Raw genomic sequence first — 115,343 nt, 5'->3', positions numbered from 1 at the left:
CGCGGCCACCTCAAAGGAGAACGGTCCATTGCCGGTCAGCGGAAGATCCGCTTGGCCGATCATTCGAACGGCGGAGGGATTGGACGTCGGCGTTGTTTGTAAATCGATCTTGTCGGCTCGCAGACGACCGTCTCGCATGACCACTTTGCCGACCTTCAAATCCGCCGGCGGCAATCCACCAAGTTCCAGGGCGTCGGCTTGAAAGGTTCCCTCCAAGTCGTAGCTGGCGATGTCGTCGATACGGTGGATGGGAGCTCGAAACTGCACGACTCCGGATAGCTCACCATCCTTCGGGAGCATCGGCTCGTAGGACGGGAACAACGAGGCAACCAGTTTTGTGATGGGGGCGAGCGAGATGTCGTCCACCTTCAACTTTGCGGACACGTCACCTTGGGGGACCAATTCAAGTGATCCGCTTCCTGTGAACTCGCCTTTCGTTGGATCGTTGGAAGTCTCGCCTGATTCGACGGTCGAGCCGGTCAATGAACTTAGCGTCGCAACGCCATCGCGATAGCGGACCGTGGTTCGCAGATCGAGAAATTCGAAACGGTCGACGACCAAGCGTGAACTGCTCAGTGTTCCATCGAAACGGTAGGCGGCCCCGTCGGTGAGGGAGGTCCATGGAACGCCGACTTCAAACTGCACCGTCACGTTGCCTTCCAACGGGATGCCAAGATCGATCCCGATGGATTTCAGTCGCTCGGACAGTTTGGCGACATCGATCTCACGAAACTCCCATCGGCTTTCCCAATAGCGATCCGCGGGGGCCGCGTTTTCTTGACGTGCAGGTGGCTGACGTGCAGGTGGCTGGACTGCGGGGGGTTGCTGGGCTGAAAGTTGTGCGGCAAAGGCAAGCGACGAAAACACCGTGACGACGCCAATGACGATGCACGTGCGCAATCGTCCGGCCGAACTGAGGCGGCACATGGCGGGCGGCGGATCGAGGCGATTCCCGGACACTTTGGCTCCATCTTTCGTAGTTCATGCCATTTTGAACCGCAGCCTACAAAAAGTTCGCCGCCGGATGCCAACGGAATCTGGCGGATTCGAGCGGATCTGAGACGCCAGCATCTGCCGCGATTGGATGCCGTCCAGTCCGCCTGCCACGGGGCAAATCATGGGCCCAACGGTGCTTTCCGGACAGGCATTTCTCATGCATTGCTGTCCGAGAAGTGTAGAAACCTGGCCAATGTTGCGGGGTTCCACTCAATGTCCGAGCGGCATCGTTCGGCCCAAGTCGGGATCACCGACGGCTGATGGACGCCGTTTGGATGCGGCAAAGGGCAGTTTTGTATCGATCCAAACATCGCATCACCAACCGGCCGCCGACTTCCCTAAACTTTCTGTCGTGGCCCGATGGGCTCGCGGTGCAACGAAGCACCCGTGATTTCTTTTCGAACAGTCTTTTCCCAGGATTCCTACCGATGACCGGTTTTCAACGTTACTTGGTCGTTCTTTTGTCGCTCGCGTTGTGCGACTCCATTGTCGATGCCGAAGACTGGAGTCGCTTTCGCGGACCGAACGGATCGGGAGTCGCAACCAGCAGTGAACCGGTTCCGGTTCGCTGGAGCCCAACGCAGAACGTGCAGTGGAAGGTGGCTCTTCCCGGAGCAGGCGTCTCCAGCCCCATCGTGGTCGGCGATCGAGTCTTTGTGACCTGCTACTCCGGTTACGGGCTCGATCGAGCCAATCCTGGCGACATCACTGATCTGAAACGACATCTCGTTTGCATCGACGCCAAGTCAGGCGAAATGATTTGGGAGAAATCGATCGATGCGGTTCAGCCCGAGGATCCCTACACGGGTGCAGGCGTGCCTTCGCACGGTTACGCCTCTCACTCACCGGTGTCGGATGGTGAAAACGTGTACGTGTTCTTTGGAAAGACCGGTGCGTTCGCGTTTGATTTCGATGGCAACCAATTGTGGCACACCCCACTGGGAACCGAATCCGATCCGCACCGTTGGGGTTCTGCGTCCAGTCCGATCCTGTTGGACGACAAAGTGATCGTGACCGCGTCTTCAGAAAGCCAAGCGCTCGTGGCCCTCGACAAAACGACAGGCAAACAACTTTGGCGTCAGGAAGCCAAGGGCTTGGATAATTTGTGGGGCACACCGGCGCTCGCGAAAACGGAAAACGATGAGCTGGAACTGGTCGTGGGAGTCCCCGGCGAGATCTGGGGAATCAACCCTGACAACGGCAAACTTCGCTGGTTCGCTCAGGCGGGTGAATCGGACCAAGCCAACACCAGCGCGATCGTGGACAAAGGCGTTGTGATTGTCGTGGGCGGTCGAGGCAGCGGATCGATGGCGGTTCAACCGGGAGGCCAAGGGGACGTGACCGATTCCCATGTGGTGTGGACCGGTTCCGACGCAGGCCGATTCGCGACGCCGGTTGCATACAATGGCTATGTTTATTCGGTCGCGAGCGACGTGCTCTCCCGCACGAACACAGAGACCGGCGAAATGGAAGATCGAGTTCGCTTGTCAGGTGGAAGCCGCAGTTCAAGCGGTGGACGCGGAGGCTCGGACTACGCGTCGCCGATCGTGGCGGACGGGAAGTTCTATTACGTCAAAGGCAACGGCGACATGTTTGTGGTTGATGTGCAGGATGAACTGAAGCAACTCGCGGTCAATCGCACCACGACCGAGACAGAGTCATTCAGCGGATCACCCGCGTTGAGCAACGGCAAGTTGTTCGTCCGATCGAACAAGCATCTGTACTGCGTCGTTGCCGGTCCCTTCGATGAATCGGCCGATCCGGCCCCCGCCACCGAAGCAGCCGACTCCAATGAGACCGCACAGCGCGGCGATCGAGGCCGTGGTGGCCCAGAAGGACGTGGCGGTCCCGGTGGTTTTGGACGCGGCGGGTTCGGCAACCGAGGTGGTGGCGGTGATCGTGGTCGAGGCGGCGGACGCGGAGGCCCGGGCGGTCAACGCGAAGACAGCCGTCCCGATCGCCCTCAGCGACCGCCGTTGGAAGAAGCCACCAACAACTAAACCGTCCCTGGGCGGTGCCCAAGGCTATGATGTTCATGGCCTTGGGCCAATCAAACCAATCGACAAAACGCAACTCGGTCGGCCCAGCGGCATCACGGCGTGATCCCTCGCTGGGCACCCACCCAGTGATCGTGAAATGGTGTGTTTTGAACTTGACTCGTAACCAGGAACCCAATCGATGAAACGCAAGACAGCCAACCAATTCGACCAACGTCTCCTCGATCTTTATGACGATTTCGCCCACGGGCGACTGACTCGGCGTGACTACATGAAGGGATTGGCCGCATTCGCGGTTGGCGGCGTCACGGTCGAAGCACTCGAAGAAAGCCTTTCGCCGAACTACGCCTGGGCCGAGCAAGTTCCCGCGACGGACCCGCGAATCAAAACGGAAACGATCACGTATGACTCGCCTCAAGGCGGCGGGCAGATCAGTGGTCTGCTGGCGCGTCCGGCGACCGGCAACAAGTTCCCAAGTGTCTTGGTGATTCACGAGAACCGGGGACTCAATCCGTACATCGCCGATGTCACGCGTCGCTTGGCTGTCGCAGGTTTTCTGGCCTTTGCTCCGGATGCTCTGTCACCGCTGGGCGGCTACCCCGGCAACGACGACGATGGACGTGCGATGCAGGCTCGCCGCGACCGTGGCGAGATGACGGAAGACTTCATTGCCGCGGCCAAGCTGCTCGACACGCACAAGCTTTCGACAGGGAAAGTTGGTGCGGTTGGGTTCTGTTTTGGGGGAGGCGTGGTCAATCAACTGGCCGTCCGCTTGCCCGACGTGCTCGACGCTGGGGTGCCGTTCTACGGCAGCCAACCGGACGCCGCCGACGTGGCCAAGATCAAGACGCCATTGTCGATTCAAAACGCGGAGCTTGACCGCCGCATCATGGCCGGCGCAGAAGCTTTCAACGAAGCCCTGGCAGCCAACGAGGTGCCTCACGAGTCACACGTTTACCCCGGCGTCAATCATGGTTTTCACAACGACACGACCCCTCGTTACGACGAAGCCGCCGCCGAACTGGCTTGGAAACGAACGCTGGCATGGTTCAACCAACATCTGAAGGCGTGATGGCACAAGAAGTGAGTCGTTTGGGCGTCGGTCCAACGACAAGGTACCAGCCACCTTCCGAATCCCCGTACGACGGTCTTCCAAGACCGTCGACCACCACGACATCACAACCCGAACGCGTCAGCGAGGGACCACACGGCATCCCCCCACGACGGCCCCGTCCGGGGCGACCGTTTGTTTCTCGGCATTGGTCTCGGGGCTTCCGCCCCGAGCTAAGTGCGACGGCCCCTCCGGGCAACGCCGTGAACGATTTTGAGGCCGCGATTTGTGGTGTTTTGCTGAACTGCCCTTGAAGTGTAAAAGCCGGATCCCCCTACCAACCAACTGAAACACTTCAGTCAGAAAGGAATCCGGCTGTGTCAAAGAAACTCGATTCTCACGAATCAAGCAAGGCCAAAGAACATGCTCGACAAAGGAAATCCAACCGAGCTAAGCGCAAGGTCAAGATCGAATCTCAGCGAGAGCGTTATCGGAAAGCCCAGACGCGCAACGCCAAAGAGTTCCGCAGTGCGATCGATTGGGTGCTGGGTGACGAGCAGGCAGTGCCGACGCAGGCCCACGGCAACACTGGCTGGAAGACAATGACTCTGATGATCCAAGCCTTGCTGTGGATCTTCTCTGACAAGGACAAGCTCAAGGATGCTTTTGATTCAGGCACCCGGCAATGCAAAAAGGTCCACGGGAGGATCGCATTTTCAAGTTACTCTGGACTGATCAAGGCGCTGGTTCGATGGACTCCCTGGTTGTCCGAGGTTTTGCTTACTCGGATTCACAAGCAAATCGAGGCAACCGCCGGCAAGCTTTGGAGGACGACTGGTTGGGTCGTCATGGCTGTCGATGGTTCTCGAAACACAACGCCGCGAACACTGAGTAACGAAAAAGCGTTTTGCGCTCCCAATCATGGTCACGGGACAACGGCTCGGTATCGAAAAAAGAAGACCAAAGGAATGCGCCGTCAGGCCATCGAGAAGAATCCACCGGCACCGCCAGTACCCCAGATTTGGATCACAAAGATTTGGCACGTTGCCACGCAACTGACTTGGTGCTGGAAACTTGGGCCTAGCAATGCGTCCGAACGAGCACACGTGCAAGAGATGCTAGAAAACGGCGAATTCCCGGGGAAAACGTTGTTTACCGGTGACGCGGGATTCGTTGGCTACGAATTTTGGAAGAGCATCATCGATGGGGGACACCACTTTCTCGTTCGCGTCGGCGCGAACGTCAACTTGCTGCATAGCCTCGGCTACGATGTCGAGCCTGGCGAAGACAACCTTGTTTACTGCTGGCCCAAGGACAAACGCCGTGAGGGCATGCGTCCCCTGAAGCTTCGCATGATTCAGATCCAACTCGGCCGCAAAGAGGCAGTTCTCTTAACGAGCGTTTTGGATGAGAAGAAGCTCACGGACGAGCAAGCACTGGTAATTTACAAGAGCCGCTGGGGAATCGAATTGGAATTTCGCAACCTAAAGCAAACGTATGGACGACGACAACTTCGCTGCCGCCAGAGCGTCCGGGCGTTGGTGGAGTTGCATTGGTCGATCCTCAGTATTCTGATCGTCAAGCTGTATGCCTTGAAAGTACACCTCGCGAAGAAACGTCGCCGGGGTGATCCGGTCGCGATGCCTGGTCGAATCAGCTTCGCAGGGGTGGTGCGTTCTTTCCAACGCATTCTTGAGAACCTCAACGAGACCGATCTCGAGGAACCGAGCTTATCGGAGATGCTGAGGGATGCGCTGATCGATGATTACGAACGCAAGTCGAGCAAGGAGGCGAGGTATAAACCGAACAAGAAAGACAAGCCTCGTTGCGGTCTCCCCAACGTCACTCGCGCCACGAAAGAAGATCGCGATCGACTTCAAAAACTGGGGTTTTGTACCGTCGCCTAAATCGTTCACGGCGTTGCCCTCCGGGGCGAGGGCGTGGAACCAAGCTCGCCTGTGTGGCTTGCTTGAAGCGTCGCCATCAGCGGACAAAAAAAACGACTCCGGAAAGCCTGGCTTTCCGAAGTCGTTTGGGGTGCTCGTCGTTCGCAGAATTGTTGTGCTCAGTGCGGTTCGTTCGAGGACGAATTATCGCGAGGCAACTGGTTGCGTGTAGATCGCGTGCTTGGCGTTGCCACCGGCTCGCAAGTAAGCCACCAAGTCAGCGATCTCTTCGGCCGTCAGGGTGTCCAACAAACCGTTGGGCATCATGCTGACCTGGGATTCTCGCGTTTGGATGACGCTTTCGCGGTCCACTTGAGCCAACGACGATGGGTCCAACATGTTGGTCATCACGTTCAAGACTTGGCCGTGCATGTTGATCACGCGGCCGGTGATGATGTCACCGTCTTCGGTCAAGAACTGAGTGGAGCCATACTGATCGCTGATGACTTTGCTGGGTTCGATGATCGAAACCAACATGTCATGCGGGCTGTACTTGCCACCGGCACTGGTCAAATCAGGACCGAGGATGCCGCCCTGCAGCCCCATGCGGTGACACTTGTAGCAGGTCGCGGCTGCGAACATGGCTTTGCCGTTCGCAAAGTCAGGACGATGACTCTCATCGCTGACGACATCGACCAGATCCTCGACCTTCCATTCCTTGACGAATTCACGAGGTGGCCCGGCGGGAGCCTCGTCCGTTTGCTTTGGCTTCGCAAGCACTTCGACGAGTGATTTTTTGTCCGCATCGGACAAGCCATCGACCGTGACCTTTTTGATGTTGTCCAAGAAACCGCCGAACGACATGCCACCTCGAGCGGTTGCCATTTCATTGAACCACGCCAAGTACTGGCGACGCAGATCCATGTTCCAGCCTTCTTTGGCCGCTCGCAACGCCATCGCGTAGTGAATCTGGCTCTCTTGGCTGGGCGAATCTTCCAGAGCAGCCACAACGGCGGCGGTCGAACCGGGCACGTTGAGGTAAATCGCCATGATTGCCAATTCGCGGTCCAGCGAATCGACGCCCGAGGGGAACTGACCTTGGATCTTGCCGATCAACACGTCGCGTTGAGCCGCATCGAAGTCACCCAACCGCATCGCGACCAAACCAGCCGCACGCAGGAAGTCGATCTTTTGACTGGCGGTGAGCGTCTCGAGGTCAATCGAAGCCAACGCTTTGACCGCATCGGCTTGATCGGCTTTGGCACCGGTGCGAGCCAAAGCGACGACGCCGAGAATCTTGGCTTCACTGTCAGTCTGGCTCAGCACGGTTGCTTTCCAAGCCGCAGGCGAACGGTGTTCCAAAGCAATCCGAGCGGCGAAACGAATCGCACGGTCGTCGTGGCTCAGGTTTTCGATTGCCAACTGAATCGCGTCCTCTGCACTGACGGACAGATCTTCGTCATCCACGTGCAGTGCTTCGATGCTTTGACGCAGTTCACGAAGCTGCTTGGCTTCGTCTGACAAAGCAATGACCTCTTCCGCTGCGTTGGCGGCGGCGATGTCACCGGTGTACTTGATCCGGTACAGACCACTTTGCGTGCCTCGTCCGCCAATCGCAAAGTACAACGCGCCATCGGGGTGAATCACCAAATCGGTCACGGGCAGGGGAGCAGCGGTGGCGAAGGTTTCGTAGGTGCCGCTGTAGCTGGATCCGTCTTCGGTCAAATGAACCGCGTGGATGTTGCCGTAGCTCCAATCGGAAATGAACAGAGCGTTTTCGTACTTCTTTGGGAACTTGGCTCCGTAACCGAACACGATGCCGGTTGGCGAACCAGGGCCGATATCCACGGCGGAACCGAACGAGTCCGGGTAGTAGGCAGGCCATTTGCCGGTGCCGTTTCGCCATCCGAATTCGGAACCGCTGATCACGTGATTGATTCGTGTGGGACGGTACCAAGGTGTGCCGACGTCCCATTCCATGTCGGCGTCGTATGTGAACAGCTCGCCTTGACGGTTCAGGGCGATGTCATAGGGGTTTCGGAAACCGGTCGCGATCAATTCCACTTCGCTGCCATCCGGGTTCAGCGAGCAGATGAATCCACCGGGTGCCATGCGGCTGGCGTTGTGACCGCGAGCATCGGGCATGCGACCGAGCAGGTGATCCTCTTCCCAAACCTTGGGCACTCGCGAGTGAGCGATTTTCTCAGGCAGGTTGGTGTTGTTGCCTGCGACCATGACGATGCGTTTGCCATCGGGCGTCACGAGCAACGCGTGCGGGCCGTGCTCACTGCCGCCATTGAGCGGAATGATGTGTTCCTTTTTATCGTACTGATCGTCGCCATCGGTGTCGGTCAAACGCCACAGTCCACAGGGCTGGTCCCGAGCGTTGACGTTGGCGTAGAGCGAACCGAAAGCGCACAGCAACCCTTGGGCACCGACGAAATCGATCTCGAGTTTTTCGACCTTGGCTTCGCCCGAGCTCATGTCGATCCGGAACAGCCCGCCGGATTGGTCGCAGGCAATCAATCGGCCTTTGGGATCAACGGTCAGGCTGACCCACGAGCCTTCTGAGTCCGCGGCGACTTCGTGCAGCAATTCCACTTCGAAGCCCTCGGGGACTTTGAATTGCTCGGGGGGAGTGACGCCCAAACCGGCGGCCGAAACGGTTGAAAGTGAAAGTTGGCCCAATCCGAGCACGCCACACAGGGCGCCCAGCTGGACGATGGACGACGTGACCGAGCGAAGAAGCCGGGGCAACGAGTTTCCCGCGTGCGTGCTCGCAAAACCGCGGGCTGACGTGGAAGAACGGAGGGATTTCATGGGCGAAACATCTGCCGGGGGGAAGGGGGAGGGTGGGCGCGGTCACAGACCGCTTCCGCGAGCCGCCGCTCTCCAAGACCGCTCGCTGGGGAACGCTCGTTGGCAGGCTGCTCGCGAAAGTCCATATATTAACCGGCAGCCAACGGTATCGCCAACCAACACGCCAAAGATCTTCCCCGCCCCGGATGGGCCAGCGTGGAGGATGCGGTTTGTCCTCGCTTGCGTGTCGGGTTGTTGCTGGGGCGACGGTCTTGGAAGACCATCGCACGGGGGGATGCGGGATTGAGAGAGGAAATTGAAAAAGTCAAATTGACAATTGGAAAATCGGAGCGGATCTGGAAGGTGGGTGGCACCTTACGGATGCACTGCAATCCTCGCCCCGGATGGGGCCGGCGCACTTAGCTCGGGGTGGAAGCCCCGAGACTGGTGCCAGAAATCAAACGGTCGCCCCGGATGGGGCCGGCGTGGAGTTGGGGGCGTCCCTCGCTCACGCGTCGGGTTGTGATTGGCGGATGCAGAAGGATCTGGAAGGTGGGTGGCACCTTACGGCTCTAGGATCTGGAAGGTGGGTGGCACCTTACGGGCACTCTTAGCTCGGGGTGGAAGCCCCGAGACCGGTGCCAGGAATCAAACGGTCGCCCCGGATGGGGCCGGCGTGGAATTGGGGGCGTCCCTCGCTCACGCGTCGGGTTGTGATTGGCGGATGCAGAAGGTGGGTGGCACCTTACGGCTGCACCTTACGGCTTTACGGCTGCCTTACGGCTGCACCCGGGCAAGACGCCAGCACGTGTCCCAGCGAAGTGCCCCGAACAGGGGTTCACCTCCGGGTTTGGGCTCGACACGCCGACCGGTGGCTTGATACAGGCCATCTGGAGCGTGGTTTTTGCCACGCGTTCTCATTTGTTTGGTGTTGGTGTCTGCCATGAATACTTGGATCGGTATCCCATTTCTGTCCGCCTTTATGTTTGTCATGGGAGGCATTCTGGTTGGGCATTTGCTCTGGTATCGCGACCGCAGTCGCGACGTGAACGCCATCAAAGATGCAGAGAAAAAGTACGCGAAAGCCAAAGCGGTGGCTCGCAGTCGCAAGCATCACTTCCTGGGCCTGCAAGGCGACGTCGATTCGCTGCAATCCAGCCGTGACGAGCTGCAGGCCGAAAACGATCAACTGCGTCAATGGTTGAAAGACCAAAAGCAATTGACCCAGGGTGCCGAAACCGAACTGGGGCATCTGCGAGCCGAACACAGCCGCTTTGAGTTGGCCACCCAAGACGCCGAAAAAGCTCGCGATGCGGTCCACGAATCGCTGCAACAAGCCGAGCAAGAAATCGAGTCGCTGCGTTCTGCTCTGGCAGACAACGAAACTCGATTCGAAGAATCGGCTGCCAAGATGCGTGAGCTCGCCGAAACCGCCAATGCCACCGGCGACGAGTTGGCCAACCGTGAGAAGCAACAGGAATTCCTGAAGCAAGCCAACGAGCAACTGAAAACGCAAAACGAAGAACTGCAAAGTCAGATTGAAGTGACCCGCGGCGAAGTCTTTGCGGCCAACGAAGCACTCAGCTCGCTGCAGCAACAACAAACCACGTTGCAATCCGAACAACAGCACACCCACAGCCAGTTCCAGCAAATCCAAGCGGACCTGATCGCAGCCAATGAAGAAATCGATTCGCTGACCCAAGCCAACGAATCGCTGATTCAACGCATCGAAGAATCGATCACCCAACGCGACGCCGCGATTCTGCAACGCGATCAATTTGCAGCGGAACGCGAAAACGTTGCCAACGACTACGACGAAACCGGACTGCGATTCGCCGAACTGCAAACTGAATACGAACACCTTCGATCCCAACACGAAGCTGCGATCCAGGCGGCAACTCGTCACGAAGCAACCGTTCAAACGGTCCGCGAAGAATTGGAAGCTCGCACCGAAGAGGTCAGCGAACTCAAAACGGCTCGCACCCAACTGCAATCCACGCTTCAAGAACACGAACTGAAATTGCAAGCGTTGCAAGGCGAACGCGAAGAACTGGCGGAAGAACTCGACGAGCGAACGCTTCGCATTCAAGAGGCAATTGACGGCCGCGTGATCGCCGAAACGGCGTTGTCCGAGCTCGAAAAACGACTGGACCTGACCTTTGAAGACCTGAATTCCAAACTGGAAGACACGGCCTCGCAACTCGCCAGCACCGAAACCAGTCTGACCGAAACTCAGTCGCGGTTGACGTCCACCGAGGCCAAACTTTCCACCACCGAATCGGAACTGAAACAAACCCAAACGGAATTGGGTTCTGTTCAAGCCAATTGGAGCGACAGCCAATCTCTGCTGGCGGAATCGGAATCCAAGCTTTCGTCGGCCCATCAAAAGCTGACCGCTGCCGAATCGCAACTCGAGCAAACCCAAGCCGAATTGACGACGACGACATCGCGATTGGAAACCACCGAATCGTCACTGGCGGCTGCCATCGTTCAACGCGATCGACACGAGACAACGCTGCAGGAAATTCACGCTTCGACGGAACAACTGCGAAATGAAGCCAAGCAGCTCGAAGCTACCATCGAGTCCAAGGACAAAGCGATCGAGCAACTGCGAACGGACCTGCAAGAACAGCAAAGTGCTGTGACCCGTCACCGGGCGGAAATTGAACGTCTGGAATCCGTGCGTCCCGAGTTTGAAAAACTGAAGCAAACCGTAGCGGAACGCACCCACGAAACCACACGTTTGAATCAACAGTTCAAACAGCAGCAGCAACGCGAAACGCAGTTGCAAAAGGAAGTCGACGAACGCAACCAACAAGTGCAATCGCTACGTCGTTCCCAAGAACAATTCGAAGCTCGGATCAATGAGCAAACCTCGCTGGTGCAACGCTTGACGCAAGAACTGAAGTCCACCAAGGACTCACTGCAAACCGCTCGCCAGCACGAACCCCGTGTGGCGACCATGCAGGCTCAGGTCACCGATTTGACCGCGGAACTCAAACGGGTTTCCAGCGAACTCGACCAAAGCCTCGATGCCAACGCCGAAATGCAAGAACGCATGCGAGTGCTCGAAGGCAAGTTGCACGAGAGTGCGGCGATCATGCGAGACCTCCGTCGCAAACGGGCTCACGTTCCTGTCTTGGATTCGAACGAGAACCAACGCCGCGCCGCCTAGCGTTGCAGGAATCCGTCTCGGGGCTTCCGCCCCGAGCGATGGAAGCCGGCCCCTTCCGGGGCGAAGATCATGAGCCGCACCTGTCGCATTTCGTTCCTCGCTCACCGGCCTGTTGATCGAATCCCAACCCGAAGCGTGAGCGAGGGATCGCGTGCCATTGCAACGAGCCTGTGGGTCCCTCGCTCACGCATCGGGTTGTGAACTCGAGCAAATCAACCAGCCGTCACGGTTGGTCGATTTGGCTGTAGGTTGGCCACTCTTGGCCGACATCCGCAACTCTGACGGGCAAGAGTGCTCATCCCACATGCGTTGAAACGTCGTTGACGACTCAATCAACAAGCCGGTCAGCGAGGCACCAACGCACCCTCCATGATCACATCAGCATTTCTTCGCGAATTTTGGTGAGGTAGGCCAGCATGGGACGTGGGCGGCCTTTGGCGTCGATCACGCCCGCGTGCGGGGTCAGGTGAGCGTGTTGGTCTGACCATCCATCCCACACCACCGCGTGAACGATTTGCTTGGATAGCAACGTTTGGATCAGTGGCTGCACAAATTCAAATTGAGCTTTGGCCCAGGCATCGGGGTCATCACTGATGTCTGGCGACAGCGGACGCGTTTGGATGGGCAATCGTGCTGACGCGTCTTTGCCGGGTGCACCGGCCACCGACAGCTGCACCATCAGGGGAGCATTCAGTGTCGCCCAGCGGTCAATGATTTGGCCGAACTCGACCGCCGATCGTGGATGCGTGTCACCGTCTTCGAAACCGAATCGGAAATTCAAGCCGATTCCGGCCAGCCCCAAGCCACTTCGTAGCAGAGCGTCGGCGAAATGCAGCGGGCTGATTCCCTGCTCATCCCGAGCCAGGTATTCGCCGCAGGGCTGATCCAACGACATCAACACGGGCGTGTTGGGATCGCAGCGGCGGATGGTTTGCAGGATCCCGATGGAGAACCGCATGACTTGTTCGTCATCGAACCCCAGCGGGCCGGCCACGTTCAACCCCGAGGCGGCGTTCCAAAGGTTCACGCGACCGCGAAAATGCTCGACCGTTTTTTCGACAAAGCTGATCGTCGTCGACATCAGTTTGTCAAAGTCATCGTCCAACAGCGTCAACCAATCCGGGAGCAACCCTTTGCGGTAATCAATCACGGGGCCACCGATCACACGCAGTCCCATTTGAGAACACGCCGTCAGGGCTTCGTCGACGGGTTCGTAATTGGGACGACCGGAATCCGTTTCGATCTCGCCCCAATTGATCCGAACCGCGGCCGCATTGAACGCACGCGTGATCGTGGTTTGTTCATCGATCGAATTGCCCGCGCGACCCGACTGGATGTCGGGCGTGACTTCGGTGGCGGGCAGTGGCGGCAAGACTCCGACGGCCAACATCGTGCACAACCGGTTTTCACGACTGCGCCGATACGCGACGGACTGACTCGCGAACAAATCGCCGAGTTCATTCGACGCCAGCTCCAACGCCTCAATGGCCTCCATCGCCGCTTCGACGCACGAGGGGCTTTCGGGGGCACACTGGCTGGCATCCAAGAACCGCTTGGTGCCTCGTGTCAGCAAATCATCGAAGCGATCGCTGAGCACCAACCCGCCGCGCTGCCACACATCGGCTTGCACTCGCACGCGGTAGCAGCTTCCTCGCGCCAATTCGACAAACAGTCGGTGGGGGTTGGCCAGGCAACGCAGGCTGCAGGTGCTGAGTTGGCGGTAGCCGATCGAGGGAATCGGGCAAGTCAGGAACAGTTTGGCGGACGTGTCGACACCACGGGTCAGGGTGAAGCGTCCGTTGGAATAAACGTTCCGAGACTGCCACGGCACACCTTCGATGCCGCACAGATACGCATCTTCCCAACGAGTCGATTCAAAGAACTCGTTCGCTGCGTCAGGGACATCAAAATGCATTTGCCCCATGGCAACCAGCGATTCAAAGACCGAACAAAATTTTATCGGGAAACGTCCGAAACGTCGCTCAGGACCATCCTGGCAACTGAGACGGTGTGACATTCCCGTGTCGCCACACCATCCTTCAGTCCCGACGCTCGTTCGAGTGATCAAAGACGCAAAATTTCAAGCGTCTGTGACAATCGAAGGACCGTCCGCGAATCCTTGCGAGCGAGAATCCAAACCAAGTGTCTGGCCCAAGTCTCGTTCTCAAGGAAATCCCGCACACACCGTGTGAACAACCACCTTTTTCCAACTCGGCGGAAACAACCGAGTCGATCTCAAAAGGGGGCCGGGTGGGATGGATTGGCACGCGACCCGAGCCACTCCGCCGGCTTTCGCCTTGCGCAATCATGGTAGTCGGTTCGTCCGGCCGCTGCGAGATGGCTGGTTCCGAGCACAAGAGCGTCCGACGGGGGGCGAATCACCCGTTGGGCCCCGCCAGGAAAGGTCCTCACTCTGCACCATCGCTTTCAATCGCTATCGCGTGTACCCTGTTTCGCTCGTTTTTTGAATTGCACCTTCTGAGAAGCAACACGCATGGACTGGATCGCGGAAGACCAACTCGGATCGCTCGGATTGCTGATGGGCGAGGCGGTGGAGCGTCTCGTCGATTCACACGATCAGGGTTTCGATTCCCGTGCAGCCATGCTGACGGTGAAGACTCCCACCCTGACCCAGGGCGACAACGGCGTTCGCTTTGATTTCCAGGTGGTAGGCAATCGAGAAAAGCAACAAACCGTTGCTCTCGAGATCGTTCCCCAAGTCGACGAGGACGATCCGGGAGGGGTCGGGGAATTGACCAGCGAGTGCCAATGCGGATGCGTGGCGTTCCTGCGAGACCAATCGTGCCCGCACACGTTGGCCGCGGCTTGGTGGTTGCAAGAACAAATCGCTCGGCGAAGCGGCAACGGCCAACTGATCGAATTCCTCGGTGGCCTGAAAGCCGATGCGGTCGCAGCCGGCAAGCAGTTCGTCGATGAACTGTTGCGACGAGCCAAAAATTCGCGTCCCCCATTGGCCGAAGACGCCGAGCCGACCCGATTGCAGTGGCGGGTTCGCGTCAACATGGCATCGCAAACGGCTCCGCTGACGATCACGCCGTTCGAACAGAAACAACGCAAAGGCGGCAAGGGTTGGACCAAGGGCCGCGAGGTCCGCAGCTTCGACCTGCTCGATCAGAACCTGCTGACCGATCCTCTGGACAGCAAAATCGCGTCGTTGACGTCGGTGCCCACCCACGGCGTTCACGATGACAACTACGCCATCTTCGAAGCCCTACGAATGCTGGCAGGCCACGAGAACGTCGCGTGGGACGATCAAAACGCGTTGCCGGTGGAAATCTTCTGCAGCCAACTGCTGTTGACGCTGCAGCCGGTCGAAGTCGAAAAGTCCAACAAACCCAAAGCATCCAAGAGCCAATCGGACAGCGAAGCCCCGGCGAAGAAAACGCCTGCCAAAAAAGCAAAGAAGCGCTCGGGCAAATCGGCCAACGAACTGCTGGACAACGTGACCACCACGCTGACCATGCCAGAATCCGAACCGGAGCCCGTCCGCAGCGTTGTCCCCACTGACACGATGATCGTTGACGACCTGATCGCGGACGATGAAAAGGTCGAGGTTCAGTTTCAACCACGATTGTCGGTCGACGGAATCGACATCGATGTGCAGAAATGCGAAACCGTGGTCGGCGGATTGAGCCCGGTGGAACCGGCGATCATTTTGGCCGATGCCGAGGACGACCGAATCGTGCTGTGCACGCTGGCGGACCCGGCCGCGATTGGAATCATTCAGTTCTTGCTTCGCGGTGACTACCGCGACACGTTGCTCGATCACGCCACGGCATCGCGTTTGGCGCTGGCCGCAGGTTCGATCGATTCGCTGATCCGAGTGGAATTGCCTCCGCAACTGGCTGGCCCCATTGTGCCGGCACCGTGTGAGTTGGTGCTGCAAATGCGTCCTCGTCCCGGTGCGGGATTGAAGGTTTCACTGCGGGTGCACGAGTCCCGACTGCGTGATTCGTTGGTGCCCGGGGACGCTCCCGAGTTGGTGCCGTGCTTGGCCGAAACCGGTCCGATCCGTCTGCAACGCGACTTGAAAGCCGAACTCGAAACCGCTGAAAAAACGATCCAACGTTTTGGGCTCAACCGACTGTCTCACGAGAGCACGATGGAGTGGGTCGCCCTGACCGATCACGCCGCCTTGGATTTGCTAGGTCGTTTGCACGATGCTGGCGATGAAGCCCCACGGATTGTTTGGCCCGAAGGCGAAACGTTCCGCGTGCGTGGCGAGATCACGCCGAAATCGTTGCGAATCAAAATCGATGACTCGCCGGATTGGTTCGGCATGACCGGCACCGTGACCGTCGACGGTGTCGACGTGCCGCTGCAAGATTTGTTGACTGCCGTCCGCGAAGATCGGCAACTCGTTCGAGTTGGCGATCGCCGATTTGCAAAAATCAGCGAAGCGTTCCGCAAGCGTCTGACGCAGTTGGGCGACACGCTGGTCAGCGAAAAGGGGCAACTGCGTTTGGCGGGTGCCGCCGTGCCGTTGGCTCGAGACGTGCTGGGCGACGACGTGACGCTGGAAACGACCGCGACCTGGCACCAAGCGATTGAACGACTTGATTCGCTTCAGGATTGGGCACCCGATCGCCCCGAAGGCTTGGACGCCACCCTGCGTGATTATCAGTTGGATGGTTACCGGTGGCTCGCCCGCCTGAGTCGCTGGGGAGTCGGCGGCGTCCTGGCCGACGACATGGGTCTGGGGAAAACGGTCCAGACGCTGGGCATCTTGGTGGAACGTGGCCCCACGGGTCCCGCGTTGGTCGTGGCACCGACCAGTGTCGGTGAAAACTGGGTGCGAGAAGCCGAGAAGTTCACGCCCGCGTTGACCGGCAAACTCTACCGTGATTGCGACCGCGACGAAGTCATCAAAACCTCAGGGCCCAACGACCTGTTGATCGTCAGCTATCAACTGCTGCAACGCGATGCAAAACGATTTGCTTCGCGAGCCTGGCACACGCTGGTGCTCGACGAAGCTCAGTTCATCAAGAATTCGCAGACCAAGACATCGCAAGCGATCCGAACGCTCCAAGCCGATTGGCGTCTGGGACTGTCCGGCACGCCGCTGGAAAATCACCTGGGCGAATTGTGGAGTCTGTTCCGGACACTGAGCCCCGGGTTGCTCGGTTCTTGGCAACGATTCCGAAGTCGTTTCGCGGAACCGATCGAGCGCCACAACGACGCGGATCGCCGCGAATCGCTCGCTCGCTTGGTGCGTCCGTTTGTGCTGCGTCGAACCAAGGACAAGGTGCTGAAAGAATTGCCGCCGCGCACCGAGATCACGCTTCGTGCGGAATTGTCCGCTCCCGAACGCAAGCTCTACGAAGACGCTCGCTTGGCTGCTCTGGCGGAACTCACCGCCGGTGGTGGTGCTCCATCGCACGAAGGTCGACGCCGTATTCAGACGCTGTCGTGGCTGACTCGACTGCGCCAACTCGCCTGTCACCCCTCCCTGGTCGAACCCAGCTGGAAGGGCACTTCGTCCAAGCTGCAACTGTTCTTGTCGCTGGTGGAAGAACTTCGTGAAGGCGATCACCGGGCACTCGTGTTCAGCCAATTCGTCAAACACCTCAGTGTCGTGCGAGCAGCCCTAGACGAACGTGGGATCTCCTACCAGTACCTCGACGGGGCCACGCCATCACACGAGCGGCAACGCCGCGTCGATGCGTTCCAAAATGGCGAAGGCGATCTGTTCTTGATCTCGCTGAAAGCCGGTGGAACGGGTCTGAACTTGACCGCCGCGGATTACGTGTTGCACCTCGACCCATGGTGGAACCCTGCGGTGGAAGACCAAGCGACTGACCGGGCTCACCGCATCGGACAAGAACGCGCGGTCACCGTCTATCGCTTGGTCGCCGAGCGAACGATCGAGGAGCAAATCCTTCAGCTCCACGCCGACAAACGCGAATTGGTGGCGGGCATTTTGGATGGCACCGATGCGGCTGCGAAATTGCAAACCCAGGATTTGATCGATCTGATCAAAGCCGAAATGAGCTGATCAAGGCCTGCTCGGGGCTTCCGCCCCGAGCGAACGGGGCGGCCCCATCCGAGACGATCGTGGACGGACACAATTCAAAGTCGGCCGGACCGAAACGCTAAGCAGGTGTCATCGGGCATGTGAGCCGTTTGGGCGTTCGCCCCGGTTGGACGTGGGGGCAACAACGCTTCCCGAAACAGTCCCAATGACGAAAGACTCCTGCCGACCTGCTTAACGCTGGGCTGCAAAATGTTTGGTGTGATGGAACGCATTCGTGTGCGCAAGTTTTCATCCCGGTAGGGATTTCAGATGGTTGCCGTCGGTAAGCGATCGCGCCACCGACGGACCTGTAGCCCGCGCCGCCACTCTCCATCCCGCCGTGGCCGATGGCCACGGCGGGATGGAGAGTGTTTTTTGGGACGCTCGTTTTCCGGGGGTACGCTGCTACGCAGCAACCCCCGGCTACCATCTGACATCCCTACCGGGATGAAGAAAGACAGCAAGCCGGAAGAAAAATTGCATTCGCTATCCGAACGCCAACACCAAACATTTCGCAGTCCAGGCAAACACCCAAACACCCAAACGGCTCACAAGGTGAGCCCCAATCATTCCTGCGTACCTGCTTAGCGGAGTTCCGGCAGCAATCGCCGTCTTTCTCAGCCGTCGGTCTTGGCGGGGATCAGATTCACGACCGTTTCGATGACTTCGCCGATCGTCATGACTCGCGCGTATCGGTCGCGAAGCGTGGCCAGCGTCGCGTTGTGCAGCTCCGGCGTCACGGTCGCACAGCAATCGTCGACAAGGGTCACGAGGTATCCCAAATCGCATGCGTCCCGAACGGTCGTTTCGACACATTCGTTGGTGTAGACACCGACCACAAACAGGGATTCGATGCCCATGTTCTTGAGCACGTAATGCAGGTTCGTGGAACTGAACACGCCACTGGCGGTTTTGTTGATGACGATTTCGTCGCGTTCGGGCAACGGCGCAACTTCCGTCAAGAACTCGGCCTCATGCGAACCGGGGGCCGCCAACAGATCCAAGCGTTTGTGACCTTTGCCACGATCTCGTCCGTCCTGAGTGAGCGACTGAATGCGAGTGTGGATGACCTCGAGGTTGCGACGCCGAAACGCTTCTTGCAGCCGCCGCACGTTGGGCAACACCGTTTCACTCAGCCGATCGAAGTAGTACTTCTGGCTCTCGTCTGAAACGCCGTGGTTGTTTCCTTCGGCAAAGACACCGCACCCCGGAGCCGCGTCGAGATACTGCAAGTCGATGCACAGCAACGCCGTGTGCCGCCCCACCAAAAACTCGCCGTGGGCAGGGTTGTCGACAAATGATTCGTGGTAGATTTCGCGAAGTGGATCGGGGTGTTCTTCGTGCGGTGCAAATTCGTTCATGGTGCGCTTTCAATGCGTTCAATCGGTGGTGCCGGACTACTCGGCAGATGGCCCAGCCATTTCAGCGAGCGAGTGGAGCAGCACATTGGCTCCGGCTTCGATGTCCTGCCAGGCGGTCCATTCCGCGGGCGAGTGACTTTGCCCAGACTTGCTGGGGACAAAGATCATCCCCACGGGAATCATTCTTCCCATGATTTGGGCGTCGTGGGCAGCCCCACTGGGCATGATTTCATACTCAAGTTGCAATTTCTCGGTCTGCTGCTGAATTGCCTTCACGATCGAAACGCCACACGTGACCGGACTGATCAAGCTCTTCTGTTCAAACTCGAACATCAAACTTCGCCGACGAGCGATTGCCGAGAGCGCCTTCCGAAATGCATCGGCCAACTCCTCCAGCACCTCCATGGAGGTGTCACGCACGTCCAAGGCGAATTCCACCAAGCCGGGCACCGTGTTGGTGGCCCCAGGAAGAATCTGAGCTTTCCCGATCGTTGCCCGACTTCGGTCGCTGCCGTTCTCTTCCAAAATTCGTGGGATCTCATGCGCGAAATCGGCCAACCCCATGAACGCATCGTGCCGCATGTCCATTGGCGTGGTTCCTGCGTGGTTGGCTTCGCCTTTGAGCCGCACGGACCAAGTGAACAGTCCCGTGATTTGGTCGACGACCCCCACGGATTTCTGCAGCCGATCCAGCACGGGCCCTTGCTCGATGTGCATTTCCAAGTAGCAGTGCAGGGCCTCTGGATCTCTCGCCGCATCCAACGCCGCGACGGGGTCGTAACCATGGCGAGCCATTTCATCCTGCAACGGAACGCCATTCATGTCGGTCATCGTCGCGATCATTTCCGGGTTGATTTGGCCGCAGACAGATTGCGATCCGAACATCCCGCCGAAGCGACCTTCCTCGTCACTGAAAGCAATCAGTTCGATCGTGCGTTCGAGCTGGACACCGGATTCCTTCAAGCAACGCAGGCATTCCAAACCTGCGACCACGCCCAGCGTCCCATCCAATGCCCCGGCACAAGGAACGGTGTCGATATGAGACCCCACCAAGACTCGCGGCAAATCGGTTTTTCCAGCGAGGGTCGCCGAAATATTCGCGGCCCCATCCATCGCGTTTGGCAATCCCGCGGCCTGGATCCGGTCGATCAGCCAACGTTTGCCCTCGATGTCGGCGTCCGTGAACGCCATCCGGTAGATGCCATGGTCTTCTGAATTCCGGCCGATCTGCGAGAGTTCCAGGATATCGGCTTTGATCCGTTCCAGATTCACTTGCATGGCAATCAATCCACTGCCGGCAAAGGCAGACCCTCAACGTACTGGCCTTGAAGCATGTGCAATTGCAAGACGTGATTCATGACGATGTCATTGCGACGCGCGATCGTGCCATCGCTTTCTTTCCAGGCATCGTCGATGAACTGCATCAACTTGCCGTGCTCAAAGAAGCCCAACGAGGCGACGCGCGAAGGTGTCAGCCAATGATCAATCATCTCTTGCACGGCGGCGCGTTTCACCGGGTCGGTGTGAGCTGGCGGTGCCATGAAGGCAAACTTTTTGCGTTCGTACAGTTCCCGCGGCAACACATTGACCATCGCCTCGCGGAGCACCCATTTTTCAACCCCATTGCGGATGCGAATGTTCGGCGGAATCGTGGTGGCGTACTCCGCGACATGGTGATCCAGGAACGCCGGACGGGCTTCCATGCTGTTGGCCATGTCCATCCGGTCACCGCCCCAGGTCAGAATCTGACCTTCCAACATCGTTTTGCTCCACGTGTACTGTGACACGTCCAAACGATGGCGACCGCGAACTTGAGCGGGATCGATGGCACGGGCGACTTCGCCGACCGGGTCGTACTCCCGCAAGAGATCGGTGAGCGAGGACGACAGGATCGGCTCAAATCGTTTCAGCACCATCATCCAGGGTTGGATCCAAGACGGTGTGAACCCGCACAGGTCTTGCCAAGCACTGTGCTGCAGATCTTCTTCGGCCAAGATGGCACCGGCGAAGATGCCGCCTTCATCGTCGCGGCCCAGCCAATCTCGTTTGAAGAACGGGTAGCCACCGAACAGTTCATCGCTGCCTTCCCCGGTGATCACGGCTTTGTAATTGCAAGCTCGAACGCGGCGGCTCATGTGCCATTTTGCAACCGCCAACGTGTTGTAGAAAGTTCGCTCGGCATGCCACGTGGCTCGTTCGAAAGCCGGGCCATAGAGTTCCTTTTCCGTGAGTCGCAGCAACTCTTGTTCGGCACCGGTGCTTTCCGCCATCCGTTTGGCGATGTTCGATTCGTCGTACTCATCACTGTCGAAGGCGATTGTGAAGGCTTTGACAGGCGACTGCTGCAGCGTGTTGGCCAGCCCCAAAATGGAACAACTGTCGATCCCGCCCGACAAATAACATCCAACGGGCACGTCCGCTTCCAAGCGCGTCGCGACGGCGTCGATCAAGCGATCCTGAACACCTTGGATGAACGGTTCGGGATCCGCGTTCTCGTCATGCGATTCGGGGAATTCAAAATCCCACCAACGCTTCGTTTGCACCTCCAGTGAGTCACCGTTTTTCTGAACCACCAGCATGTGCCCAGGCAGCAACGCTTCGACGCCTTCAAAGGCAGTGGATCCCGGCACCATGACCTGCATCATTTGGTGAACGGCGGCCTTGGGACACATCCGAGGTTCGATGTCAGGATGCTGCAGGATCGATTTGACCTCGGATCCCCAAACGATGCCGTTGTCATTGACCGCGTAATACAGCGGCTTCACACCAAATCGATCTCGAATCAGAACCAAACGTTCCTTGCGGTCATCGTAAAGCACCACAGCAAATTCGCCGCGAAGGTGATCGACCATGGCGAGATCGTGCTTCAGATACAGTGGCAGCGTGATCGCACTGTCGCTTTTTCCGTTGCACTTGTATTTCTCACAGGCCAGCGACGTTCGAATGCGTTTGTAATCGTACAGCTCGCCGTTGACCGTGACCGCGTAGTCACCATCGTCGGTTTCAATCGGCTGATGACCACACGCCAAACCAATGATCGACAATCGGGTGTGCCCCATCGCCAGCCCGCGTTCCTGAAACAAACGGCTGCCGCGCTCGTCAGGACCGCGGTGGTCCAAAACCTCGAGCATCGGGTCAAGCGCAAAACGCAATTCGCGTTCGTTGGTACGGGATGGATTCCAAAATCCGGTGATGCCACACATAAATGGTGTTGGTGATTCGTAGAGATGGATGAATAGAAAGAAGTGTACGACCGCGAATTCAGATGCCGCTGATCCGATCGGTTCGATCCAAAACGGCCGCCAACAAAGCTTGCCGAACAAATACCGCGCCAGCCGCCTGGGCGAAGTAAAGATTGTGGTCAGTTTCGTCCAAGTCCTCGCTCAACTCAGCGTTGCGAGCGAGCGGGTGCATGATCACGGCGCCGGGCTTGAAAGGACTGCTCGCATCCAAGCTGTATCGTGAGTCGAGATTGCGATAACTGTCGCCCAAAAACGCGATCGAGTTCACATAGACGACATCCAATTCGGGCAGGACCTCTTGGACATCGTTGGTGATTTCAATGGGAATGGGTGATTGCTCGATCGGTTCCGTCAAATCCAAACCGACCGGGTCGGCCATCTCGCTGATCAACGTGATCTTGCTGACCGCGCCCGCGAACATCAGCGACAATCGCAAGAAACTCTTCACCGCTCGCATCGATCCCGGCGTGCCGATGATTCCCAGGTGCACTCGTTTTTCCGGTGGGCAATGTTCGGAATGCAGTTCGGGTCGCCACTTCAGCAACGCATACCAATCGATCAACGCTTGAGTGGGATGGTGCCCCGAACCGTTGCCCGCGTTGATCAACGGCCTTTTCAAGTTCTTGCGAATCTCATCCAGGCTGTCCGTGTCCGGGTGACGCATGATGACCACGTCCCCGTAGGTGTTGAACATCTCCCCGATGTCCGCCAGGGATTCTCCCTTGGCAATGCCAGTGACCTGACCATCGGGCACGGATAGAACTTTTCCATCCAGTCGCTGCACCGCGCTTTCAAACGACAACCGTGTTCGGGTGCTGGGTTCGAAGAACGCCGTGATGGCGATCTTGCCGTCCAGCGGCTTGTCCATTTCAACGTTGCGGGACTCCAAGAGAGCCGCCAACTGAGCAATCGCCAAAATGGTGCGTCGGTCAAACTGACGCGGGTTCAGAATCGATTGCCCCGCGAGCGACTTGAGCGTCTCGCGGTCAATGACCCCGTCGAACGCGTCCAGCAACGACAGCGGCGACAACTTCTGTCCCTTGGAGTTGGTCGCCGTTGCACTCAGTGCTTCGGACACTTGTTGGTTAGAAAGTGAATTCATTGGATTACCAGATTTGCTTGTCTCGCAGGTCGATCCACAAAAATCCGATCAGCACCGCCACGCCGAGCACACAAAGCACCAGACTGCCAATCACTAGAAACTGAAAGAAGAAAACCGAAAACATCAGCTCAGTCATCCGCCAGAGTATCGAATTCGAAGTTGTCTGGCCAAAAGAAGCAGCAGACGGCAAACGTGATCCCTGAAACCGCCGCCCCAATCAACGATGCCGTGAACCAACCGATTTGGAAATACGCCACCAAACCCAATGCACTCCCCAGGACCATCGAGGCACACGCCGCGATGGGACTGGCCGAACGAAAATACAACCCACACAACACCGGCCAAATGCAACTGCCAACCAACGGCCCGGCAAAGAACAGGACCGTCGCCAGCGACCCCACGTTCGGATACGCGGCCACCCAGGCGATCGCCCCCAACCCAATGATAGCAACGGCTGACCACCTGCGTTTGGAGGGATCGGAGGCATGTTTGTTTGTGACGCGTCGCTGAATCGGTTCGGCGATGTCATTGACGATCAAATCTGATGTCGCGGCCAGCAAACTATCGATGCTGGAAGCCAGCGAGCAAAAAACGACGACAAAAACGAGCAATGCACCGCCGGTCCCCAGCAGGGTTGCAGCAACCAATGGTCCTGCGGTGTCCGGTTCGCTGATTCCAATCCCCAGTGCGGGCGCGGCAAGCCCCAAAAACCCGGCCACGATGGGGACGGGCAACCAGAGCACGCCGCCCAGTGCATAGGCCTTTGGACCGACACCTTCACGCATCGCAAACGCGCGACTCCACCACACGTTGCTGTGAAAAATTTCACCCAATCCAAACAGCAAGTTATTGAAAAGTGCCATCAACGCCGCCGGAAAGAACGCCGACAACAGCATCGGACGCTCGTTGCTGAGCTGTTCATGCACCTCTTGGATTTCGACCTGGGTCAAGACCGCAACCGCAACCACGACCAATCCAGCCAAGATGATCAGACTCTGAATGAAGTCGGTTCCGATCACCGCGTACATGCCACCGAACAAGGTGTACGCCACGCACACCAGCACAACGACGGACATCCCAACCTCGTAGGGAATGCCTGACAATACATTCAGAAGTTTCCCCCCCGCCATCGACATGGAAACCAACCAAGTCACCGCGTAGAACAACGAGATGATCAAGAACGGGACCGTGCCCAACCACCCGTAGCGACGACGCATGAATTCGACCGCCGTGTACCCCTTGGGCATCAATTTTCGAATGCGACCGCTCATCGGAGCGAAAGCGAACAACCCAAAGCTCGCGGTGGAATACGCCAACATCCCCCAAATCCCAAGCTGCAACGCGTACTGCGGCGCCAGCATCGTCGTGTTGGAAGTGATCCAGGTTGCGACCGCCGTCGCGGTTCCCATCGCCAGGCCCACGTTGCGACCGGCCACCGCGAAACCGTCGTACGACTTGGCTTGCCGGCCCCACCACCAACCCAGTGCAATCCACAACACTCCAAACATTGCCAGCAGGATGTATCCCGCTTCGGCACTGAGAATCGCTCCGCTTGCTGCCAACATCAGGCTATTCATGATCGGGTTCCTTGCACGATCACAACGACCACGGCCAAGAAAACAAGAGCGCCGATGACGAGCAGCACCATCGCCTGCCAAACCGGCCAGTGCAGAACCTGCACCGTTGCAGGCACTTCCGAGCGTGCAATCAATTCGCCTTCTGCATCCAACGCCTCGACGTGATAGCGATACATTCCATCGGGCAGCCCCGAGACAAACGCGATCGGCAGTGTCCCCTCATAGACGACACGCTGAGCGGAATCCGCCATCCCAACCGACGGCTCAAGCGTCCCCGAATCCTGGCCATCCAGTGAACCGGAACGGACCGTTGCGCCGTCGCTTGGATCCAGCTCATAGACTCGAAAGGAACCCAGCGATTCGCTGGCATTCGTCACATCCCAGGTCAACTGGAAGTAACCTTCGCGAGCGACCAGGGGCTGTTCAAGAAGGCTTGGTTGAAATGCGACCGAGATGGTGGAATCAAAACCATCCGACGGTTCTTGACCGGCAACAGGCGAGGCCTGAACCAGAAAAATCCACCCGATGACCGACAGAAAAGCGGTGAAAAACGGGCGAAAAAACGATCTGCCTCCAGGGCAACAGATAATTCATTTCCGTCGGTGTGATGCGAGCAGTCCCAAATGCCTTGGCCGGTTCGCGTTGAGAACATTTCAAACGCAAAGCGTATCAGATGGCCTGTTTCGAAGAAACCGCCACCGTCCTCAAGGATCGCATCCACCCCAAAAAATTCATCTGTGTCCAACGCGAAATCGCACCCCAACGTCGAGCACGAAAAGGCGTCTCGGACAAACTTGGTTGCTAGCTTCAGGGCGACTGAAACATGCTGGCTTCCCAGATGAAGTTCCCATTCTTCAAACGCACTCTCGGTGGGATCACCGCCAAGACTTCCGCACCACCCACCGTGTCGCCTGCGGAGACAAACTGCGTTTCTTCGCCGAAACGAATGATGGCACGTGTTTTTCCCACGTCGGCGAATCCGAGCACGACGTATTCGGACGCCTTGGTCGGCTTCACAACCGTGGACGGTGCCGATTGGTCGATGTGAAAGGGGTCCTTGCGATCAGGGAACGGCGGAACAAACCGAATCGCCTGGTTCCCCGGAACAGTCTTCAAGCCCTGGTCGCGAATCCCCAGATCCGACTTCGTTTTCTGGTCTTGCATCGCGACACGCCGAATCGTGTCGATCGATTCGGGATCGACTCCACACCCCGGCAGCACCACGATCTTCACGAACAACAACACGAACGCGATTGCCCATTTCAAACGAGTCGAACGCGGCTTGACCGACTTTTTCGACATGGTTTTCTTGTTGGTCTGGCTTTCCTGGGAGATCGACTCCCGTGTCAAACGTTGCTCCGCCATCACGGTTGCTCCAACGGATGAATGTGCACCGGTGGGTAAATCGATGGTGTTCCCAGCATGTGGGTGGCCGAATCACCGGCTCGCAATGGTTCATTGACGGTCGACTCTTCCAACATCATTCCATTGGAATGAAACATGACCGAATCGGAGGGCACGGCCTCGGAGGTCGCCGCCCCCGAAGGCACGGAGTCAAATTCGTACAGAGGCATCATTTGCCCGGGCACCACCGGAGCGGGATTCATCAATCCGGGATAGGCGAACTCCATCGGTGCAATGCCTTCCCCACCCAACATTTGAAGTTCGTTTGTGCCACCATTCAGACGCACTCGGGGATGGTGGTTGGGACAATTCAAATCGTAACATTCGGGAGACTGCGGGCACACAGAAGCGTACGGGATCGAATCCAACTGACGAGTGGCGACGCACTGGGCTTGTCGTGACCGTTCGTTCCCATGGTCGTAGGGTGAAATGATTTCGGGTTTCAAAAAGACGATCAGTTCGCTTTCTCGCACCTGGGTGTCGTGGCTGCGAAATAGTTTGCCGATGTATTTGAGATCCCTCAGGTAGGGCACGCCGCTGACGTCTTCGATGATTCGTTTTTGCCGCAAACCACCCAACGTGAACATGTGGCCGTTGGCGACCCGCACGGTGGTTTCTGCGGTGCGACTGTCGATCACCGGGTTGTTTTCAATCTCGCCCACTTGGACGCTGTATTCGGGCTGAACCTTCAATTCGATCGTGTTGTCGTTGCTGATCCGCGGGGTCACCTTGAGGATGATCCCGGCGTCTTTGAATTCGACCTGGGCGAAGACGACATTGCTTCCTTCAGCAGGCTGGGCGGCGACAATCGGGATCTGCTGAACGATTTTGATCGACGCTTCCCGGCGATCAATCGCGGTGATCGATGGATCGGCCAACAGCTTGGCTTCATCACTGCTGTCCAAAGCGCTGAGCAGGAAGCTGGTGTCAAAGTTGTCCGTCAAGGTTCGAATGCCCATCGTGGTGGCGCCACCGGAACCAAGCGTGCCAAAGGTCACCGCTTGCTCCACGTTGCCAGCAAAATCAGCGAGCGCCGATTCATCGGTGGTGTTCAACCGAAAACCGCGTCCCCAATTGACCCCCAGCATTTCGAGCTCTTCCAAACTGACGTCGTAGATCAACGCTGTGATTCGAACCTGAGCACGCGGCACATCCAGTTGCTTGAAGGCTTGCGATGCCAAGTCCAACTGCGCGCGATTGCCTTTGATCATGATGCGGTTTTCCGCTTCATAGACCGCCACGATCGTGCCTTCCCCGAGTGCCTCCTGAAGTGACTCACGCATCTCCGAGGCTTCGGTGAACTGAGGCGTCAAATAGATCAACTCCGTCGCCAGCGTGTCATAAACACTTGGTGCCCTCGCTCCTTGACGATCGGTGGAGGCCCCGCCGCCCGAGGTTTCGCCCCCGGTTCTGCTACGTGGCATCGCCGCTTCCGGTGACATCGCAGTCAACATTTCTTGCACGCGGTTGATGTTGGTCTTGTTGTCGACGACCAGCATCGCCCCCCGTCCAACCGCTTGGATTCGGCCGCGATCGGACAACAGCAACTGCGCCGCGGAGATCGTGGCACTCATCTCGTTCTCATCCGCGGTTTGAAAACGCAATGTTCGTGACTCGAACTCCGGACTTCCTGTGCCCACTTCATCCAGCGGCAACACCACCAAACTGTTTCCCGCGGCGATGTAACCGTAGCCGGACGAGGTCAAAATCGCGGACAGCACGTCCCGCAGAGGAGCGTCCTTGAAGACTCCCGAGACATCGCCGGTCACCTTCTCACCGGCCACGATATTGATGTTCCAGAGATCCGAGAGCAGGAAAACCACTTCTTGCAGTGACGTTTTGCGAAACGTGATGCTGCCTCGCTGCAACAGAACTTCCTCAATCGCCAGGGGAGGCCCGGTCAACGAAACGGAACTTCGGGGTGTGAGTGTCTCGGCAACGCCGTCGGACTCAACACTGGATTCGGTGTCAGGCGAATCAGTGGAGGAGGTCGCTCCCAAAGCAGGACCTGCCATCGTACTTGTCGCCGTCGTCATGCTGGCTTCGACGTTGGTAGCAACCGTTGTCTCAGCCGCGGTCAACGTCGAACCGCTCCATGTCATCCCGAGCATCGTCAACGACACGCCGATGCCCAACGAGGCTGATTGAATCAATCCCACAAGCGCGCGTCGAGTTCTCACACAACGGAAGGTCATCGGACTCGCGAGCGAATCGCTCGGAGTTGAAATGACAGGTTCAGCTTGTGACGCGGAGCCTTCCTTGGCCATGCGTTGATTCCTAATGGTGAAAATGGTGTGAGCCGACGTGGCGTCGGCTCACTTCAGCCGCATTCTTGTGCTGGTTGCGACCAGATCGTCTTCTTCGAGCACGGAACGCTGCAGGCCATACAACGAGATCCGCAGTTTCAAACCAATCCATTTGTCGTTTGAGCCTGCAGGCTCCAAGGCCAAACTCTCGACCGTCATCAACCACCGCTGGCGGTTGATTTTCTCCGTCACTTCCATCACCGCATCCAACGAGCCATCCGCGACCAAAGTCAACGAGTGCGAATGCAGCTCAAAGTCCGATTCCATGTCCATCTCTGGCAACCGTCGATTGTGCGGGTTGTCTCCTCGACTGGCCCATCGACGCCGCTGCCCATCGTCAATTTCCAAACTACGCAACGTCGCGTTTCCCTGTCGAACGATACCGATCACGGTGTCGCGAACCTGTTGAATTCGGTCTGGCGTGGTGGAACGCTCCAACAGTTGCTGGCGTTCATCCGCCAGTGTCGTTTCGATTCGTTGCAACCGCACATCACGCGACTGCAGCGTGTCAAATTCTTCTTCCAGCTTTGACAGTTCACGCTGACCAGCACGAAGCTCCCTGTACTCATCGACCAGTGGCTTTCCGATCACTATCAATGCAAGGAAACTTCCAGCCGCGACGATCCCCCGGATTAGCCGGTCATTCGGTTTATTCATGGGATGCCCCTTGACCCAGATCCGTCGCGGAACGATCGGGACGCATCCCCAACCGAATCTGAAAATTCAAACCGTCATCGTCCGCGCTGGCGGTCGTCCCCAGCAACGCGACTTGGTCGATTTCAGGCACACGTCGGACGTAGCTGATCACGTCATAAATGTCGTTTTCCTGCGCCGTCCATCCTTCCAAATGAATTTGCCGATCGGAATCCAACACCATCGATCGCAAACGGGTTTGAGCGGGCAAGCACTGCGCCATTTGCGTGACCAGCTGCTCGACCTGTGGCGAGAACGTTTTGGATTCAATCGTTTGCAAATGCGTGACGATTTCCCGCATCTCACGCACGCCGGCCATTCGGACTTGGGTTTGCCGCATTTGCGTTTCGACAAACTCTCGTTTTTGCAGCTGCCGATCGGCGCGGGACCGCTCGTTGGCCACCATCGCAAACCCGAACAACAACAAACACGCGGCCGCCGCGACGGGCCAAGCGGTCCCCGTCATTCGTCGCAAAAACGATTTGCCACGATCCCGCCGGATCTCTTGCAGCAAATCAGGTTTGGGCATCTCGTGGTTGCTGATCAACGGCAACACCGCTGCCATCACAGCGACCGTGTCACTCGCCGCCAACGGTACGTCACAAGCGATTTTGTCATGGTCGTCATCGGAAACGTTCTTGTACCGATCAATCTTCCATGACGCGGAACTCAAATCGATGGCGGACACGGAGAGCTTGGAATCATTCGCGAAGTGGCGGACAACAGGATTCACTTTGTCGACGCCGCCCCCGACAAACAGTTGATCCAACTGGTGGTCGGACATCCCGCGATGACGCTGACAAAATCGCTGCAATCGCTCGAGGTGATGATCGATCACATCCGCGAACTCACTGCCATCTCGGGTCGCTGCCGGACGATAGTCCAACAACAATCGTCCCTCGAATGAAATCCCCACTTCCCACGACTGACCAAACGAATCGGCAATCAACACAGGTGCGTGTCGGTCCAACCCCAACCACCCCGTCAGTCGGGCCAAGCTGACCAACGAAGGTTCCAACCAAGCGATCTCGACATCGCACATTCGAAACACTTCGTACAGATTTTTCAGACGCACTCGGTTGCCCACCGCTGTCAGTGCGTGCTCCATCCCCGGACCGATTGTCTCGCGCGTGTGCCCCGTGACTTTCCCGCCCGGCCCCAACTGCAAATAGCGAGGGATGCGTCCCGCCAGGGCGGACAGATCGCGGTCCACATCTTCCACCGTCCCCACCGAAATTCGCGTGACGCAGAAGTCTCCGCTGAGCGAGATGGCCACTGGATCATCACCAATTTGATGGCGCTGTTTCAAAGTCGCCAGCGCTTCCGCCATTTCAGCCCAACGCCCACTGTTGATCCAACCTTTGGAATCGGAACAGCGGATTTGATCGACGATCATTTCGTCGGCGGGTTCGTTCAGTTGCATCGCCTCGGCCGAGTGACTGGCGATGCACAACATCAATCGATCGTCTTCAATTCGCAACGCGACACGTCGATCGTTCGACGGTCCGTTCGCCGATCGCCCCAAGGGCCACCGCCGAGCACGTTCGTTCAATTTGGTTGCAGAGCGATTCATATGCTCGTGCCAACGGCATTCACGCCAGGAAGACTGAGCCTAAAACCGCACCAGGTGGAAAGATTCCACCTGCTTTCGGTTGACCGACCAGGTCTTGGCCGCATTACCGAACAGAACGGCAGCCTCGTGTTGGCAAAGTGTTACGATAACAACAGTCGATTCAATTGCTTGGCTGGTAACATCCCTGCCTCCACCGGGCATCTCCATGATCTGAAATCGGACCATCTCCTCATGACTTCTTCTCTTCCCATCGGTTCGAAATCGAGCGGCGACGCTGTGGTTTGCATGAACCAACCTTCGAACCGTCGTCGCCATCTTTTCGGACGACCGCAAACTCGCGTCGCTGTGCTGTTGATCGCCAGCTTGCTTTTCAGCTTGTTCGCTGCCCCCTCTGCCTCGGCCCAGAACGGATCGTTCCTGGAAAGCTTGTTCCGATCGATCGCCGAACAGAAGCTGCAAGAGGAAATGTCGAAACGCGAAGCGGATCGTGGAGGACGACCGCCCGCCCCCGCACCTCGCCCGGCACCACGGCCTGGAGAATTCCCCGCCGGCCCCCTCGGCCCAGCCACGCCTGGAAACCGCCCCCCACCGTCTTCGAACCATCCCCGCGACGACCATCGCCACGATGGGCCGCAGACGATTCGCACGTCCTCCCGAGAGGTTCGACAGTTCGCCGAACAGTTGATTCAGATGGATCGTGAATTGGCGGAACTCAAGGAAGCCCTCCAAGCCTTGTCGCGACGTGACGCTGGCGTTCGTGCTTTGCTGCCGGAGACCTATCAGGTTCAAGCCCTCACGCGAACCGTGCTTCATCAATGCGATGGAGCCAACTCGCTCGCGCCACTGCATGATCCCTATCGCAGTTTGGACCAACGTTGGCGGGAACTTTCTTTCCAAGTTCGCTCGTTGCCGAATCGTTCCGATCAACTGCGAGCGATTGTTGCCAGTTGTGATCAAACCGGCCGCCAGTTGTCACGCCAAATGGGAATCGAAGCCCAATTTGATCGCCATGGTTTGCACGATCAAATGCTCATCGCCGCGACTTACATGCAAGCTCTGCTGGATGACGTCGAGACCGCTCGGGTGCCATCGGATCAGGCGCGCGACTTGGTGCACCGAGGCCGATTGCTTCGCGAAGTGATCCTGGAAGAAGCTGACCGGGCGGAGACGGTTCAGTACGACGTGATCGTCAGCCGCTTCACTGATTTCGTGGCTCGCTGGCAAGACTACGCCAATGAATTGGCCTCCCTCCGCGACCCGGTGCTGGACCGTCGTCTGGCTCGCATCGCTCAATGCGGCGACCAAACCTACGCTTTGTTGTGGATGCCACCGCCGTCTCGTCCGACGTTGCCTGGTGGTGGTTCACGGCAAGACGAACTGTCCCCTCGGACACGACAAGCTCTGCTGTCCGAAGCCGCGTCGCTAGAAGGATCCGCCGAGTACTTTCGAGCTGACTTGAAACGCTACGCACGGTACCTGACGCCAGACTCTTACGAGCGAGAGGTTCTTCGGGGCACGGACCGACTTTACGAACTGGCCAAAAAGCTGCACGAGGACTTGGATCGCCGCCAGCCGTTGGATCGATTGCAACGCACCGTGTCCGAACTGGCAGAGACCTGGGAAGATCTGGCAAATGAGATCGGTCACATTGACTCGCATGGTCTGACCGGTCGCCGCGCCGATGCGATCCGACAGCGATTTGAGCAAATGCTGCCAATGGTCGGTTCCTTGTCCGCCGCTTTGCTGCCGACTCGCTAATCGACGTTTGTGTTTTCCTGTTCTCATTCGCCTCCATTTCAGTCTGACTCGCGCCCATGAGCCACCGTTCCGTTCGCTGCCCGCAGTGCAAAACCACCGCCAACGTTCCCGCGTCGGTGGTGACCGCTCGCTGCCCCTCCTGCAGCCATGTGTTCAGCGTGGACTCAGCCCAAGTCGTGGAGGCACCGCAGACGACACCCGCGAAACCGAAGAAAAACAAGTCTTCCTCGGCGAGTGGTGACCTGAACGTGCCGCTTCTCGCGGGGGTACTGGGAGGCGTGTTGATGTTCGCAATGGTTGGCGTGTTGGCCGTGATGTTGACGTCGGATTCCGAATCGTCCGATTCCTCCCCCCCCAACGATTCCCAGGCATCGGATGCGGCACCGTCAGAGAGTGACCAACCGGTCCTCGTCGTGCTCAGCGAAGCCGAACTCGCGGCGCTCCCGATCGCGAATGTTCCCGAAAGCAAACGCCGTTTGATTTACGATCAAATCCGAGCCTCGGCCCGGACGACGCTCGAGGCCCCGCTGCTGGTTCCTGACGGAAATCCTCTGCGAGCTTCCCTGGAAAAGAACCAACAGGCCATCCACGACAACTCGATGCGGCAGTTGGCCGCGTTGCACGATGTGCCACTGAACGACATGGCATTGATCACCGCCGAAGGCGATGCCAAAAACTGGGACCCCAGCCCACGCAGTCACGCTCGACGCAATGGCGAGCGACTCTATCCCGAGGAACGCAGTCGGGGCTGGAAGGGAAAGAGCAAAGGCAATTAGAAATGGTCGGCAACAACCGCTCAGCGCAACCGGCCGATTGTGTTTCACGAATTGTCTTTCGCGAACCTTTGAACTCGCATCTGCCAAGAACGCAAATACACTGAGCGACGACCGATGGAACGTCATCAGGAAATGTCTCGGCGGCACGTTCCTGAGTGGCCACTCTCGCAACGGATTCGACTCTTAGCACCACGGATTGATGGCGAAACGAAAACCGGATCTCGATTCTCTCTCAGACGAGCAATTGCTCGATCTGCGGATGTGTGACCTGGGTGTCACAATCGCCAATTCGCCGCTGAAGAAACGGATCGAGCAACTCAATGCCGAACTGGCTGACCGCGATCTCCGATTCACTCCCCACTGTTGGTTAAGTGAGGATTGGTTCTCACCCGATGAAATCCCTGGGATCGCCATTCCGTTTTACTTGGCGCATCCCCGACTGATGCGACTGGAACGAAAACAGTTGCTGGAGGTCGAAGGTGGCACTCACGAATGGTGCATGAAGATTTTGCGGCACGAGGCTGGGCATGCGATCGACACCGCATTCCGGTTGCGACGCAAGGCCATCTACCGCAACACATTCGGCAAAACCTCGCTGCCTTACCCAGAATACTATCAGCCCAAACCGTCGAGCCGCGATCACGTTTTGCACCTCGACATGTGGTACGCTCAAGTCCACCCTTTGGAGGACTTTGCCGAGACATTCGCAGTCTGGCTGCGTCCCGGTTCACGCTGGCGAACTCGCTACAAAGACTGGCCAGCGATCGAAAAGTTGAAGATGGTGAACGAACTCATGACGTCGCTACAGGGCAAGAAGCCGCCGGTGCAATGCCGAGCGACCTTGGATCCGATCAGCCGCATTCGCAGAACCTTGCGGACGCACTACGAGCGGAAACGCCAGCACTACGGGTTGGATCTCCCCAGCGTTTACGACAATGATTTGCGGCGTCTCTTTTCGTCCGACGATGGCCATCGCCGCAATGTCACCGCGGCCGCATTCCTCAGCCGCATCCGCACTGAACTGCGTGGCTCGGTCGCGAAATGGACCGGTGAATACGCCTACACAATCGATCAAGTCATCCAGGAAATGATCGAACGCTGCCGCGAACTGCAACTTCGTCTGGGAGCCTCGCCGGAAGATACCAAACGGGATGCGATGATCTTGGTCGCCGTCCGCACGACGAACTTCCTGCACGAAGGGGGTCACCGTGCTGCGGTCTAGAGCAAGTGAACCCGGCTCCCAATTCTTGGGCCACCCCAACCGCCTCGTCGAGGGTTCAGCATCGGATCCAGCGCGTAAACCTCCCCGGCTCGAAGCAGGGAGACCCTCCCCAAGGGAGGATGAAGCGAGGGGAGGCCCGAGCATGAGCTCGGCAACCGCCCTCACCGCAGGAGACCACAGATGAGCAAATTGCGTGTGCTGGTGTTGGTCCGCGAAGGCAATGTTCCTCCCGATTCACTGGAAGGCTTCACCGACAAAGAATCCGACCCTTGGAAAGCCGAATACGATGTCTGCGAGACCCTCCGTGGACTCGGGCATGAGGTGCTGCCGCTGGGGATCTTTGATGACCTGGCCCCCATTCGTGCGGCCCTGCAGAACTTCCAACCCGACATCACTTACATGTTGTTGGAAGAGTTCTACGGTGTGGTCACCTACGATTTCGCCGTGATCAGTTATCTGGAATTGATGCAGCAACCGTACAGCGGCTGCAACCCGCGTGGATTGATGCTCAGCAAAGACAAAGCATTGTCGAAAAAGTTGCTGATGTACCACCGAATCCCGACCCCGCGTTTCGCGGTGTTCCCCAATGGCCGAGCCGTCCGACGCCCTAAGAAGCTGGAATTCCCGCTCTTTGTGAAGTCCACCATCGAGGACGCGTCCTTCGGAATCGCCCAAGCCTCGATCGTTCACAACGACGAAGCCCTCGCCGAACGAGTCACCTTCCTGCACGAGAAAACGGGCGGCGACGTGATCGTGGAACAGTACATCGAAGGCCGTGAACTGTACGTCGGTGTGATGGGCAACACACGTTTGGTCACGTTCCCCGCATGGGAAATGGACTTTGGCAAAATGCCGGACGAGTCGGCGCGAATCGCCACCAGCCGAGTGAAGTGGGACCGCAAATACCAAGAGAAACATGACATCACCTGCCACGCCGCGGAAGGCTTGACCGACACCCAACAAAAGCACATCGCCAAGCTCTGCAAACGAGTTTACCGAGCGCTTCACATGAGTGGATACGCTCGCATGGATTTGCGGATGACACCTTCCGGCGAGGTCCACGTGATCGAAGCCAACGCGAATCCCAACATCGAATACGGGGAAGACTTCGCCGAGTCAGCCGCCGCAGCAGGCATCCCGTACGAGTCGTTGATCCAGCGCATTCTCAACCTCGGTCTCAGCTACCGAGCCGCCTGGATGGGCTGAGCCTGGGCTGATAAAGATGAAATCAACCAGGCGGTTTGGGCGGTTTCCGACGAATGGTATTGATACGGTGTTTGTCGCGATTGAAAAAGTGAAAGTGCAAATTGACAATTGTAAAATGCTGGAATGCGTGGATGAGATCGCATCAATTTGCATTTTTTAATTGTCAATTCAACTTTTTCAATGAGTTGCATTCGGTTCGCACACTTACCACCCTGCCAACCTATTCATCAGCCCAGGGTGAGCCCCTGATCCGTCGGCGAGACCCTGAAATCGTCCCCGGTGGCCTTTTCCAAGCTTGCCTAACCAGACCCTCCTGGATGCAGATGGATTCTGGTGCCCATTGTTCCGATGGGAACCATTGGATGGATCGGATCACCGCCAACGCACGTCGCTCGACGGGCCAAGCCAGGAAGGGTCTCAGGCAATGCCTCTGAAGAAGCTGTGGAATTCTCTGCGTGGAGTCACTTCTCAACCGAAGGTGACTTCCGAGGCAACCCCTGCGGTCACCTCGCCGGACGCTGACGCACCACCCCAACCGGTCGTGCGTTCCAAGTCAGCCAAGAAGCTCGCTGCGAAAGCATCGGCTGCTGTGGCACAACCGGTCGCCGCCCCGACGGTGCCAGTCACCGCTCCAGCACCGGCTCCCACCGCGAAAGCGAAACCCGCCGCCACGTCGCGAGGCGTGCTGTCGATGCTGTCTCGTGGTGAGCACGATGGGCTGGTCAAAATGCTGACCAAGCAACAGCCAGCCAGCGTGTTGGAAATCGGCGTCGGTGATGGCTCGCGCACACCCGCGGTGGTGCATGCCTTGGCCGAAGCCAACCCGGCGCTGAAGTACGCGGTGATCGACCAGTTTGAGATGGTGGGCGGCACGCTAAAACTTCGGGACTTCCACGGTCAATTGGCTGGGCTCGCGATTCGTCCATCGATCATCCCTGAATCCGCCGCTCGCGGTGTGGTGACGGTCCTGCATCGATTGGGAATGATGGACGCCGTGATCCTCGATCCATCGCTGGACGCTGAAACCTTGCTTGGGCTCGAAGCCGTGCTGAGCAAGGTCTCTTACGCTGACACGATGATCCTGCGTCAAACCAACGGCAAATGGCAAGCCACGGCTTCGAACTCGCCCACGTTGCGAGCCACTCGCCGAGCCGCCTGAATCTCGGCCGCTTGATTCTCGAAACTCGCTCCCGGCGAGGGTCACTTCCCCGGCTCGATCAACGAGTCAGGGCGGTGTCATCCAGCGTCGGATTCTTGGTCTGGCCCGGCTGCGTTCGCGCGGCTTGATCGAACTCATTGGCCCACCAATCGGCGGACTTGGCCTGGGTCCAGCGCCCGGCCTCAGGCAGTGATTCGAGTGCCGCGGTGCAATCGGCCACGGACTTGAAACGCTTGGATGCGGAACGGTCCAAGCATTTCATCAAGATATCTTGCAGCTCGTTTGGCAACGAACGATTGAGCCGATCCTGGGGCCGCGGGGGGACCTGTTCGAGCTGTTTCAAACACAGATCGATGACCGAGTCACCTTCGAAGATCGGGCGTCCAGTCAGCAACGCGTAGCCGACCGAACCGATCGAATAAATGTCCGCGCGAGGCGACGCCGAAGCCGGGTCGCGAATCGTTTCGGGTGCCATGTAAAGCGGGGTGCCGGTCATCGAATCGGCGCGGGTCATGCCTTCGTGCAGCGTCAAACTGGAATCGCCTCCCAGGTCTTTGACCAACCCAAAATCCAACACCTTGATATGGTCCCAAAGCCCACCGTGGGCACTGACCAGAATGTTGGCTGGTTTGATGTCGCGGTGAATCAGCCCTGTGCTGTGGGCTTCCGCGATCGAACCACAAATCTGCAACAAAAAGTGGACGGTTCGCTCCGGCGATTGAGGCCCGTAGTAATCGATCAATTGCTGAAGTGAAATCCCATCGATGTATTCCATCACATAATAAAACGTCCCCTCGGGATCGATGACATCCCCGATTCGCGAATTGCCAATCTGGGATTCTCCCGTCGCGGCACTGCACTGTCCAAAGTCGTAGATCGCGATGGTATTGGGGTGACGCAGCGTTGATGTCAGCTGGACTTCGCGATGAAAGCGGGCCACCGAACGCGCCGACAATCGCTCGCCCTCGAGCACCTTGATCGCAACATCACGACGCAAATACTCGTGGCGTCCTCGGTAGACCGACCCCATCCCGCCGACCCCCAACAGTTCCAAGATTCGGTACTGACCGATCTGACGGCCATCCCCCTCCTCTTTCAACTGCCTCTGTTTGCGAACCGCTCGGTGCCGCGAATAAGCAATCAAACTCAATGCCATTCCGACGGAGATCACCCCACCGGCCAGCGTCGAGATCAGAACCCCGCGCAGGATCCTGGCTGGTTGATACGCCTCGGCCACATCGATCTCGGTCGCGACGGCCAAGTCAAATTCGGGCAACCACTTCCAAGCCCCCACCACCGTCGCCCCGCGATAGTTTCGATAGCCTTCCAGATCCATCCCGTCGGCGCGCCGGGTCGCCTGATCCGCCATCCGCGTCAAAGGCAATTTCTGGGCCGGTGTTGAGTTCATCTCGCCGGCAAGAATGTCCGATCCTGGGTCACGCACTTGATAGTTCAGCACGCTGCGTTCGGGGAAACCCTTTTGAGCCAATTGGACTTCAAACCGACTGGTCGACAACATCCGGCCTTGGCCATCCATTGCATAGGACTCATCCGTTTCACCAGATCGAGTGATTTGCAACAGATCACTGAATCGATCGTCTGCTTCCATCATCCACCCGAACGCGCCGATGCATTGGTTGCGGTCCATCAAGGGCGACATCGAAACCATGATTGCGGTCTCATTGTCGTGGCCCTTCAACCGCTGAGGTTTCGCCAGTGTCGGATGACCTCCGATCAATCGCTCTTGGTTGACTTTGGAATACTCGATCGTCAGCCCCACCATCTCGTCCAGACTGCTGGCCACGATGCCTCCACTGCGATCCATCAACACCCAGTGAACCGTCCCGATCAGCGGCGGAATGGTCGTCAACAGATCCCGCTGGATGGACTCGCGTGCGTCGGGGGACGGCGGGTCCTCGCCACGCAGCAACTGCAAACTGAGCTGACGGACGCGTTCGTCGTGAGCGTAGCGTTCCGATTCGCCTAGCAAATCGGAAAACATCATTTCCAGCGAATTCACGTTGGCAGCCAGAACCGACTGCATGGAATGAGCGACCAAGTTCTCGGTCGCTCGCTGAATGGCCGAGGCCAAGATCGCCCCGGCAAAGCACGCGGCCAACAAGATCACCAGCAGAGAAACCCCCGTCGCAACGCGACGACGAGTGAACCAAGGCACGTCCCGCGACAATTGCTGCGGGTGATTTCCCGAATGCGGTCCATTGGCCCCATCAGTGCTGTTTCCAAACATAGACGAGAGCGTCTTCGCACCCCCGGCTACCCACGGACGACCGTGCCCATTGGCCAGCGCCCCGTCCACGGACCGGCCGTTCGAATGCGGCGTGTCAACGGATTTCGGGTCACCTGGCATGGAGCATGCATCGGTTCGCTCAGGAACCGATCTCGTGGAATCAAAGAAGTGGGGTCAGGGCCCCACCACTCTAGTCTTCCTCTCGCAATTTCGCGAGCGAGGAAAGGTCTTCCAGCGTCGATGTGTCACCCACCAATTCGCGGCCAGCGGCCACATCCCGCAACAACCGTCGCATGATTTTGCCGCTGCGAGTCTTGGGCAATGCCGCCGTGAACCGAATGTCATCGGGCTGAGCCAATGCACCGATTTGTTTCCGCACATGCAGCTTCAATTCCTTGCGGAATTCATCGTCGTGACCGCGATCGTTGGAAGTCACGAAGGCTGCGATGGCCTGGCCCTTCAAGTCGTGGGGACGCCCCACCACAGCAGCTTCACACACGTCCGGATGAGAAACCAAGGCCGACTCGACTTCGATCGTGCTCAGACGGTGCCCAGAAACATTGATCACATCGTCGATGCGTCCCATGATCCAGTAGTACCCATCGGTGTCACAACGCGCGTTGTCGCCCGTCAGATACTTGCCCGGGACATCGGTCCAGTACTGCTCAACAAATCGTTCTTCGTCGCCGTAGATCCCACGCAGCATCCCAGGCCAGGGTTGAGCGATGCAGAGCTTGCCGCCGTGTTCGCTGTCAACCGAGTTGCCCAGTTCATCCACAATGCTGGGCACAACGCCCGGCAACGGCCGGGTGCAGGACCCCGGTTTGGTGGGTGTGATCCCTGGCAGAGGACTCATCATGATGCCGCCGGTTTCGGTCTGCCACCACGTGTCGACGATCGGGCATTTCTCGCCGCCAATTTTCTTGTGGTACCACATCCAAGCCTCGGGGTTGATGCCTTCCCCAACGCTTCCCAGCAATCGCAGGCTGGACAAATCGTGCTTGTCGACGTGTTCGTCGCCCCACTTGATGAAGGCCCGAACGGCGGTCGGTGCGGTGTACAGCACGCTGACTTTGTGCCGCTCAACAATGTCCCAGAACCGATCTTCGGCGGGGAAATTGGGGGCTCCTTCGTACATCAAGCACGTCGCCCCAGCCGACAACGGCCCGTACACGACGTAGCTGTGCCCCGTGATCCAGCCGCAATCAGCGGTGCACCAGTAAACGTCGTCTTCGCGATGGTCAAACACCCACTGGAATGTCCGCTTCGCCCACAAGTTGTATCCCGCGGTGGTGTGCAGGATGCCTTTGGGTTTCCCGGTGCTGCCGGAGGTGTACAGGATGAACAGCGGTGTTTCGCTGTCGAGCGGCTGAGCTGGCATCTCGCCCGGCTGATTCTCCACGACGTCGTGCCACCACAAGTCGCGACCTTCCTGCATGGGTGCCTCTTCCCCGGTGCGTCGCAGCACCAAGCATTTTTCAACCGTGGGCGATTTCTCGAGCGCTTCATCGACCGTCACCTTGAGGGGCAGCACTTTCCCGCGGCGATACAGCCCATCCGAGGTGATGACCAGCTTGGCGGAGGCATCGTTGTTTCGATCCGCAATCGACTCCGCACTGAATCCCGCAAAGATCACCGAGTGAATCGCTCCGATTCGTGCACAGGCCAGCATGGCGACCGCGAGTTCAGGCGTCATCGGCATGTAGATGCTGACGACGTCGCCAAGGCCGATGCCCAATTGCGTCAACCCTTCGGCACACTTTGCGACCTCGGTCTGCAATTCCGCATAGGTCAGCGTCCGTTGATCACACGGCTGGCCGTCTTCCATCGGCTCGCCTTCCCAAATGATGGCGGTCCGATCACCGCGGCCGGCGGCCACGTGAGCGTCGACGCTGTTGTAACAAGCGTTGGTTTTGCCACCGACAAACCACTTCGCATGAGGGGGTTGCCAATCACACACCGTGTCAAACGGTTCGAACCAATGCAAATGCTCCAGTGCTTCCGCTCGCCAAAATTCGTCGGGGTTGGCGCGAGCGGCGGCGGCCAACTTCTCGTATTGTTCTTCGGTCGAAATCACCGCTTGGGATGTGAACTCGGCCGGAGGATGAAACAGGCGATCTTCGATCAATACGTGATCAATCGACCCCGACGCATCTGCTGGCTGGGATGGATTGGAATTGGATTCAGACGCGGACGCGGTGGGCATGGGTCAGGAAGGGGGCAATCGAGGACGGGGGAGGGAAACACGTCAGCCCTTAGTTTAGTGGGAATCGCTTCCGTTGTGGTGGAGGCGTCCCCAGACCAATTCGCTACGATACAACACGATCGAATCACAAAGACCCCAATACGCTGTTGTCTGCCGCACTCACGGCCCAAAACCACGTTTTGATTTTTGTGTTGGATTCCCTGTTTGTCTCCTCCCAACGCTCGATGATTGCCCCCATGGACTGGACCACGATTGATGCCTGCCGCACCTGCACCGAGTTGCCTCGCCCAGTCGAAATTCGCGGCTGGATCCGAACACGACGCGACAGCAAAGGCGGTTTCAGCTTCTTGGAAGTCAACGACGGCACGTCCCTGGGAAACCTGCAGGTCGTTGCCCCCGCCGAACTGGACAACTACGCCGAAGAGATTCAAAAGCTGACGGCCGGCTGCAGCGTGGTCGTTCAAGGTGAGCTGGTTGAATCCCCCGCCAAAGGCCAATCGACCGAAATGCACGCCAGCTCCGTTCGTGTCGTCGGATGGTGCGATGGAGAAACCTACCCGCTGCAAAAGAAACGGCACTCCTTCGAAAAGCTCCGCGAGTGGTCGCACCTGCGAGCTCGGACGAACACCCTGGGCGCTGTGATGCGGGTTCGCAATCGGATCAGCCAATCGATCCACCGCTTCTTCGACGACGAAGGCTTCAACTACCTGCACACACCGATCATCACGGCCAGTGACTGCGAAGGTGCCGGCGAAATGTTTCGTGTCACGACGCTGAACCTGGAAAAACTGGCTGGTTCGAATCGCCCCTTCGACACCAAACAAGATTTCTTCCAAAAGCCAACCCACCTGACCGTCAGCGGCCAATTGGAAGCCGAGACCTACGCGACGGCACTGTCTCGTGTGTACACCTTCGGCCCCACCTTCCGGGCCGAAAACAGCAACACGTCGCGGCACCTGGCCGAGTTTTGGATGGTCGAACCCGAAGCCGCGTTTTATGATCTCCAGGACAACATGCGTTTGGCGGAACGTTTTCTCAAACGCGTCTTCTCAGATTGCCTCTCGCACTGTGGCGAAGACATGGAATTCTTCAACGAGCGCATCGAAAAGGGCAAGATCGATCAACTGCAGTCCGTGATCGAAAAACCGTTCGAACACATGACCTACACCGACGCGGTCGAGCGTTTGCTCGCTTGCGATGAAAAATTTGAATACCCGGTCGAGTGGGGAACGGACCTGCAAGCCGAACACGAGCGTTACTTGACCAGCGTGGTCGGCGGCCCAGTCATCCTGACGGACTACCCTTCCTCGATCAAACCGTTTTATATGCGAGTCAGCGAGGACGGAAAAACGGTCGCCGCGATGGATGTGTTGGTCCCCGGCGTCGGCGAAATCATCGGCGGCTCCCAACGCGAAGAACGACTCGATGTGCTGCAGCGCCGCATGGCCGAAGGCGGCTTGGACGAATCCGAATACTGGTGGTACGTCGACCTGCGTCGATACGGCACCGTGCCGCATGCTGGTTTCGGCTTGGGACTGGAACGCGCCGTCCAGTACGTCACCGGCATGGCCAACATTCGCGACGTCATCCCATTCCCGCGCACACCCGGCAACGCCGAATTCTGATGTCCAGTGCCGTCTGCCGATTGGCACCTTCCCCGACGGGAGCACAACACCTCGGCAACGCGAGAACATTCCTGATCGCGTACTGGAGTGCTCGGTCCCAAAACGCTCGCTTGATGCTGCGGATCGAGGACATCGATTCGCCTCGCATCAAGCCCTGGGCAACCACACAAGCCATCACGGACCTGAACTGGCTGGGGATGGACTGGGACGGTGACCCGATCATCCAAACCGAGCGTTCGACGCTGTACGATCAAGCCCGCAACCAGTTGATGGAAGCAGGCCGTGTGTACCCGTGCACCTGCACTCGCCGCGACATCGAAGCCGCCGCTTCAGCCCCGCATGAAAGCACCGCCTCGGGATGGACGCCCGATGCCCCGGTCTATCCCGGCACCTGTGCGGGCTGGAAAAACGGTGACCCGTTGCCGGAAGACAAACCGTTCTGCTTTCGCTTTCGAATGCACGCGAAGCCCGATCGTTTCTTTGATCGAGTCCACGGCGAAGTCACCTGCGATCCCATTCGAGACATCGGCGACTTTCCCATCACACGAAAAGCCGAAACAGCAGCAGACTGCTTGGCGGCGTATCAACTCGCGGTCGTAATCGATGACATCGACGCAGGGGTCACGGAAGTGGTTCGCGGCGACGACTTGATCCTCAGCACCTTTCGACAGCTTCAACTCTACGAAGCACTGGGACATTCCCCACCCAGCCACGCGCACGTGCCACTGGTCACCGGCACCGACGGTCGCCGGCTCGCCAAACGTCACGGCGACACACGTCTGTCACATTTTCGCGAACAAGGCATGACACCTGAAACGATCGTCCGCTGGGCCGCGAAAACATCGGGACTGTGCCCCGATTCGGATGACTCGCTGAAAGACATGACGCTCGATCAAATTCACCAAAAACTGATCGGTCAATTCGACTGGGTTCACATCCGTCGTCAACCAACCGTCGTCGATGACTTCGGTTCAGCCATCGACTGATCCCTGCACGAGTTGTCGAGTGGTCTGTCACAGCCAAAAGTGAGGGTTGATCGTAGTGGACGAGGCCACGAGTCCTTGGATTTGACGCCAGTTCAGGACTCGTGGCCTCGTCCACGACCCTAAAAACAAGTCCTGACAGACGGCTAGGCTTGAACGGAGACGACCACACGCCCACGATGATCGCTACCGTGCCAATTCTTGGCGGTCTCGATCACGTCGTCCAGCTTGATCTCGTTGATCATCGTTTCCAGCTTGCCGAGGTCCAAATCGCGGACCAAACGCTGCCAGGCTTCCGAGCGTCGAGGCTGCTTGCACTGGACACTGTCGATGCCAGCCAACGTCACCCCACGCAGGATGAACGGAGCCACGGTGGCGGGAAAATCCATTCCACCGGCCAGCCCGCACGCGGTCACGACGCCGTCGTACTTGGTCGACGCACAAAGGTTCGCCAGCGTGTGACTGCCGACGACATCGACCGCGCCCGCCCAACGCTCTTTGCCAAGCGGTTTGCCGGGCTGCGAAAAATCGGATCGCGGCAGGACTTCGTCGGCCCCCAGCTCTTTCAAATAGCCCGCTGTTTCCGGGCGTCCCGATACCGCAGCGACCTCGTACCCCAATTTCGATAGCAAGCTGATCGCAACGCTGCCGACACCTCCGCCCGCACCGGTCACCAAGATCGGGCCTTGCTCAGGCGTGACACCGCCTCGTTCCAATGCCATCACGCACAGCATCGCAGTGAAACCTGCCGTCCCGATCGCCATCGATTGACGCAGTGACAACCCTTCTGGCAACGGCACCAACCAATCCCCGGGCACACGTGCCAATTCTGTATACCCGCCCCAGTGGGCTTCGCCAATTCCGTAGCCGGTCACCAAGACCTCTTGCCCGACTTGGTAGCGTTCATCGTCGCTGGATTCGATCACCCCAGCCAAATCGATCCCTGGCACCATTGGGAACGATCGAATCACCGGCACTTCTCCGGTGATCGCAAGCACATCCTTGTAGTTGAAGCTGGACCAATGCACTCGAATGGTCACGTCTCCCTCGGGCAACTGTTGCTCATCGATTTCCTGCAACATTGCGGTCAAGTCCTTGTCGTTCTTCGTGACCAAGACGCCTCGCATGGCTGTGTTCCTGTGGTTGTGGGGGAGATGATCACAAACTCTAGCAATGCAGATTCTCCCCCGACATCCGCCGATCCCCAACCCGGCACGATCCATAGAGCCCTTTCGCCATCCGATCGCGTCTCACCCTGAAAAACACGGCGTTTTCTGTTTTCTTGCGTCCGCTCGAATAGAAGCCGCCCACCGGCTGGAATACGATGCCTCGTCTCGCTTCCCCACCCCATCTTCCCCAGATGAATCTCATGCGTTTGCCAGCTTTCGCACCCCACTTGCTTCTCGCCAGTTGCGTCGTGATCGGACATTCCTTCGTTCATGCCGACGAAGCGTCTCCCCAAACACCAACGCAATGGGACGTCACCGAGCTTCGTTTCCAAGTCGACTCGCTGGCAGACAATCCCGTCGACACACCGTTCTCCGCGACCTTCGAAAGCGAATCCGGCCAAGCGATCAGCATTCCCGGTTTTTATGACGGAGACCAAACCTATTGCATCCGTTTCACACCTCCTGCTTCAGGCCAGTGGACCTACACAACCGCATCGACGACCAATGCACTCAACAACCAATCCGGAAAACTGACCGTCTCGCCCGCGACCGACGAACGCCGTGGCGGAATCGAACTTGATCCCAACAACGACCGCCAGTTCCAATTTCAAAACGGAGACCGCTATTACCCGATCGCCTTTGAATGCGATTGGTTGTTCGCACTCGACGCTGAAAACGCCAACGACATTCCCAAGACGCGGCAGTTCGTCGACACGCTGGCCGAAAACGGATTCAACCAAGTCGTCCTGAACGTGTTTGCTTACGACGTCAAATGGGCCAAGGACGATCGTCTGGATTCCAAGTACGAATACGGCAGCCCCAACGTCTATCCATTTGCCGGCGACAACGAATCACCTGATCATTCGAAGCTCAACATCGAGTACTTCCAACGACTCGACCGAGTGATCGAATACCTCGATCAAAAGGGCATCGCCGCTCACCTGATGGTCTACGTCTGGAACAAACGTGTGAACTGGCCGCAAGCCAACTCGGACGCCGACAACCGCTACTTCGATTACGTCGTCCGCCGGTACCAAGCCTACCCCAACCTGATTTGGGACATCTCCAAAGAAGCTCTCGGGTACGGGCACAACGACGTCAACTACATCCACGGCCGCATCAAGCGTCTGCGTGAGTTGGATGCCTACCAACGTTTGATCACCGTGCATGACTACGGCTACTGCCGACGCTTCGCCGACAAAATTGATTTTGTTTCGGTTCAGCTTTGGCAATCCGAGCTCTACCACGTGATGCGAGAAGTCTGCAAAAACATCCCCGGCAAACCGATCCTCAACATCGAACACGGCGGCTACGAAAAAGGCCCCTACGTCGTCTTCAACGGCAACTACACATCACCGGAAGTCTGCCTCGAACGAGCCTACCAGTGCGTCTTCGCCGGCACATTTCCGACCCATTACTGGCAAGGCGCCGCGTGGAATGTCATCGTTCCCGACATCACCGAACTCGAACCCGAAAATCGCCCGCGATTGGACTACTACCGCCACCTACAAACTCTGGTCGAAAAGTACGACCTTGGCAATTTGATCGCCGGTGACAAACGCAGCAACGCTGGCTTCTGCCTCCACAACGACAAGGGCCAAGTCCTCTACTACGTCCCCAAAGAAAATGACTTCTTGGGACTGCGACTGCCCAGCGAAGTCCGCGGGCAAACGATGAACTTGACCTGGTTCAATCCCTTCGACGGCACGTTCAGTGAAACGACCCAGCAGAAGATCGAACAATGGCCGGCGGTGAAAGTCCCTGGCGGAGATGGTTTCCGAATCTTGATCCTGAACCATCCCGTCGCCAGCGAGTGAATCACCCTACACGGCCACAGGAACCCGTTGCAGGAACTCGAGCGTCGCACTGGCGAACTCTTCCGGGTTGTCTTGCGGAACCCAGTGCGAGCAGTCCTTCATCGGATGCAGTTCCGCATGAGGCATGTCCTTCACCAATTGCTCCGCCGTGCTGATCGGCTGCCATTTGTCATCTTCGCCCCACAGCAGTAGCGTCGGTTGCTGCATCTGGCCCAGACGACTGGTCAGTGGAGTGGTGTGGTTCGTGTTCAAGCTCGCCGCGTTGCGAACCAAGCTCACGATTCCGTCACGTTCTTGGTAGGGCGTCACGATGCCTTCCTTGAACTCTTCGGTGAGTCGTTCTGGACGCGACAAACCGAACTGGAAGCTCTCGACCAACTTCTCGGTCATCTCTTCCGGTTTCATCTTCGCGTTGCGTGGGTGCCCCATCGCGAGCATCTCATCCACGGGCCAGCTGTCGTAAGCGACGCTGTTGGACAACACCATCGATCGCACCAGTTCGGGCTTTCGGTCGGCCAGGATCAGTGCCACGCCGCCACCAATGTCGTGAGCAACGAAGTGGGCACTTTCGACGTCCAAGTGTTCCAGGAAACGCTCGACGAAGTTGGCCTGGAACTCAATCGAACGATCAAACTGGTCGCGGCGATCGGAGTAACCATAACCGATCATGTCCGGCGCGATGACTCGGTAATGCTGAGCCAGCGTGTCGATCACATCGTGGAACAAAAACGACCAGGTTGGGATGCCATGCAACAACAGGATGGGCTCGCCCTCGCCCACGTCGGTGTAAGCGACGTCCAGCGGTTCATGGATCACGCCATCGAGCGAGATGGTTTGTTGACGTTTTCGAAATTCTTGAATATTCATCGGAGTCTCCATCAAAAGGGAAACGCACATCGTTTTTGAATGCGTGTTCAAAAACAAAATGCACAGCGATGATTCAAGTCCGCCATGCGTTCGATCCATTCACTGTCGCATCAGCGACTGCGAATCAATTCCGTCAGCGTCGCCAGCGTTTGCTTCGCGGCAACCGCATCGCCACTGACGCGAGCCTGCAACAACGCCCCATCGCCCAACGCGACGGTGAGCCGAGCCAACGATTTCGCGGACGGTTTGGTTGCGATCACACCTGATCTCATCGCTTGTTGATAAGTCTTGGCAAACTCATTCACCAAACGTTGGGTCGAGTTTGCCATCCGATCCGCAATGGCCGCATTTCTTGCGCCAATCTCACCGCCCGTGTTGACCAACAAACATCCGCGATGATCAGGCGCCTTCGCATCCGCTTCCCATCGAGCCAACACATTCGCGATTCGGTCCAATGGTTCGCCCTCCCCGCGAAGCAACTCGATCACCTCCTTGACGCGGTGATCGATGTAGCACTGAATGGCTTTCTCAAAGATGGCCGCCTTGTCACCGAACGCATTCACCAAACTTTGGCGGCCTTCGCCTGTCGCGGCTTCCATTTCGCGAAAGCTGGTTTGGTTGTATCCCAATCGCCAGAACACATCGACGATCGCCAACAGAGTCTCCGCGCGGTCAAACTTGCGTGGCCGACCGATCGGTCGCGGGGAATCGTGTTCAGCAGCCATGGAGCGGGTCAGAGCCTGAATGCGGCAGGGGGTGAAGGAAGCGATCAGCTTAAACGATCCTCCTCTTCCGTCACTCTCAATTCGCGAATTCAACCTCCTGAACGCAGAGCTGTCGGTTGGCCACTCTTGGCCGACATCCACCACTCTGACGGGTAAGAGTGCCCATCCTACATGCGTTGAAATCTAGTGGTCCGTCAAAGTTAAAAGTTAGGGTTGATCGTAGTGGACGAGGCCACGAGTCCTTGGATTTGACGCCGGTTCAGGACTCGTGGCCTCGTCCACTACCCTAAAAACAAGTCCTGACAGACCACTAGTCCCCCAACGACGGCCCCGTCCGGGGCAAAGTACGCCGAGCTTCCAAGCCCGTCGAATGGAAACCGGACGCGTCAGCGAGGCCGATTCGGCATGCCCGACGCCAGCCCCTCCAACACCTCCACCGCCCAGATTTTGAAATTGACAATTGTCAATTTCACTTTTTCAATCGATCCCCCATCGCATCCCTCCCCACCTGTCGCCGCTCCGCGGCTGGTTGAGCAAGGGGCGTGACACCCGAACACACACAAAGTCGCGGAGCGACGGAAGCCGGAAGCCTTGGGTTTTCAACCCAAGGTCATCCGCCAACGACAAAAGTCCCCAAGTCGCGGAGCGACGACAGTTGTTTGCCGCCCATCGCCGCGAGATCCCCGGCTCGCAATTCCGTACGATGGTCTTCCAAGACCGTCGAATGAAAACCCGATGCGTCAGCCAGCCACCTCACCAAATCCAGCGTGTTCCAACCATGCCGCTTTGGAACGTGGAGTCACTGTTCAGGTTGCCTTGGTAAGCCAGCGTGAACTGACCGCCGAGCACAAAGCCCCAATCCAGTTGCGTGCCGATCGACAACCAATCGCGTCCCGTGTTGGCACTTTGCACCAAGAACTCGGTGGGCGCGACGGCTTGCACCTCATGGATCCCCGATTGCTGGTCATCCAAGAACTCGTGCAACCACCCGAAACGAAGCTGCGTGGTGGCTGGGCCAAGCCCGGTTTGGTTGGTTCCCGCCAACGAAACTCCCACCATGCTCCGCAGCGATTCACCATCCACATCGCGGGATGTCAGAACGAACTCAGAGTCCCCCGTTTCCGTTTCGCCGTCCGCGTCCGCTTGCACACCCTGCAGCGAAACAAACGACAACCACAACCAATTTTGGCCACGGTGAACCGTTCCAATCTCAACCGCCCCGAACTGAGCCGTTCCGTCCGATTCGCCGTCGGCGGAAGTCCCGGGTTCCAGAGACGACATCCCACGATGGATCGAATGGTCTTGGAACCCATACCCGCCAGCACCATAGCCATACAACCATTCGCCGACGTACTGCACCGTTCCACCAAAGCGATACGAATCCGTGTCCGCGCCTTGGCCGAGCGTATTCATGTCCGTGTCGGCAGCCCCCAGTTGTGCAAAGCCATGCGCTCCCAAACCCGACGCGGCCAGATACCCCGTCCCTAGCTCAATCCCGCCCACCTTTCGGCGATAGCCTTCCGCCATGCAACCCTCGACGCTGGTGTCCAGCGTCATCCCATAGCCACGAACCCACGGCGACCAATGACCGCTCGAATCGAGGTCCGTTTGTTGCAACAGCACTCGGTCACGAATCCCGCTCAAGCTGTTGTGAACTTCGTTGATCTCTGCATCCACCAATGACGGGTAGATCGCCCCCGCCAATTGCCCCACCGCTTGACTGACTCCCAGCGAGGAACTGCTGCGCAGGTTGCCAATCGCAGACATCTGAGTCACGGTTCCTGCCGTCCTCAGGCGATCGATCTCCGTCACGGCCCCCAGCTGCCCGCAGCCTCCCATCACCGAGGTGAAGGATTCCCCATTGTCCTGAATCAACAACGTCAGATCATTTGGGTTCGAGTTGATGATCGCTTCCAGGAATGGATTCGAAGACAACTGAAACACCTCCGCTGGATTGGTCAACGCTCCAGCCAAACCACCCGTCGCACTGAACACTGTGAAGGTGTCTCCGATGGAATAGTTGGAACCAACAAAGTTGGGCGTCAACGTCGCATCGGTCACGGTCCCGTTCCCAATGACTCGCACCAAATCGTTTGGCGATCCGGCACCATTCACATCGACCTGGAGCGTTGCATCCGTCGCGTCCAAGTCCCCATTGATGATCAACTCCCCGACGCTGCCCGCGGCACTGCTGTCGCCCGGCGCGATCGTCCCTGCCGCTTGGATGTTGGCAGTGATTTGATCTGCGTTTCCGATCAAGGTGGCCGCGGCGGACATCTCGATGTCAGGCGACAATCCGTCGCCGTTGATTTGCAACTCACTAAAGTCGACGGTCCCGCCAGTCACTGAGATGGGACCAAGGCCAATCCGATCGATGATCACTGCGGCCACATTCTGATTGGTGAACGAGACGTTGTCCGTGATCTCGGGCAGGTCCGTCGCCAACGCGATCGTTCCGCCACCGGGGATGTTGAACACAATCCGGTCGCCCGCAGTGGCATTGGAAATCGCTTCGCGAAGTGAACCGGTCCCGGTGTCATTCAGATTCACGACTTCAATGTCCTCCGCCTGAATCGCCACCGGTGCCGCGAACGCCAAGCATCCCACGACCAACCCCCGCAGGATGCTTCGTCGCAAGCGACGTGAACAGGTTGACAAACAGACAGGGGTTGAGCGGGTCATTTTGCACATTCCGGTGGTTCCTTTCGTAGGGGTCACACGCTTCATCGGCATCAGTTTGATTTCGACGACAACAAGACCCGCTCAACCTGAACATGCCTCAAGAGTGGTGGCAGTCCCTCCCAAACAACCCGCAAACTCAACCTCATCCACACAGCTACGACGCCGCCTCTGCACCAGACCGTGTGAAACATATTAAACGCGGAGAGGCGGAGGAGCGGAGCCTCGCGGAGAGAGGTCACCGATCAACCTGGTTTGGGTCCGCCGTGGCGTTTGACGATGCTGGCCGTCAATCAATTGTGATTTAAAAAAATGGATGCGCATGCCAACATCCAATTTCATCAAACCCAAATGAGACCAAGCAGGCGAGGAACTTCGATCGCTGCACCAATGACCACATCAGTCAAATTCATTTGATTCCATCTCAATCACCACCAGCTCAGCACCCTCTTCCCCCCAATCTCCGCGAAACTCCGCTCCTCCGCCACTCCGCGTTTCAACATTCGCATCAATCAATCACACCACGTTCCCATGGATCGGCCGTCAAAAACCCCAACCCACCCTTCGGAAAGACTGCAATGTTTGCAGCGGGGCGACTGGGCCGAATCGTCGCCCACTAACGGTCACGCAATGACCACCTTCCAAATCAGCGGGCCATTTTAAACGCGGAGAAACGGAGGAGCGGAGCTTCGCGGAGAGAGGTCAGCGATCAACCTGGTTTGGGTCCGCCGTAACGGTTGACGATGCGATGCAAGCCGTCAATCAACTTTGCTTCGTGAAAATTGATCAGCAATCCAACATTCAGTTTCATCAAACGCAGATATGACAGAGTCTGCGTTTTGTCGATGGGATGGATTTGAGTCTTCGCTTTCAATTCAACGACAACCAAGCCTTCCACCAAGAGATCAGCACGAAAAGCACAAGGTTCATGCAGATCGTCGTAGTCAATCGCGACAGGCTTCTCTTCCACAACCGCCAAGCCTCGCTTCCGAAGTTCGTATGCCAGACAACGTCGATAGACATGCTCCAAGAGCCCTGGACCAAGTCGGCGATGAACTTCAATGGCTGCACCAATGATTACATCAGTCACTTCATTTGGTTCCATCTCAATCTCCAACAGCGTGACATTTTCACGTTCCATTCTCCGCGATGCTCCGCTCCTCCGCCACTCCGCGTTTCAATCTTCACATCGATCCACCTCGCCCCGTCGTAATTGATCGGTCGTCAAAGATTCCAACCCACCCTTCGGAAAGACGGCAATGTTTGCATCGGGGTGACCGGGCCGAATCGTCATCCGTTAACGGTCACGCAATGACCACCTTCCAAATCAGCGGGCTATTTTAAACGCGGAGAAACGGAGGAGCGGAGCTTCGCGGAGAGAGGTCACCGATCAATCTGGTTTGGGTCCGCCGTAGCGGTTGACGATGCTGGCCATCAATCAATTGTGATTTAAAAATATGGATGTGCATGCCAACATCCAATTTCATCAAACCCAAATGAGACCAAGCCGGCGATGAACTTCGATCGCTGCACCAATGACCACATCAGTCAACTTCATTTGATTCCATCTCAATCACCACCAGCTCAGTACACTCTTCCCCCCAATCTCCGCGATACTCCGCTCCTCCGCCTCTCCGCGTTTCAATCTTCTCATCGATCAACCCCGCCCCGTCGAAATTGATCGGCTGTCAAAGATCCCAACCAAACTTTCGGAAAAACCCGGATCCCATCGTCATTCAAACACTTGCATCGGTCAGACGGGTCAAGACTTTCAGCACCGCCTCGACACTCGACAAGTTCGCAGTTTCGGTTTGGGTGTGATAGGACGACGTCGGCAACTGCAGCGTCGTTCCGGAGACATCCCCGCTGGTCGCGTCGATCAACCGTCCGAGCTCGGTTCGGCCGATCGAGATTTGCTTTTCACGAGTCTTGTTCAGCTCGCTCACGTACTCGTCTTTGAAGCGATGTGTCACCTTCAGTTGATCACAGACCCGCTTGAGTTCCCCCGTGACGGCTGGCTCAAACTCGGCCACCGAGTCACGATTCCGAAGCACCACTTCTTGAGCGTTCAAGTCATCGGGCGTTGGAAACGGACTGGTGTCCAACACGACCAAACGCTGCGTCTTCAAATCAAATCGCTGGAACCACTCCGCAACGTATCGATAGCTCCGCCCGCATTCTTCGCCGGCCGTGAAGAACGCTGTGCCGCGAAAACCGCGGCGGATCATCTCAATCAAAATCGCGACGGACACGACGTTGTCGAGCTGGGCTGAGATTTGACCATCTTCTTCCCGCAATCGATCGACGAATGAAATGGGCGTCCCAGGTTGCAAAAAGTCCAGCCCATCGATGTCGAAGATCAAATTCTTGCGACGCGGGCAAATGAAGGATTCCGTGATCGTGCCTTGTCCGAGATAAGATCCCGCGTAGGGCGTGTGAGCCTGCACGCGTTGGCCGCGAAAACGGCCGGCGATCAGTTCCATGAACTGTTCTGAAATCGAATCGCCGTTCAGTTCCCCACGGTTCCCGGCAATGAACGCCGCGTACTGAAATTCGCGAGGCCCGGTGCACAGCAATCCATGACGGTCGACGTGCGCCGAGAGGTAATTGCTCTCTGGATCACTGCCTTGAGCGACCAGCAGCCCGTGATAACGAGTGATCACCACCGGAAACTCTTCCAACTCGCGTCGCAGCACGCGAAAGAAGGCGTCTTCCACGCCGACGACCGAGGGTTCGCGAATGAGTGCCCGAAGCAGATGCAGGAAACCTTGAAGCGAGTCGTGGGAGCGTTTCATGAGCGGACTGACGGAAGCGGGTGCAGACTCCCGATCGAGAGCCCACAACACCTGGTGGAACGAGTGTTTGGACAATGCGTATATGCCGTTCCAGCCAACCGCACAATGGCACCTTCGAAAGAAAGCTGGCCGCCGGTTTCAACGTGTCTCCCACCAATCCGCGTAGGGTGTATTCCTCACCAGTTGACGGTTGTGATCGGTGTCGTCGTCCCACCAAGTCGGCCCGCGTTCTCCGAGTTGGATCTTCGCCTCGTTGACCGCATCGCGAGCCATCTGCATCGCGTCTTCATCCCCCGATGCTTTCGCAGACTTCACGTCGCGTCTCGCTTTCATCAATTCGCGAACGTATTGCTGGCGTTCCGTCTCGCTCAAGTTCGGATTGGTGCACCGCCACAATCGTTGCTGGTGAACAAAGTATCGACCGTCAGGTGTCATCGGGTACTTCACAGCCAGCCCCTCACGCACTCGCAACCGCGATGGCTCCGCACTGATCACAAAGACAATCCGAGCCCGTCATTTCGCTGACGCCAAAGTGCTCACGGAGCAATTCCCACCGGCACCTGGACGACTCGGCAAACTCCACCATCTCGCGGAGTGCCACCTGGCGATCCTCGGATCTCACCCGAGTGGCTTCCTCCAGTCGATCAGCCACACGGTGCTCGAGGTCTTTGGCAATCAAACGCCATCGACCTCGTCCGGCGGGAGCAACGATGCCGCGAGACGACAACAATTGAAAACAGTTCTTCAACGTGACGCGGCCAAGCGGACTGATCGGGGCCAGCTTCGACAAAGCCACCTCGCCGTCTTTGCCAATCTCGTTGGCGCCGCGAACCAATGTGTGATGGGCCGTCATGATCTTGCTCGCTTCCATCATCCCGCCGGCAAACATCTTCCGCAGGTCCACATCGGACGGATCATACAGCAGCGTGCAACGCGATCGCTTGCCGTCTCGCCCAGCTCGCCCCATCTCCTGGTAGTACGATTCCAACGAACCCGGCAACTCAGCATGGATGACTTGGCGGAGGTCCTGTTTGTCGATGCCCAACCCAAACGCATTGGTGGCAAACATCACTCTCGGGCATCCATTCATGAACTCTTCTTGGGCATCGGCTCGATCGGCCTTTCGCATTTTGCCGTGGTAGCACAATCCACCGAAGGAATTCGCCAACTGGTCAGCCGTCTTGGTCGTTCCGCAATAAACAATCGCTGGCTCGGTGCGTTCCAGCATGCCTTCGATCTCGAGGGCGCGATGCAATTGCTTCAACTTGTCCTCCGCCGAGTAGCAACGAACGACTTCGATCCGCAAGTTGGGCCGATCGATTCCGGTTCAAACAATGGTTGGGTCGTTCAAACGCAGTGAGCATCGCACCTCATCCAGCGTTCGTTCGGATGCGGTTGCGGTGAGTGCGGCCAGCGGCGGATTCCCCAATCGCTCGCGGATGGATGGCAAACACAAGTAGTCCGGACGGAAGTCGTGCCCCCATTGGCTGACACAGTGAGCCTCATCGACCACCATCAACCCAACTCCCACACCGGCGAGCAATTCGCAGATGTCGGTTTTCTGCAATCGTTCCGGTGTGGTGAGAACGAACTTGACATCTCCCGCTGAGATCTTTGAACGAGCGGACTCGATTTGTTTTGCCGTCCGGGTGCTGTTGAGCACCACGGTTGGCTGACCAGCCTCCTTCAGATGTTCCGCCTGATCTTTGGCGAGCGAAATCAGCGGGCTGACCACCAACGTCACTCCTTCGCGAAGAATGCCAGGCAGTTGGTAACACAGGCTTTTGCCGGCCCCGGTTGGCATCAACACAATCGTGTCTTTGCCAGCCACAATCGACTCGCAGGCCTCGCATTGTCCATGGCGAAAAGATTGAAACCCGAAGTGACGGTCGAGGTGAGCGTGAAGATCCATCGTAGAACAGTCGTGGAGCTGGCGGCGATTGGAACGCCGACGAGCGGCACATGGTGAGCCAACTTCGCAAAGCCCGTGCCAACTCCCCGGCAGCCGACGGTTCCTTTTCTTAGATGAACCATGTCGCCACCTGTTCCTCCCGCGAAGCAACGCGTGAACAATAAGTGACGTAGCGGAAGGGCGCGAGCCCTCCGGTTCCTCACCGGGCGGCTTGCGCCACACCGCTAACATCGTCACTCATTGTTCACGCGTTGCTAACCTGTCTGCAGAGCGTTGACGGCAGCAGCAAGGCTGCTGCGAAAAAACTCGTACGACACAGCGCACCACCTGCTGCCTCCTGAAACCGGTTCACCCATGACGGAATCCTCCTCCCGCGACCAACGCATCTTGATTTGCGGAGCCACGGGCTACGTCGGAGGGCGGCTGGCAAGACGGTTGCTGGAAGAGGGCTTCCAAGTGACTTGCCTGGTTCGCAGCCCCGAAAAACTGACCAAGTTTTCTTGGGGACAGCACGAGCGTCTCACCGTCGTCCAAGGCGAACTGGAAGACACCGAGGCCACCGGGCGAGCTCTCGAGAACATCGATGTGGCATACTACCTCGTGCATTCGATGCAGTCCGCCAAAGGTGAATACGCGCAGCGAGACCGTGAACTAGCGACCGGTTTTCGCGACACCGCCCAGGAATCTTCGTGTCGAAGAATCATCTACCTCGGTGGCCTGGGCGAGTTGGGAGCCGATCTTTCCGAACATCTCGACAGCCGACACGAAGTCGGTGAAATCCTGCAATCCGGCCGGGTGCCCACCACCGTCTTCCGAGCCGCGATGATCATCGGTTCCGGCTCCGCATCCTTTGAAACGCTGCGTTACCTCGTGGAACGCTTGCCGATCATGGTGACGCCGAAGTGGGTCAAAACCGAAACCCAGCCCGTTGCGATTCGTGACGTCCTTCGCTACCTCGTCGCTTGTTTGGATGTGGAAGAAACGGCTGGCAAAACCTTGGACATTGGCGGCCCCGATGTCATGTCGTATCGCAATGTCATGCAGGTGATGGCGGAGAAACTGAAGCTGCGCCGACGCATCATCTTTCCGGTTCCTGTCTTGACGCCCTACCTCAGCAGTTTGTGGATCGGCTTGGTCACGCCTGTCAGCAGCAGCATCGCCCGACCACTGGCCGAGGGACTGAAAAACCGAACCGTCTGCCGGAACGACGACGCCGTGCGATTGATGCCGGGTGAATGCCTGGGAATTGAAGCCGCGATCGAAGCGGCGTTGGGCAAAACTCAGCAAGGCGATATCGAAACACGTTGGTCCACCGCAGGTAAAATCCCGGGCGACCCAGACTGGTCCGGAGGAACAACGTTGACCGACCGCCGCGAAATCTCGGTCCAAGGTTCCGTGGAGCAAACCTTTGCCGAGATTCGATCGATCGGCGGAGCCAACGGATACTGGGGTGCCGGTTTCCTCTGGCGAATTCGCGGTTGGATGGATCAAGCGATCGGCGGGCCCGGACTCCGACGTGGCCGCCGCCACCCTCGTGATTTGCATTACGGGGAAGCCGTTGACTTCTGGCGAGTCACCAAACTGGTTCCCAACGAACGCCTGACCTTGCGAGCCGAGATGAAGCTGCCCGGCGAAGCAGAACTGGACTTCCAATTGGAACCATCCTCCGCAGAAACAACGCAGGTGGTCATGACGGCCAGATTCCGCCCCAAGGGCTTACTGGGACTTGCCTATTGGTACGCGGTCTTGCCGCTGCACAGCCTTGTCTTCCCGGTCATGCTTCGCGGGATCGCGAAGAGCGTCCAGCGGTAGGCTCCCGTGTTGAACGAGCTCGCTTCGATTGAACGAGTGGTCTGTCAAATCTAAAAGTTAGGGTTGGTCGTAGTGGACGAGGCCACGAGTCCTTGGATTTGACACCAGTTCAGGACTCGTGGCCTCGTCCACTCCCCTCAAAACAAGTCCTGACAGACCACTAGCCAGCCATCTATGGTTCATCGGCTGACGATTCGCTTTCCGATCTGTCGCCATCAACCAGCGCAGACAAAAGGCAATCCGATGTCCCGTCGAAAAATCATGACTGTCGCAACGATCGCCGTTCTGGTCACCGGCGGAGTGTTTCTGCTGAGCCGAACCACACGAGCGGGATACGAATCGGCGGAATACAAAGTCATTGAGTCCGACGGCGAGTTTGAAGTCCGCGAATATCCCGATCTGATGCTGGTCGCAACGAAGACCAAGATCGATGCGGAAGGCCGAGACGGCAGCTTCATGAAGCTCTTTCGCTACATCTCGGGAGCCAACGAAGCCGAGCAAAAGATTTCCATGACGACGCCAGTCTTCATGGAAAACGACCAAGCCGATTCCGAAGTCCAAATGGGATTTGTGATGCCCAAGGAAGTCGCGGTCGAAGGCGTCCCCTCGCCAACCGGCCCCGACGTCGATGTCCGCAAACGCGCTGGCGGGCGTTTCGCCGTGATCCGATTCCCCGGCAAGTTGGACAAAAAGCTCGCCAAGGAATCCGAAGCCAAACTACGAACCTGGATGGAAACCAAGGGCCTGACCGCGGCCGTCGACGAAGACACTGAGTCGAACAAAACCAGCGGAGTCGAAGCCGCCTCCTACGATCCGCCCTTCACTCCCGCTCCCCTACGTCGCAACGAAGTCCTGATTCGGTTGAAGTAGAGCCGACCGGATCGGCCGTGCTTGTCGGGCTCGTTGGCTAATAGCGGAACTCAAACATGCCACCGACACCACCACTTTCGCTCATGTAGGGAAGGATTTGCGTGTTACGATCCGACAACTCCGTTCGGTCAATCGCGGCTGCGGCGGCGTAAGCCATCCACCATCCCAGTGCAACTTGAGACGGATAGTGAGCGTCGTCATTGACACGCGAAAGCGGCCCAAGAAACGATCCCGCATAGAAGCTGGCTTTGAGCAGAGGACGGTCCGTCATCTTGGCCGCGTTGATGAACGGCAAAGCGGACATAAACGCATGCCCGCTCACGCCATTGTTGTCTTGAAATGGGAGCCAACGCGATCCGCGATCAAGTTCGCCGGGGCGTGAACCACCCGTTAACCGTTGAGCCAAGATCAACGGCGGTGCACCAACCAAAAACGAACGCATCGATCGTTCACCCCAACGCCCTGTTGTGACCAACATCGGCGAGTCCTCAAAGTACTCTCCCGCTGCCCAAGCGGTCGCGAAAACCGGAAGCGAATACAGACCGTTGCCGAGCTCCTTGTCTGCGTGCAAGAATTCGGACCAATCATCACTGGTTGCACCTCTGACGCTGGTTTGAAAGTGCCTGTGCAATTGATCGTCCAATTGAGTGTTGGCAACCGCTGCACCAAGGAAGAATCCTCCCGTCAAGAATCGGAATGTCTCGAGGTCGTAGTAGTTTTGGTGATCCAGTTGGATTCGCTGCCACAGCGAGGAACGATCCCACTCGACGGAACGGACGACCTCCGGTGCTGGCGGGAAAACCGTCTCCGTTGAAAACGATGTGTCCAACCAATTCGCCGGATGCGAAACCAAGCGTGTCGGTGGAAGGTCACTCGCGAACAACGGGTATTCCGCACGACTCGGCCCTGAGCCAAGCACGGTGAAGACCAGGCAAATGCTCGTCAGCAATCGTCGTTGCGACAAGAGGAAAACGAGGGAAAGCTTCACGTGAATATCCGCTTGGAGGAATCGGCTGACACCTCCCTACTTACTAACCGCTTAGTTTTTCAAGCAACCCAATCTGACTCGCAAAACCGGGATTGCCAAAAAACTAATTCCTTCGTATCTTGTTTTGCATCACCCCACACGGACGTGGTCACTCAACATGCAAAACACCCATTCGATCACTCACCGCCCAACGCCACTTCCACAAAGTGGCTTCACGATCCTTGAGCTGATGATCGTTGTTTCGATCCTGGGTGCATTGGCGGCAATCTTGTTGCCAGCGATGGGGTCCGCACGCGAGGCCGCGCGGCGAGTGCAGTGCACGAATCATTTGCGTGAAATCGGTCTCGCGCTTCACGGCCATCACGCAGCCCAAAAGCAGCTTCCCGTTGGCTGGACGTTTGACCCCAGCACCACGTCTGCGTTTGGTTGGGTCGTGCCTTTGCTGCCCTTCATCGAAGAAGATGCACTCGCCGTTCAGATCGATATGAAACGGTCGTTGGATGACTCTCGACACGAACTCGCCCGATCCACGTCGCTGCCCTGGATGCTTTGTCCGTCCGACATCACTGAACCCTCCTTCACACTCTTCGAGGGCCATGAAGACGACTCCATCGAGAGCGACTCGGCCTCGCTGAGCAGCGAAGAATCGGTTCCTTTGATGCAGTTGCCAACCGCCAATTACGTGGGCATCTTTGGCACCATCGAAGCGGATGACTCCACCCCAGCACCGGTTGGCGATGGCGCATTTCTTGAGAACCGGGCAACGCGATTTCGCGACTTCCTTCGAGGGACATCCCACACAATCATCGTGGGCGAACGCACGATGGCGCAGGTCCCATCCACTTGGATTGGTGTCAGCCTGGCTGGCGAAGATGCTGCGGCCCGCGTGGTTGGTTCGGCCTTGGAAGGCATCAACAATCCACTGGCAGACGAATGCGATCTTTCCAGTCGTCACCCTGGCGGAGCAAACTTTTTGTGGGGCGACGGCCATGTCACGTTTGTGACCGAGAACGTCGACCTACGCGAATATCACCGCTGGGCCAAACTTCGCGAGTAGCAATTCATTTCGGTTTGCAAGCGAACGTCTTGCCACTTCCAACTCAAAACTTCACGTCACTCTTCCGCGTTCCTCACTGAAATACCCACTGATGCCACGATCGAAAAAGCGAGTTGAGCTGACCAAATGCGAAGCTGAAGTGATGGATGTTGTCTGGGACAAAGGCAGCGTCACAGTCAACGATGTCGTCGACACCATCGATCGCGAACTCGCCTACACAACGGTGCTGACAACGATGAAGATCTTGGAAGACAAAAAGATCGTCCGCCGTGGGAAGAAGATCGGCCGCGCGTTCACCTACACACCCAAAGTCTCGCGAGAGCAAGTCCAGGAAGGCATGGTGAAATCGCTCGCCGACCAGTTGTTTGGTGGATCCATTCGCTCTCTCGTATTGAATCTACTTGAATCCGATGCGGTATCGCCGGATGACATTGAAGCGGTCAAGAAAGCCGCCGCCAAACTCGGGGACTCGTGATGGATCTTCGATTTGCATTGGAAGTCGGAAGCACGTTGTGCTTGCAAATCTCGATTGTCATTGCGATGACTGCCGCGTTGCAGCGCTGGGTCGTGGACGCACGCTGGGGATGTCGACTCTGGACAACTTGCTTTCTTTGCATCATCGGATTGGTTGCCGCGGCACTGTTGCTTCCCCACCGTCGATTGTTTCACTTCCCCGTCACGCTATCGCGTGAATCGATGCTTGAAATTGTGGTCTGGCAAACCCGAATCGCGATCGCATTGTTGAGTGTGTGGACCGTTGGAGCGGTCTGGTCCATCGTGCAGCGGTGCTGGCTATGCATCGGCTTGCTACAGTTTCTAAGACATGAATGCGATCCAATCGATGCCGCAGAACTACTCCAGGCAACCGATATCTCGTCAAACGAGTGCCAACCGCTTTCGATCTGTGTCTCCGACAAAATCCAAGGCCCGTTCTGCTGGCAGTTGCACCGCCCCGTGGTCGTGCTGCCGTCGTTCATGATCAACGATCATCATGCTGGAGACGCGACCCTACGGCACGTTTTGCTTCACGAACTCGAGCACTTGCGTACCCAGCACCCGATGCAGCACTTCCTGCAAGGCATTTGCTCGACGCTCTTTTGGTTCCATCCAATGGTTCGGTCCGCGGCACACAAGGCTGAATTGGCACGCGAGTTCTTGTGCGACGAAGTTGCAGCCACCACGATCGGAAAGTTTAGCGCCTACCTGAGGACCCTGGCCAAAGTTGCCGAGCAATGCCGTCGCCAGCCCTGCAATGGTGCTCCCAAGGGAACGCTTGCCTTTGGAAACGATGACAGCACTTTGATTCGCCGCAGCAAACGTTTGGTGATGCTGGCGGAGAACAAACCGGCTCGAGCTCATTGGCGGGCGATCATGGCACTCACCACCATCTTGCTCTGCGCAACGCTCGTGCAACAAGTCTGGTTGCCGACCAATGTGATGGCTTCACAGCGAAGCGACTGGTCCCCGTGGCCAAGCTGGACAGCGAAAGCACTGCATCAATTCAACTTGCAGGTCCGAGACTTCGAGTCCTTTGAAGATCGCGTGCAAATGCACGAATTGTTGACGGAAGAAGACTGAACGAAAGCTGAAACGTCGCGGAAGGACTCCCAGGGTTCTCCTCTCTCTATCCAGCACGCCGACTCAGACGACAGCTCAGATGCTTCCCAAACTCAACTACTAAGCCTTTACGATTTCCACTTGCGGTCCTCGCAATCGAACCAGGACAATCTCCTCGCCTCAACTACTAAACCCTCAGTACAAAGGAGTGCACGGATGCACGAGATCGAAACCACACAAACGCCATTCGCTGACACCGCCAGGATGGGCGTGAAAGCGCCCCCGACGCCGTCGATCACATTGATTTTGCCGGCCTACAATGAAGCGGAAGTGATCGCCGAAGCAATCATGGAAGCCGATTCGGCTTTGTCTTCGATCACCAGCCAATACGAAATCATCGTTGTCGATGACGGCAGTCATGACGCGACCGCTGAAACGGTTCGGGAGTTCGCAAAGTCCCTTCCCTCATTGCGACTGGTCCAGCACCCACGCAATCAAGGTTACGGTGCGGCCATTCGAACCGGTTTCTCCGAAGCAAAGTGTGACCTGGTTGTCTTCACCGATGCGGACTGTCAATTCGATCTGACCGAACTGGATCGGTTCGTTTTGCTATCGGAACGCTACGACATTGTTTGTGGCTATCGCATCGACCGGAAAGATTCGTCGCTGCGATGTCTCTACTCAAGAGTCTACAACCTGCTGGTTCGAGCGATGTTGAACACCGGGGTCCGCGACGTCGATTGCGCACTCAAAATGTTTCATCGCGACGTCGCCAAGAAGTTGCGTCTCACCGGAGACGGGTTCCTTGTCAATTCGGAGATGCTGACCCAAGCAAAACGTTTCGGTCACAGCGTTGTTGAAGTCGGTGTCTCGCACCGGCCACGCATGCTCGGTGAAAGCACGGTCTCGATCAAGCACATTCCAACGGTACTCGCGTCTTTGGTGCGTTACTGGTGGAACGAAGTCCAGTTCCCGGTCCCGGAGCACGTCGATTGCCAAGAGCCGAAAGCGACATCAGCCAGTTGCTTTGGTCTGAACCCAAAGTGGTTGCAAATTGGACTGTTGTTCCTTGCAGCCATGTTCATGTTCGCCAACCTGGGGTACCCGCTGATTGACCGCGACGAAACCAGGTACGCTGAAATCCCAAGAGAAATGATCGCGACCGGCAACTGGGTTTTGCCCCAACTCAATTTCGAGACCTATTGCGACAAGCCGCCGCTTCTGTACTGGCTGTGTGCAATCAGTTTCAAGTTGTTCGGAATCAGCGAGGTTTCCGCCCGTTTGGTTCCCGCCTTTGCCGCGATCTGCACGTTGGCATCCACCATGTTCTTTGGCTCACGACTCTTCGGGCGAACTGTCGGACTGCACGCGGGCGTCGTCCTCTTGCTCTCGGTCGGGTTTGCTTTCACGAGTCGCTACCTGTTGCTCGACGGCGTATTGGCATTGTTTGTCTCGCTGTCACTTTTCGCCGCGTTGGAGGCGATTCGAAATCCCACTTCGACCGGTGCTGCGGGAACTTTGCAACTCAGGTGGTGGATCCTATCGGGCGTTTGCATTGGCTTGGCGTTTCTGACCAAAGGACCGATCGCGATCGTGCTTTGGCTTCCCCCGGTGCTGGCAATGACTTGGGTTTCCGAAGCTCATGCTCGCCCTGCTTGGTGGCACTACGGAGTGCTCGGTGGCGTGGCATCGATGATCGCCGCCCCATGGTTTCTGCTGGTGCACTTCGAAGACCCAACTTTTTTGAACGAGTTCTTCTACCGGCACAACATCGCCCGGTTCGCTGGCGAGTTCCATCCCAAGCCCATCTGGTATTTCCTACCTGTCCTGCTGATCGCCGGTCACCCGTGGTCGTTCCTGACGATCCCCTACGCCAAGTTTTTGATGGGGCGTGATGAACGGTCTCGCCGCCAACGACCTCCAGCCATCGGGTACCTGTTGCTGTGGAGTGGTTGGTGCTTCGTGTTCTTTTCCATGTCGAGCTGCAAATTACCCACCTATCTTTTGCCAGCTGCTCCGGCACTGGCGTTGATGGTCGGCCACTACCTGCACACCGTTCTTGGCGATGCAAGCCATCCGCAAAAGCACTTCTTTGCTCGATTCTGGTCCGCACGTTCGGCAACCGCGTCCACATGCTTTGCTGGCGTCGCATTCGTGGTGTATACGATGATCTACACGGACGACGCCACCGCCGTGCTGTTCGCTTGGGCCATGCTGTGGGCGGCTCTGCTGATTTCATCATTGGTGCTGATGGCGGATCGACATCAAGCCCGAATCGCTTGGGGAACGTCCGCCGTGGTCGCCTTCCTGTTTGCGGTCATGGTCATGCATCAGATGGTGCCTGCTTACAGCCGATCCCAGACCCTCTTTGGAGAATCCTCGCCATTGGCGAACCAACTTGGTGTCGACGAATCCACACCGATCGCCACCATTGAGCACGAGTTTTCAGAAGTGCCCTTCTATCTCAACCGAGCGAACATCGCTCACTTCGCCCGCCTGAGTGATCGAGGAATCAAACGGTTCCTGGTTCGAAACTCGGATTGCATTTTGATTGTTGATTCGCACATCGCCATCGAATCTCTGCGAGATCAATTGCCCGCCAAAAGCAAGATCGCTCCGCTCCTTCAACGTGGGCCAGCAGCACTCTACCGCGTTAGCGCCGTCCCGATTGTGGACCAAGTTGCTCAACGAGCAACGCTGGCAAGATGAGGCGTCTTCTGACGAAACTCAAACGCTGGATTCGACTCCGCCCCATTCAGCCATGCGTGTACGGCCCTGGCGATCGATCGGACGTCGCAGTGGTGATTTCCATGGCGGAGCAACTAGAAGCACAGCAACGATAAGGATCGGGCATCACCATGTGAGCCGTGTGAGCGTTCGCCTGGACGGCGAAATGTTTGGTCTTGTGACGCACTGTCGTTGCGCAATTTTTCATCCCGGCAGGGATTCCAGATGGTAGCCGTCGGTAAGCGATCGCGCCACCGACGGACATGCCCCCACGCCACCACTCACCATCCCGCCGTGGCCGATGGCCACGGCGGGATGGTGAGTTTTTTGGAGCGTTCGTTTTCCGGGGGTACGCTGCGACGCAGCAACCCCCGGCTACCACTTGTGGTGATGGCTAATTCGGTCTTGAAGAATATTCTGTCATGTCTCCAGTTCGTCGACTTCAATCTTTGATGCTTCAATCTCACTCGCCAATAGATCGACCTCGGCTTCCAGGTCGTGGTACAGCTCGATTTCTTGGCCCAGCGATTCGACCGCAACGGTCAGGTGATACTTGGCTTCGTCCAACGGGCTGACGCTGTGTCCTTGATGGCCAACGACCGCAATACAGAACGACGCGGGTAGTTGGTCGGCAGGCATTCTGCACCAGTCTTTTTGAAGTGTTCCCGCGGTGCGATTGCTGGCTGTTAGCTTGCCGGCTCCTGCGTGTTCCCCAACGACCCAATCGAATCGCTCACGGTCAGTGGACACGCTTCCGCTTGCTTCCTTGACCAACCTTGCGGCAAATTCATCTGCGGACTCGCCCGCGTAGTTGGTCCGCCAATCCAGCCAAACGGAAAGATAGCCACGGCGATCACGCCGGGTTCGCCGTGACGCGGCCGAATAGGAAAGGCATACTTCAATCAGTACTTCACCAGCGTTGCCCGGCTTGCGAAGTCGATCGGGAAGGTTGACTTGGTAAACGTCGACTTGCTTCGCTTTGATCTTTTGCAGTTCCGGCGTGATCATCGTGACGCGGAAGTCGGTGTTCTGCATTGCACGATCGTGGTCTGGCAAGCCGTATCCCAAGTGACGCACTGCTTCAATTTGTTCTTGTCGCGATCCGAAGAATGCCCAGTCTGGCCAACGAGCCGACAGAGCAATCAACGCTCGATAGAGCAGCGTGGATTCTCTGGGGAAGGCCGCCTGCAATTGAGCAGCCAATCGAGTCACTTTCGGGGCGGCGAATGATGTTCCCACTTGATCACGATCGGTCGACGGTCCCGCCGTGTGCAGATTGCATCGCACGAGTTCTGGATAGACCGACTTGGCGATCGGATTGTTCGAGATGTCGTTGCTGGGGTTGCGAACAAAGTCGCCACCGAATTCCACGACATCAGGCTTCACCACACCAAATACGCCTCGCCCTGTTCGAGAAAACGCCGAGGGACGCTGAGGAGCATCGGCGAAACTGCTCCAGGTGGATGATCGATACACGTCGCGTGATATGGAACCCACTGTCAGAGCTTGCAAGCTCTGGCCGGGGTTCGCAACGCGGCACGAATCCATCAGCAGATAGCTTGGATAGTCACGTCCGGCCGCCAGATGCTGTTTGATCCCCAAACGCATTCGCCCCGTTGCATCGGGATGGATGTTGCCGACGCTTTGAATGAACAACACATCATGCCGATCCGACAACGCATCGATCTTGGCTGCCCATGCCGACATGTGACGCAACCGGCAAACACTCGGGCTGCAAATCGACTGGTTGTAGATCCTCGTGCCACGATGCCCATAGCGAAAGTGATCGACGATCTCGCTGAGCATGTCGTAAATGGCTCGGTCGTCGGGCAGCGCATTTTGCTTGTTCAACACTCGGGCGTTTTGAATCCAAAACTCAGCTTGTTGGGTTCCAGTGCTAGGGATGTTATCGCCAAACAGGACGACGCCGGCGATGCGTGTTCCGTGCCCCGATGGTGTCACGTAGTCGGCGACGTCAGCGGGAGAATTCCCGAAAAAGCAACGGGATTCGGATGAGTCGACGGCCGCCTTGAGGAGCCGATGGTTTTCCTGTATTCCGCTGTCAACTACGCATATCGCGGCCGCATCTGATGGCGGCGGAGAAATGACAACCGGGTTGGTCGATCCAGTTGATGTCGACGACGGTGACACGGGAAGCTCTGCTACTTCCGCTTCTTCGACATCGAATAGATAGGGATAGTTGAAAACGAAGTCACGGAGCCCGACACCGGGAAGTCGAATGCGTGCGGTGAATTCATCTGGTACGTCTGTATCCGGTTCTTTGGTGCTGGGGTCGATGTAGCCGTCATAGGCTTCAACAAATCTCTCGATCTGCCCAATGCGTTCTGTTCGCACCTCGTCCCATCGGTCGTAGGCTTTCATTCGTTCCGAACGATGCCGAGCCTGATGCTTTTCTTCCGTCTCGCTCTTCCGTATTTCTGTCAAGCGAGGTTCATAGCCACCGTTGCACGAGATGCCGGCGTTTATCCACAACGTTTCATCATCACCAATCTCACCCCAACGCTCGTACAACGTCGGCGAGAGAATCTGCTTTAAACGCTGATCTCCTCCACTTACCGAAGCATCATAGATCCTCGCTGCAACGCCGCCTCCTCGTTCAAGACGGTCTCCTGGTTTGAGACGGCTAAGCTTTTCGATCGCTCCTTGAAGTTCGGCAAAATCTATGTCGTGTGACGCGACAATGACAAAGCCATCTTCTTCTTGGCAGATGACTTCGAAACCTAAAGATCGCCGTAGCTCATCCAAATCGCGGTTTTCGGGATCAAGCTGTATTAAGATCGGTTTTCCGGCTGGCAACGCAGGGGTGGTTTCCGAACGGAGTTCTTCGTCTTTCGCCCAAATCGCCTTTATTTGCTCGATGGACCGCGAGAGCGCGTTGCAGTGCGAGCCAGAGTTGGCCTTGTTTTCTTTCTCCCGATCCGGCGTCGGTGGAAACTGATTTTCGGGAGCTTGGTACGAACCGCTGGTTCGCTTGACCAGCTGAAGATGTGGGAAATCCGTCTCAGACATTGTTTGCGAAACTAAAGAGAGTCGATTGCGTTGTCCGCCAACGCTTGTTCGAGGTCACTCTTTTCGATCCTTGATCGCTCATCGAGGATCGCAAGCTTTGCGGCGTCACGAGACAGCTTCACAACCTTTGCGGCAGAAGCTCCCACCATGGTTGATGCCAAGTCTACCCAATTGATCTTGGGATCGACATCCATCGAGCAGAGAGTTTGACGGAGCAGTCGTTCAATTTCATCTTCGCTCGGCGGTGGAACTTCGAATGCTTCGTCAAACCGCCGGAAGATGGCGGCATCCAATTTGTCAGCCACGTTCGTCGTCGCAACAAACAACCCCGGAGATTCGTATTCATCTAAGAGCAGAAGCATCGTGTTGACAATCCGCGATGCCTCGCCGATGTCGTTCGTTTGATGTCGAGAACGGGCGACGAAATCACATTCGTCCAACAGAAGCACGCACGGGTTTGCGGCACTGGCATCGAATACGTTTCTTAGGTTTGACGACGATTCCCCAAAATAGGATGACACCAGCGAATCAAACCGCACCTTCATCAGCGGCAACCCAAGGTTCCAGGCCAGCCGTTTCGCCCCGAGTGTTTTTCCGCATCCGGGCGGGCCGTACAGTAAAATCTTCTTCCGCGGCGCCATTCCGTGCTTCGCCAAACGATGTCGAGCAGCATATTCCTTTTCAATTCGGGCGAACCGCGATTCGACTTCCGGGGGCAACACCATATGGTGCTCGAGTTGATCCCTCGGAATGATGGTTGCAAGCGGATCGCGGTAGCGTCTGCTACGTGGCAGTTCGGTTAGGCTTCCGATGTCTTGTGAAGTTTCATCGGGATCGTCGCTGCCTTCACGACGAACGGCCGTCTCTGATTTCAGAAGTCCGTCCAATTCCTCCGCAAGACGCGTATGTCCGACACGCTTCTCGTCACGCACGATTTGGAACGCGATGCGGTCCAGATCGTCGTTGCTTCGCGCGGCGATGGCTCGAATTAGCTTGCGAAGGGTTTGGGACTTCATGGTGAACGGCTTTCAGCTCAACTCCATCTGCGATTGAAATGACCTCGGCATCTAGTGGAGATACCGGAAATGCGCCAGCCTCGCAATGAAAGCTGGGCAAGTTGGGCAGACGTCCTGCAACGAAAGAACCGCACGCGGACGGAAAATATCGGCCGGTCGCGGAAGTTTGCCGCCACTGTCAGTCTAATCGTTGGGCAAACCGGTTGGGGAGTCGGCGGGAGTGTGTCCTCTACGATTGCGATCCGTTAAGTGTTTTCCCAGCCTTACGCTGTCTCGCCCAATTGGGGTGATGGCGATTTGACGAGTGCTTTGTATGTGGCAGGCGAGGACGGGGACGCTCGCGGGCAGTGGGTCGAAGTGGGATGGGGGATTCTTTGCTAGGGTCAGACGCGAGCTTTGGGCTTTCGTTCCACGCTGCACCGGTGGCCGACTTCGGTGTAGTTAGTTCTGGTCAGCCACGGCGGAACGATGCTCCCAGTCTCGTCTCCTGCTTCCGATTCGCCCACGATTCTCCATTGAAATCGGGCGGGGAGCGGCGAAGCTTTGGTCGCTGGACTGCGGGCGGATCTGGGCCTGCAGGGGACGAAAGATTTTTTTTGCAAATCGGTGTCGGGCAGCGAGGGGAAATGGCGGGGGTCAGGTAGAGGACTTCCCCGACCGTCAATCGAGAACAAGCATGAACGACACCGAACCTGACCTTCCGCCCGTTGAATCGATGGATCCACGCCCGCAGCCAAAGCCCCTGTTTCATTTCTGGCGTTGCTTCTGGCTGACATTTCTTGTGGTGTCGCTGGGTTATGCTTGGCATTGCTTCTACGTTCCCGCAAACGAGATCGCTTGGGCAAAGGACTACGCCTCGGCGAAGCAGCAAGCAGCCAAGGCTGACAAACCGATTCTGCTCTATTTCACTGCCAACTGGTGTGTTCCCTGCCGGGTCATGAAGCGTCAAGTTTGGGCCGATTCGGAGGTGAAGGAATTGGTCAATGCGGAGTTCGTCCCCGTGGCGATTGACGTGGGCGATCCGGAAAACGCGGAGGTCATGGCGGCTTACGCCGTTCAAGGTCCGCCAGTCACCATCGTTTGCGACTCACAAGGGAATGTGTTGGATTGGCGAGCAGGACGAATCAGCCAACCGGTCTTCCTCGAATTGCTTGATTCTTCGCATTCGTAACGCGTGAACAACAAGTGACGATGTTAGCGGTGTGGCGCAAGCCGCCCGGTGAGGAACCGGAGGGCTCGCGTCTTTCCGCCACGTCACTTGTTGTTCACGTGGTCCTTAGCTGAGCGGCGGTTCAAGCAGGTCCCGGCCATCGTTCACGGTTGGCTTTCGCCAAAGTAAGTCGCCAAAACGTTCTCCCACTCAGGGCTCGACGTCTGGCGTAGCAAAATCCGATTGATCGGTTCTCGCAATTCACTGTCACTCGGCAGTGCGATGGCATAACTCTGGCGTTCAAACGTGATCGGCAGCACAAAGGCCTCGCCAGGATAGTTCTGATGAGTCTGGTATCTCAGAATGGGAGCGTCGTAGACCACTGCGTCACACTGGCCAGCCACCAAGCGCTGCAGCGCCGTTTCAACATCTGGGTGATTGGCGGAATTGATATGCCGAGCCCGAAGATAGTCCGCTGAAGTCGATCCTTCCACGGTCGCAACCTTCGCCCGAGAAAGATCGGCTGGGCCTTCGATCTGGGAGCGCAGTTCCGTCAATGTCAGCGCGGACGTCACCGCCGCGGTGAATCCAGCGATGATGAACAGCCCTGCAAACATCCAAATCAAACCAATCAAACGCCCCCCCAGGGTACGCGGAACCTTGTCCCCGTAGCCAACCGTGGTCAGAGTCACAGCAGCCCACCACATGCCGGCCGCGATCCCCTTGACCCAACCCTTGTCGAATTGCTCTCGGTTGTGCCTTCGCTCGAACAGGTAAATGCCAACGGCGCTGACCAGCATGGCCAGCACCAACCCCGCCAAGATGCGAAAAAAGGTTCTCGACAAGATCGCGTCCAAGATGCCCGACCATCCCGAACCGCGTGGCCGCGATCCAACCGCGATCCCCAATCCCGAGGTATGAAAGGAGTGGGTGAAGTCCATCCGTTTTTCGCGTTCGTAGTTCACCGTGATCGCCGCGACGGCCATGTCCACCTCACCAGATTCGACGGCCTGCAACATCTCCGGCAAAGAAAACCTTCGTAGTTCCACTTCAATCTCATGGCCGGATTCGATTTCCAACTCAGCCTTGATGTCGCGCAGCAGATCCATGCTGATCCCAACCCACTGGCCGTCCTCATTGAGCATTGCAAACGGTGGCACCTCCCGCGTCGCCACCACCAATTGATCGGGCACGCTCAGCCGGACTGCGCCGTCATCTTTGTTTTCTCCCAGCGTCCCATCCTGAGCCCAGCAGGAAATCGCCCACAACGAAAGAAGCAGTCCTCCCGTCAAGCTTCGACTTCCAATTGAGTGTTGCATGCTCCATTCTTTCCACTGGGTGACCGAGGACGGCGAGTGACATCATCGAAATTGTACAGGGCCCAAGTCGACGGAGCGTTTGAGATGACAACTCTGCGGCACGCCGCAAAACACTGGTTTGCTACGACTTCAGCAACCGATCGATCATGGCGATCAACTTCTGGCTGTCCAGCGGTTTGGTGGTGTAGTCGGTGCACCCGGCTGCCAAGCACTCGTCGCGATCGCTCTTCATCGCATTCGCGGTCAACGCAATGATCGGCAGCTCACAGCCTCGTCGACGCAGCTCGGCGGCGGCTTCGTAACCATCCATGACCGGCATTTGCATGTCCATCACAATCAGATCAATCTCGGATTTTGGGTGCCCGAAGACTGTGTCGATTGCCTCTTGCCCGTTGGTGGCGGTGGTGACATTCCCACCCGCCTTCTCGATGAAGTGCTGAGCGAGATAGCGGATGTCCCGACGATCATCGACGACCAAGACATTCGCAGAAATCTGGATCTCCTCCTTGACCTTTTCCGCCGAGACATCGATCAACAGATTCGGCACAACCAGCCGTCCAGAGGAAACAGCTTCGATCGTCAGCGTGAATTTGCTGCCTCGTCCATAGATGCTTTCGACCGCGACGTCCCCACCCAGCGCGTGGGCCAACCGTCGACAGATTGCCAGTCCCAATCCAGTCCCGCCAAAGGAACGCGTCGAAGTGCTGTCCGCCTGCACGAAGGGTTCAAACAGTGACATCTGGTCTTCCGGTTTGATCCCGATGCCCGTGTCAACCACTTGAAAAATCAACCGGCAAGTGCTGGCCGAGGGCCGTTTCGATGAGAATGGATCTTGCGGTTTCCCCACTCCGGCACTGTCGTCGAGGCCTTCATAGCGAACGAGGATTTTGACTTCCCCCGAGTCCGTGAACTTGATCGCGTTGCCGACCAGATTGAGAAGGATCTGTCGGAGCCTCACGGCGTCGGTTTCAATCAAATCGGGGATCGGCCCATCGAACTCGATCTTCAGCGGCAGGTGTTTCTCGGACGCTCGAACATCCATCAAAGATCGCACCTCTGCCAACAAACCGTCTGGTCGCACCCGTTCGGTCTCGAGCTGCATTTTCCCGGAATCAATTTTGGACAAGTCCAAAATGTCGTTGATGATGTTCAGCAGAAAATTGCCGTTGCGACGGATCGTTTCGACCACCTGAATGTTGTCAGGGTCCTTCAAATGATCCTTCAATATGTCAGCGTGCCCCAAAATCGCAGCCATCGGCGTGCGGATTTCATGCGACATGTTCGCGAGGAATTCGCCTCGGGACCGGTTGGCATTCTCGGCCACCACCTTGGCCTGCTTGAGCGACTGCTCAAACGCTTTGCGATCGTCCACGTCAATGACATAGCCGGTGTATCCCACGAACGCACCTTCGGAATCAAAACGCGGCCGACCGACATCAACGGCCCAACGGTAGCTGCCATCGGCCCTTCGCAATCGGAACTCCGAGAAGAAAGGCTTGTGCGCTTTCGCCGCCGTCAAAAATTCTTCCCCGGCACGTTCGTGATCCTCCGGATGGGTCGCATTGGTCCAACCAAGCCCCATGCCTTCCACTCGCGTTTGCCCCGTCGTGTCGTACCAACTCTTTGACAGGAACGTGCACATGTGATTCTCGTCGGTGACCCACAGCATCGCCGGCGAAGCATCCGCGATCTCTCGAAAATAGCGTTCACTTTCGCGGAGCAAGTCCACCGATTGTTGCCGTTGCGTGTTGTTGTAGAAGTGACAAACCACGCCATGACGATTGTCCGGCAAAACTATCCGCTCGATCGACCAATCATAAGCCTCCGTCTCGTTCGTATCGACTCGCTGTTCGACCAACGGGGGCGCAGCGTAGGGCTCGCCGGTGTCGAGGGTGTGCCGGAACAACTTGACCACTTCATCGGCGAATGCCTTCGGCCAGATCACGTTCATCACTTCGGCAAATGGTCTGCCGATCAATGGATCCACATTGATGAACACGCTGCGTGCTCCGGCACTGACGTAGCGCACGCAAAGATCGGCGTCGACAACGTACAATCCCTGCGGGTTCTCGGTGATCAATCGCTGAAACGTTTCGTGCGACTGACGCAATTCCATTTCGGCGGCCTTGCGTTTTGTGATGTCCCACTGCAACCCGGTGTAGCGAAGGGTTTTGCCGGACTTTGACTTGACCGGTTCACCGACGGCCACCAACCATCGCTCGCCATGCTTGGGGTGGCTGATCCGAAACTCACTCCGGAACGGGAGATTCTGCTCGATCGCTGCCGTCCACTGCTGGGCAATTTGCTCACGTTCTGATTCCACGATCGAAGCGAACATCGCCGACTCGCTGGGCTGGACGTCCTTTCCGAATCCATGCAACTGACGGAAGGCGTTGGACCAGTACACATGTGTCTTGCTCCATTCCCAAGCCGCCATCCCGCCCGCTTGAATCGCCATGTCCAATCGGCGGGCTTCGCGACGCAGATTGGTCTGCACTCGATCCTTTTCGAGCAGCAGGTCACGCACCTCAAATTGCCGCATCCGATCACGCAATTTGGCTCGCACGGTGTTGATGAAGACCGCGATCCGGAGCGGTCGATTGATCAACGTGACATGTTCAAGCGAGAGAATCCGCTTCAACAGTTTCGAATCGGGGTCGCCCGCTTGCAGCAGGACCAAGATTGGCACCTCCGACCACTTCGGTTGCTGATCCAGGGAAACCTTCAACTGAGCAATGGCGGCGTCGGTCAGGTGTTCCTGCGCGATCAGAGCAATGCCCGCACCTTCCAAGATGGTCTTGGCGAATGAATCGATCGTTTCACAGCAACAAACCGCGACCTCATTCTCCTTCAGAATCCGGGCGCACAGCTTGGCATCCTGCGGCGTCGGTGCATATGCAACGACGCGTTGGTTGTTGCTGTCTTGTTCCGCGACAGAATCGGCCATTTCGTCTGCGATGACTGCTTTGCGAAGTGACTCCATTAGCTCGAATGACCCTCCCTGTCGATCAAGGAGTCCTTCTCGCCATCGAACTCAGGAACTCCAGTCAGAATCCCGCGGAACATTCTCAGTGGAGGACCAATCTCGACGCCGTGATGGCTGAGTTTGAACTCGCGGATCGTTCGTTCATGTCGCCCGGTACGTTTCTTGATGACCGAAATGGCCTGCCGAATCTCCCCCTGGGCCTCGAAATAGCGAAACAGCACCACCGAATCCGCCAGGTAGCTGGCGTCCACCGGCGTTCCCATTGCTTGCCCCAACATCCCGTGTTGAGCGACGACCACCAATGTCAGGATCCCGCGTTTACCAAGGTACTGAAGCAACTCGTGCATTTGGATGATGAGGAATTTCTCGTGCGGCATCGAGTTCAGGTAGCCATTGATGCTGTCAATCGCAACGATCCCAACCCGGCGGCCTTGGTCATCCAGTTGAACAGAGTCCCGAACCAAGCACGCAAATTCGCTGGGTGTGATTTCACCAGGAACCAGATTGACAATTTGAATCAGCCCGTCGTCCACATGCTGTTGGAAAGCGAAACCCAAGCCTTCGGCGCGGACAAACAACGACTGCATGCTTTCCTCAAATTGAAACAGCACGGCTCGCTCGTTCCGTTCCGCCGCCGCCACCGCGAACTGCAACGCCATCGACGATTTGCCAACTCCCGCCGGGCCCAGCAACAGAGCACTCGTGCCGGCGTTCAAACCACCGCCGAGCAACTCATCGAATTCTGCGTTGCCACTATCGATCAAATGCGTGTCAGTGGCCTTGGTCAGTTGATCGCATGTTTCACGCGGAAAGACCTTCAATCCGCCTCGCACAATCCGCAAATCATGTGCGCCACCAAGGAAGCTGCTGCCACGATGTTTCAAGATCCGCAATCGGCGTCGTTCACCGCCGTAGTCCGACAGCAAGTGTTCCAGCCGGATGACTCCGTGGGCGATGCTTTGCAAATGCTGGTCGTCCAGCCCGGAATAGTCGTCCAACAAAAGCACCGTGCACCCGCGGCCTACAAAGAACTGTTTGAGAGCGAGAATTTGTCGGCGATAACGCAGTGAACCTTGCGACAACAAACGCATCTCGGACAGTGAGTCAAAGACGACTCGCGTGGGTTGCAGTTCTTTGACGCGTTCCAAAACCCCATCGACCGTCGTGCTGAGTTCGATCTCGGATGGCTCGAACATTGTGTACTGCAGACGGGAATCCTCGGTCGCCTTGGTATCGATCAACTCGTAGATGTCGATGTTGTCGAGCGACCAGCCATGCGACGCTGCAACGCCCTCCAGCTCTTGTTTGGTTTCCGAGAGTGTCACGTACAGCCCGGTCTCGCCCTTGCGGGCGCCCTCCAACAGAAACTGCAGTGCAAGGGTCGTTTTGCCCGTGCCGGGCATGCCTTCAACAAGGTACAGCCGATCGGCGGTCAGTCCCCCGTGCAAGATGTCATCCAGTGGCGGGTTGCCCGTGCTGATCTTCGTCGGAAGGTTCTGCGTTGTCATGTCGTCCATTGCCTTTGCGTTCGACCGCGTCAGATTTCGGCTGTGTGAATTGGGCGATCGATTCCATCATACGATTCGCGTTGATCGGTCCTGAAGGATCGTCGATGCATTCTGCTTCCAAGCAAGCGAATGTCATTGCGATCGTCGACAACGAGCAAATGGCAACGTACCACATCCAGAATCAAGCTTCATGGTCACTTGAGGTGGGGAACGCGATGAAAAGCGAGTCGCCAGTCAACGCTGTCCGTCGGTGGTTGGCTCCAAGCCATCGGGTTCAAAGCCGATCGTGGGATTGGATGCGGAAAATCGCGTGAAGCTTGTCCGCTGCAATGGGCCCCCGGTATACACGCTGAGCGGCGACCTCGGTAACTCAGTGGATCCCGCCACAGCCCCCGTTTCTTCACAAAGATTTGCTCGCAAGCAACCGTCTCGTTTAGAGATCCATTTCCCGGTCGTGACGACACGTCCGTCTTTGCTGCGGTGAACCGACCTCGCAGCCCAGGCGATGGATTGGCTCGATTGACAATCCCCCACTGGCGACGACGCCCCCGGCAGACAAATCCCATTCATTCTCAAATCAGCGTCCTCACTGATTCGGCTCTGTGGCACGGATCCGGAATGGCCCACGACGAAACCGCGAAAAGTTGACCACCACCCCCTGCAGAGCTATGCTGATTCGGCACCAATCGACTCCGCTCCACGAGCTCAGTAGGTCGGCAGGAGTCTTTCGGCATTTGGACTGTTTCGGTGAGCGTTGTTGCTCCCACGTACAACCGGGACGAACGCCCAAACGGCTCACATGATGATGCCCGATCATTCCAGCCTCCGTGCTTAGCGGAGGACGGAAGGCACCTGCGATCCCTGCTGATCAGACCGAGGATCTTTCAATCCATCTGTCGGAAATTCCGAGGCGAGACGATGAACCATGCATCGATTTTAGGACTACGCCTTGCCGTCTTCCTTGCAACCGCTGGATTGGCGAGTTCTCTACCAGCCGAAACCCAGACCTTTTCAATCTCGCGGGCGACCTACACTTCCACCAAGGCGCGATTCGAATGTGACGTGGAATTGAAGGAGGACGATGACGCAACGCTGTCCCTCACGATTCCCCAGAGCGAACAAGAGGTGGTCGAAGCATCGATCCAGTCAAACGTTCCGATCCTGATCACGACGACTGCAGTTGCGAACTCCGGCTCGAACAAGATCGAAGTGAAGGTCATGGGTCATAGCGGCCGACCAGCCACTGTGACTTACTTGCGTCCTCTTGAACTGTCCGATGCAGTCCGTGTGCGACATGAGATCGACCTCACACCGGGCCAGCCCACTCGCTTGAGTAGCTTTCTAACGATTCAAGACTGGTCAGCGTCCGACGCCTCTTGGTCCAAAGCCGATTTCCTTGTTGATGGTGAAGGACTCTTGTTCGAGTTTCCTGTGACCATGCAACCAAAGCAGCACTTCAGCGCTCCGATTGGAAACTTGCAGGCCTACCAGATTGGCTTGCATGAACTGGGCGATTCCATTGTCGCGATCGATGAGAACTCGGCCTACTCAGTTGGCCACCTCAGCAACCGAGGGAAGCACACGATCCCCGGTGGCACTGTCCAAGTGTTCGCAAAAGACCGTTTGCTTTACACGACCCAAATTGACCGGTCGATCGCCCCGCTTCTCCTCTCCAGCAACGGTGCAATCGAAAAGGGTGGGATGATTCGACTTCAAGCCATCCCCACCAGCCAAGTGGCGGTGGGGTCCGTTTTGGAAACGGAGCGTTGGCATGAAGCGGTCTCGCTGTCAGAGGGTCTCCTGACAGTTCGAACTCATCAGGCCACGGTCGTCACGATCCACAACCGGACGCCCACTCAGATCCAGGCCTACCTTCCCGAGGCATCGACTCCCGTTCAGATCACCGCGGGCGTGAAACAGGAATTCGCCACGGATACCACGGCCAACACTCCCAACCTCGAGGCGGATCTGGCGGATCTCAATGCTGAGACACTCAAACTTCATGTCGAGCACCTGGGCGATCTCCAAATTCACAGCCAAGACGCTTCGGCTGAAACATTGAGCGCAGCTCGCCAGCAACTCACCCGTATCCAAGCCCACGACTCGAGAATGACAGCCCGAGCCAAATCGAAAGAGGTGATTCAGAAACGACTGGATGAACTGTCCGGCGAATCACCAGACCCGGTTTTGGCTGCCAAACTTTACAGACGGCTGGGAACACTCCAAGAGGAAATTGAGCAGGAGCGTTCGGATCGAGCCGCGAGCGTGCGTAAGTTGTTGGAGGTTTTGTTTCCAACTCATGCTTCACCGGCTCCTCCAGACGCAACGCGTCCCCCTGCCCCGCCAAATCGCCCCAACCCGCCGATGGCAACGATCGGAATGGCACCAGGATCGATGGAGAGTCCCGTCGAGGCTGATCCAGAATCGGCGGAGGAACCTTCGGGTGTCACTCCAGTGGATGCTCCCGGCACCACCATTGAGCCTGGCGACTTGCCGGCGCCCGCCGCAAACACATCGAACTGAAATCTTGCGGGATCCAAGTCGCGCCCCGTTGTGCATCGAGCCGCACCAAAGCGTTGCGACCGTTTCAATCCGTGCAGCTTCCCAATTTAGGTCGGGTTGAGCCGGTTTTCTTGAAAATGACGCCCGTCCACGGAGGGTGTCGCCCCCCATCGTGACGATGAAGTCAAAACGATTCTGCCGACAGGACCCTTTTTGCGGGTCCCCTCTGGTTGGCACTTCGGTGAGGAAGATTCAACCGTGATGAATTGGTCAGGGAGGACCTATCTGATGTGGACTGCAAACTCGACGTTTCGAGCGTTCTTGGTCGCGTTGATACTCGGCCAAACCATCCTGTCTCCGCTTGCCACAGCCAAGAATCCATTGGCACGGTTGAAGCGATTGATCACCGAAACCAAATACCACGGGACGGAGCCGCAACTGGGAGAAGACGGGGCGATGGAGTGCCTGGCCGAACACATCGACTGGGTGGAACATCACATCGACACCTACGGTTCGGTCGTTGCCAAACAACCGGACATCTGGGGCGAGGCGAGGTTGACGAAACACCGTGACGAATACGAGCGGATGATGTTTCGAGAAATCGACGAATTTGACTACACGATCAACGCGGCAATCAAGCAGACCGACAGTTCTTTCCTGGCCCAAGCGATTGCTCTGTCGAATGCCGCCTCAGGTACCACGGTCACCGCAACAGATCCCGACCCAGCCAATCGGTCATCGAGTGCTGCGAACGCGCAGCTAGTGAGCGCCCCTGGATTCTCGGCGACACCAAGCGGATTTGGAATTGTCGCCTCGAAGGCAGAGGTAAAACCAGGGATCAACCTCGAGCCAACAGTTCTGCTTGATCAGCGGTCGCGTTACCTCAAACATCTGCATGAACTTCGCCGCATCAACGAGGGCGATGACACGAGTGACTCTCCCGGCTACTCGCTCAACCTGGTGCGACTGCCCGTGTCGATTCTGCCGGGCAAAATCACTCGCCAAGGATTTGGCGCCGAGATCACCGTGACGGCCCAACCGGTCATCAGCGACGACCTCTTGCCAACCACGTTTCAAAACCTGGTCGTCAACGACGTGGTCGATTTCCTGGGGCTTCCCATGGTTCGCCTGACCGAACGTCTCGATGCCTTTCAGGCGAAGTTAAGCCTGCCCGCAGCTCGCAGCACCATCTCGCATCTTGACGATTTGTACCATCGTTATCAGGGCAACAACAACGAGTTTGAAAAGTCCTTCATTCATGACGCTCATCCCTACGTTGCTGAGTTTTTAGATAACGAACTCGCGGTGGAAAAATTGATCGTCGCGATCAACAGTGTGAACATTCCACGTTTCACCGGCACAAATCAGCAGGTCCCGAATGCGCAGGGCCCGAATGCTGTTGTCCAAATGCAAGCATCTTCACCGCTTGCCGATGAGACTCCATTCGATTTCCGATTGGAGTCAATGCCCAAAATGATGGAATTCGAACAGGGCCTTGATCAATCCATTGCGCAGACACTTGAGATGACTCGTTCAACGCAAACTCCGAATGGTCAGATGACCAATCAACCCAGCGCCATTGTTGAAGCGGCCATGTCGGCAAGAAAGGCCATCGCCAAATCCTCAAACATCACACTGCGACCGGGAGTTTCGTTGCCGAATGAAGAGAAAGTCACTCAACAAAAACTTTTTGCAAACTTCATTGACGCTCTCAATAACAAGAACATCGACGCGGTCAGCAAGCACCTGTGGGCTTTGGCTGATTTCGATGAGGGCCAAGTGATCTACGGAGTGGCTCAGGAGGCATTGAAAACACTGGCGAAGGGAGCCGAAGGCGTCCAATCCCCCGCCCCTTCCGGTCGAGCACGGCGTGCAGTCAATCCGCTCAACCCCTCGTCCATCGAACGGGTCATGGGCATTGAAAACATGGTGATGACCGCCGAATTCTTCAGCGAAGCCTACTACGGAACCTACATCCGCTGGGCGGGTGGACCGAAGAAGACGACTGGCCAACCCTGCCAAGAAACCCGGGTCGATTTGCTGGACGCTCGCCGGTTTTTGAACGCGGAAGTTCAAGCGGCCTACGAACTGCTCTGCGATCCCCGCCACTTGCATCTTTACGCGGAACTGGCCTCGCCGAATTCCCAATTGGCCAGCCAAATTCGCAGCGGCCACTTCGACGGCGATGCAGCGGGTGGACTCTCGGTCGAAGGTTATCGCAACTACTTCTTCCAGAAACTGCACGGACACCCATCCCACATCGACCAGTCTGAATTCGCTGGCCATGTGACGTCAGACGGGATGCTGATGAGCCCTCCGGTCCAGTTGCAACGGGACATGTCGGACAAGATCGCCTCCGCGAAAACGAGCGTTGAAGCGTTGGCTTGGGCTGTCGTGGTCGAATCCGCTTTGCTCAATGAACGGCTCAATCGCGACGTTCGCAAGTTAGCGAATGCCAAGGAGGTTTACAGCCTGCAGACGGATCAGGAAGAGTGGTTCTTCCTTCCCGACACCGTGATGAAAACTGGCTTGGGACTGGAAGAACTTCAAACGTCGTTTCAATCAGCCAACGAGGTATTCAAAGAATACGTTCGCGTCCGTTGGCCGATCCACGTCTTCGCCGTCGACCCGATCGCCCAAGATCAAAACGTCGCGGATGTTTCCCAGCGTCGGCGCGAGCTTCAATTTGCGATGGCCCTGGGATTCGCCACCGGGCAAATTGGAGCCAACTCGCTGACCCAATTCTCACGCGAGATGGAAACCCAAATTGAAACCGTTTCGCTCAATCGCACGATCGTCGGTTTTGGCCACGGTCGCGACACGTTTGGCTGGCGTTTCTACCCTCGTGTCCAGGCGTTGGAAACACCAGGGACTCTGGGTGCCCTCCGAGAGACGTTCATGGGCGCGTCCCGAGATTACGATTTGAGAAACCGGAAGATCGAACCGGGCCAACGCGAGTGTGTCGCGGTTGTCTTGATGCCGTCGTTTGTTCCCTACGCGGATTTTGACATTCGAACCAATTGGTTCAAACTCACCAACCCAAAGAATTCCGCGTTGACCATGAAGGACAGCCTGAAACTCAGCCGAGCGATCACGGCGATGCGGAACTCACGAGCCAATTGCTCGGAGTGCCAACACCTGTACCGCGAAGGCGAACTGCGCCGCTTGCTCAAACGCGTCGATCAACTCGATCGTGAACTGCCGTTGCAGACTCAGCGTTCGCTGGTGCCGTATGAAAACACGCTCGGCGGGTTCGAGATGTTCAACACCGGGGTCACTGATTTGTCACCGGAACTGATTGGCTGGTACGGCGCTCCGGGGATCAATCTGTCCTCGGAGGCTGGCAACTGTGGTTGCTCGATCGGGTGCATCGAGGGCACCGACAAACTCGAATGCAAAGACGCCAAAACTTGTGCCACGCTGGCGACTTCGCTCGACAACTTGAACAACTCGCTCTCCACGCCAAGCCTCGCCGCTTGCGAGGGCAAAGGAACCACCCTGTTCTTGGTCGGTGACAACTTCAGTGTGCACGACACAAAGGTCCTGGCCGGTGGACTTTGCATCCCGCACGTCCGCCTGATCAGCCGCGAATTGATGCAAGTCACCATCCCGCACTGCGTCAACACGGTGGAACTCTGTGAGAACGGGGAAACGAACACCTACGTTTCCGTTTACATCGCCACGCCCTACGGCGTGACCAATCACTTGCATGTCCCGGTGATGGGCCAGCACAAACCGACGGTCGCGTGCCCGCCCGTTGCTGCCTCTCGCAACTCCATCCGACCGTCCTCCCTGGTCCGTGATGTGGCATCCAATCCGAACCGACGCGATGCCGCAGCAGTGACGACGAACCATCGACCGGATCCCGTCGCCGATCCATTCCGGTTTGCTTCCTCGCGAAACTCGATGCCTGTGCAACAGGCGTCCATGCTGGTTGCCGCGCCGCAGACCGCGGCGGATCCCACCGAAACAATCGCATCCACCTTTTCGCTTCTCAGCTTCTCGACCAATGCGGATGCCACTGCCATGAAGGAGTTGATGACGATCTCCAATCAATTGTCCGAGATGGAGAGCGACATCAGTCAGCTCACGACACTGACAAATGGGGCAGCATCGCTTGCGAACCAGCCTCCTCAAGTCAACGTCCATGTGAACGTCAGCGAAAACGAGTCACGTCGTTGGAAGGAAAATCAAAATGAGTTGGGTGAACTGCCGGGTTTGAAACGCCTGCGGACCGCCGTCCGCGAGCAATGGCGAAACTGCCGAGATCAACTGCCCGGCAACTGATCACTTCGATCCCACCCGGCCGGCCGTTCGGCCTTGGAAACCAACCGCTCCCGCGGGGCATCCGTGGGTGCCGGCATGGAGAAAGTGGTAGGACGCAACGCTGCGACGGCTTCCAGCAAGCAGTGCAACTTCTCGCGTGCAATTCATTGCACGCGCAAGCACAAAGTTGCAGCCTCCGTGCCGATCCATGCCGGCTCGTCCAGGCCCCAATGGTGGTGGCAATCCATTTGCATCACGCGGTTCGGGGCCATGAAAGGGACGTTTGGCTGGGCGAATCGCGAGAAGATTCGCGAACTGGTACACCAAGGTCCTGGCGGCGATACGCCGGTTGGCACAACTCGTGCAACGGTGACTCTTCCAAGATCACCTCGGGTCTTGCCCAGGCGTTTCACAGACCACCCAACCAGGAACCAAAATGTCACGACTCACCTCCACCCTCTCGCTTGTCACCGCCCTGTTGTCCGGTGGCATCTACGACACGGCATCCGCCAACCCCATCTCCAGCGTCACACGCAACGAAACCCCCATCATCCAGCCGATCCAATCCAACGACGAAAACCGTCGCATCATGATGGACGCTCGCATCGCGATGGGCATGGAACTGAAACGGAAGTGAGCCGGTTCGAAAACCGCCACAAGCATGGCGTGCAGCGATCAAAGCGATCTCCAAAACACGTCGTCAGATTGGACACCGTTCCAATGAACTGGGTGCAGTCTCACATTCACCCGTTCGCTATCATTGGGAAGATCGGAGTTCTTTCCGAGCCCTTCCAACGACCTGCGAAAACCTTCAAAAGCACGACATGTCAACCAACCCTGCTCAACAGTTTTATGATCGAATCAGTCACGCCTACGATTTGATTGCCGATGGTGGTGAACATGTTGCTCGCGAAAGAGGCCTGGAGCTACTTGCCCCGCAAGCCGCCGAATCCGTTCTCGAAATCGGGTTTGGGACAGGGCATTCACTGCTCACGATCGCCGAGGCTGTTGGTCCCGAAGGCAACGTGACAGGGATTGATATTTCACCAGGTATGAAAGATGTCGCGGCCAAGCGGATCGACAAAGCTGGCTTGACCGACCGGGTGCAACTGATCGTGGCGGAGGCCCCACCCCTGCCGTTTGAGGATGACACGTTTGACGCGGTCACCATGAGCTTCACCTTGGAATTGTTTGCGGCAGAACAAATCCCGGCGGTCCTCGCGGAATGCCGCCGAGTCTTGAAACCAGGCGGACGATTGGGCGTTGTCAGCATGGCGACCGTGCCAGAGAGCGACCGCGAAAGTGTGCTGGAGAAAACCTATGTTTGGATGCACACCCACTTTCCTCACATCGTGGATTGCCAACCCATTCCACTCGAAACGCTAGTCGAATCCGCCGGCTTTGAAATCGCCAACCAAGAACGCGTGGATCTGTTCACCATGCCGGTCGCAATCGTGGTTGGACTCAACCGATAAGGACCACGTGAACAACAAGTGCCGTAGCGGAAGGGCGCGAGCCCTCCGGTTCCTCACCGGGCGGCTTGCGCCACACCGCTAACATCGTCACTTGTTGTTCACGCCTTGCTAAGCGGTCGGTCGATGGACTGGCGATCATCGAATCGCATGAAATCACAACCCGAATGCGTGAACGAGGAACCACATCGTTTCTCTCGCTCACCGGATGGTTGATTCCCCGGACGACGACCATGCAGAACCCACCTAGCCACGCTCACTTGTCAACCAAACAGTAGGAGACCGAGCCTCAAGGGCAACCAGAATCACTGTGTCCTTTCCTACCAGGAAACACCGCGCCACTAAGCGTCGCAATACGTCATAACAGGGGCGTAGAATCTCATTGTTTGCCGGTCCCAATGCGGATAGCTTTCACGAAGACTTTTCAGTCATCGGCGTTCGCCGAAGGTTATCTGACCTAGCAATTGAAAGACATGCACAGGGATGCGTTCGCATCCGTCCAAGTGCCTCTTCATCAGTCAACAATTGCCCGACTGCTATTCTTTGAGCTCATTCAAGCAGGGGACCAGTATGACGTACTTCAAACAACGGCGCGGTTTTACATTGGTGGAACTTCTTGTCGTCATCGCAATCATCGGCGTCCTCGTCGGATTGCTTTTGCCTGCGGTCCAAGCCGCTCGTGAAGCCGCGCGGCGAATGAGTTGCAGCAACAACTTCAAGCAGATGGGTTTGGCGATTCACAACTACCACTCCGCTTTCAATCAGATGCCGACACACGGGGCCGGAACGAATCCTGAGCCACCAGATGCGTGGTACAAGTCGTCCACCACAGGCAACCGCAGACGTTTGAGCGCGTTGGTTCCAATGTTGCCTTACATTGAACAGCAAGGTCTGTGGGAACAGATTTCGAACCCGAGCACGCAACGAACCGATGGCGGAGTTCAGTCGCCGCCCTGGCCAGCGATGGGGCCGACCCCTGATCAGATTCAGTACACGCCCTGGGTCAATGAAATCCCGACTTTTCGCTGCCCAAGCGATCCCGGTCGCGGGTTGCCTGCGTTGGGGCGGACCAACTACGGCGCGTGTTTAGGTGATTCGATTTGGCAGCTTCACTACGGTCCCTACAACAACAATCGTTCAGCCATCACGTCGGGTCGAGCGAGGCAAGCCCGAGCTGCACACCGCGGTTTTTTCATGCCATTGCAAGACTCGAAATTTCGCGACACGCTCGATGGTCTGTCCAACACCATCGCGATGGGCGAGATGATCACTGCGCTGCAAGACGGTGACAAGCGGGGCAACAGCGTCGCGACCAACGGAGGCAACTCAGGTCCATTCGGCCTCGCCGCCCTGCGTCTCAACCCCAACATTTGCACCGACAACGGCTACGTCGATCCAGCCCGTCCGCAATTCTGGTTGCCGGAGTGGCAGCAACAGAATCGGCGTAATTTTGCTCGTGGTCATCGTTGGGCTGACTATCTGCCACTCATGTCGGGCGTCCTTACGATCTTGCCTCCTAACCGAGAAGCATGTGGTCGGTACAACGCTTTGGGGACAACCTTGGTAGCAACCGTCTCCAGCCGACACCAAGGTGGTGCGCACGTCTTGATGGGCGATGGGGCCGTTCGCTTCATCACGGATTCAATCGAAGCAGGCAATTCAAATGCACAGAATATTTGGCAAAACAATCTGCCCGGCTCGGCAAGTCCCTACGGACTATGGGGCGCCCTCGGAACGCGAGCTTCCAAGGAAACGACGGAAGAGTTTTGATGACTGACCGAGGCGACTTTTCTTCTGCCTATCGAACTTCAGGACGGTGGGCTGACACACCCACATTGAAACAACCAACTCAAACGAGAATCAACCAATGAAATCAATCTTGAAATGTCTCCTGGTGATGCTGGCCGCCTGTGTTCTCTCAGGCTGCGGCGGATCCGACCAAAATGAATTGGCCACCGACGGTGCTACCGCCGACGATCTAGCCAAGTACGAGGCTGAACTGGCCGCGACCAATTCGGACGCGGGCTATGAAGAAACCGTGCCCGCGGAATAGTCCGCTAAATCTCCAGGTCATCGTCTGTGATTGATTCCAGGCGATGCTTCCGGCGGTAGTGCCCGGGAGGAACCCCCGTCAGTTTTTTGAAGAACTTCGCCATGTGTTCGTCATAGTTGAACCCGGTGAGCCTGGCGATCTTCTTCAGTGGCTGTGAGGTGGTCTCGAGCAACTCTTTGATTCTCGCCAGTCGGATCGATGCAATCAGATCCGAGGGCGATTGATCGAGATAGGTTCGCATTCGCCGTTCGAGGGAACGTCTGGACATCGGCACCGCATCCGCCACATCCTGCACCGAAACCCCGCGACAAGCGTTTTCACGAATGAAGCGGTAGGCCTTGGTGAATTCAGCGTCATCCACCGGGATCGAATCGGTTGAACCACGCACGACAATTCTCCGAGCGGGAACCAAGGTGATGTCGGCCAGAACGGCTTCGCCAGCCATCATGGTGTTCAGCATCGCCGCTGCCTCGTAGCCGATTTGATGCGTATTGGGTTCAACGCTTGTCAGCGGTGGAGAACACAAGGGACAGATCACGTCATCGTTGTCGACACCGACCACAGCAATCTCATCGGGGACATGAATTTGGCAGGCGTGGCAGGCATTCAACAACTGTTGCGCTCGAACGTCGTTGCAGGCCAAGACGCCGATGGGCTTTTTAAGAGATTTCAGCCAACGCACCAGACCTTGCTCGTCGAGCATTCCGCTTTGCTCCGCATCGAAGGTGGTTGCGTGAACTGGCCCCGGTGATTCGTAGGCAACCACATCGTGCCCCAAGGAACGCACATACTTCCGCATCTCGGAAAGCCGACGATCGGAATAGTTCGCTCCGCCAAAACCGCAGAATCCAAACTGCGAGTAGCCACGATCTCGCAGATGATCGACGGCAAGCCTCACCACCGAAACAGGGTCGGTATCAAAGCCGGGGAACTTCCCCGCAGATCGCCAGCAACGCAGATCGATGACGGGAATTCCCAAGTCCTCGATGGCATGAACCATCTTCGGAGTCTCAGCTCGAACGAGCACGCCGTCCCCGTGCCACCTGGAAAGCCAAGAGGGTGGATCCGCATTGATTGCCATTTCTTGGTGCCGGAGAGACCAGTCCTCCTGCTCCTGTGCATAGGCAGCAATCCCCCGCAGAAGCCCTCGGCCATAGGCTCGAGATGACTCAACGAGCAGTGCAACAAGCTTGGTATCCGTTGGACCTGTCGCCATGGGTGTCGCACTTGTTCCAGTGAAAGACGCAAAGTGAATGGTGCATCCACCTCAAACGCGGATATCCCGGCACTATACTGCTTGAAGGGAACTGTCGCAAACAATCAATCGCCGCGGGATCGTTCCTGTGACCGAGACGCGAACACCAGCAATCACCCATCGCTCCATCGAGAATCTGTCCTTGTCAGCCCTTGCCAAACTCTTTCGATGCAACAGCTCACGCAGGATACGCAACCGGGTTGGACCATCGCCAATTGAAACACCCCTGCGGCTTGCCTCGTTTGCCTTCGGCTTGCTCACGCTCAGCAGCATCGCAGCCGTACGACTGGATGCCGCTGAGCAGCCGAACATCATCTTCATCTTCGCCGATGATTGGGGCTACGGGGACCTGGGCATACACGGCAGTTCCTTTTGTCAAACCCCGCACCTGGACCAGATGGCAAAGGAAGGAACGGACTTCGCGAACTTCACCGTGAACAGTCCGGTCTGTTCGCCCAGTCGCGTTGCTGTGATGACCGGACAGTTTCCGGCTCGGCACTGTGTGCACCAACACTTTCAAAGTGTGAAAGCGCACATCAATCGCGGGATGCCCGATTGGGTCGATCCACAGGCTCCCATGCTTCCTCGAATGCTGAAGAACGCGGGTTATCACACGGGCCACTTTGGAAAGTGGCACCTGGGCACCGTTGCTGACTCGCCGACCGAAGACGCTTACGGCTACGACCGCTTCGCGACATTCAATGGCTCGAGAAAGAACGAAATCTCAAAGGGCGGACTGGCGTCGGTGGACCATGCCGAAGCGTTCATCCGGGAATTCAAAGACGCCCCCTTCTTCATCAACCTCTGGCTTCACGAGGCGCATACCCCACACTTGCCTCAGAAACCATTCCTTGAAAAGTTCCAGCACTTGAACGACGCCGAACAGGTTTATGCGTCCATCATCGCCGAAGCGGATGCGGGTGTCGGACGAATCCTCGCGTTGCTGAAGGAAGTCGGCCTTGATGACAAAACGCTTGTGGTTTTCTCCACCGACAACGGTCCGGAGCATTCCACCGATGAAAAAGATCACAAAGGCCAAGGACTGGGAAAGTACTATTCCGTCGGACAAACAGGTGGGCTCAAAGGCGAGAAGCGTTCATTGTTTGCAGGAGGAATCCGAGTCCCGTTCATCGTGCGTTGGCCCGGCGTGGTTCCTGCCGGAAAGACAGACAGGACCTCCGTTCTGACGGCAGTTGATCTGCTGCCAACCTTTTTGGATGCCGCAGGGGTGGCGTTGCCAGAGGGATACCAACCGGATGGTCAAAGCGTGCTCTCCGCTTGGAAGGGACAGTCGTTCGAAAGAACCCAACCCATTTTCTGGGAATGGAGAGGGGGCGACTCACAAGAATACACCTGGCCGTCGATCGGCATTCGAGACGGCCAATGGAAGATGCTCGTCAACCAAGCGAAGAAGATGACGGAACTCTACGATCTGGAAAGTGACTGGGCCGAGCAACGCAATGTCGCGGCGGAGTATCCTGACGTCGTTGATCAGTTGTCCCAAAAAATCGACGCTTGGAAAAACACACTGCCCATCGCTCCCAGCGAAAACAGCCTGTCGAAGGCGCGAAAGAAGTTCCAAAAGTGAATCACATGACAAAGCTGAGTTCTTTCCAACCCTGCATCCTGATTTTGTTGACGCTTTCGATGGCAGCCGGCAATGGCTCTGCCGCCGAACCTACGGCCGACTTCTATGTGTCGCCCGAAGGTCGTGACAACTGGTCCGGCACGCTCGCGGAGCCAAACGACTCCCAAACCGATGGCCCATTCGCCACGCTTCCACGAGCTCGTGACGCAATCCGCACCTCAGGCAGCAACCCTGCAGGCGATGCCTTGGTTCTGATTCGCGGCGGCACGTACCGCCTGACCGAAACGGTGGTCTTTGGGCTTCAGGATTCAGGGACCCCCAATCGCAAAGTCACCTACGCGGCTTACCCAGGCGAAACGCCGGTGTTTAGTGCCGGCCAAGCAATCACGGGTTGGCAACCAGTCACGACGCCCCCGCCCGGTCTGCCAGAAAAAGCCCTTGGCAAGGTGCAGGTGGCGGATGTCTCCGCCCGGTTCTACACACTCTTCGATGCAGAGGGCATGCTCCCAAGAGCCCGATCGAAAGGGTTCATTCCGTTGAAGGGCGGCAGTCGCAACGAGCTGCATTTTCCAGCAGGTCGCCTGAAGAACTGGACCAATGTCGAAGACATCGAGATCGTTGTTCGTCCGCATCATGCATGGATTGTGAACATCCTGCCGCTGGAATCCGTGAACGAGAAGAAGCAGATCGCCCGAACGTCGATCGACGCGACCTATGCGATGACCCCGCTTCATTTTCTCAAAACAACCCACTCGTGCTGGGTAGAAAATGCCCTGGAGGAACTCGACGAGCCAGGCGAATGGGCTCTCAACACCCAAACTGGCAAACTTTATCTTTGGCCGCGAAACGACTCGCCAATTTTGGCCCCAAGACTGAAGGAACTGATCCGCATCGAAGGCAAGATTGACAAAGAAGGCCCGCGAGACATTCCAGTGACGAACCTTTGCTTGCGCGGCCTGACTTTCATGCACGGCGAAAGCGATCGAATCGCCAGTGACGATGCGGGATTGCAGCACGACTGGGACATGCACGACAAAGCCAATGCGCTGGTCCGGTTGCGAGGAACCGAGCACTGCAAAATCGAGCAGTGCCACTTTGCCCACAGTGGAGGCACTGCCATCCGTGTCGATTTACACGGCCAACACAACACGATTGCTGGCAACGTGATCGAGCACATGGGCGGTGCCGGCATTCTGTTGTGCGGTTACGGTCCCGGCACCAAAGATGTCAATCGCGAAAACCTGGTCTTCAACAACCACATTCATCACACCGGTCGAATCCATTCGCACTCGCCCGGGATCATGCTTTGGCAAAGCGGTGAGAATCGTGTCGCGAACAACCTGGTCCACAACACCCCCTACACCGGGATCATCCTCTCCGGTTGCATGACGGACTTCTTCCGACGCCAAGGCAGAGAACTCGGACGGACCATCCGTCGGCATGAAATCGCATCCCTGCCGAGGCAACCCAAACTGCAGGACGTGCTTCCCTACCTGCACACACACGACAACACCATTGAACTCAACGAGATTCATCACGCGATGGAGATGCTCGGCGACGGCAACGCCATCTACATTCGCGGGGCAGGTTCAGGAAACGTGATCCGCCGCAACTTCGTTCATCACCTCGTTGCCCCGATGATCATGCAAGCCGCGATTCGCACCGACGGCGGGCAACGCGACACGCTGATCGCAGAGAACCTGATCTACAAGTGCACCTCGCAGGGCATCCTGATGAAGTTGAACACACGTGTTGAAAACAACATCGTGGCCGACATCATCGCTCCGCCTCGAGGTTACTACCTCTCGGTTCGTGAAGGCCCACTCACGGGGGCGACGATCCAGCGAAACATTTTCTACTCGTCCTCGGAAACCTGCACGTTCATTGATGAACTGCCACCTGGCAAAGGCCGAACGAGCGAGGATCGGCGAGGCAGGGCTTTGGCTCGTTCCAAAGACGCGGACGCCGATCACAACATCTACTTCTGCGCCAGCGACCCTGCCCTGAGCGAGCAAATGTTGGACAAGCAAAGGCAAGACGGTGTCGACACGCAGAGCCTGGCCGTTGATCCGTTGTTTGTTGATCCCGCCAACGGCGACTTCCGACTGAGTCCCGATTCCCCGGCACTGCGTCTTGGCTTCGTGCCTTGGGACGTTTCAAAGGCCGGACTTGTAGATAAAGAAACCGTTCCTCAATGAATCCTTCTTAGCCTAGCGGCGCCAACCGCCCGGCACGTCACCGGAGGGCTCGCGCTCTGCCGCTATCAATTGCTTCTCCGACATCAGCACCGAACGACCGCACATGCTCACACCAACCTCACCGAGAAACGCTTCGATGATTCGCTTCCTAGCACTTCTTCTTGCGACAGCGATTGTTTGCGGAACGCTTTGTACTCCCGCGTCCGCTCAACAAGACGAACCAAAAGAAACCAACAACGCCGAAGCGTCCCCCAACATCGTCTTCCTGTTCGCGGACGACCAATCGACCTACTCCGTTGGCTGCTACGGGAACGAAGACGTCCTGACACCCAACATGGATCAACTCGCCCGTGACGGGGTGCTGTTCGACAAGCACTACAACACCACCGCGATCTGCATGGCCAGTCGGGCCAACGTGTTCACAGGAATGTACGAGTACAAAACCGGCTGCAATTTCGAACACGGCAACATGCACCAAGACGTGTGGGCCCAATCGTATCCCGTCCTCCTTCGCGAAGCGGGTTACCTCACCGCCTTTGCCGGCAAGTTCGGATTGGTCGTGGATGGCAAAGGTTTGTGTGAAGACGACTTCGACTTCTGGGGCGGCGGGCCAGGCCAAACGAGCTACGCGACTGCACAGAACGAGTCGATGCGGAAGTATGCCAAGCAGTATCCCCACTCGACACTTTCTTACGCAGCCTTCGGGAAAGACGTCATTCGAGAAGCGGCGAAGCAAGACCAACCGTTCTGTTTGTCGATCAGTTTCAAAGCACCTCACAAGCCGGCGACCCCGGACCCACGGTTCAATCACGTCTACGCAGGAAAACAGTTCACCAAACCATTGAACTTTGGACGGGAATACAGCGAGCACCTCGCACCACAAAGCAAACTCGGTCGGCAATTCCCACGCTTCACCGAGTGGGACTATGACGATGACTACGACGGAGAAATGGCCAAGTACCATCAACAGGTTTATGCCATCGACGTCGCTCTCGGGATGATTCGAGACGAACTGAAAGCTCAAGGTGTGGCGGACAACACCGTTGTGATCTACACCAGCGACAACGGTTACATCTGCGGCTCACACGGCTACGGTTCCAAGGTGTTGCCGATGGAAGAATCGTCCCGCGTTCCGCTGATGGTCTACGACCCACGCAGTCCGCTCAATGGACAACAAGTCCGCTGCAAGCAATTGACCGGCAACATCGATTTCGCTCCCACCATGCTGGAACTAGCCGGACTTCCAATCCCATCCAACATGGACGGCAAAAGCCTGCTGGGACTGCTGCAAGATCCAGAAGATGGTGGCCACGAACAAATGTCGTTCATCAACGTGTTCGGCCCGCTGCCCACTCACAGCCTGAGTTGCCTGACGAAGCAATACAGATACACGTACTGGTGGTACGGCGACGAGCGGATGGAACCCTCCGAGGAATTGTTCGACACGCAAAACGACCCGTTGGAACTGGTCAACCTAGCCAACGAACCAGCAAGCGTGGACGTGCTGGAGGCGATGCGAACCCGATACGACCAAGAGCTCGCGAAGTGGAAATCGCAGGCGGTGGAGTACAACGACTACCAACGACATAGCACGCTGTTCGACCGAAACATTTCGGTTCAGGACAAGCAACCGTTCATGAGCAAAAAGGCCAAACGAAAGAAGAAATGAAACGACGGTCGTAAACCACGCACCCATGTCATCTCACCCCGGAGACGCCCCACCGTGATCCGACTTCCTATTCCAGGAACCATCCTGCTCGTTGCCAGCCACTGGTTCCTTTTGCCATCCCTGGCCGATGCCGCTCCTCCAGCCCAAACAGTGGCTGCGACGCGGCTGATGCAAAAGTTCGACAAGAACGACAACGGAACCTGGGAACAGAACGAAAATTCGCGTGCCTGGAATCGCTATCGAAAGCTCGATTCCAATCAGGACCAGAAACTTTCGATCGATGAACTGAGCCAAGAACAGACGGCTTCCCTGGACACCGGAGGAGAACGCAAACTCGATCTCGTTTACAAAACGGTTGGGCAAAAGGATCTCTTGCTGGACCTCTACTACCCCGCCAAAGGGAACTCCAGTGAACTGCAAACCGACGAACGGCCTGCCGATGAACGCAGCCCCGTGATCGTGTACACGCATGGAGGCGGATGGGCCGCTGGCAGCAAACAGGGCGCCGCCAAGGGTTCGTTCAAAACCGTGTTTGACCAACTGCTCGATCGCGGATTCGCAGTGGCCTCCGTGAACTATCGGCTGTGCAAACCAAACAGTGGCGTCACGATGCGAGACTGCGTGATCGACTCCAAAGACGCGGTGCGTTATTTGGCCAAGAACGGCGAAACGCTTCGCTTGGATGCCACCAAGTTCTTCGTCATGGGCGATTCCGCCGGCGGGCAGATCGCACAAATGCTGTTGCTGACCTCGCCAGAAACGCTTCCAGGGGACGAAGCGTTGGCGGGAACGCCTTACCAAATGCTGGCAGGAGTCTCCTGGTACGGGCCCAGTGATTTTGAAAAGACCGAACTGTTCAATCACGACGACCGAGCGGACTTCCGCGATCGATTCGGCCCTCGCATTCTGGGTTCGAACCCATCGGCGGCAAACAAACTGCAACGCTACCGTGAAATGAGCCCCGTCAACTACCTGAGTTCAGACAGCCGGCCGCTGCTGATGATCCAGGGCGACAAAGACACGACCATCCCGGTCAAGCATGCCTACCACATGAAGCAGAAAGCGGACGCGGTCGAAGCACCGGTGGAAGTCATGATCATTCAAAACGCAGGGCACAACTGGCGAAAAGTCGACGCGGACATCGACCCCTCTCGCGAAGCCATCATCGAGCGCACCGTGCAGTTCTTCCTCGAACACCTGCCGTCGTGAAGTGATCGGTAAATCCCACGCAAGCCAACACGTCCCTCTCGAACTCTTGATGTCCCGTCCCCTTCTCCCATCGAATGCCCCCATGATTCGAACTGCACTGATGCTTCCGACGATGCTGCTCGCGGCGCTCGCCGGATCGCCGTCCATCGAAGCTGCCGAGCCCAACATCGTGGTCTTTGTCGCTGACGACATGGGCTGGGGCGACTCCGCCACCTACGGTCACGAACTGATTCAAACGCCCAATCTCGATCGTCTGGCGTCTCAAGGCGTGAAGTTCACGCAGTGCTATTCTGCGTGCGGAGTCTGCTCGCCATCCCGGTCCGCGATTTTGACTGGACGGACGCCTTATCGAAACGGCGTCTATCGGCACTTGTCAGGCAATCATGAAGCCCACCTGCGTGCCAGCGAGATCACCTTCCCGGAGCGATTGAAAGAGGTGGGTTACGAAACATGCCACGTCGGAAAATGGCACTTGCTCTCGAGGCAGCAATTCAACAATCCTGAATTCCCGCATCCCGGCGATCATGGATTCGATCATTGGATGTGCACGCAAAACAACGCCAGCCCCAGCCACAAGAACCCCGACAACTTCGTTCGCAACGGCGAACCAGTCGGCAAGCTCGAAGGGTACTCAGCCCAGTTGGTTGCCACCGAAGCAGCACGCTGGCTGAAAGAGATTCACGATCCTGCCAAACCATTCGCCATGACGGTGTGGGTGCACGAACCCCATTCGCCCATCGCAACCGATTCGCGGTTTCAGGACTTGTACAAGGGACACGAAGACAGCAAGTACATGGGCAACATCACCCAGATGGATCACGCCTTGGGAATGGTGATGGACGCACTCGACGCACAAGGTGTGAGCGACAACACGCTGCTGTTCTTCACTTCCGACAATGGGCCCGTCCCTGCGTTTGGCGGATCGTCGGGTGGACTGCGAGGCAACAAACGCAGCGACCACGAAGGAGGCATCCGAGTCCCCGGTGTTGTTCGTTGGCCGGGACACATCCCACCAGGAACCGTCAGTGACGTCCCGGTGGTCGGCACGGACATCTTCGCCACGGTGTTGGACATCACCGGCATCCCACTGCCCGACGACCGCACGATTGACGGTGTCAGCATGCTGCCCGCCTTCGACGGCACCCCGGTTGAAAGGAAGATCCCGCTGTTCTGGCGAACTCATGTTTCGCCTCCTGGCGATCGCGTGGCACTCCGCATCGGTGACTGGAAATTGGTCGGCGACGAGACACTGACGAAGTTCCAACTCTACGAAATTCAAAAGGACTGGAAGGAAGAACACGACTTGGCCGCCGCCATGCCAGAGAAAACGGCAGCAATGAAAGACGAACTGATGAAGGTCTGGCGGGGAATTGAATCCGAAGGCCCTGACCACTGGTGGAAGAACGAACGACAAAAACCGGCGCGAGGTGGAACAGTCAACTACTGAATCATTCGAACCACTTCTGCCCATTAACACACAAGAACAAACATCCCCATGAAATTCCCACCGACATTACCGCTGTTGATCGCGCTCCTTCTGATGGCGACGCCCGCGATGGCGAAGACCGAACAAGTCGCCATGCCTGGCGCCACCGCGGAGGTTTACAAGACCGCTTCCGGCGACGATCTGTTCATCTACCGTTTTGACCCAGAAGGTCACGCCCCCGCGAAAGACAAGCGACCGGCGGCGGTGTTCTTCTTTGGAGGCGGATGGAACGGCGGCAAGGTGAGTCAATTGGCACCGCAAAGTCGCTACTTGGCCTCTCGCGGTATCGTTGCTTTCGTGGCCGATTACCGCGTCAAGAGTCGCCAGAAGGTCACGCCCGACGCGTGCGTGGAAGACGGCAAGTCAGCAATCCGCTGGGTCCGTCAAAACTCGCAGCGATTGGGTATCGATCCTGAGCAAATCATTGCGGGCGGCGGTTCCGCGGGCGGGCACGTGGCCGCGGCAGCCGGTTTCTGCGAAGGCTTTGAAGCGGAAGGAGAAGATCATTCCGTCTCTTCCAAACCGAACGCGTTGGTCTTGTTCAACCCGGTTTACGACAACGCGAAAGAGGGTGGGTATGGCTACGATCGGATCCAAGCGTGGTTCCCCGCGATCTCGCCCGCTCACAACATCACGCCGGATGATCCGCCGGCGATCGTGTTTCTGGGCACCAAAGACCAACACGTTCCTGTCGCCACCGCGAAAGCCTTTCGCGACAAGATGATCGCGGCGGGCATCCCAACAGAACTCCAATTGTACGAAGGCCAACCGCACGGGTTCTTCAATCCCAAACGAGGCGGTTTCTACGACACGCTGGCCAAGACCGATCAATTCCTCGCGAAGCTTGGATACCTCACCGGACCAGTCGACCATCAACGGATCGAGGCACTCAATGTCAAATGACCCACCCGCCATGCGGTACCGTTCGCCAAGTCACCTGATGCGTCTCGCAATCGTCGCCGGATGCTTTCTGTTGTCGTATCCCGCCACTGCGATGGCCGATCTGTCGGTCGCATCGCCGTTCACCGACAACGCGGTGCTGCAACAAAAGATGCTGGTTCCGGTTTGGGGATCGGCTGATCCTGGGACGGCGATCACGGTGGAGTTTGATGGACAAAAACAGCGGTCTGTCGCCAATGCCGATGGAACCTGGAAAGTTCAACTGGACCCGATGCCTGCCAGTGCAGAACCACAAACACTGCAGGTCTCCAGCTCCACCTCCACGGTTTCGTTCACCAATGTTGTCGTTGGAGAGGTCTGGATTTGTTCCGGGCAATCCAACATGCAATTCTCAACCGCAGCGGTTCCTGAAATCCAATCTTTGGCCGCCAGCTCAGAGAACATTCGATGCTTCGAAGTGAAACGAACCGTCGCGATGACCGAGCAAGATCGCTTGGAAGGCAAATGGACGGAGCAACCGCCCAACAGCGCCGTCGCGTTTTCGTTTGCTCACTTCTTGGAACAAGCCGGCGACGTTCCGGTGGGCATCATTCTGTCGTGCTGGGGGAGCTCATCGATCGAAGCTTGGATGCCGCGAGAGATGTCCGACACCGTGCCGCATTTCAAGACGATGATGGAAGAGTTCGATGCGGACACGGACACCCAAGATCGGATCGCTTCCATTCTGAATGGCAAGAAACCCTGGAGCCGAGCCGACGACATCTTCCTGCGTCGCCAATCGAACATTCTCTACAACGCGATGATTCATCCGTTGGTGCCTTACGCTTGCCGAGGGCTGGTGTGGTACCAAGGCGAACGGAACACCCAGTCGATGTTTGGGATGTCAAAGGAACCTTGGTTTTCGCGCCACTCGGGGATCCTGAAATATGGCCCCACCTTGAAGGCATGGATCAAGCGCTACCGAAAGGAGTGGGGCAACGAGGACATGCATTTCCTGGTCGTGATGTTGCCCGGCTATTTCAAACCGCTGCCGACAGGCCCGCAAATGGGCCCCGAACATCCGAGCACTCACTCGTGGGCGTGGATGCGAGAGTCGCAGTTGCAGTCACTGGAACTGCCTCACACTTCCGTCGTCAACACCATCGACTTGGGTGATCTCAAAAACATTCATCCCAAGGACAAACTGCCCATCGGCCAGCGACTGGCACTGCTGGCGGCTCGCGAGACATTGGGCCAGACCATCGAGGCAGAGGGTCCCAAAATGCAACGCGTCGAAGTGCTGGACGATCGGTTGGTGGTCCACTTCGAACATGCCGGCGGCCTGCGGACTCTCGATGGAAACGCCCCCACCGGATTTTGGTTGTCAGACGATTCACAAAAATGGGTTCCCGCAACCGCTGAACTGCGGGGTCAAACCGTGGTGCTGAGTTCATCTGAACTGACGCACCCGCTCTATGTTCGCTACGCATTCGCGGGCAAACCCAAAGTGAACCTGGTCAACGCCGCCGAACTTCCCGCTTACCCCTTCCGCACCGACTCTTTCCAGCCGTGACCTCATCCCGGTCCAAGCAAATGCCTCTCATGAATTCATCTCCGGTCCCTCTTTGCGCTGCCGCATTGGTGCTGCTGATTGCCAGCGTCACATCCGTCGCAGCGGAGCGTCCACCCAACGTCGTTCTGATTTTTGTTGACGACCTCGGCTACGGGGACCTGGGATGCTATGGAGCAACGAAACTTTCGACACCGAATATCGATCAACTTGCCGCGGAAGGACGACGGTTCACCGACGCCCACTCCGCATCCGCGGTCTGCACGCCTTCGCGGTACGGGCTGCTCACCGGCCAGTACCCACTTCGCGCGATGGGCGGTCAAGGAGTCTGGGGCCCGCTGCCAACGACCTCCGGTTTGATCATCGACACGAACACGCAGACGATCGGAAAGGTCTTCAAGGACAAAGGCTACGCAACAGCCTGTCTCGGGAAATGGCACCTGGGATTCAAAGAAGAACCGAACGATTGGCAAGTGCCACTGCGGCCGGGACCTCAGGACGTCGGGTTTGATCACTACTTTGGTGTTCCCTTGGTCAACAGCGGCAGCCCCTACGTCTATGTCAACGATGACAGCATCTTCGGATACGATCCAAACGATCCGTTGGTGTACGGAGGCAAACCCGTGTCCCCCACGCCCACGTTTCCTGCAGAAGCGTCCATCAAGAGCCCCAACCGATTCAGCGGTGCTCTCAAGGCTCACGAAATCTACGACGACGAGAAAACAGGCACGCTCCTGACGGAACGCGCGGTGAAGTGGATCAGTGAAAAGAAAGACGATCCGTTCTTTCTGTATTTCGCCACTCCCAACATTCATCACCCATTCACCCCGGCGCCCCGTTTCAAGGGCACCAGCCAGTGCGGCCTCTACGGCGATTTTGTCCATGAGTTGGACTGGATGGTCGGCGAGATCGTGAATTCGCTCGAAGACAATGGCCTGACTGACAACACGCTGGTTCTCTTCACCAGCGACAACGGTGCCATGCTCAACCGAGCAGGACGCGATGCAATCCAAGCCGGTCATCAACCCAATGGCGAATTGCTGGGGTTCAAGTTCGGCGTCTGGGAAGGCGGACACCGAGTTCCCTTGATCGCGAAATGGCCGGGCAAAATCAAAGCGGGAACTCAGTCCGATCAACTGATCAGCCAAGTCGACCTGTTTGCCACGTTTTCGGCACTGACCGAGCAGGAGATGCCATCGTCGGAGCAGAAAGACAGCATCAACATGTTGCCTGCGTTGCTGGAGGAACCGAGCGAACCCTTGCGGACGGAGTTGGTCCTCGCACCACGCCAGCCACGCAACTTGGCCGTTCGCAAAGGCAAGTGGCTGTACATCGGCGCCCGTGGCAGCGGCGGATTCAACGGTTCCAAACCCCAGCATCACGCTTGGGGAGGTCCCGCCGCGGTTCAGTTCTCTGGCCATAAAAACAGCGACATTGAAAACGGTCGCCTCAAGAAGGATGCTCCGCCCGCTCAGCTATACGATTTGGAAAAGGACCGATCACAGACCACCAATGTCTATCGGGAACATCCCGAGGTCGTGGAAGAAATGAAAACGCTATTGGAGTCCTATCGTCCCAAGAAAGGATCCCAAGGCACGCGGTCAAAGAAACCGTCGCGCAAGAAGAAACCCCAAGCCGCAAAGCAACCTCCGTCCCCCACCGCATCCGTCTCGCCGGCAGGTCGCGGAACTACAGCGGGAACGACCAAGCCCAACTTCGTCGTCATTTTCGCGGATGATCTCGGTTATGGTGACATCCGTTGCTACGATTCATCGGGTGTGAAGACGCCTCAACTCGATGCACTCGCCGAAGAAGGTTTTCGCAGCACGGACTTTTTCGTCCCTGCCAACGTGTGCAGTCCTTCTCGCGCCGCTCTGCTGACCGGACGCTACCCGATGCGATGTGGCATGCCCGTGGCCCGCAACGAAAACGTCGCGAAATACCAGAACTACAGTTTTGCCCCGGAGGAGCTCACGATCCCCGAACTGCTGCATCCGGCTGGCTACCGTTCGTTGATGGTGGGCAAGTGGCACTTGGGCATGGAAGTGGAAGGTTCGCACCCGCTCGACGCCGGTTTCGATGAATACCTTGGAATCCCCAGCAACTACGAACCACGGCGAGGCAAGAATCACAACACCCTGTATCGCGGCAAAGCGGTGGAGCAAGAAAACGTTCCCTGCGAAGTGCTGACGAAACGCTACACCGATGAAGTCATCGAGTTCATCGATCGACAACAAGACGATCCGTTCTTCATCTATGTATCGCATCACATCGTGCACAACCCGTTGCGTCCCAGCAAAGACTTTGTTGGCACATCTGACAAAGGCAAGTACGGCGACTTCGTCAAAGAACTGGATCACAGCACCGGCCGAATCATGCAAGCGATTCGCGATGCCGGGATCGACGAGAACACGTTGGTGGTGTTCACATCCGACAACGGCCCCACGCGAAATGGATCCGCCGGCGGATTGAACGGTGGCAAGTACTGCACGATGGAAGGCGGCCACCGCGTGCCGGGGATCTTCCGTTGGCCAAGCAAGATCGCACCCAACCAAGTTTCGGACGTCACGCTGACCAGCATGGATCTGCTGCCGCTGTTCTGTGGACTCGCCGGAGTTCAGCCACCGGATGATCGCAAGCTGGATGGCAAGAACATCCTGCCGATCCTGATGGGCAAAGACAACCAATCACCGCACCCATTTCTCTGCTACTACAACGGCACCAATCTGCAAGCCGTCCGAGAAGGCAACTGGAAACTGCATCTTCCCCGCACGACGGACGACCAACCCTTCTGGTCGAAGAAGCCCGACAAAACGAAAGGCTTTGTGACACTCAAAAAGCCACAGCTGTTCAACCTGGATCGCGACGTGAACGAAAAGCAAAACGTCGCGGATCGTCATCCCGAGATCGTCGCCCGCCTGCAAAGCCAAGCCGAACGGATTCGAAACGAACTCGGTGATGTTCACACGACCGGAACCGATCAACGAAACATCAATCTGGTTGCCCCGCAGGAACGCTGAACCGTTGCCCGACTCAGCCGCAACCAAATTCACCTCACTCGTAAAAACACCTTGAAAACCGACATGCAAAAACTCTTTCTCCCTGCTCTCCTCGTGATGCTGGCAAGCTCGGTCTACGCCGATTCGCCCGCTGCACCGACTGTCGTTGTCACGCATTCGGCCGTCGAGGGCATTGGTGCCGAACCCGGTGTCATGCGTCGCGACCCGAGCGACATCATCCAAGTCGATGACCTCTTCTACGTGTGGTATTCGAAAGGAAAGATCTCACCGGGATACGATGCCACGATCTGGTACGCGACGTCGAAGGACGGTCACCAGTGGACCGAAAAAGGCATGGCCCTCGCGAAAGGGGAACCCGGCAGTTGGGAAGGAGCCAGTGTCTTCACGCCCAACATTCTGGTCGCTGAAGGACGCTATTGGTTGTTCTACACCGGGACATCCAAGAAGTATGGCAAAGGCTTTCAACCCGATTCGAAAATCGGCATCGCGGTTTCCGATTCACCCGACGGTCCTTGGGAGCGTCTGGCAACCAATCCGGCGCTGTCCAACAGCGAAAACCGGGATGACTTCGACAGTCACCTGGTCGACGATGCTTGCTTGATCGTCCGAGACGGAAAGGTTTGGTTCTACTACAAAGGCCGCCAACTGGGCAAAGGCCCCGGCCAAACCCAAATGGGGTTGGCGATCGCTGACAAACCAGAGGGTCCCTACGTGCGTCACCAAGCCAACCCGGTGATCCCTGGCAACCACGAAGTCTTGGTGTGGCCTCAAGGCAAAGGCGTGGCCGCGATGATCGGCACGACAGGCCCGAAAGCAATCACCAATTCAATCCTGTATGCCGAAGACGGAATTCACTTCACCAAAACTCACCCATTGAAAAACGGTCCATGGGCAGGCGGCGCCTATCGGCCGGAAGCGTTCACGCAAAGCGGCAAAGGCAAACTCCCGGATTGGGGCGTCGAAATTGGAAGACCAAAAGGCAAGCAACGCGGTGGGCTGCCATTCATTCAACGGTTCGATGTCACGGAGAAAAACTGAGATGAAGAACACAACTTTCACAACGTTTGCAGGTTTGGTGGTAGCAGCCATGAGTCTCTTTCCTGAATCAGCCACCGCGGTGGACGGGTTCGCCGATGATGTGGCGTTCATGAAAGCACACACCGATGTGGTTCTGCTGCATCACGGTGACGCTGCCGTCGCCGTGGCGCCGGCCTACCAAGGCCGAGTGATGACCAGCACGTTTGATCGCAACACGGGCCCAAGCTTTGGCTGGATCAACCGTCCCGTCATCGAACAAGGTTTCCTTTCGGACGACGAGAGGAAAGGCAAACTCGAAGAGCACATTTACATCTTTGGCGGTGAAGAACGTTTCTGGCTCGGTCCCGAAGGTGGGCAGTATGGACTGTTCTTCGATCCCGGAACCCAATTCGAGTTCTCGGACTGGACAACGCCTCCGGCGATCGACACCGAGACCTACGAACTGGTCGAGCAAACAGACGTCTCCGCCAAATTCAGTCACTCAGCCAAACTGACCAACCACAGTGGCACGAAATTCAACGTCGGTATCGAGCGCACAATCAAGCTGCTCAGCCCCCAAGAAGCCGCTGACCAATTGCAGGTTGAGTTGGGTGACAATCTTCGCGTCGTGGGTTACGAAACCGACAATCGAATCACCAACACGGGCGAGAATCCCTGGAAGAGCGAAACGGGTTTGCTCTCGATTTGGATCCTCGGCATGTACAACCCTTCGCCCACAACAACCGTCGTCATTCCCTTTCGCTCCGGTGATGAAGAAGAACTCGGCCCCAAGGTCAACGACGCCTACTTTGGCGAGGTCCCGCCGGACTACCTGCGGGTCGAGGAGCAAGAACTGTTCTTCCGTGGCGATGGAACTCGTCGAGGCAAAATCGGCATCTCCCCAGAACGATCCAAAGGCATTGCCGGCAGTTACGACGCCGCGGGAAAAGTGCTGAACATCGTCACCTACAACGTGCAGGACTCGCCGCACGGGTTCGTCAATTCGATGTGGGAACTGCAAGACAAACCCTACGCCGGCGATGTGATCAATTCCTACAACGACGGATCGCCCGAGCCGAACAAGCCACCACTCGGTCCGTTCTACGAATTGGAAACGTCCTCACCTGCGGCAGCATTGCCACCTGGTGGCACCATGAAGCACGTGCAGCGGACGTTCCACATCCACGGCACCGAAGAGGACCTCGAACCGCTCGCTCAACATCTGCTCGGCGTGACGCTGGAGGAGATCAAAACGGCTTTCTAAGCCGCTCGGCAGGAATGATCGGGTATGAAACACTTGTCTCGAACTATTGGCGTGGTTGGTTGATGTCGTCGAACAGCGTGATGCGAATGCTTGCAGATGGAAATGATTGAACGTGGGCTTGGCCGTTGAGAGTTGCCCGACGAAACAGTTGAGGACAACGGTTCTACTCTGATGCGCCGCGTGTCGCTTATTCATCATCCACCTCTTCCGAAACGAAGCAGGTCGAGCAGTTTTCTGGTGCTGTATCGCTGGCTGGCGTCTGGGTTTCGCCCCGGACGGGGCCGTCGTGCTTAGCTCGGGGCGGAAGCCCCGAGACACTGAGTCCGGAAAACAAACGGTCGCCCCGGATGGGGCCGTCGTGGGAGTTGGGGGCGTCCCTCGCTCACGCTTTTTGAAGTTGCGCTTTTGCAATCGGTATTGTTGGCCAACGGCCAACATCAACCCACACGTTTTGAATTGAATTTGGCCGTTGGCCAAAATGGGGCCGTGCTTTACTGCTCCAGGGGCGATGCCCCTGGCTATGTTGAAAAAGGCCGTTGGCCATTGACGGATAAGGCGCAACTTCAAAGCTCACGCTTTGGGTTGTAGTTGGTGGTCTTGGCCGACACTGACGGGCAAGAGTGCCTTTTTATACCCCACAACTTCTGGGAGCCGTTTGCGTTGTAAATACAGGCGTTTTGAAGCCAAACATCCCTTGCCCAAGAACCATTCAGCAGGTACGCAGGTGTCATCGGATATGTGAGCCGTTGGCGTTAGCCACGGTTTTCACGCACAACCGGGGCTAACGCCCAAACGGCTCACATGATTGTGCTTGATCATTCCTGCCGACCTGCTTCGTGTTCGATCAGCGGAGGTTAGTGTTCCCTTTGCCGCTCTGGCGGAACACTAATCCACTCTGATCGGACACTAATCTTTGGTGTTTCGAGATGTGGGGTACAAAAAGGCAAGAGTGCCCATCCTCCATGCGTTGAAACGTCGTTGAGGACCGAGTCGACAAGCCGTCATCATTGACGCTCTGATTGCGGATGCCAAGTTATTCCTGGACTGCACCGAAGGGAGGGTGAAGTAAAACGGCACAACCGCTTGAGTCATTCATCCCCCGGCAGGTCCAGACTCGCGTTGCGAGCGTAGACCTTCGCAACAGCCGCGTCGTCTTCGCCTCCCAACCCCATTCCCGCAGCGGCCAGGAACTGCTGCAGCGCCGCGGCGGTCAACGGAGCACTGAACTTTGCATCACGAGCAATGTCCAAAACGATGCCCAAGTCTTTGGGCCAGATGTTCACTTGGCTCAGCGGTGTGTAGTCGCCAGCGGCAATGTGCGGCCCACGGTTCTCAAGCATCCAACTGGTCCCGGCACACTGCGGGATGACCTCCAGAAACTTTTCTGGCGACACGCCTTGGGTCATGCCGAACGTCATCGCTTCCGCCATCGCAGCGATGTGAACTCCCGCCAGCAATTGATTGACCGCTTTCATCGCGGAGCCTGCACCGACCTCTCCCAACCGGAAGACAATTTCGGCCATTGCGTCGAGCGCCGGACTCGCCACCTCAAACGCTTTCTCAGACCCCGCGGCCATGATCGAGAGTTGTCCCTTGGCGGACTTGGCAGCGCCACCGGAAATCGGAGCGTCCAGGTAATGCAATCCGCAATCGTTGCACCGACTGGCCATCTCACGGGCGAAATCGGGGGCCACGGTCGCGCAGGCGATCACGACGCTGCCCTCTTTCATCAAGGGTGCCACTCCGTCGGGGCCAAACAAAACCGCTGAAGTCTGATCGGCGTTGAGGACAGCAACGACAACGATGTCCAGGGTCTCTGCGACGTCCTTGAGATCGCCGGGCTGGCCACCTTCAGCGCGAAATCGCTCGACTGGATCAGACGAGATGTCTGCGCCCCAAACCTCATGTCCGGCCCGCAAACAGGACTTGGCCATGCCGTAGCCCATCGCTCCCAAACCAATCACAGCAATCTTCGAGGCAGTGGTCATTGATGTCTTTCTCGTCAGTGTTGTTGGACGTTGGGTCCTGCCATGAGGCAGGACAACGGGTGATGAATCATTGATCGGGACCTCACGCAGAGACGCAAGCGTTCGGAAAGAATTGTAGGTGCGACCTCCCTTCCCACCATGCGCAGTTGCGCACTTCTGCTACGCTCATGCGCATCGCAAAAAACCTTGGACCGCCCTTGGGATCAGGCCCCGTGACAACCACGAAACGACCACGACATGTTGGCATTCTTGTTGAGACCGACGATTCCTGGGGTCGCAATGTTGTCGAAGCCGTTTGTCGATTTGGTCACTCGAGCGGTTGGACGGTTCTGATCTCGCCTCGTGACTCACAAGGTCGCCTGCGTTTGCCAAAGGTTTGGAACGGCGATGGCATCATTGCTTCATTGCGATCCGAGTCATCGGTCCGCCACGTCAAAAGCCTGGGTCTGCCGGTGGTGGATGTCGGCATCATGGTTCCCAAATGCGATTGGTTCGCTCGAGTCGCGACCGACGATGCCGCTCGAGCCAAGATGGCGTTCGAACATCTTCGGGATCGGGGCCTGACTCACTTTGCGTGTTACGCACCGCCGATTGGCCGCTACTCGGACGTGCGATCCGCGGCGTTTGTCCGTGCCGTGACCGATGGCGGATACGAGTGCGCCATGTACGAAGCTCCCCACGACGAAAACGCTGGTTGGTTGACGAACTATTCCAATGTGCGTCGTTGGCTGACCACCCTTCCGCGTCCGCTGGGGATCTTTGCCGCCGATCCCTACCCGGCAAGACAACTGGTTGAGATCTGTTCGGCCGACTCGATCGGAATCCCCGACGAATTGGCGGTGTTATCGGGGGACGACGATGAACTGCTGTGCAATGTCGCCTCGCCCCAGATTTCGTCAGTCGAACTGGCCAGCCACCAGATCGGCGAAACGGCTTCACGGATGCTCGCGAAAATGATGAACGGGGGTGCGACGCCGAAACGCGAGCGGTTGATTCCTCCGCTCCAGGTACGAGGCCGACACTCCACCGATATCCTTGCGATACCGGACGACGAAATCGCGGAAGTCCTGCGTTACATCCGCGACAAGGCTCGCGATGGCATCACCGTCGCAGACTTATTGAACAAGTTCCCCATTTCTCGAAGACGGCTGGAACAACGTTTTCGTGCGGAGCTCAATCGCAGTCCCGCCGAAGAAATTCGCCGGGTTCGCATGGCACATGTCGGTCGGCTGTTGCTGGATTCGGACAAATCCATGACCACCATCGCGGCCGAATCCGGGTTCGCTTCCGGGGCTTCTTTATCGCAAGCGTTTCGTCAGCACTTTGGCACCACCCCCGGCGACTATCGACGTCAGAACCACGCCACCTGAATGAACCAAAATGCAATTTGAGAAAAATCGAAAGTGATTTGCGCGTCTGCGAATTGCTGTTGGCTTTGGTTCGCCTATCCTAATGCTTCCCTACGACACCACTGACGCCACTTAAGCAGGTCGGCAGGAATAATCGGGCATCATCATGTGAGCCGTTTGGGCGTTAGCCCCGGTTGTACGTGGGAGCAACGACGCTTACCGAAACAGTCCAAATGCCGAAAGACTCCTGCCGACCTGCTTAGAGTCACCGACAATGCCGCAGCGGCATCGCTGAAACGCTTCCTCGTTAGGGGGCGTGATGTCGTCTGCCTCCCACCTCCAATCCCCTGCAGGGAACACGCATGAACGGCTTTCCCATGCCTTCTCCGTTCGATCGCTGCTCCCAGTTCATCGCGATCTGCCTTGGACTGCTCCCCAGCATTGCGCTGGCTCAAGACTCAGCACCGCCCACCTCCAACAAAGAGCTTCCAGCCGGATACGCCCCGATCGACTTTGTTCGTGAGATCCAACCGATCCTGCGTGACAACTGCTACGAGTGCCACGCCGGCACCACGGAAGAAGGCAGCCTCAACCTTGGTATCAAAACCAAGGCGTTGCAGGGTGGCGACAGCGGCGAGGTGATTCAACCAGGCCACAGCGACGACAGCCTGCTCATCGAGTTGGTATCCGGTGGCGCAGACAACGCGTTGATGCCGCCGGAAGGTTCGGATCCCCTGACGGATGAACAGGTTGCCTTGCTGCGTGCCTGGATCGATCAAGGTGCGCCGTGGCCTGACGGCGCGGATGTCGTGGATCCCAAAATGCAGCGAGCCAAAACTCACTGGGCCTTTCAACGGTTCCAGCAAGTGAACCCGCCACAGCGGTCATCGAGCGACGATTGGTCCAAGGGTCCAATCGACCTGTTTGTGAAACGGAGATTGGATGAAGCCGGCCTTCGGACCGCGAAACCGGCCGATGCACGAACGCTGGTGCGGCGACTGTACTTTGATCTCGTGGGATTGCCGCCGTCTCCCGCACAAACCCGCCAGTTCCTTGTCGCTCATGCCGAACATCCCGACTCCGCCATTCAAAATTTGGTGGACGAATTGCTTGGTTCCCCACGATACGGTGAGCGTTGGGGCAGGCACTGGCTCGACGTCGCTCGTTACGCCGACAGCGACGGACAAGAAGCGGACATGGACCGCCCACATGCCTATCACTACCGCGATTTTGTGATTCAGGCATTCAACGACAACATGCCGTACAACCAATTCGTCCGTTGGCAAATCGCTGGGGATGAGATCGAACCGGAAAACGATGCCGCGGTGTCCGCCACTGGTTTTCTGACCGCGGGCACGTCGTTCAAATTGCCCGATTCGTTCCTCGAGAGTGAACGCCTCGCGAATCGCTACAACGAATTGGACGATGTGATTTCGACACTCGGGTCTGGCATGCTCGGGATCACGGTCGCCTGCGCTCGCTGCCACGATCACAAATACGATGCGTTCTCTGCGAAAGAGTACTACCAACTGCTGGGCGTCTTCCACAGCGGCGATCGCGTGTCGGACAAGTTGCCCAGTGGGAAAGACGGATTCTTTTTTCGCGACTTTGGCAAGGAACGTGAAACGACTTGGCTGTTCCGTCGCAGCGACTTCTATGACCGCGAAATTGAAGTCGACATCGGGTTCCCAGCCATGCTGTCATCCGGAGTTGATGCCCATGACTACTGGCAAAATGCCAAGGAAGCCTACGACGAACTCGACGACCCCAAGAGCACCCTGCAGCGCCGTGCCCTGGCCGATTGGATCACCGACACTGACCATGGCGGCGGAGCGTTGCTGGCCCGTGTCATTGTCAATCGGGTTTGGCACCATCACTTCGGCAAGGGGCTCGTGCCAACAACGGGTGACTTCGGCGTCAACGGAGACGCACCGTCACACCCTGCCTTGCTTGAGTACTTGACCAACGCATTCGTCGAAAGTGGCTGGAGTCTCAAAACTCTGCACCGCGAAATTCTCGGCAGTGCCGTTTGGCAGCAAGCCAGCTCGCGGGATGCGACTGACGAACGAGGTTTGGAAATCGACCTTGGCAATGAACTGTTGTGGAAGATGAATCCGCAGCGCCTCGAAGCGGAAGTGATGCGTGACGCGATGCTTGCCGTCAGCGACACACTCAGCCTGCAAGCCGGCGGACCAGGGTACAAACCCTACATCGCTCCGGAAGCCAACCTGGCCAGAAACATCCAAGGCGAACGCTATCCCAAAGACGCGCCCGACGACGCCACAACCCGGCGGCGTAGTGTCTACATGTTCCACAAACGTTTGATTCCTTATCCGATGTTTCAAGCGTTCGATCGGCCCGACCTGATGACCAGTTGCGCGCGAAGACAGAACACGACCGTGGCACCTCAAGCCATGGTGATTCTCAATGATCGCTTTGTTCGCACCGTGGCAAGGGACTTTGCAAACCGATTGATCGAAGAGCACCCCTGGGATTCGGTGTCCGATGATTCAGAACTGGAACCGGTCATTGCCGAAGCGTTTGAGATGTCCTTTGCGAGGTTGCCAACGGACGTCGAAGTCGAAGCTTCCATGCAATTCATCGAAGCACAAACGATCGCGAGAACGGAACGAGGGGAGCAAGATCCACGGATCGAAGCGCTGGCCGACTTTTGTCAGTCCCTCTTCGGACTCAATGAATTCATCTACATCGATTGAATTTCAGGCCCCGTACGATGGGCTTCCAAGCCCGTCGAAACAACTCAACAACCGCCGGCAACCAACCGCATCATTCAGTAACTTACATTGAGTCAGAGGCGAACCAAAATGACCAATCATTCACAACTGTTTCCCTGCGGTCGCGTCGCGAACATGCTCAGCCGCCGCGAATGGCTGTGCCGGGCGGGTGCCGGCGCAGGGATGATCGGTCTGGCCAATCTGATGGCCGAGCAAAATTTGTTGGCCGCACCACCGACGAATGACCTATCCGATCCCATCACTTCGCTGGCACCGCGACCGGGCCACTTCCCCGCGAAAGTGAAGTCGGTCATCTGGTTGTTCATGGAGGGTGCGCCCAGCTCAGTCGACATGTTCGATCCCAAGCCCGAACTCGACAAACGAGACGGCGACACCACCGACATCCAAGCGTTCTTTGGCAACCCGGGACCGCTGATGAAGTCACCGTTTTCGTTCCAACAACATGGCGAAAGCGGGCAGTGGGTTTGCGACAAATACACCCACGTGGCGAAACACGTCGACAAGATGGCGTTCATCAAATCGTGCTACAGCGAATCGAACGATCACGTCCCGGCGATCTACCAAATCAACAGCGGGCTGCCACGTCCGGGATTCCCCACCGCAGGAGCTTGGGTGACCTATGGACTGGGCAGCGAAAACCAAAACCTTCCCGGCTACGTCGTGATGGGCAACACGCAAGGTGCCAAAGGCGGACCTCACAATTGGGGTGCAGGCTTTCTCCCATCAACCTTTCAAGGCACGCTCTTCCGATCCCAAGGTGCACCGGTTCTCAACCTCAACCGACAACCTCAAATCACCAAACAAGACCAAGTCGCACAGCTCGACTTGATGGCCAAGCTGAACGACGAACACATGCGACGTCACACCCGCGACGCCGAGTTCGCCAACCGCATGAATTCGTTTGAATTGGCGTTTCGAATGCAGAAAGAAGCGACCGAGGTTGTCGATCTTTCGCGAGAAACAAAGGCCACGCAACAGCTCTACGGGATCGACAACCCCAGGTCCAAATCGTTTGGGTCCAAGTGCTTGATGGCACGCCGACTCGTCGAGAGCGGCGTTCGGTTCGTGCAGGTCTACAGCGACGGCGAATGGGACGCTCACAGTGACCTCGAGGAGAACCACACCCATCACTGCGCCGCCACCGATGTCCCCGTCGCTGGATTGCTTTCCGATTTGGAACAACGCGGGTTGCTCGATTCGACCCTCGTGATCTGGGGCGGCGAGTTTGGCCGCATGCCGATCTCGCAAAACGGCAAGGGACGCGACCACAATCCCAAAGGCTTCATGCAATGGATGGCGGGGGCCGGTATCAAAGGTGGCGTCAGCTACGGCGAGACCGATGAGATTGGATACGAGGCCGTTGAGAATCCCGTCAGCGTGAACGATCTGCACGCCACGATCCTGCACCTGCTCGGCCTGGATCACGAACGCCTCACCTACTTCCACAACGGACGCAGCTACCGACTGACGGATGTCGCCGGCAAAGTCATCCAGGAGATTCTCGCCTAAGCGTGATCACGTCCGTGGGCAACTCAACATGGCAGCAAGTGGGCATAGCGGATTGAAAGTACAATCAACCTTCCCCACCCAACTCCCCGCCAAGAACAAGCTGATATGTGCCGAATCCTTCTGTGTTCCATTGGATTGATTGCCGCCTGGCTGCCTTCCGCCACCCCAGCAGCCGAACCGATCACCGAGTCGTTTGTGGACGGGATGAGTGACCAATGGCGATGGGTGCGAGAGAACAAGGCCGGCTGGAAATTCACCCAAGATGGCCTGCAAGTCTTGATCGAACCAGGCAACATGTGGGGCAAAGACAACGATGCGAAGAACGTCTTGCTCCACCCCATCCCTGATACTTGGAAAGAAGCCGTTGACGTTCGCGTGCAGATCACGCAAGCACCCAAGAAACGCTGGGAACAAGCCAACTTGGTTTGGTACTACAGCGATTCAACGATGGTGAAGCTCGGCCTGGAACTTGAAAACAGCACGACCAACATCGTGATGGGCCACGAAACGAATGATCGGGCACGCACCATCGCCATCATTCCTTACCCTGCCGAGACGGTGCAGTTGCGATTCGTCGTCAAGGGCTCACAACTTCTCGGGCAATACCGACAACCAGGCACCGACTGGAAACCGGTTGGAACGACCACTTTGCCCTCCCAAACCTCGACTCCCGCTCCGCACGTCAGCCTGCAGTTCTACATGGGAGAAGCCGACTCCAATCGTTGGGCAACGGTTTCAAACTTTCAAATGTCCCCACTCAGTGAACAAGGCACTTCTCCGGCTCACAACTGACAGTTGCCGTTCACACCAACAGGGCTGACCTTCATCCGGTGCGAATCAGGACAAGTGGCGATCAGACCGCTGCCAACACCGAGATCGAGTTCGTGTCTGCTACCGAAAGCTCGCGTCCAAGCAATTCACCGCGGAAGCTCAATCCTGATTTTCGCGAATGAGATCGATGATTCGTTTGGGGTGGGGAAGGCCTTTGGCGACAACCTCCAAATCGTCTTGCCCCGAACTGGAGATGCCAATGCCACCCACATTCAGCAAACGTTGAACAAACGATTGATCGAGTTGAATATTGCGAACGTCGTCGTGCTGCACCTCCGACGTCTCCCGCGAGACGATGCCTTCCCGGTAGACCGTTCGATCATCGGTGACGGTCAAAGTGGTGAACCGGCTCAACAGCGTCCAGTAGCCAATCACCCCCGCAGTCACGATCAAGGCAGCCGCACTCAACCAAACCACGACCGAGGCTGGTCCGATCACCGCCATCTCATCCAATGCGTAACCCGCCAAGGACATCCCAGCCACTGACATCAGAATCAGCACTGCAGCGACGATACCGACGACTGAAAAAACAAGCGTCGCGATTGGGCGGGCGCGAAAGACGACTGGATGAACTTCCACCAGCGTGCGTTCTTCTGGCTCCGATGCCATCCTGTTTTCGCGAGCCGTTTTCTCGTCGACTTCATGAACGGCGGTGACAACGGCCGTCGGCATCTCCATCTCGAACGGTTTTTCACAACTGGGACAAAGCACAGGGCCATCTAAATGCTCGATCGTGCTATCGACTTCGTGGTGGCAGTACGGGCACTGCGTGGTGAGAACTTGCATGGCTAAAATTTCCGGTACGAGTGGACGGTTCGACGGCATCGAAGCAGGTCGGCAGGAGTCTTTGGGCGTTCGAAATGTCTTGGCAAGCGTGGTTGCTTCCACGTCCAACCGGGGCGATTGCCCAAACGGCTTACATGGTGATGCCCGATCATTCCTGCCGACCTGCTTCGCAATGCACAACCAATGCACATCACATACCGAACAGGCTTCCTCTCGCGATCCTCGAAATCGTTTCTCCTCGCCGGCCGTCGGAATCCATTTCCTCCGCGTCCACTATGTTCGCTGCATTCTCACGCTCACGGGGAGACACTTCTCTTAATGGCCCCATTGTTTTTCACGTTGGATTTTGGCATGCACACCTTGGTCCAGGTGTACAACGTCAGCGGTGGAAGATTCATGGGAACGGCCTCGGTTTCTGCCGGTCCAAACAGAGGCCGAGCAAATTCGTTGACATGGTCTCGAATCTGATAAGCAATGAACACGCCGCCCGGCCGCAAGACTTGATGGATCGACTGAGCGATCGTCTTCGCAATCGTCGGCGGCATGCTACTGAATGGAATCCCCGAGACGACCACATCGGCCAATCCGAACTCATGCTTCATCACCAGATCGGTGAGAGCACAAGCGTCGTCCATCACCACCTCGAGTCGCGGATCGTGAATCGCCTGCAGAGGCTCTGAAAAAACAGTCGATTTTTCGACCACCATCAGCCTCGCATCAGGCCGCATGAACTCCAGCAGGGTTTGCGTTGTCCCGCCTGCTCCTGGCCCCAGTTCGATGACGTTGCGAGCGTTTTTCACGCAATCGCGGTTGGCAAGTTTTCGAGTCAGAGACGGGGAACTCGGACAAAGAGTCGCGACGTCCAACGGGGCCTGACTCCACGCCTTCAACACGTAGTAGGCACGCTTCATGAACGTCGGTCCGGTACTCGCTACATCTGCCCCTGCAGTGATCGCATGCATCTCGCATCCACCTCAATGTACATCGAATGTTCTCTCCCCGAGAAACGCGAACGCTCCGCTTGTCATTCAGGGTGATAGGCGGCCGACCCTCGACCACATTGGGACACGTAAGCAATCCGCGTGCCATCGCCGCACCAAGCTTCCACCACCGCCGCATTCTTCAAACGCGGGTAGTGAGCTCCATTGGCGAATCACTCGGGACACTGCTTCGACGAGCCAGCGAGAACGAACACTCACTGCAGCCGTGGCCGATCCCCCATCGCACTGTTCAAAGCCCGGCGGTTGCTTGGACTTGATGCTGGCAACGGATCGGGAATCCATCCCCTCACAGCCTGTTGATTGAGTCAGCCGGAACGCGATCGAGTCCGGTTCGTGTCCTGTAACCGTGGGCTAGCGTTGGACAGCGAAATCTTTGCGATTGGCACTCCAACAGCGGATGCCATTTTTCTTCCGGCTTCTGCCTTTCTTCATCCCTATCGGGATGAAAACTTCGCGAACCAATACGCTCCACGACATCAAACCTTTCGCGGTCCAGGCGAACGCCCAAACGGCTCACATGGTTGTGCCCGATCATTCCTGCCGACCTGCATCACGATGCAGACCGTTTTCACTCCTCCGAATGGGAACCCGACGTCGGCAAAATCTCGAGCTGAACATTGCGGAAACGAACTTCGGTTTTGCCTCCACTGTGAAGCTGAAACGCGATGATGCCTCGATGGGCTCCCATCGGGTCTTCCATGTTCACGCATTCCTTGCCGTTGATCAGCGTGCGAATGTGGTGGCCGTTGGCGATGACTTCGTAGGTGTTCCAATCGTCGAGCTTCACGTGTTCTTCTCCGGACTCGCTCCACAGCAGGGCTCTGCCGTGTTCCTCGTAAAGCTTGCCCCACCAACCTGCTCCGATATCTGCTTGGTACCCACTGACTTCACCGTCATGAGCCTTGCTCCGGAATTGAATGCCACTGTTGCCCGCGTTGTCGAGCAACTTGACTTCCAGTGTCAGGTGAAAGTCTTCCACGGACAGATCGCTGACAATCCATTCGTTGCGTTTCAATCCCGCCGTTCGGCCAACCAGTTCACCGTCTTCCACTGACCACAATCCATCGGTGCCACTCCAGCCGGTCAGGTCGCGACCGTTGAAAATCGCCCCGGCGTTGTCGGGATTGGCGAGCATCGCCGTCTGTTGTTTCCCCTGCAAGTAAGCGATCAGAGAGCGCACTTCCAACGGACTGAATTGTTTCAATTGGTCATCGGGCATCATCGACTTCTCACTCTCCCGACGAACCTCGATTTCCTCCTTCGGGATGACGATCAAAGCATCCGAGGTTTGCAATGTGATGCTGTTGCGATC

77 protein-coding genes (2 of these 77 cut by a window edge) are annotated in these 115,343 nt (G+C 57.2%); 41 read left to right on the top strand and 36 right to left on the bottom strand.

Annotated elements, in window-relative coordinates; translation table 11 throughout:
- Positions 1-900 carry the beginning of an AsmA family protein gene (locus UH5x_RS23520; RefSeq protein ID WP_482636062.1) on the bottom strand. The gene continues 2,136 nt to the left of window position 1, outside the view, so only the first 900 of its 3,036 coding nucleotides appear in the window; it begins with the start codon at positions 898-900; the stop codon falls past the left edge of the window.
- Between the two features lie 524 nt (positions 901-1,424).
- Here UH5x_RS23520 and UH5x_RS23515 point away from each other — a divergent pair.
- From UH5x_RS23515 to UH5x_RS23505, 3 genes are all read left to right on the top strand, one after another.
- Positions 1,425-2,996, top strand: a complete 1,572-nt coding sequence (locus UH5x_RS23515; protein ID WP_482633880.1) for an outer membrane protein assembly factor BamB family protein — start codon at positions 1,425-1,427, stop codon at positions 2,994-2,996.
- 178 nt (positions 2,997-3,174) lie between these two features.
- Complete coding sequence (locus tag UH5x_RS23510) at positions 3,175-4,065, top strand: dienelactone hydrolase family protein (protein ID WP_482633879.1); 891 nt, start codon at positions 3,175-3,177, stop codon at positions 4,063-4,065.
- A 356-nt stretch (positions 4,066-4,421) separates the two neighbouring features.
- On the top strand, positions 4,422-5,951 hold the full coding sequence (locus UH5x_RS23505) for a transposase (protein ID WP_482632748.1): 1,530 nt from the start codon (positions 4,422-4,424) through the stop codon (positions 5,949-5,951).
- Positions 5,952-6,134: 183 nt separating this feature from the next.
- On the opposite strand, the gene UH5x_RS23500 is transcribed toward UH5x_RS23505, so the two are convergent.
- Positions 6,135-8,750 carry a c-type cytochrome gene (locus UH5x_RS23500; protein WP_482633878.1) on the bottom strand — a complete coding sequence of 872 codons (2,616 nt, stop codon included), beginning with the start codon at positions 8,748-8,750 and terminating at the stop codon, positions 6,135-6,137.
- Positions 8,751-9,672: 922 nt separating this feature from the next.
- Between UH5x_RS23500 and UH5x_RS23495 the strand changes: the two genes are divergently transcribed.
- Positions 9,673-11,904, top strand: coding sequence for a coiled-coil domain-containing protein (locus tag UH5x_RS23495; protein WP_482633877.1), 2,232 nt, complete (start codon positions 9,673-9,675; stop codon positions 11,902-11,904).
- Between the two features lie 373 nt (positions 11,905-12,277).
- Here the strand turns inward: UH5x_RS23495 and UH5x_RS23490 are convergent, their stop codons facing one another.
- A complete protein-coding gene (locus UH5x_RS23490; RefSeq protein ID WP_482633876.1) occupies positions 12,278-13,828 on the bottom strand; it encodes a glycoside hydrolase family 10 in 1,551 nt (516 codons plus the stop codon).
- 570 nt (positions 13,829-14,398) lie between these two features.
- On the opposite strand from UH5x_RS23490, the gene UH5x_RS23485 reads away from it, so the two are divergent.
- Positions 14,399-17,920, top strand: a complete 3,522-nt coding sequence (locus UH5x_RS23485; RefSeq protein WP_482633875.1) for a DEAD/DEAH box helicase — start codon at positions 14,399-14,401, stop codon at positions 17,918-17,920.
- A gap of 635 nt (positions 17,921-18,555) precedes the next feature.
- Here the strand turns inward: UH5x_RS23485 and UH5x_RS23480 are convergent.
- The 11 genes from UH5x_RS23480 to UH5x_RS23430 form a co-directional block, all read right to left on the bottom strand.
- Positions 18,556-19,299 (bottom strand): cysteine hydrolase family protein, encoded by a 744-nt coding sequence (locus UH5x_RS23480; protein ID WP_047813096.1) that lies wholly within the window; start codon positions 19,297-19,299, stop codon positions 18,556-18,558.
- A gap of 36 nt (positions 19,300-19,335) precedes the next feature.
- Complete coding sequence (locus UH5x_RS23475) at positions 19,336-20,577, bottom strand: Zn-dependent hydrolase (RefSeq protein ID WP_047813097.1); 1,242 nt, start codon at positions 20,575-20,577, stop codon at positions 19,336-19,338.
- A gap of 5 nt (positions 20,578-20,582) precedes the next feature.
- Positions 20,583-22,451, bottom strand: a complete 1,869-nt coding sequence (asnB, locus tag UH5x_RS23470) for an asparagine synthase (glutamine-hydrolyzing) (protein ID WP_236696021.1) — start codon at positions 22,449-22,451, stop codon at positions 20,583-20,585.
- Between the two features lie 109 nt (positions 22,452-22,560).
- Positions 22,561-23,643, bottom strand: coding sequence for an aspartate/ornithine carbamoyltransferase family protein (locus UH5x_RS23465; protein WP_047813099.1), 1,083 nt, complete (start codon positions 23,641-23,643; stop codon positions 22,561-22,563).
- Between the two features lie 4 nt (positions 23,644-23,647).
- A complete protein-coding gene (locus UH5x_RS23460) occupies positions 23,648-23,779 on the bottom strand; it encodes a hypothetical protein (protein ID WP_261340210.1) in 132 nt (43 codons plus the stop codon).
- Complete coding sequence (locus tag UH5x_RS23455) at positions 23,772-25,220, bottom strand: sodium:solute symporter family protein (protein WP_083434777.1); 1,449 nt, start codon at positions 25,218-25,220, stop codon at positions 23,772-23,774. Before UH5x_RS23455 ends, UH5x_RS23460 begins: the two co-directional genes overlap by 8 nt.
- Positions 25,217-25,597 carry a hypothetical protein gene (locus UH5x_RS23450; protein ID WP_482633874.1) on the bottom strand — a complete coding sequence of 127 codons (381 nt, stop codon included), beginning with the start codon at positions 25,595-25,597 and terminating at the stop codon, positions 25,217-25,219. Before UH5x_RS23450 ends, UH5x_RS23455 begins: the two co-directional genes overlap by 4 nt.
- A gap of 430 nt (positions 25,598-26,027) precedes the next feature.
- Positions 26,028-26,585, bottom strand: coding sequence for a hypothetical protein (locus UH5x_RS23445; RefSeq protein WP_047813101.1), 558 nt, complete (start codon positions 26,583-26,585; stop codon positions 26,028-26,030).
- Positions 26,585-28,891 carry a secretin N-terminal domain-containing protein gene (locus UH5x_RS23440; RefSeq protein ID WP_482633873.1) on the bottom strand — a complete coding sequence of 769 codons (2,307 nt, stop codon included), beginning with the start codon at positions 28,889-28,891 and terminating at the stop codon, positions 26,585-26,587. Before UH5x_RS23440 ends, UH5x_RS23445 begins: the two co-directional genes overlap by 1 nt.
- A 48-nt stretch (positions 28,892-28,939) precedes the next feature.
- A complete protein-coding gene (locus UH5x_RS23435; protein WP_482633872.1) occupies positions 28,940-29,587 on the bottom strand; it encodes a hypothetical protein in 648 nt (215 codons plus the stop codon).
- Positions 29,580-31,196: a hypothetical protein gene (locus UH5x_RS23430; protein ID WP_482633871.1), complete on the bottom strand. Its 1,617-nt coding sequence runs from the start codon at positions 31,194-31,196 to the stop codon at positions 29,580-29,582. The genes UH5x_RS23435 and UH5x_RS23430 overlap by 8 nt, the downstream gene beginning before the upstream one ends.
- A 231-nt stretch (positions 31,197-31,427) precedes the next feature.
- Here UH5x_RS23430 and UH5x_RS23425 point away from each other — a divergent pair, with 231 nt between their 5' ends.
- The 5 genes from UH5x_RS23425 to UH5x_RS23405 all read left to right on the top strand — a co-directional run bounded on the left by UH5x_RS23425 (position 31,428) and on the right by UH5x_RS23405 (position 37,317).
- The gene (locus UH5x_RS23425; protein WP_482633870.1) at positions 31,428-32,954 is read left to right on the top strand and encodes a hypothetical protein; all 1,527 of its coding nucleotides are present in this window, start codon (positions 31,428-31,430) and stop codon (positions 32,952-32,954) included.
- A gap of 56 nt (positions 32,955-33,010) precedes the next feature.
- Positions 33,011-33,730, top strand: coding sequence for a zinc ribbon domain-containing protein (locus tag UH5x_RS23420; protein ID WP_482633869.1), 720 nt, complete (start codon positions 33,011-33,013; stop codon positions 33,728-33,730).
- A gap of 199 nt (positions 33,731-33,929) precedes the next feature.
- Positions 33,930-34,952 carry a putative zinc-binding metallopeptidase gene (locus UH5x_RS23415; protein WP_047813106.1) on the top strand — a complete coding sequence of 341 codons (1,023 nt, stop codon included), beginning with the start codon at positions 33,930-33,932 and terminating at the stop codon, positions 34,950-34,952.
- A gap of 180 nt (positions 34,953-35,132) precedes the next feature.
- Positions 35,133-36,158: a D-alanine--D-alanine ligase family protein gene (locus tag UH5x_RS23410; RefSeq protein ID WP_047813107.1), complete on the top strand. Its 1,026-nt coding sequence runs from the start codon at positions 35,133-35,135 to the stop codon at positions 36,156-36,158.
- Between the two features lie 424 nt (positions 36,159-36,582).
- Positions 36,583-37,317, top strand: coding sequence for a hypothetical protein (locus UH5x_RS23405; RefSeq protein ID WP_047813156.1), 735 nt, complete (start codon positions 36,583-36,585; stop codon positions 37,315-37,317).
- 58 nt (positions 37,318-37,375) lie between these two features.
- Here UH5x_RS23405 and UH5x_RS23400 read toward each other — a convergent pair whose 3' ends face one another.
- On the bottom strand, positions 37,376-39,685 hold the full coding sequence (locus UH5x_RS23400; RefSeq protein ID WP_482633868.1) for a protein kinase domain-containing protein: 2,310 nt from the start codon (positions 39,683-39,685) through the stop codon (positions 37,376-37,378).
- Positions 39,686-39,755: 70 nt separating this feature from the next.
- Entirely contained in the window at positions 39,756-41,771 is a 2,016-nt protein-coding gene (gene acs / locus UH5x_RS23395) for an acetate--CoA ligase (protein ID WP_482633867.1), read from the bottom strand.
- A gap of 224 nt (positions 41,772-41,995) precedes the next feature.
- Here acs and asnS point away from each other — a divergent pair, with 224 nt between their 5' ends.
- Positions 41,996-43,396 (top strand): asparagine--tRNA ligase, encoded by a 1,401-nt coding sequence (asnS, locus tag UH5x_RS23390; protein ID WP_449314164.1) that lies wholly within the window; start codon positions 41,996-41,998, stop codon positions 43,394-43,396.
- Positions 43,396-44,382: a tRNA glutamyl-Q(34) synthetase GluQRS gene (gluQRS, locus tag UH5x_RS23385; protein ID WP_482633866.1), complete on the top strand. Its 987-nt coding sequence runs from the start codon at positions 43,396-43,398 to the stop codon at positions 44,380-44,382. The genes asnS and gluQRS overlap by 1 nt, the downstream gene beginning before the upstream one ends.
- Positions 44,383-44,525: 143 nt before the next feature.
- On the opposite strand, the gene acuI is transcribed toward gluQRS, so the two are convergent.
- Entirely contained in the window at positions 44,526-45,506 is a 981-nt protein-coding gene (gene acuI, locus UH5x_RS23380) for an acrylyl-CoA reductase (NADPH) (protein WP_482633865.1), read from the bottom strand.
- Positions 45,507-45,748: 242 nt separating this feature from the next.
- On the opposite strand from acuI, the gene UH5x_RS23375 reads away from it, so the two are divergent.
- Entirely contained in the window at positions 45,749-47,365 is a 1,617-nt protein-coding gene (locus tag UH5x_RS23375; RefSeq protein ID WP_482633864.1) for an apiosidase-like domain-containing protein, read from the top strand.
- Positions 47,366-47,371: 6 nt separating this feature from the next.
- On the opposite strand, the gene UH5x_RS23370 is transcribed toward UH5x_RS23375, so the two are convergent.
- The 8 genes from UH5x_RS23370 to UH5x_RS23335 form a co-directional block, all read right to left on the bottom strand.
- On the bottom strand, positions 47,372-48,232 hold the full coding sequence (locus UH5x_RS23370) for an alpha/beta fold hydrolase (protein WP_482633863.1): 861 nt from the start codon (positions 48,230-48,232) through the stop codon (positions 47,372-47,374).
- 110 nt (positions 48,233-48,342) lie between these two features.
- A complete protein-coding gene (locus UH5x_RS23365; RefSeq protein WP_482633862.1) occupies positions 48,343-48,957 on the bottom strand; it encodes a TetR/AcrR family transcriptional regulator in 615 nt (204 codons plus the stop codon).
- 753 nt (positions 48,958-49,710) lie between these two features.
- On the bottom strand, positions 49,711-51,648 hold the full coding sequence (locus UH5x_RS23360) for an autotransporter family protein (protein ID WP_482633861.1): 1,938 nt from the start codon (positions 51,646-51,648) through the stop codon (positions 49,711-49,713).
- Positions 51,649-52,345: 697 nt separating this feature from the next.
- Positions 52,346-52,726: a GxxExxY protein gene (locus UH5x_RS23355; RefSeq protein WP_482633860.1), complete on the bottom strand. Its 381-nt coding sequence runs from the start codon at positions 52,724-52,726 to the stop codon at positions 52,346-52,348.
- 646 nt (positions 52,727-53,372) lie between these two features.
- Complete coding sequence (locus UH5x_RS23350) at positions 53,373-54,431, bottom strand: peptidase M42 (RefSeq protein ID WP_482633859.1); 1,059 nt, start codon at positions 54,429-54,431, stop codon at positions 53,373-53,375.
- Positions 54,432-54,569: 138 nt separating this feature from the next.
- Complete coding sequence (locus tag UH5x_RS23345) at positions 54,570-54,866, bottom strand: hypothetical protein (protein ID WP_482633858.1); 297 nt, start codon at positions 54,864-54,866, stop codon at positions 54,570-54,572.
- Between the two features lie 22 nt (positions 54,867-54,888).
- Positions 54,889-55,737: a helicase-related protein gene (locus UH5x_RS23340; protein WP_482633857.1), complete on the bottom strand. Its 849-nt coding sequence runs from the start codon at positions 55,735-55,737 to the stop codon at positions 54,889-54,891.
- A gap of 21 nt (positions 55,738-55,758) precedes the next feature.
- Positions 55,759-56,343 (bottom strand): DEAD/DEAH box helicase, encoded by a 585-nt coding sequence (locus UH5x_RS23335; protein WP_482633856.1) that lies wholly within the window; start codon positions 56,341-56,343, stop codon positions 55,759-55,761.
- A 354-nt stretch (positions 56,344-56,697) separates the two neighbouring features.
- Here UH5x_RS23335 and UH5x_RS23330 point away from each other — a divergent pair, with 354 nt between their 5' ends.
- Complete coding sequence (locus UH5x_RS23330; RefSeq protein WP_482633855.1) at positions 56,698-58,155, top strand: SDR family oxidoreductase; 1,458 nt, start codon at positions 56,698-56,700, stop codon at positions 58,153-58,155.
- 243 nt (positions 58,156-58,398) lie between these two features.
- Positions 58,399-59,025 (top strand): SOUL family heme-binding protein, encoded by a 627-nt coding sequence (locus UH5x_RS23325; RefSeq protein WP_482633854.1) that lies wholly within the window; start codon positions 58,399-58,401, stop codon positions 59,023-59,025.
- 37 nt (positions 59,026-59,062) lie between these two features.
- Here UH5x_RS23325 and UH5x_RS23320 read toward each other — a convergent pair whose 3' ends face one another.
- Positions 59,063-60,013, bottom strand: a complete 951-nt coding sequence (locus UH5x_RS23320; RefSeq protein WP_482633853.1) for a phosphatase PAP2 family protein — start codon at positions 60,011-60,013, stop codon at positions 59,063-59,065.
- A gap of 157 nt (positions 60,014-60,170) precedes the next feature.
- Here UH5x_RS23320 and UH5x_RS23315 point away from each other — a divergent pair, with 157 nt between their 5' ends.
- From UH5x_RS23315 to UH5x_RS23300, 4 genes are all read left to right on the top strand, one after another.
- Complete coding sequence (locus UH5x_RS23315; RefSeq protein ID WP_482633852.1) at positions 60,171-61,070, top strand: DUF1559 family PulG-like putative transporter; 900 nt, start codon at positions 60,171-60,173, stop codon at positions 61,068-61,070.
- 91 nt (positions 61,071-61,161) lie between these two features.
- Positions 61,162-61,545, top strand: a complete 384-nt coding sequence (locus UH5x_RS23310) for a BlaI/MecI/CopY family transcriptional regulator (RefSeq protein WP_007331759.1) — start codon at positions 61,162-61,164, stop codon at positions 61,543-61,545.
- Entirely contained in the window at positions 61,545-62,648 is a 1,104-nt protein-coding gene (locus UH5x_RS23305; protein ID WP_482633851.1) for a M56 family metallopeptidase, read from the top strand. The genes UH5x_RS23310 and UH5x_RS23305 overlap by 1 nt, the downstream gene beginning before the upstream one ends.
- Positions 62,649-62,843: 195 nt before the next feature.
- The gene (locus UH5x_RS23300) at positions 62,844-65,336 is read left to right on the top strand and encodes a glycosyltransferase (RefSeq protein ID WP_482633850.1); all 2,493 of its coding nucleotides are present in this window, start codon (positions 62,844-62,846) and stop codon (positions 65,334-65,336) included.
- A 438-nt stretch (positions 65,337-65,774) separates the two neighbouring features.
- On the opposite strand, the gene UH5x_RS23295 is transcribed toward UH5x_RS23300, so the two are convergent.
- A complete protein-coding gene (locus tag UH5x_RS23295) occupies positions 65,775-68,384 on the bottom strand; it encodes a S8 family peptidase (protein WP_482633849.1) in 2,610 nt (869 codons plus the stop codon).
- 11 nt (positions 68,385-68,395) lie between these two features.
- Complete coding sequence (locus UH5x_RS23290; protein ID WP_007331770.1) at positions 68,396-69,400, bottom strand: AAA family ATPase; 1,005 nt, start codon at positions 69,398-69,400, stop codon at positions 68,396-68,398.
- A 249-nt stretch (positions 69,401-69,649) separates the two neighbouring features.
- Between UH5x_RS23290 and UH5x_RS23285 the strand changes: the two genes are divergently transcribed.
- Both UH5x_RS23285 and UH5x_RS23280 read left to right on the top strand, forming a co-directional pair.
- Positions 69,650-69,781: a hypothetical protein gene (locus UH5x_RS23285; RefSeq protein WP_482633848.1), complete on the top strand. Its 132-nt coding sequence runs from the start codon at positions 69,650-69,652 to the stop codon at positions 69,779-69,781.
- 295 nt (positions 69,782-70,076) lie between these two features.
- The gene (locus UH5x_RS23280) at positions 70,077-70,571 is read left to right on the top strand and encodes a thioredoxin family protein (RefSeq protein ID WP_482633847.1); all 495 of its coding nucleotides are present in this window, start codon (positions 70,077-70,079) and stop codon (positions 70,569-70,571) included.
- Positions 70,572-70,714: 143 nt separating this feature from the next.
- Here the strand turns inward: UH5x_RS23280 and UH5x_RS23275 are convergent, their stop codons facing one another.
- The 3 genes from UH5x_RS23275 to UH5x_RS23265 all read right to left on the bottom strand — a co-directional run bounded on the left by UH5x_RS23275 (position 70,715) and on the right by UH5x_RS23265 (position 76,363).
- The gene (locus UH5x_RS23275) at positions 70,715-71,869 is read right to left on the bottom strand and encodes a transporter substrate-binding domain-containing protein (protein WP_482633846.1); all 1,155 of its coding nucleotides are present in this window, start codon (positions 71,867-71,869) and stop codon (positions 70,715-70,717) included.
- A gap of 121 nt (positions 71,870-71,990) precedes the next feature.
- Positions 71,991-74,852: a PAS domain S-box protein gene (locus UH5x_RS23270; protein WP_482633845.1), complete on the bottom strand. Its 2,862-nt coding sequence runs from the start codon at positions 74,850-74,852 to the stop codon at positions 71,991-71,993.
- Positions 74,852-76,363 carry an ATPase domain-containing protein gene (locus UH5x_RS23265; protein ID WP_482636061.1) on the bottom strand — a complete coding sequence of 504 codons (1,512 nt, stop codon included), beginning with the start codon at positions 76,361-76,363 and terminating at the stop codon, positions 74,852-74,854. Before UH5x_RS23265 ends, UH5x_RS23270 begins: the two co-directional genes overlap by 1 nt.
- A gap of 918 nt (positions 76,364-77,281) precedes the next feature.
- On the opposite strand from UH5x_RS23265, the gene UH5x_RS23260 reads away from it, so the two are divergent.
- The 6 genes from UH5x_RS23260 (at position 77,282) to UH5x_RS23235 (ending at position 86,656) form a co-directional block, all read left to right on the top strand.
- On the top strand, positions 77,282-78,886 hold the full coding sequence (locus tag UH5x_RS23260) for a hypothetical protein (protein ID WP_482633844.1): 1,605 nt from the start codon (positions 77,282-77,284) through the stop codon (positions 78,884-78,886).
- 267 nt (positions 78,887-79,153) lie between these two features.
- A complete protein-coding gene (locus UH5x_RS23255; RefSeq protein WP_482633843.1) occupies positions 79,154-83,152 on the top strand; it encodes a hypothetical protein in 3,999 nt (1,332 codons plus the stop codon).
- A gap of 415 nt (positions 83,153-83,567) precedes the next feature.
- A complete protein-coding gene (locus tag UH5x_RS23250; protein WP_482633842.1) occupies positions 83,568-83,768 on the top strand; it encodes a hypothetical protein in 201 nt (66 codons plus the stop codon).
- Between the two features lie 187 nt (positions 83,769-83,955).
- Positions 83,956-84,606, top strand: a complete 651-nt coding sequence (locus tag UH5x_RS23245; protein ID WP_482633841.1) for a methyltransferase domain-containing protein — start codon at positions 83,956-83,958, stop codon at positions 84,604-84,606.
- Positions 84,607-85,173: 567 nt separating this feature from the next.
- Positions 85,174-86,373: a DUF1559 family PulG-like putative transporter gene (locus tag UH5x_RS23240; RefSeq protein ID WP_482633840.1), complete on the top strand. Its 1,200-nt coding sequence runs from the start codon at positions 85,174-85,176 to the stop codon at positions 86,371-86,373.
- A 97-nt stretch (positions 86,374-86,470) separates the two neighbouring features.
- A complete protein-coding gene (locus tag UH5x_RS23235; protein WP_047812336.1) occupies positions 86,471-86,656 on the top strand; it encodes a hypothetical protein in 186 nt (61 codons plus the stop codon).
- Between the two features lie 4 nt (positions 86,657-86,660).
- On the opposite strand, the gene UH5x_RS23230 is transcribed toward UH5x_RS23235, so the two are convergent.
- Positions 86,661-87,872 (bottom strand): AraC family transcriptional regulator, encoded by a 1,212-nt coding sequence (locus tag UH5x_RS23230; protein WP_047812337.1) that lies wholly within the window; start codon positions 87,870-87,872, stop codon positions 86,661-86,663.
- Positions 87,873-88,164: 292 nt separating this feature from the next.
- On the opposite strand from UH5x_RS23230, the gene UH5x_RS23225 reads away from it, so the two are divergent.
- The 10 genes from UH5x_RS23225 to UH5x_RS23180 all read left to right on the top strand — a co-directional run bounded on the left by UH5x_RS23225 (position 88,165) and on the right by UH5x_RS23180 (position 103,811).
- Positions 88,165-89,499 (top strand): sulfatase family protein, encoded by a 1,335-nt coding sequence (locus tag UH5x_RS23225; RefSeq protein WP_482633839.1) that lies wholly within the window; start codon positions 88,165-88,167, stop codon positions 89,497-89,499.
- A 5-nt stretch (positions 89,500-89,504) separates the two neighbouring features.
- Positions 89,505-91,697 carry a right-handed parallel beta-helix repeat-containing protein gene (locus tag UH5x_RS23220; RefSeq protein ID WP_482633838.1) on the top strand — a complete coding sequence of 731 codons (2,193 nt, stop codon included), beginning with the start codon at positions 89,505-89,507 and terminating at the stop codon, positions 91,695-91,697.
- A 136-nt stretch (positions 91,698-91,833) separates the two neighbouring features.
- Entirely contained in the window at positions 91,834-93,366 is a 1,533-nt protein-coding gene (locus tag UH5x_RS23215) for a sulfatase family protein (protein ID WP_482633837.1), read from the top strand.
- A 54-nt stretch (positions 93,367-93,420) separates the two neighbouring features.
- Positions 93,421-94,575, top strand: a complete 1,155-nt coding sequence (locus tag UH5x_RS23210; protein WP_482633836.1) for an alpha/beta hydrolase fold domain-containing protein — start codon at positions 93,421-93,423, stop codon at positions 94,573-94,575.
- Positions 94,576-94,675: 100 nt separating this feature from the next.
- A complete protein-coding gene (locus UH5x_RS23205; protein WP_482636060.1) occupies positions 94,676-96,022 on the top strand; it encodes a sulfatase-like hydrolase/transferase in 1,347 nt (448 codons plus the stop codon).
- Between the two features lie 48 nt (positions 96,023-96,070).
- Positions 96,071-96,964 (top strand): alpha/beta hydrolase, encoded by an 894-nt coding sequence (locus tag UH5x_RS23200; protein WP_482633835.1) that lies wholly within the window; start codon positions 96,071-96,073, stop codon positions 96,962-96,964.
- Positions 96,954-98,513, top strand: coding sequence for a sialate O-acetylesterase (locus UH5x_RS23195; RefSeq protein WP_482633834.1), 1,560 nt, complete (start codon positions 96,954-96,956; stop codon positions 98,511-98,513). Before UH5x_RS23200 ends, UH5x_RS23195 begins: the two co-directional genes overlap by 11 nt.
- A 20-nt stretch (positions 98,514-98,533) precedes the next feature.
- Positions 98,534-101,530 carry a sulfatase-like hydrolase/transferase gene (locus tag UH5x_RS23190; protein ID WP_482633833.1) on the top strand — a complete coding sequence of 999 codons (2,997 nt, stop codon included), beginning with the start codon at positions 98,534-98,536 and terminating at the stop codon, positions 101,528-101,530.
- Positions 101,531-101,593: 63 nt separating this feature from the next.
- A complete protein-coding gene (locus tag UH5x_RS23185; protein ID WP_482633832.1) occupies positions 101,594-102,568 on the top strand; it encodes a family 43 glycosylhydrolase in 975 nt (324 codons plus the stop codon).
- 1 nt (position 102,569) lies between these two features.
- Positions 102,570-103,811 (top strand): DUF6786 family protein, encoded by a 1,242-nt coding sequence (locus tag UH5x_RS23180; protein WP_482633831.1) that lies wholly within the window; start codon positions 102,570-102,572, stop codon positions 103,809-103,811.
- Positions 103,812-104,899: 1,088 nt separating this feature from the next.
- Here the strand turns inward: UH5x_RS23180 and ltnD are convergent.
- Positions 104,900-105,799, bottom strand: a complete 900-nt coding sequence (ltnD, locus tag UH5x_RS23175; RefSeq protein ID WP_482633830.1) for an L-threonate dehydrogenase — start codon at positions 105,797-105,799, stop codon at positions 104,900-104,902.
- Positions 105,800-106,011: 212 nt separating this feature from the next.
- Between ltnD and UH5x_RS23170 the strand changes: the two genes are divergently transcribed.
- The 4 genes from UH5x_RS23170 to UH5x_RS23155 all read left to right on the top strand — a co-directional run bounded on the left by UH5x_RS23170 (position 106,012) and on the right by UH5x_RS23155 (position 112,205).
- On the top strand, positions 106,012-107,169 hold the full coding sequence (locus UH5x_RS23170; protein WP_482633829.1) for a XylR family transcriptional regulator: 1,158 nt from the start codon (positions 106,012-106,014) through the stop codon (positions 107,167-107,169).
- Between the two features lie 341 nt (positions 107,170-107,510).
- A complete protein-coding gene (locus UH5x_RS23165) occupies positions 107,511-109,865 on the top strand; it encodes a DUF1553 domain-containing protein (protein ID WP_482633828.1) in 2,355 nt (784 codons plus the stop codon).
- Between the two features lie 108 nt (positions 109,866-109,973).
- Complete coding sequence (locus tag UH5x_RS23160; protein ID WP_047814372.1) at positions 109,974-111,413, top strand: DUF1501 domain-containing protein; 1,440 nt, start codon at positions 109,974-109,976, stop codon at positions 111,411-111,413.
- A 105-nt stretch (positions 111,414-111,518) separates the two neighbouring features.
- Positions 111,519-112,205, top strand: coding sequence for a beta-xylosidase family glycoside hydrolase (locus UH5x_RS23155; protein ID WP_482633827.1), 687 nt, complete (start codon positions 111,519-111,521; stop codon positions 112,203-112,205).
- Positions 112,206-112,343: 138 nt separating this feature from the next.
- On the opposite strand, the gene UH5x_RS23150 is transcribed toward UH5x_RS23155, so the two are convergent.
- The 3 genes from UH5x_RS23150 to UH5x_RS23140 form a co-directional block, all read right to left on the bottom strand.
- Positions 112,344-113,030 (bottom strand): PH domain-containing protein, encoded by a 687-nt coding sequence (locus tag UH5x_RS23150; protein ID WP_482633826.1) that lies wholly within the window; start codon positions 113,028-113,030, stop codon positions 112,344-112,346.
- A 296-nt stretch (positions 113,031-113,326) separates the two neighbouring features.
- Positions 113,327-113,992 (bottom strand): class I SAM-dependent methyltransferase, encoded by a 666-nt coding sequence (locus UH5x_RS23145; RefSeq protein WP_482633825.1) that lies wholly within the window; start codon positions 113,990-113,992, stop codon positions 113,327-113,329.
- A gap of 607 nt (positions 113,993-114,599) precedes the next feature.
- Positions 114,600-115,343, bottom strand: partial view of a PVC-type heme-binding CxxCH protein gene (locus UH5x_RS23140; RefSeq protein ID WP_482636059.1) — the final stretch only. Its footprint extends 5,058 nt past the window's final position; only the last 744 of its 5,802 coding nucleotides appear in the window; the start codon falls outside the window, past its right edge; the stop codon is at positions 114,600-114,602.

It is taken from the genome of Rhodopirellula sp. UH5 (genome assembly GCF_056839225.1).
The sequence above is the reverse complement of the archived record's forward strand: the minus strand, read 5'-3'. Positions and strand labels throughout refer to the sequence as shown.

What these genes read in the sequence shown, in the direction of transcription:
- UH5x_RS23515 (WP_482633880.1), top strand. Translation starts at nt 1,425, where the DNA reads ATGACCGGTTTTCAACGTTACTTGGTCGTTCTTTTGTCGCTCGCGTTG.
- UH5x_RS23510 (WP_482633879.1), top strand. Translation starts at nt 3,175, where the DNA reads ATGAAACGCAAGACAGCCAACCAATTCGACCAACGTCTCCTCGATCTT.
- UH5x_RS23500 (WP_482633878.1), bottom strand. Translation starts at nt 8,750, where the DNA reads ATGAAATCCCTCCGTTCTTCCACGTCAGCCCGCGGTTTTGCGAGCACG.
- UH5x_RS23495 (WP_482633877.1), top strand. Translation starts at nt 9,673, where the DNA reads ATGAATACTTGGATCGGTATCCCATTTCTGTCCGCCTTTATGTTTGTC.
- UH5x_RS23490 (WP_482633876.1), bottom strand. Translation starts at nt 13,828, where the DNA reads ATGGGGCAAATGCATTTTGATGTCCCTGACGCAGCGAACGAGTTCTTT.
- UH5x_RS23485 (WP_482633875.1), top strand. Translation starts at nt 14,399, where the DNA reads ATGGACTGGATCGCGGAAGACCAACTCGGATCGCTCGGATTGCTGATG.
- UH5x_RS23480 (WP_047813096.1), bottom strand. Translation starts at nt 19,299, where the DNA reads ATGAACGAATTTGCACCGCACGAAGAACACCCCGATCCACTTCGCGAA.
- UH5x_RS23475 (WP_047813097.1), bottom strand. Translation starts at nt 20,577, where the DNA reads ATGCAAGTGAATCTGGAACGGATCAAAGCCGATATCCTGGAACTCTCG.
- UH5x_RS23465 (WP_047813099.1), bottom strand. Translation starts at nt 23,643, where the DNA reads ATGAATTCACTTTCTAACCAACAAGTGTCCGAAGCACTGAGTGCAACG.
- UH5x_RS23460 (WP_261340210.1), bottom strand. Translation starts at nt 23,779, where the DNA reads ATGACTGAGCTGATGTTTTCGGTTTTCTTCTTTCAGTTTCTAGTGATT.
- UH5x_RS23455 (WP_083434777.1), bottom strand. Translation starts at nt 25,220, where the DNA reads ATGAATAGCCTGATGTTGGCAGCAAGCGGAGCGATTCTCAGTGCCGAA.
- UH5x_RS23445 (WP_047813101.1), bottom strand. Translation starts at nt 26,585, where the DNA reads ATGGCGGAGCAACGTTTGACACGGGAGTCGATCTCCCAGGAAAGCCAG.
- UH5x_RS23440 (WP_482633873.1), bottom strand. Translation starts at nt 28,891, where the DNA reads ATGGCCAAGGAAGGCTCCGCGTCACAAGCTGAACCTGTCATTTCAACT.
- UH5x_RS23435 (WP_482633872.1), bottom strand. Translation starts at nt 29,587, where the DNA reads ATGAATAAACCGAATGACCGGCTAATCCGGGGGATCGTCGCGGCTGGA.
- UH5x_RS23430 (WP_482633871.1), bottom strand. Translation starts at nt 31,196, where the DNA reads ATGAATCGCTCTGCAACCAAATTGAACGAACGTGCTCGGCGGTGGCCC.
- UH5x_RS23425 (WP_482633870.1), top strand. Translation starts at nt 31,428, where the DNA reads ATGACTTCTTCTCTTCCCATCGGTTCGAAATCGAGCGGCGACGCTGTG.
- UH5x_RS23420 (WP_482633869.1), top strand. Translation starts at nt 33,011, where the DNA reads ATGAGCCACCGTTCCGTTCGCTGCCCGCAGTGCAAAACCACCGCCAAC.
- UH5x_RS23415 (WP_047813106.1), top strand. Translation starts at nt 33,930, where the DNA reads ATGGCGAAACGAAAACCGGATCTCGATTCTCTCTCAGACGAGCAATTG.
- UH5x_RS23410 (WP_047813107.1), top strand. Translation starts at nt 35,133, where the DNA reads ATGAGCAAATTGCGTGTGCTGGTGTTGGTCCGCGAAGGCAATGTTCCT.
- UH5x_RS23405 (WP_047813156.1), top strand. Translation starts at nt 36,583, where the DNA reads ATGCCTCTGAAGAAGCTGTGGAATTCTCTGCGTGGAGTCACTTCTCAA.
- UH5x_RS23400 (WP_482633868.1), bottom strand. Translation starts at nt 39,685, where the DNA reads ATGCCAGGTGACCCGAAATCCGTTGACACGCCGCATTCGAACGGCCGG.
- acs (WP_482633867.1), bottom strand. Translation starts at nt 41,771, where the DNA reads ATGCCCACCGCGTCCGCGTCTGAATCCAATTCCAATCCATCCCAGCCA.
- asnS (WP_449314164.1), top strand. Translation starts at nt 41,996, where the DNA reads ATGATTGCCCCCATGGACTGGACCACGATTGATGCCTGCCGCACCTGC.
- gluQRS (WP_482633866.1), top strand. Translation starts at nt 43,396, where the DNA reads ATGTCCAGTGCCGTCTGCCGATTGGCACCTTCCCCGACGGGAGCACAA.
- acuI (WP_482633865.1), bottom strand. Translation starts at nt 45,506, where the DNA reads ATGCGAGGCGTCTTGGTCACGAAGAACGACAAGGACTTGACCGCAATG.
- UH5x_RS23375 (WP_482633864.1), top strand. Translation starts at nt 45,749, where the DNA reads ATGCGTTTGCCAGCTTTCGCACCCCACTTGCTTCTCGCCAGTTGCGTC.
- UH5x_RS23370 (WP_482633863.1), bottom strand. Translation starts at nt 48,232, where the DNA reads ATGAATATTCAAGAATTTCGAAAACGTCAACAAACCATCTCGCTCGAT.
- UH5x_RS23365 (WP_482633862.1), bottom strand. Translation starts at nt 48,957, where the DNA reads ATGGCTGCTGAACACGATTCCCCGCGACCGATCGGTCGGCCACGCAAG.
- UH5x_RS23360 (WP_482633861.1), bottom strand. Translation starts at nt 51,648, where the DNA reads ATGTGCAAAATGACCCGCTCAACCCCTGTCTGTTTGTCAACCTGTTCA.
- UH5x_RS23350 (WP_482633859.1), bottom strand. Translation starts at nt 54,431, where the DNA reads ATGAAACGCTCCCACGACTCGCTTCAAGGTTTCCTGCATCTGCTTCGG.
- UH5x_RS23345 (WP_482633858.1), bottom strand. Translation starts at nt 54,866, where the DNA reads ATGACACCTGACGGTCGATACTTTGTTCACCAGCAACGATTGTGGCGG.
- UH5x_RS23335 (WP_482633856.1), bottom strand. Translation starts at nt 56,343, where the DNA reads ATGGATCTTCACGCTCACCTCGACCGTCACTTCGGGTTTCAATCTTTT.
- UH5x_RS23330 (WP_482633855.1), top strand. Translation starts at nt 56,698, where the DNA reads ATGACGGAATCCTCCTCCCGCGACCAACGCATCTTGATTTGCGGAGCC.
- UH5x_RS23325 (WP_482633854.1), top strand. Translation starts at nt 58,399, where the DNA reads ATGTCCCGTCGAAAAATCATGACTGTCGCAACGATCGCCGTTCTGGTC.
- UH5x_RS23315 (WP_482633852.1), top strand. Translation starts at nt 60,171, where the DNA reads ATGCAAAACACCCATTCGATCACTCACCGCCCAACGCCACTTCCACAA.
- UH5x_RS23310 (WP_007331759.1), top strand. Translation starts at nt 61,162, where the DNA reads ATGCCACGATCGAAAAAGCGAGTTGAGCTGACCAAATGCGAAGCTGAA.
- UH5x_RS23305 (WP_482633851.1), top strand. Translation starts at nt 61,545, where the DNA reads ATGGATCTTCGATTTGCATTGGAAGTCGGAAGCACGTTGTGCTTGCAA.
- UH5x_RS23300 (WP_482633850.1), top strand. Translation starts at nt 62,844, where the DNA reads ATGCACGAGATCGAAACCACACAAACGCCATTCGCTGACACCGCCAGG.
- UH5x_RS23295 (WP_482633849.1), bottom strand. Translation starts at nt 68,384, where the DNA reads ATGTCTGAGACGGATTTCCCACATCTTCAGCTGGTCAAGCGAACCAGC.
- UH5x_RS23290 (WP_007331770.1), bottom strand. Translation starts at nt 69,400, where the DNA reads ATGAAGTCCCAAACCCTTCGCAAGCTAATTCGAGCCATCGCCGCGCGA.
- UH5x_RS23280 (WP_482633847.1), top strand. Translation starts at nt 70,077, where the DNA reads ATGAACGACACCGAACCTGACCTTCCGCCCGTTGAATCGATGGATCCA.
- UH5x_RS23275 (WP_482633846.1), bottom strand. Translation starts at nt 71,869, where the DNA reads ATGCAACACTCAATTGGAAGTCGAAGCTTGACGGGAGGACTGCTTCTT.
- UH5x_RS23270 (WP_482633845.1), bottom strand. Translation starts at nt 74,852, where the DNA reads ATGGAGTCACTTCGCAAAGCAGTCATCGCAGACGAAATGGCCGATTCT.
- UH5x_RS23265 (WP_482636061.1), bottom strand. Translation starts at nt 76,363, where the DNA reads ATGACAACGCAGAACCTTCCGACGAAGATCAGCACGGGCAACCCGCCA.
- UH5x_RS23260 (WP_482633844.1), top strand. Translation starts at nt 77,282, where the DNA reads ATGAACCATGCATCGATTTTAGGACTACGCCTTGCCGTCTTCCTTGCA.
- UH5x_RS23255 (WP_482633843.1), top strand. Translation starts at nt 79,154, where the DNA reads ATGTGGACTGCAAACTCGACGTTTCGAGCGTTCTTGGTCGCGTTGATA.
- UH5x_RS23250 (WP_482633842.1), top strand. Translation starts at nt 83,568, where the DNA reads ATGTCACGACTCACCTCCACCCTCTCGCTTGTCACCGCCCTGTTGTCC.
- UH5x_RS23245 (WP_482633841.1), top strand. Translation starts at nt 83,956, where the DNA reads ATGTCAACCAACCCTGCTCAACAGTTTTATGATCGAATCAGTCACGCC.
- UH5x_RS23240 (WP_482633840.1), top strand. Translation starts at nt 85,174, where the DNA reads ATGACGTACTTCAAACAACGGCGCGGTTTTACATTGGTGGAACTTCTT.
- UH5x_RS23235 (WP_047812336.1), top strand. Translation starts at nt 86,471, where the DNA reads ATGAAATCAATCTTGAAATGTCTCCTGGTGATGCTGGCCGCCTGTGTT.
- UH5x_RS23230 (WP_047812337.1), bottom strand. Translation starts at nt 87,872, where the DNA reads ATGGCGACAGGTCCAACGGATACCAAGCTTGTTGCACTGCTCGTTGAG.
- UH5x_RS23220 (WP_482633838.1), top strand. Translation starts at nt 89,505, where the DNA reads ATGACAAAGCTGAGTTCTTTCCAACCCTGCATCCTGATTTTGTTGACG.
- UH5x_RS23215 (WP_482633837.1), top strand. Translation starts at nt 91,834, where the DNA reads ATGATTCGCTTCCTAGCACTTCTTCTTGCGACAGCGATTGTTTGCGGA.
- UH5x_RS23205 (WP_482636060.1), top strand. Translation starts at nt 94,676, where the DNA reads ATGCTTCCGACGATGCTGCTCGCGGCGCTCGCCGGATCGCCGTCCATC.
- UH5x_RS23200 (WP_482633835.1), top strand. Translation starts at nt 96,071, where the DNA reads ATGAAATTCCCACCGACATTACCGCTGTTGATCGCGCTCCTTCTGATG.
- UH5x_RS23195 (WP_482633834.1), top strand. Translation starts at nt 96,954, where the DNA reads ATGTCAAATGACCCACCCGCCATGCGGTACCGTTCGCCAAGTCACCTG.
- UH5x_RS23190 (WP_482633833.1), top strand. Translation starts at nt 98,534, where the DNA reads ATGCCTCTCATGAATTCATCTCCGGTCCCTCTTTGCGCTGCCGCATTG.
- UH5x_RS23185 (WP_482633832.1), top strand. Translation starts at nt 101,594, where the DNA reads ATGCAAAAACTCTTTCTCCCTGCTCTCCTCGTGATGCTGGCAAGCTCG.
- UH5x_RS23180 (WP_482633831.1), top strand. Translation starts at nt 102,570, where the DNA reads ATGAAGAACACAACTTTCACAACGTTTGCAGGTTTGGTGGTAGCAGCC.
- ltnD (WP_482633830.1), bottom strand. Translation starts at nt 105,799, where the DNA reads ATGACCACTGCCTCGAAGATTGCTGTGATTGGTTTGGGAGCGATGGGC.
- UH5x_RS23165 (WP_482633828.1), top strand. Translation starts at nt 107,511, where the DNA reads ATGAACGGCTTTCCCATGCCTTCTCCGTTCGATCGCTGCTCCCAGTTC.
- UH5x_RS23160 (WP_047814372.1), top strand. Translation starts at nt 109,974, where the DNA reads ATGACCAATCATTCACAACTGTTTCCCTGCGGTCGCGTCGCGAACATG.
- UH5x_RS23155 (WP_482633827.1), top strand. Translation starts at nt 111,519, where the DNA reads ATGTGCCGAATCCTTCTGTGTTCCATTGGATTGATTGCCGCCTGGCTG.
- UH5x_RS23150 (WP_482633826.1), bottom strand. Translation starts at nt 113,030, where the DNA reads ATGCAAGTTCTCACCACGCAGTGCCCGTACTGCCACCACGAAGTCGAT.
- UH5x_RS23145 (WP_482633825.1), bottom strand. Translation starts at nt 113,992, where the DNA reads ATGCATGCGATCACTGCAGGGGCAGATGTAGCGAGTACCGGACCGACG.